Source organism: Alkalibacillus haloalkaliphilus (assembly GCF_007991275.1).
In the GTDB taxonomy this organism is placed as follows: Bacteria; Bacillota; Bacilli; order Bacillales; family Alkalibacillaceae; genus Alkalibacillus; species Alkalibacillus haloalkaliphilus.
On record NZ_BJYA01000019.1, the window covers coordinates 1 to 82,113 of the forward strand.

The window sequence follows — 82,113 nt, forward strand, 5'->3', positions numbered from 1 at the left end:
GCCGTTCAAAAAGCGACCCTTTAAATATATCAAATATTAAAAGGCAAGTCAATAACTTTTTGTTTTCATTTGAGAACTTCGTTTCAACTTTCACTTAGTTGTAAGTTCGTCTCTCAATGCGACGTTTATAAATATAGCACGATAGCTTTTTAACCGTCAACAACTTTTTAAATAGAAGTTGAATGGCTTTATTTTCCTATTTAGATTAGAATCCATAAAAAAGAGAAGCCCACTGTTTCAAATGAACTTCTCTATGTATATCTATTTAACTTGGTAACAACGATGATAAACATTCTTCCCTTTTGTTTCGATTAGCTTCGTTTCTACAATATCCCGTTCCACTAAGTACTCCAGTAATATTGATAAGTCTAATGTGTAATGTTTAATCTCCGGGTGCACTTTCAAGTCTCCGAAAGTCCATGGTTCTTCTTGTTGTCTCATTATATCTAATAAGTGAGCAGATCCTTGTTCAGCTCTAGAATGAATCGCAAAATCACTTGCGAGCATCATTAGTTGAATTCGTTTTTCGACTGGTTCTTCACTTTCAATTAATTCATGATATAACTTGTAAACTTCAGGGTCTATACGTTTTACTTGGTGCCATACAATAATTTCTGGGTGGAATCCTTTTTCTAACACAGCTAGTCTCGCTAAGTAATGGAGCGATCGAATCATTAAACTGTTAGCATCTAAGTAATGCTTCGACTCAAATAGCTCTTTGCACTCTCGATAAGATCGAACTAGCTTAGCAAACTCAATAGCTTTCCTTAATTGTCTTGTACTTTCAGGGAAATCTCGTAATCTTGCTTTTAGTTGAGCTAAATATTCATTTCGGTCAAAGATGATAGTCCCTCGCGTTAACCAATCTACTACTTTCCGATAGCCACTAGTATTGATCCATTCTTTAAGTAGTTTCTCTGTCACAATATGCATGGCTGCTTTCTTATTATTAAATTCATAATGTTTTACATACCAATCTTCTTCTGATTCATTAACTATAACGAGTAATATACAGTCAAATTGATCCGTTACAGATTTATGGCTTTCTACTCTTTCTAACATTAAGATCCCTAGTGTGTTCGAACTGCTCGCTCTCTCTTGGTATATTGGACGTAACACATCTTCCATCTTCATTTCCTCCTAATTTCGCTCTGAACATACATTTCGACAAATCTTTTGGATTTCCTCTTTCTTCACATACATGTCACAAAAAATGTGCTATACTTCTGTTGTCTATAGAGAAAATCAAGGCAATAATATATTTAAGAGTTATATAAGGGAGGTACCCAATTAATGGCCTTAAAATACAGTAACAAAATTAATAAAATCCGCTCAGTTGCATTAGGCTTAATATTCGCAGGTATGATCATTATGTATATTGGCCTGTTCTTTCGTGAAACTGAATGGTTAATGTTAATCTTTATGTTTCTTGGCATTGTTGCAATTGGCTTAAGTACTGTCATTTACTTTTGGATTGGAATGCTCTCAACAAAAGCTGTTCCTGTTGAATGCCCAGAATGTGGTAAGCAAACAAAAATGCTCGGACGAGTTGATGCATGTATGTTTTGTAAGCAACCGTTAACTCTAGATAGAGATCTAGAAGGTAAAGAGTTTGATGAAAAATACAACTCTAAAAAGTATACGAATGAAGAACAAAAAGAAAGCTGACTTTCGTAGTCTAGCTTTCTTTTTTTGTTAATTTAATTATTATAATATGTCATAAAAAGGAGCTGACCTAAATGATCAGCTCTAATTGTTAGTGGCTTTTATTTTCTTGACAGTCTGTACACGTTCCGTATACTTCCATGCGGTGATGGCTCACATTAAAGCCAGTAACTTGCTCAGCTAATTGTTCAACTTCATCCAATGCTGGATAATGAAAGTCTACAATTTTCCCACATGAGTTACATATAACATGGTAGTGTTCAGTCGTATTACAGTCAAAGCGACTTGATGAATCACCATAAGTTAATTCTCTAACTAATCCAATATCTAAAAAGACACGTAAGTTGTTATATACTGTTGCGACACTCATGTTTGGGAATTTACCTTCAAGTGCTTTATAAATCTCATCCGCAGTTGGATGGTTCATCGAATGCATGAGATATTCAAGCACTGCATGACGTTGCGGTGTAATTCGAACACCTGACGACTTCAAAGTTGCTAACGCTTTTTGCATTCTTTCTTCAGACACCGTCATGCACCTCACTTTCCAACTCAATAATATTATTACTTAATAATCTTTATAAATAGTGTAAATGTTCTCAAGATGATTTGTCAATTTATATGTGATTGGTAACCTTTTTATACATCTGTGTTTAACGGCAGTTCTTCACCGCCTACAGATTGATTTACATAGCGAGCTGCAACAAATAAGAAGTCTGATAAACGGTTTAAATAAGAAACAACTAAATCATTTTCAACTTCATCTTCTAATGCTACCGCAACTCTTTCAGCTCTTCTAACGATTGTTCTAGCTGAATGAAGTGCAGCTGCGCTAGGATGCCCTGAAGGTAAAATGAAATTATTGAGAGGCTGCAATGATTGATCCCACTTGTCAATTTGTTGTTCCAACGCTTCTATATGTTCTTTTTTCAATTTCCACGCTACTTCCTTATCTTGAGGCGTTGCTAATTCAGCTCCGACATGGAATAAGATTGTCTGCACTTGATGCAAAGCTTCAACCACTTGTTGTTTCCCTTCAAATTCTTCATTTGTTAAATGACTTCTTCCTAATCCGATCATAGAATTTGCTTCATCACAAGTTCCGTAAGCTTCTACTCTAAGGTCGCTCTTTTTAACTCTCTTACCAAATATTAATGATGTTTCCCCTTTATCGCCTGAGCGTGTGTAAATACGCAACTTTAATACCCCCTCTTTGGGTCAATTATATTTTTAACTAACTTTCCTTCTTTTATATACACTTCTAGATTTTCTTCAAAAATTTCAAAAGCTCTCGGCTGGTAATGTCTAGATATACCAGATAAGTGTGGTGTAATAGTACAGTTATTTAAATCCCATAACGGACTTTCTTCATCTAATGGTTCTTCTTCAAACACATCCAATACGGCATGTTGAAATTGTTTTTCTTTTAAAGCTTCAATGATTGCCACTTCATCAACTGTTTTACCACGCCCCATATTTAAAAATATGGCACTTTCTTTCATTTGATGAAATTGTTCTTTTGAGAAGAAATGTTCAGTTTCATCAGTTGCAGGTAACACACCAATTACAAAATCCGCTTCACCTAGTAACGAATTTAACTCTTCATTTTTATAACAACGATCAAAGTGTTCTTTCAGTTTTCCGCTTTGAGATACACCAATTGTCTCTATGCGGAACGCCTTAGCTAAGCGAGCGACTTCCTGACCAATTGCACCAGTACCCGCAACTAGCATCGTCTTTCCTGTTATTTCTTCCATCTTCACTTTACGGTCCCACTTGTGCTGACTTTCATTCTCAATTAATGTCTTCGTCTGTCTACTTACTTGTAAGATCATTGCAATAACATATTCAGCCATTGGAATTGCATGAATGCCTCTAACATTAGTAACGAGAATACCTTTTTCTTCAATTTTACTAAACGGCATCTCATCTAATCCCGCTGAAATAACCATAATCCACTTTAAATGATGAGCTGCTTCAATATGATGGTCTTCTAAATCTTCACCGTAAGTAATTAAAACTTCAGCTTGGTTTAAATCTTTTTCTGCTTCATTAATCGATTCGTGCCACACAAAGCTTACATCTTTAAAACGTTTTACAAGTTGATCTTTAATAGAATCTTTTACGCGGCAAGTTGTTATGATTTTCACTTTATCTCTCCTTATGTATAGAAGGAACAGCTTATTAAAAGCCGTTCCTTAATCTTTCGTTGCTTATAAACTTTCCTTAATATAATTTAGCGCTTCTTCTACGTGGTCTTTAACCTTGACTTTGCGCCACTCTTTCACTAAGTTTCCATCTGGGTCAATAATAAATGTTGAGCGCTCAATTCCATAATACTCTTTACCAAAGTTTTTCTTAAATTTCCATACATCATAATCTTCAGCGACTTTATGATCCTCATCTGCTAAAAGTAAGAATGGAAGGTCATGTTTTTCAATAAACTTCTCATGACGCTTAACTGGATCTGGACTAACACCTAAAATAACGGCATCTAAATCTTTAAAACTTTCGTGATTGTCTCTAAAATCACATGCCTGTGTAGTACAACCAGGTGTCATATCTTTCGGATAGAAATATAAAACGACGTACTTCCCTTTATAATCTGATAAAGATACATCTTCTCCGTTACTTGCTGGTAATGTAAAATCAGGTGCTTGTTTTCCTACTTCTACTGTCATTTTTAATTCCTCCTATATACTACTTTTATAATAAGATTACCGAACATTCTTGCATCTGACAAATCTTATTATTTAAATAGCTTATAGAAAAAAGCTGCAGGTAATAAAAATCCAATGAATGCTTCAATTAACGCAACTGCTCGTCCGATCCCAACAGGCGTAATATCACCGTAACCAATCGTCATTAACGTCACACCACTAAAATATATAGCATGCAAAAACCGTTCGACTGATGTACCGGTTTGAAGTAATTCCCCTTGAAGCAAAACATATCCCATCTCAGCTAATATAAAGTAAATTAATGCAAAGCCTAACATTAGTATAAAATAAATTGCTATAAACGCACTGAACAATTCTTTCGAAAAAGAGCCCCTTACTTCACTATAATTACGGGAAAAAATATATAAACTTCCAGAAAGCACGACCATAACAAAAAATAACGATAGAAAGTGGACTTCCATTTAGCATCCCTACTTTACATTAATTCATTACTATAACCTATGACGACAAAGACTGAAGCATGAAAGCCTTCTATGATAGAATATAAAAATAGAATGCATACATATGGAGGAATGAAATGATGAATAGACAAACATCTGAAATCTTATATAAAGAAGCTGAAGACTTAATCGTAGGTGGCGTGAATTCACCATCAAGAGCTTTTAAAGGTGTCGGCGGAGGTACTCCTGTCTTTATGGAAAAAGGAGAAGGCGCTCACTTTTACGATGTTGATGGTAATCAATACATTGACTACCTAGGGGCTTATGGACCGATCATTACAGGTCATGCTCACCCACACATTACTGAAGCGATCAAAAGCGCAGCAGAAAATGGTGTTCTTTACGGTACACCAACTAAACTAGAAAATCAGTTTGCTAAAATGCTAACGGATGCAATACCTTCACTTGAGAAAGTTCGCTTCGTTAACTCTGGTACAGAAGCTGTAATGACAACAATACGTGTGGCTAGAGCTTATACGAACCGAACGAAAGTTATTAAATTCGCTGGATGTTATCATGGTCACTCCGATTTAGTTTTAGTAGCAGCAGGATCAGGCCCATCAACTTTAGGCAGCCCAGATTCAGCAGGTGTCCCAACTAGTATTGCACAAGAAGTTATAACAGTTCCTTTTAACGACATTGAACCACTTAAAGAAGCGTTAAGTAAGTTCGGGGATGATATTGCAGCTGTTCTAGTTGAACCAATCGTAGGTAATTTCGGTCTAGTTGAACCTAAACCAGGCTTTTTAGAAGAAGTAAAACAGCTAACACATGAAAATAACAGTCTTTTAATTTTTGATGAGGTGATTTCGGCATTCCGCTTCCATTATGGTAGCGCACAAGAGATTACAAATGTTCAAGCCGATATGACGGCAATGGGTAAAATTATCGGTGGTGGATTACCAATTGGAGCATATGGAGGTCGCGTTGACATTATGGAACAAGTTGCCCCACTTGGACCAGCTTATCAAGCCGGAACGATGTCAGGTAACCCTGCATCAATGGCAGCAGGGATCGCATGTTTAGAAGTGTTACAACAAGAAGGCATTTATGATGAAATGGACCAACTAGGTGAAAAACTTGAACAAGGAATTTTACAACATGCTCACAAATATAATTTACCGGTAAAAATTAATCGTTTAAAAGGGATGCTTACCGTTTTCTTCACTGATGAAGAGATCACAAACTATGAACAAGCTGAAAATACAGATGGTGAAATGTTTGGTCGCTTCTTCAAACTCATGTTAGATCAAGGGATCAACTTAGCACCTTCAAAATACGAAGCATGGTTTTTAACGACTGCACACACTGAAGAGGATATCGATCAGACATTAAAGGCTGTTGAAGCAGCATTCAGCCAACTATAAAATTATAAAAAAACTATTAAAAAAGGTTGAATTTTCAAAATACTGTGCTAAAATATAGATAATTCAGAATTTTTGGATTACCCCTTATCGAAGGAACATGATGTTATGAAACTCCCTTCCTTTCTGGTTTTACCAGAACTAAGGCTTTCGCTATTATGCGAAAGTCTCTTTTTTTGGTCATTTTTAGGTTATAATGATGCGTTTAGTGGAACTGAATACATAAACAGTTCATACAATTACAGTTATAATATTTCTGATATAGTGTATATATGAATATAATGGTAAGAAATGATTGATCGTGAGAGGAAGGTATTTTAATGAAAGTCGGTGCACGCGCATTTAAGACAGGCCTTGCTACTGTCGTGGCCTTATACGTGGCAAGTGGATTCGGTTTTGAAGCTGGGGTATTTGCTGCCGCTATTGCAGCAGTATCTTCTATACAACCATCAATTTATCGGTCTGTTCAAACAATTGTAGAGCAAGTGCAAGCTAATATAATCGGAGCTATTTTAGCCATAGTCTTAGTATTATCTGTCGGTAATGAACCGTTCATCATCGGGTTTGGCATTGTTACGGTTATAGCTATTTGTATGATTTTAAAAATGAAAGAGGATACGACTTTCATCGCAATTATTGCAGTCATTGCGATCATGGATACAACTGAAATGCCCTTTTTAGAATTTGCCGGCATCCGCTTCAGTTCGATCTTTATCGGCATTGTTTCAGCTTTTGTCGTTAACTTAGCCTTTTTACCACCGAAATACGAAACGAAATTGTTTGAAGATATTAACCGTACGACATCAGATATTTTACAATGGATTCGTGTTACAACGAGACACTTATCAGACCAGCCAGCATTGAAAAAGGAGATCGACCGACTTAGCGCTGACTTATCTAAAGTTGACCAAACGTATCACTTGTTTTCAGAAGAACGTACTTATTCGCGTAAGAAGGGTTATGAACGAGCTAGGAAGCTTGTATTGTTCCGTCAACTTATTCATACATCAAATAAATCATTCCTCGTATTAAATACGTTGCACCGAATGGATGATGATATTGAAAACATACCACGAGACATTAATAAGCAAATTATTGAAGAAGTCGATAAGACGTTACACACACACGAGAAGTTAATTTTAATGTATTTAGGGCGTATTCGTAAAAAAGAAGTTGATCCACTAGAGAAGATCCACGAACCTGACATTCCTAAACTAGTTGATCAATTATTAAAAGTTTATGAAGAGGACGACCAAGATCGACTCAAATTATTACCGTTAGCATCAACACTAATGGATTACCATAACGAATTAGTTCATTTAAAGAAATTACTAAGAAGCTATCAAAATAGTTCTCATAATTAATGAAAAAAAGAATGGGACAAAAGGTTTATAGTGTAATGAAAGCACGAACAATTGCCAATCAGCTTAGTTTAGCAGTCACTCAGCGGAATCAAAATGCGTAGACTCCTGCGGGAACAGCACGAGTCTCGAGACCCCACAGGCCCCGTTCTTTGGGCCGAGGAGGCTCGAGCCGTGCCCCGGCAAAGAAAACACTGCGACAAGCGACCGTAGGGAGCATGAGCAGATGTTGCACTTGTGCCCTGTGGGTAAAAGCGAAGCATTTTGATGGAGCGATAATCAGAAAAACCCGAACGAATTCACAGTCTGATTTCGTTCGGGTTTTGTCTATTAAGAATTAGTTCTGTCCCAGCCTCTTTAAATTCACTCTTCTTTCTCCTTCTTCTGCTCATCTGCTTTTTGCTTTAATGTACTCTTAATCGTTTGTATCGCTTTTAAATACTGAGATTCGTTAAAGTCCAAGTCTTCATCTTGTTTATATCTAACTGTTTTATAAACTTCTAAAATAGAAGAGTCAACTTCCTCGTATAAACCTAATCGATTCACCCACTCATCGATCGTTTCATGCTCCTTACGACCGACATCATGTTTCGCAGCCCACTTCTCTAAGTCAAAATAAGCTCTACGAACACGGTGGCTTGGCCTTTTTGCTTTACTACGTCTTTTGAAAAACATTCGACCTGCCGTTTTCTCTTTCTCTACTTTTTCATACCCTTCTCTCACTTCTTCCTTGTGCAACTTCAACCTATTGCGGTACTTAATATATAGTATTACTAAAACAGTTACAATCGCTATAATAATGATTAACCCTACATTGTCCAAAAGGTTAGATGTGCTCTCCACCCTCTCGTCAACAGTGCTCTGTCCAAAACCAAACTCATCATCATCTTCTTCTTCATCCAACACAGGGGGATTTGCTTCAAAGTTCTCAGCCATATTAAAGATCGGGCTCATCAACCATGCAAAAATAAGTAAGCCAAAATGAAGTAAATAAGCAAAACCAAATTTAATGTAAGGAAATAAAACGTAAAGAAGGTATGAAACGATCGTTATAACCCCTACACTAGACAAAATTACATATGCTTTTTTGGACAATGAATCATTAGCAGCTTTCTCATCGCGAATAAAATAATAAGTTAACCGCCCTACTAACCAAGTAATAATTTGGACAGCGAATACGAAAATGAAATAACTCGCAAAATCGCCTACTGTCGTATACAAAAATAAAAAGGCGATAATAGAGGCAAAGAACGTAATTAGTAATACGATCGCTTCTACATCTTCATCTGTTTTAATATAGCGGTTTTCTATTCGAACAACTGTAAGTATCGCTATGATTGCTCCATAAATTAAACTAAAGCCTAACAATACAGCTGCTAAAAACACAACAGGAATAGCCGCATAGACTGCAACACGTCCGCCAATCCGATAAAGTACCATTGATGTAATCGGTGCTATTACCAACGTCAAAATTATAAACTCTGTTAAAGGTGGCCATTGATTTGAGCCTACATAATCAAATGATATAAATATTAACAACGGGAAAAGCTCTAAAACATACTGATACCACCTTAAATAACGAAGGGATAAACTATCCACTTTGCTTCACCTTCCCTTCTGACGGACCAGTTGTTAGACTGCCCCCATTTAAGAAAGCAAGCTTTGAGCCTTTTCTCTCAATTAGCTTCAAATACTGCATTTGGCGATCTGTAACAGATCCAACTTGAATGACATAAGCAGGATTCGATTCGTGTTTCCATACGAAATGCAATACTCTCTCATATGGCGTATTAAAAGTTAGAAACTTCATTCTAGCCAGCAACTCTAACGTCTTACGATAATGAAAGTGACCTTCACCTTCTAACTGGTGAATAAAAGGGATCTGGTCCAAAGCTGAAATGTTAACGAAAATACGATACGGAATTTGATTTTTCGTTGCATATTCTGTCATATAAGCAATCTGTTCCAATAATGTTTCGACGTTCTCTGCTACTGACAGCCCTTGTTCAGATCTTACATTTAACAAGAAACACCAAGATATTTGGCTTGCTTTCTCGAAAACCTTTGTTTGTAAAGCCCCTTCTTTGGCACTTGCTTTCCAATGAATTTTATTAAAAGCGTCCCCTTGTTCATAATCACGGGTTCCTACAGGTAATGTGTGTTCATCAAATAAAGAGTGTGTTGCTCGATGGAAACCCATATTTTTAGGTGACATTAAATCAATGTTAGGCACGACGGTTTTATTCGGGTAAACAATGACTTCTTTGTTAAACCTTTTACGAGCTTTCATAAAAACTTTACTGAAACCGAAAATGTTCGGGACGACTAGTTCAATGTTTTGAACTTTAGCTACTCCCCTTTTTTTCGTTTCGTATGGAATTTTAATTTTACGTTTTTCCCAAAACATTAAATTAAAGTTCTTACTGAATGTTGTCATGTAACGGCGTGCTATAGTTTTACCACCTTTAAACTCGATGACATCATCCATTTCAATTACAACTTCAGCGTTTAATAAAGGTAAGATTCCTTTCTGTTCAATTTCAACTTCAATATAACCTTCATCACCTTTGTAATGCCTGTTTGGTACTTCAGTAAAAGTGAAAGTTAAATAATCATCGATATGGCGTTCATAAAAGACTCCTAAACCATATAAAATGATCAGGAAAATCGATATAAAAATTAACATATGCATACTATAAAAATCGATAAACAGTCCCGCCATGAGTAAAATTGTCCCCACTAAGACGAAGACTGGAAACGTTTTATTTTCTTGAACATATTTTTGAAACTTCATTACTTCGCAACTCCATACTCTGCTGGTACTTCCACTTCCTCTAGTGCTTCAATTAATACATCATCTTGTGATTTAATTGTAGAACCATCTAAACTTAGTACTAAACGGTGTGGTAATACATACGGTGCCATTTCCTTAACATCTTCTGGTGTCACATAATCACGACCTTTAATGGCAGCACTCCCTTGCGCTGAACGCATGAAAGCTAAAGTACCACGTGGGCTAACACCTACATCAACATGCTGGTGATGACGCGTTGCTTGTACAATGTCTAAAATATATTCTTCTACCACTTCAGTCACTTTTACTTTTTTAACTTCTTCTTGGAATCCAACTAAATCTTCTTTTGAGAAGATTGAAGTTAACTGTTCGAGTGGCTCGTTTTCACGGTGGCTTTGCATCATCGTTTTTTCATCTGCATATGATGGATACCCTAAATCAAGCTTCATAAAGAAACGATCCATTTGAGCTTCTGGAAGGTCAAATGTCCCTTGCTGTGATTCAACTGGGTTTTGTGTAGCGATAACAATAAATGGTTGCGGAATATTGACCGTCTCACCATCAATCGTTACTTGCTTTTCTTCCATAACTTCAAGTAAAGATGACTGTGTACGTGGAGTTGCACGGTTAATTTCATCTGCTAATAAAACGTTTGTTAATACAGGTCCTACTCGCAATTCAAACTGCTGGTCTTTCGGATTAAAATATTGAATACCAGACACGTCAGATGGTAAAACGTCTGGTGTAAATTGAATACGTTGAAAGTCACCTTCTACCGATTTCGCAACGGCTTTAGCCAACATTGTCTTCCCTGTTCCAGGAACACTTTCTAATAACACATGGCCCTGGTTTATAAATGCATTCATTAAAAGTTCAATAGTTTCGCCTTTCCCCATGATTACTTTACCAATTTGTTCTTTCATCTTTACTACGTTTGATTGTATCGTCACTAAAGTCCCCTCCCAAAATTCTACTAAATGTCACATTTTTCAGATTTATTTTACTACAAAAATAACATAAAATAACAATTAATGATAGTCTATATAAAAAATAACCGTCGACCACTTTAATCGACGGTTATTTTTTAAAGGTTAGATAATTTATTTTTCGGTTTCTTCTGATCTAATTCCTGTACTTGGAATAGATCGTAGTATAAGCCTTTTTGTCGCATGAGTTCATCGTGAGTTCCTTGTTCTTTAATTTCACCGTTATTAATTAGAACAATCCGATCAGCATGTGTAATCGTTGATAAACGGTGAGCAACGATAAACGTTGTACGGTTGTGAGCTAACTTATTCATAGCTTCTTGTATGAGCTGCTCACTTTCAAGGTCTAAAGCTGAAGTTGCTTCATCTAAAATTAATAAAGGTGGGTTCTTTAAGAACACTCTAGCAATCGCTATTCTTTGTTTTTGCCCTCCTGAAAGCTTAACACCGCGTTCGCCGACGAGTGTTTCATAACCGTTCGGGAAATCCATAATAAACTCATGAGCATTAGCCGCCTTTGCAGCTGCGACTACTTCTTCATTCGTTGCCTCGGGATTACCCATTCGTATGTTCATTGCGACAGAATCACTAAACAAAATATTATCTTGCAATACCATACCAATCTGATTACGCAATGTTCGCGCCTCAACATCCCGTACATCGATTCCATCAATTTTAACGGCGCCACTCGTTACATCATAAAAGCGTGGAATTAAGCTTACTAACGTCGACTTACCCCCACCACTCATACCGACAAGTGCTACTGTCTCACCTTTTGGAATCGGTAAGTTAATGTTCTTTAGTACATGTTGATCTTCTTCATCGTACTTAAATGAAACGTTTTCAAACGTAACATCTCCATGTACTTGATTTAACTTCTTAGCATTTGGTTCGTCTACAATATCATACTGTTCATCCATAAACTCAAAGACACGGTCCATCGAAGCGTGCGCTTGTGTTAATTGCGTCATACTATTTACTAGTCGACGTAATGGGTTGTATACTCGCTCCATATACTGAACAAACGCCATCATTGCACCAATTGTAACAATATCCCCAATAACAAAATAACCACCAACAGCTAAGACTAACAATGGCGCAATATCTGTAATTGTATGGGTGACAGCATAAGATTTAGCGTTCCAGTTCGTAAAACGAAGCGCTCGATCTAAATATTTACCGTTATGTTGATCAAACTCACCTTGTGCGTGATCCTCTAAAGCAAAACCTCTAATAACTGGCATCCCTTGAACTCGCTCATGTAAATGCCCCTGCACCTCTGCTAATGCTTGTGACCTCTCTCTTGTTAAACTACGTAACCTTGAGTAAAAGTAACGAACTGAAAAACCATATACAGGAAATAGAACGATTGCAATTAAAGTTAAAACAGGGTCAATAGTTAACATGATTGCAATAGCAATTAGGATAGTCGCCATATCAAGCCAAACATTCATCAAGCCTGTTACAACAAATGTTTTTGTCTGTTCAACATCATGTATTACCCGTGAAATAATCTCACCTGTTTTAGTTTTCGAATAATACTTCAAACTTAAGCGTTGAATATGATCGAATAATTTCTGTCTAATATCATATAAGATTTTACTACTCACATATTGAGCTAAATATTGTCTGTAATACTCAATTGGTGGACGTAAAACTAAAAAGACGAAAAACGCTATTGCCATAACCCAAAGGAGACTTTCTACTCTTTCATCTGTCGTCAAATCGTCTGGTAGTAAAATATCGTCAATGACATACATCGTAATTAACGGCAAAATAAGCGGAATGCTGAACTTAAATAAACCAATTACAATCGTCAAGGCAATCTTCCATTTATACGGTTTAACAAACTGTAAATAGCGCTTTATACTGTACATATTTCACCAACTTCCTGTTTACAAAAAAGTCCCCTAACAAACAAAAAACTTGGTTTTCACCAAGTTATGGCGTAAAAAGTGAAACAAACCTGTTGCTAATACAACAGGCGTCATTTTGAATAAGCTAAGTAATATTCATACCACTTTTCAGGAAACTCAGGGTTAAACGGCCCTTTCCCTTGCTGAACCCACTGCTCTAAAGTTCTTAATTGTTTATATAAGATCTTTTGTAGCACTTCTGGATAATTCATTTGTCTTCTGTGTATGTCAAATTCATCTTCATCTAAGATCTTATAAGTACCGTCAGGAAAAACTTTAATATCCAAATCGTAATCAATATACTTTAATGCTTCATCATCGACTATGAAAGGCGAGCTTATATTACAGTAATAATAAACACCATCATTACGCATCATCGTAATAATATTAAACCAATAATTGCTCGTAAAATAAGTTATGGCAGGCTCTCGTGTCCTCCACGTCCGACCGTCACTTTCACATACTCTTACACGATCATTTCCACCAATAAGTAAATTTGATTGACTCTTCAATACAGTCGTTTCTTCCCAAACACGGTGTAGCATACCATTATGTTTATAGCTTTGAATTTTTATTTTATCTCCGTCTTTAGGAATAATCATATTTTACCCTTCTTTCTAACACAATATCTTATGGCCCTTCTTAAATTAATTGATAACGATATTGTACCATACAAGCTGACCTAATTCGATTATGATGATGCTTATGTATGTGAAAAGAAGCACTCCCACTAGTTTGGAGTGCTTCTTCCCTATAGCCGTTAATAACAACGTTTTACTAATTGTTATTAGCGCTGATTCTTCTGTTGTTGCTGATTCTGTTGTTGATTCTGTTGTTGTCTTTGCTGTTGAGACTGTTGGTTTTGACGCTTTACTTCTTGAGGATTAGTCTCAGCTGCAAACTCCTGTTGATGCTGACCTTGTTGGTTTTGACGCTTTACTTCTTCAGCGTTAGTACCAGCAGCAGTTTGGTTTTGTTGTTGTTGCTGTTGCTGACGTTGGTTCTTTTTAGCCATCTGATATCACCTCCGCAACAGTTAATCTATCCAAAAAGCGAAGATGTTATCCAAAATAAAATTTAAATCCTACTACCAAAAATATCTAATTTAAACCTAGTTCATTCATTACTTTTTGTTGAACGTTTGGAAATGGATATGCTTTAAGCTCATTACTCTCAACCCAATTCCCTTTAAGGTTTATTGAGTCATGGGGGTTTAATTCAGCAACTATTAAGTCTAACTCCCATATAACGTGTGAAAACACATGCCGCACTTGATCAAAATCCGCACGAACATTCAACTTTACATCATGTTCTAGCTCAAACCATTTAATAAAATCTTCTTCAACAAATTCTGATTGAGAGAACATCGGAAATTGCCACAAGCTTGCCAACAATCCTTCTTCAGGTCTTTGTTCAATAAAGTATTGATTGTTTTCATTTTTTAAAATTAAAGTAAAAAATGCTTCCCTCTTCTGTTTTTTCGCCTTCGTTTTAACTGGTAATTTTCTTTGGGTTCCACGCTCATACGCTAAACAATGTTGTTGCACAGGACATTGCTCACACTTCGGCTTTTTCGGTTGGCAAATTAATGCTCCTAACTCCATTAAACCTTGATTAAAAGAAGAAGGATCCTCTTGAGACATCACGTTAGTGACAACATCTTCAAACATCGTTTTCGTTTTCGGCCTAGAAATATCTTCTTCAATATGGAGCACCCTAGACATAACGCGCATAACATTACCATCGACAGCAGGTTCAGCTTGATCAAAAGCAATACTTAAAATAGCTCCTTGTGTATAGGAACCAATTCCTTTAAGTTTCTTTAACTCTTTTTTATTATTCGGAACTAACCCATCATAAGATGTAACAACTTCCTTCACTGCCTCATGCAGGTTTCGAGCTCTTGAATAATACCCTAATCCTTCCCAAGATTTTAATACATCTTGTTGATCAGCTTTGGCTAAGTCATAAACAGTCGGATAACGTTCCATAAATTGTTCAAAATAAGGGATAACTGTATCGACTTGTGTTTGTTGAAGCATAATTTCAGAGACCCATATACGATAAGGATCTTGGTTTTCTCGCCAAGGCAAATCGCGTTTAATATTGCTATACCAATTAATTAAATCTTGCTGGAATGCTTCACGATTAAATAAAATGGGTATAGATATAGAAGTAGACTTTGTCATATAATCACCTATTCGATAAGGAGGTATGGACCATTGGATACTGCTACCCATATAACAATGGGAGTTGCAATCGGTGGGTTAGCCACATTAGACCCAGCAGTTCAACAAAACACTGACCTATTTCATGCCGTTCTAATCGGTGCAATTATCGGTTCACACGCTCCAGACTTTGATACATTTTTTAAATTTAAAGATAACGCCACATACATTAGACACCATCGTGGTACGTCTCACTCACCATTAGCAGTATTGCTATGGAGTTTATTAGTAACATTCTCGATCTACGCTTTTTATATAGACATCCCGTGGCTCAACTTATGGTTCTGGGTACTATTATCAGTTGCGTTACACGTTCTTGTTGATATATTTAATGCTTATGGTACCCAAGCATTGAAACCTTTTGTTAACAAATGGATTGCATTAGGGTGGATTAATACGTTTGACCCTTATATCTTTGGTCTATTTTTAATTGGGGCTTTTGCATGGATATTAGGTGCAGACCCAAGTATGACTTATTTAATCGTTTTCTTCGTTGTATTCTTATACTATATTAAACGATTTTTTGACAAAAAAGAAATAACCGATATTTTACAAAAACATTTTCCTAACGCAACAAAAATTATTACACAACCTACGATTCATCACAATACTTGGCGTGTCGTCATTGAAACACCAGATTATTATTTCGTAGCAGATAGTGATCACGGTCATATCGACATTAAAGATACGTTTAAGAAAAATAAATTACCTGAGACAACTGAGATGAATGCTGCATTTCAAGATGAAAACGTCAAAGCTTTTATTGATTTCTCACCCATCTACCGTTACGAAATCGACCGTTTTGATGATTATGTAGAAATTCGATTCATTGATTTACGGTACCGTTCTAAAGGGCACTACCCGTTTGTAGCTGTTGTAACTTTAGATAAATTTTATAACGTCCTAACTTCTTATACAGGTTGGGTATATTCCGAAGAAAAGCTTCAAAAAAAGCTAGAACCATTGTCATAGCATAATAAAAACCAGTTGAGAGAGTAAGCCCTTCTCAACTGGTTTTAAATAATTTATTCTACTCGTTCAGTTAATAACGCGATTGGTAAAGCTTCTTCATCATTAACGACTTCACCTTGTTTCGACTTACGTGTTCCCCAAGCAAAGACACCATTCATATAATCAATTTCAAACAATTCACTTGGTGAACCGTCTATTTCATAAACTTGTCCACGTCTATACTCTCTTGGATTTTTCATATATGATTTTGCCATAACGATTTTACGCTGGTGGACAGCGTATTCATTAACCATTCCCATTTGTTCAGCTTTTTGTGCTTTCTCTGTTAACTCAGCAACTTCTTGCTGCAGCTGTTCTACTGTATATTGACTATAACGACGTTGCATTTCGTATTCTCCTTTCATACTCCATTTTACATCGTACCAAATTCAAGTCATAATAAAAATAGTTTATCTAAAAGTTTGGAGGCTACAACATGAAAACAGCACTAATTACTGGAGCCGGTTCAGGTTTAGGACAAGCATTAGCTTTAGAATACGCTAATCAAGACTATACCATTTATCTAGTCGGCCGCAATGAAGAGAAGCTGAACACTTCAAAAGATTTAATTGAACAGTCTGGTGGACAAGCCAAAATATTCACTTGTGACATTACTGATTGGGACGCTGTTAGCAACTTAGCAAAACAAATTGACCAAGTTGACCTACTCATTAACAATGCTGGAATTGGCTATTTTAATACACTTGAAGACCTTGAAAAGCACGAAATTGATACGATGGTTAATGTAAACGTGAACGGTATGATTTATGTCACGAAACATTTCTTAAACAATCTACGTTCATCAAATGGTCGTATGTTAAACATTATTTCAACTGCTGGCTTAAAAGGGAAAGTGCAAGAATCAGCATACTGTGCAAGTAAATTTGCACAACGTGGCTTTACTGAAAGTCTGCAAAAAGAACTAGCTGAAGAAAACGTTGAAGTATCAGCTGTTTACATGGGTGGAATGAACACACCATTTTGGGAAGGCAGTGATTTCGTTAAAGACCCATCATTTTTACCTTCACCACAAGATTATGCCAAACAAATTGTCGCACAAGATGACGGTCGTCATGAAATTCATGTGAAGTAAACTTAAAGCATGGAAAAGGTTAAACCTCCTCTTCCATGCTTTTTTCATTGATAAATTGTTCGATTAGTTCGGCTGGAAAAGCTTTTTGAAATAAAGAAGCTTTTACTTTCTGCTGTAACTGAAAACCTTCATGCTTTCTTTCAAACTTACGCCACGCCTTTTCCCCTTGATACTTTAAAGCCTCGTATTCTTCATCTTCATCGACCGATAACTCAATCGACTGCAGGGCGATTTCGATCGCATCATGCGTAAATCCTTTTTGAATTAATGATTGTTTTAGACTATTCAAATGTTCTTTGAATGACTTTTTACGGCTTGCGTTAACTTTCTTATCAATTAACTTCACAAGCTTATCTATTTCGATTTCTTTCGTATAATGACTTAGTCCTTGTTCAACTTCTTGTTCTGTTAGCTTTTTTTGATAAAGCTCTTGTCTAATTTTATTTGGTCCATTCGTAGAAGTGTTCATCTTCGTTCTAACGTAAGCCTCGGCAAACGCTACATCATCTAATAGTTTTTCAGCTTGAAGTCGTTCAATGACGTAAGCAATGTCTTGTTCTGTCGCTTCTTTTTTCTGTAAATATTCTATAATTTCAGATTTCGCTCGCATTCGATAGCTTAAATAGTTTAAAGTAAGGGTATAGTATCTATACATGGCATCTTGTTGCTCAATGTTTTGAACTTCCTCACTAGATAACTCTAATCCTTTACGCAATCCAAATCGAACTAATAGATCTTCGTGGATGCCAAAAGCAAACTCATCTTGACCTTGCTTCTCATAAAATACGTTATATCGTTGTTGATTCTTTTTTTGCTTTGTAATCTTGCTAATTTTCTTCATAAAAATACACTCCTGTTAGTGTCATAATTTCATTATAGTACATATAAAAAAGGAGGTACATCTGTTTGAAAATAGTTATTGCAGGTGGAACAGGTTTTGTAGGGCAACATTTAGTCGATTATTATACGTCAAAAGATGACCAAGTTATTATTCTAACACGTAACCCTAGGAAAAATAGTAGTGAAGACAATGTCACTTACGTTGAGTGGCTTAATGGGGATTCTCAACCTGAACTACACGTTAATAGTGCAGATGTCTTCATTAACTTAGCTGGTGAGTCATTAAATGGTGGAAGATGGAATGACGAACGAAAGAAAAGAATACTAGAAAGTCGTATTACAACAACGCGAGAACTTATTCGTATTATGAATGCAATGACAAATCCACCTCACACGTTCATAAACGCTTCAGCAATAGGCTTTTATGGAACTTCTGATACAGAGATCTTTACAGAACAAACAGTGAACCCAGGTAGTGACTTCTTGGCTGAGGTGTGCAACATTTGGGAACAAGAAGCAGATGAAGCTAATAAGTTGGACATTCGTACAGTAAAAACACGTTTCGGATTAATATTAGATAAATACAATGGTGCCTTACCTAAAATAGCTCTGCCTTATAAATTGTTCGCAGGTGGACGTTTAGGTAGTGGTGAACAATGGATGTCATGGGTTCACATTTATGACGTAGTTAAGATGATCGATTGGATTATTAATAATAAACAAGTTAGTGGGTCTGTAAACATTACGGCCCCTGACCCCAAACGTAATAAAGATTTTGGCAAAGAGTTAAGTAATACGATTAAAAGACCTCATTGGCTCCCGGCACCTTCATTTGCGATTAAGACAATCTTAGGAGAAATGAGTCTATTATTATTAAGCGGTCAATATGTTTATCCAAAAGCTTTAGAAAACTCGGGTTATACATTTCAATTTGCTACGCTTCAAACCGCTTTTCACGACTTATACGAGCGATGAATTTGTGAGAAAATTACGTGTTTTAAATTGGTAATTAAAAACTTTTAAAAACCTATTTTCAAATAGACTATCATGTTGTAGAATTCATTTAGTCAAATTCAAGGGAAGGCAAATGGTGCGCCACCGCTTCGGCTAGAAGTGGTTCTAGTGGGTTCGATTCCCACCCCGGATTTTTGTTATGTGCATTGTATGCAATATTCTTTTTTAGATGTGCAATTGATAAAAATTCGAGGGTGATCGCACCCGTCGCCTACGTCTTCAGTAAGCGTCACCCTCACGAAACAATTATGTTGAAGGAGGGTTTTTTTATGCTTAAAAGAAGAGAATTACAAGATGTCCCTGCGTTATTCCCACTATTAAGTGATGAAGCAGTTAAGCCATTCGTACGTGAAAAAGCTGATACGATGGAAGCTTACTACTTCTTCACAAACATGATGAATCAACAAGAAGAAAATGGCGAACTCATCTCAAGAACGATTTTAGATGAGATGGAAAATCCAGTCGGTGCGATCACCCTTTATGATATTGATGAACAAAAAGGCTTCTTAGCTACTTGGTTAGGCAAGCCATACTTTGGTCAAGGCTATAACCAGTATGCTAAAGAACTTTTCTTGTGGGAATTATTTATGGAACAAGACATTGAAGTTGTCTTTTTAAAGGTAAATAAATTAAATAACCGCTCTTTAAGAGCAGTCAATAAGTTATCTTACGCTGTTGAAGCTAATGAAACTTATCCAAATGTTTACGAACAAATTAATCAAGGTGACAAAGAATATGACCTGTTTGCGATCTATAAAGACGCCTTCATCTTCTATATGCATGAAAGTGATGATGAAGAGGTCGATGAACTTGAAGCTTGAAAGAACCGTCCAATAGGTGGAATACCATCTGTTGGACTTTTTTTATGGGAAAAAACTGTTGTAAGTGTACTACACCATATAGTACACTTAAATTAATAACTTTTACTAAAAAACTTTTTTCATAATTTTTGAAAGTTTTTAGATAATTTTTGGCTATACTGGTAGTAAAGGAGTGAATGGTATGGATACAACGGTGATACAACTACTTCTCCCTTTAGGTGTACTTCAATTAATACTCATTATTATTGCTTTAATTGATTTACGGAAAATTGATGAAACAAATGGTCCAAAATGGATGTGGGTACTGATCATTATATTCTTCAACTTTATCGGACCGGTCTTATATTTCATTCTTGGAAGGAGGATGTAACAAATGACTTTAATGTCTGTCGAACAACTGACTAAAACATATCAGTCAACCAATGTTGTAGACGAATTGACTTTTTCGTTAGAACCAGGTAAGTGTGTTGCCCTTTTAGGACCAAATGGCGCTGGTAAGACAACAACACTTAGAATGTTAGCCGGGTTTATTAAGCCAACTAAAGGTGAAATTGTTTTTAATGAAGAAAGGTTTAGCCGTGATGTCCGTCACTATGTAGGTTACTTACCACAGTACCCTGTTTTTCATAATTGGATGTCAGGAGAAGAGTTTCTAACTTATGTTGGTCAACTTGCTTATTTAACGAAACACGAAGCGAAAGCAAAAGCAGCAGAATTACTAGACTTAGTCAATTTAAGTGACGCTAAAAAGCAAAGAATCTCAAAGTACTCAGGTGGTATGAAACAGCGACTAGGAATTGCTCAAGCATTAATTCACGACCCTAAACTCATCATTCTAGACGAGCCAGTTTCTTCATTAGACCCAATCGGTCGACGTGAAGTTTTAAATTTAATTAGAGAGTTAAAAAAAGATGCCACCATTTTATTCTCGACTCATATCCTTAACGATGCTGAAGAAGTAAGTGAAGAAATTTTGCTCATGCATAAAGGGAAAATGATTAAGCAAGGTGCTATATCAGATGTAAGTGAAACTCAAGGGACAACATCGATTCATTTATCATTTGGAGATGAGCCTAAGTTTATCGAAGAACGATTAAAAGAGATAGACTCTGTATTTAACGTTAATAGAGAAGAAGATGGATTCATCGTAACCGTTCATGATATTAATATTGCACGTAGTCAGTTACTTGATTTAATTCAGCAAGAAGAATGGGAGTTAACGAGATTTGAGATAGGCAAGACTTCACTCGAGGATATTTTCATGAAGGCGGTGACAGAATAATGCAATGGCAAACGATATTCAAAAAAGAACTAACTGAACATTGGCGAAGCTTTAAGTGGATATGGGTTCCAATCGTTTTTATTATATTTGCTATTATGGATCCGCTAACGATGTATTACTTTCCAATTATAATGGATACTGTCGGTAACGTACCAGAAGGAGCAACAATGGATTTCCCTACTCCATCTGTAGCTGAAGCAATGATTATGAGCTTTAGCCAATTAGGATTGTTAGGGGTTTTAATTGCAGTCGTCGTGTCGATGGGATTAGTTTCAAAGGAAGTTAAAAGTGGTGTTTACGAACTTGTCTTATCCAAGCCTGTAAGCTTCACAAATTATATTACAGCTAAATATGTTGCTATACTAATGCTAATCGCCTTTTCACTAGCTGCCTCTTTACTCGTCAGTTGGTATTACGTCAATATTTTATTCGGTACTATTAGCTTCATTCAAATTGTCGTTAGTATATTATTCTTTATCGTCTATTTCATGATGATCTTAGGGATTGTTATGTTATTCAATAGTTTCTTAAAATCTCAAGGGTTAGTCGCGTTTTTATCAATCATTACAGTAGTTGCATTGAATGTTGTATCAAGCATCTACAGCCATGTGATCACATGGAGTCCGACGCTAATTAGTGACTATATTAACGTTTACTTCTACTCTGGGCAATTAGAAACAGAGATCTGGTTCAGCTCAGTTGCAGCCGTTGCAATTACCGTTATTTCCTTAATCATTGCGACAATTACACTTAAAAATAAAGCAATTGATTAATAGTATTAAAGAGGTGTCGGTCTTGGCACCTCTTTTTACATTGGATAGACAAAAACAGAAAAACTTAATTGAAAGTTTACATCACCGTCATCATTTTGTTGGTATTGAAGTTGTGTAACTTGTAACAATCTTTCACTACTCTCTAATTCATTAACAAAACTTTCTAACTGACCCTCAGATTGAGTATATCCGTTTATTTGCATTGTTAACACTTCTAACTCTTCAGTAAAACTCGATTGTTCAAACATCTCATTAATTGACATAGTTTGTTGATCGTCATAACTATAAGATTGAATAACCGAATTAGTAGATGATGACGCATTGTTAATCATCCGTATGACGTTGTCCTCTTCAAGTTGCTCAGGAATTTGTGCACGCAACTCCTCAATTGCGGCACTATCATGGTCTATCTGATTTATTGTTTCTAATAATGCTGTTTGCTTTCTTTCCTCGAAAGACAAATCATCTTCTAATTGATCCACACTTTGTTTTAAACTATGGATATTAAATAGGTAAAAGCCGCCACCAATTAAAACAATTAAAACAACCCATACAATCAAAATACGTTTATTAGACTTACTCACTACTCTCAACCTCCTCTTCCTGCTGGAGGCTAACCGTATAACGAGTCGTATAATAATCATCTGACTCTATATAATTTATCGTGTGAATAGAAACTTCGTTGAATTGTTCAATCGTTTGTAAATCTTGATAGAACGTCACAGCATGCTCATTTGTAGCCGTTTCAACAATTAGTTCTATTGAGTCATTACGAAAGTTAAATGAAGTTAAACTAGCGTTAGATGGAATAGTCGCATCTAATTCATTTACAATTTCACTAGTACTCGATAAATGATTCTCCAGTTCATTTGTTAAGTCGCTTAACTGTTGAGCTGCTTGATATTCCTCATCACCATCAATTTCAGATTGTAACTCAGCATTGGCTATTTGCTGTTGATGTAAATCATTATTCAAACGTTCTATTTGATCATTCAAGTAATAGTTCCATAAGCCAAAGCCGACAGTTAGCGTGATCGTTAACAAAAATAACAGACCAAATATTATAAATGGTTTTCTACTTTTATATTCTTTTTTCGGTAATAAATTAATATCAACTAACATTAATGCACACCCTTTAATGCTAAGCCATAAACACCATGAAATTTAGGCTCAATGCCTACCTCTTTAGGACCTTTAACATCATTTTCAGTAAGTTGAATGATTGGAGTTTCGTACGATTCTTTCATCGCTGTAATTATTTCTTCTAAATAGGGGTGATCTCCAACTACAGCTATACTGGTAAACTGATGATCTTGATTACTCATCATAAACTGATAAAATCGTTCGACCCTCTCAATTTCAATACTCATATCCTCTAACTCTTCCATCACCGTTTGTTTATTAAAGTCTTCTTTTGACAATGTTGGCCCAAGTTGGCTATTAATTGTTTCACTTGACTCTAGGTCAAATTCCTGAAGAAAAATTGGTGTGTTTTGAATAAAAGCACTAAACGTTACACGATCGATTCCGTATTGCACTACGAGTAGTTGCTCATCTTCTGTGACCAATTGTTTGAAATGCATTAAACGGTAATAGCATAATGGTGAAATATCAATTGCTTCAACAATTAAACTTAAATCTTCTAAATTTGAAACAAACTGACTAGCAACAGCCTTGTCTGTTGAAATAATACTCACTTCATGGTGCTCTTCAAGTTGTTGTATATATATGACCTCAACAACTGATGAATTGAATGGTAAATGAATCGTCTCACCAAGATTGAAGTTAATATGTTTTTTCACTTCGTCTTTAGGAACATCTAACGGAACTGTTTCTCGTCGAATAAACACAAGTGAATCAGGCATTATTAGACGGACCTTTTTCCGCTTCAACCGCCATTTCTTAATTACTGTCTTTAAAATCCTTTCAAACTGACCATGGTCTTCAATGACTCCGTCTTTAACGATACCAGTCGGTAAGAAGTGTTCTCCCATTCTTTCTACTGAGGATGAACCTCTTTTGTTCTCTGTATAGCGAATGACGTAATCTTTTATTTCTAAATTAACAACTTTTTTATTCGACATTATGAACAGCCACCTACATCATTAATCTTAAATACCAATCGATCAATTCTTTTGAATAAAAGTAAGCAATAAGAGCCGATACTGCAATAAAAGGACCAAATGGGATCGGCACGCCCCTTTTCACCTTGCCAAACATCATTAGAATTACTCCAACTACTGCACCAATTAACGACGATAAAAACAGCGTCATCAATGTTCCTTGAACCCCTAAAAACAAGCCTAAAACACCAAACAGTTTTATATCGCCACCACCCATTCCACCTTTACTAACAATGGCAATAACAAGTAACAATACAAAACCTATGATAGCTGCTAAATAAGCATCATACCATGGATCAGTTGGAATCCATATTCGCATTAATATAATAGACACTAGGAAAAAAAGTAAAATGTAGTCTGGAATGATTTGTTTGTATAAATCACTAACAGTAATCATTACTAACAAACTTACTAACAACCAAGCAATGAATAGCTCTAATTGAAAACCTATTTTGTAAAAAGAAAAGACAAATAATAATCCTGTTAATAGTTCAAAAAAAGGATAGATTGGTGAAACTTTATTTCCACAATGACGACATTGTCCTTTTTGGATTATGAATGATAATACAGGTAGTAGTTCATACCATTTCAATGTCTTTGAGCATGTAGGACAATGTGATCGCGGGGTTATGATTGATTGTTTATCTGCTACTCTTAACCCAACAACATTGTAAAAAGAACCTAACACTAAACCTAGAATAAATATGTATATATAAATTAGTAACATCAATCTTATCAAATCCTATAGTTATTTATTGGTTAAAAACAAGCGCGGATTACCGCGCTTATTTTTGAAACTATTGATTCATTTCTGTGATAGCTTCTATTGAATCGCCATCAAAACTAATTTCTATATTTTCATCATTATAATCCCCAGTCAAAGTATTAGGGCTTCCTGTATTTATTGTCACTTCAGGCTCATTATTCGTCCAATTATCTTCGTTAAACCCTTCTAAATAGCCATCACTAGCTAACGTTGCAGCAGTAACTGTATCACCATCTCCTAGATCATTTGTAACTGAATAAAGCTCTGCTGCTTCAATAATATTTATTGCTGTTGCCTTAGCACTATCATAACGAGAATCATCAATAACACTCGCAATCGCAGGAACAGCGATTAATGCAATAATTCCTAAAATAACGATTACAGCTAGTAATTCAACTAGAGTAATACCCTTCTGATTCTTCATCATTCTTTTTAACATTACTTACCTCTCCCCTTAATTTAATTAATTTATTTGATTAAATAGCTCAAACATTGGAATAACAATGGCGAGCACAATCGTACCAACAATTACAGACAACGTAATAATTAATAAAGGCTCTAATAAAGATTTTAGTTGATCCGTTGCTGTGTCGACATCGTCTTCATAGAATGTTGCTACTTGCCCAAGCATTTCTGGTAAAGAATTCGTTTTCTCCCCTACTTCAATCATTTGTGTTACAAGGTATGGGTAAGCCCAATGTTGACGTAATGGCTTAACTAATGACTCCCCTTGCTTTAAAGACGACTCAGCATCTTGTAACGTTTGTTTTATAACTTTGTTTTTTAATGTTTGCTCTGTTAGCTGTAATGCTTGAATGATTGGTACATTGTTGTATAGCAAAGAACTTAATGTTCTTGTCATTGAAGCCATATTCGATTTTAAGATTAATGAACCAAACCCTGGTGACTTCAATAAATAATAATCTACTTTCTTACGTAAATGATCTCGTTGTAAAACCATAATCAGTATTAAACTAAATAATAGAGCAATTAAGCCAAATAAGTACCAATAACTAGTCAATAAACCACTAATCCCTAAGACAACCTGTGTAACTATAGGTAAACTAGCATCAAACTGACTAAACATATCAATAAATTCTGGTACGACATACATCATTAGAAAGATTACAACACCAATTGCGACTAGACCTACAGTTACTGGATAAGCGAAAGTAGATTTCACTTTTTGTGATGTTTTATAATGCTTATGGTAATAATCAGCTAGTTTAGATAGTGTTTCTTCTAATGATCCACTTCTTTCACCACTATGGACCATGTTAACGAAAATGTTTGAGAAGATTTCTGGGTGCTTTTTTAACGCGTTTGTTAACGAACTACCTTGTCTCATATCAATTTCTACGTAATACAAGGCGGATTTTAATTGCTTTTGCTTCGTTTGTTCTCGCAAAACATTTAATGAATCAACTATTGTAAGTCCCGCTTTTAATAGTGCGGCAAATTGTTGGAGAAATACGACAAAATCACGGTTCTTCACAGGATTACCGAAATGAATATCCTTCGTCCAAATCGATTGCTTTACTTCTTCAATCGATTCAATTTTCAATCCTTCATCTCTTAATCTAGCTTTTGCTAAATCAATATTATAGGCTTCTAGCTTACCTTGCTTTTCATTGCCGTTATAATCAGCGGCTATATATTTAAAAGAAGCCATACTTCTACCTCCAACAATTCAATCACTCTGTAGCGACTCTATATACTTCTTCTAAAGTCGTAACACCTTGTTCAACTTTACGCAATCCATCTTCAAATAGAGGCGTAAAACCTTGTTGTTTAGCGATTTTTTCTATTTCTACTTTTGTCTTACCATTTAAAATTGCCTCTCTAATTGGATCGTCGATGTAAAGCACTTCATGAATCGCTGTTCGGCCCCGATATCCTGTGTTGTTACATGTCGGACAGCCTGTTCCTGTAGCAACTTGATGAATGTGAACGCTATGTCTTTCAAACACTTTGCGTTCTAATTCTGTTAAGTTACGCTTCTCACTACAGTCGCGGCAAATGGTACGAACTAAACGTTGAGCAACAACACCGTTAAGTGAAGAGCCGACTAAAAACATTTCAACATCCATATTAACTAACCGATTTATTGCACCAGTTGAATCATTTGTATGCAATGTACTCAAAACAAGGTGGCCGGTAATCGAAGCGCGCACAGCCATATTTGCTGTTTCACCATCACGTATTTCACCAACCATAATAATATCTGGATCTTGTCTTAATATCGACTTTAAGCCTGAAGAAAAAGTTAGACCTACTTGTGGGTTAACTTGAATTTGATTAACTCCTTCTAGCTCATACTCTACAGGGTCTTCCACTGTAATTAAGTTAGATTGCTCACCATTTAAATGAGTTAATGCTGCATACATCGTAGACGTTTTACCTGACCCCGTCGGACCAGTTAACAACACGATGCCATACGGTTTCTCAATCATTTGTTTAAATTTTTGAAGATTGTCTTGCTCAAACCCTATATCACCAAGTCTATTTGATACCGTCATCGTATCTAATACACGAATGACAATTTTCTCACCGAAAATAGTCGGCAATGTGCTTACTCTTAAATCAACATTTCGTCCTTCAACGACTCGTTTGATTCGTCCATCTTGTGGGATTCTCTGTTGTGTAATATCTAAATTAGCCATAATTTTTATTCGTGTCGTTAATGAAGATTGAACACTTCTAGCTAACGTTTGTTCATTTCTTAAAGCGCCATCAACACGTAGGCGAATAAGTACTTGATATTCCTGAGGATCTATATGGATATCACTTGCTTTTTCAACGACAGCCTGTTGAATTAACTGATTCATTAACTTAACGACAGGAGACGCTTCTTCTTCAAGAGACAAGTCTTCTGTTTGCTGATCTGGTTGAATGTCTTCAAACTCCTCAGTCAAATCTTCTCGTTCGTAAAGCTTCATGATACTTTGTCGGATTTCATCTTTTATGGCAATGACAGGTTCTATTTTAAACCCCGTCTGAAGTCTTAAGTTGTTTAATACGAAGTAATCGAGCGGGTCTGCTGTTGCGACAAACAGTTTATTTTGTTCACGCTTTAAAGGAATTACATTATTTTCTATTGCAAACTGTTTTGGTACAAGATTGAGAACGGATTGATCGAAAGCATAATTATGTAAGCGTTCATGTTCAATTCCTAACTGTTGCTGTAGCACTTCTACTAATTGGATTTCAGTTATATGTCCTTCTTCAATTAATTTATCTCCGAGCTTTTGGTTCGACTCTTTTTCTTTTAATGCTTGTTCTAATTGCATTACAGTTATTAGGTTTTCTTGAACTAGAAGCTCACCTAAACGCAGTTTTATTTTTCGAGCCAAAATTAGACTTCCTTTCTATCAATCTCTAAAAATCTTACACCGAATGATATAATAGCTATTAATTAGACAAATTTTATACTATCATTTTTATTATAAGACTTTTTGACTAAAAAATCGAGGGTTGATTGTATTGTTAATGAAAATACTTAAAAACAATAAAGGTGTATCTTTAATAGAAATACTTGGGGCACTCGTTATATTATCAATTATTCTAATCGGATTTTTCTCCATGTTTACTCAAGTAGCCTCCATGCAAAATGTTACTGAAGAAGAAGTAGTCGCGACTAATCTAATTAAAGTAGCATTAGAAGATGTGCAATCTACAGAACTAAGTACTAGTACTTTTGGTACATATGAAGAATTTAACCAAAGTGGTTTACCTACGATTCCATCTGTTCAACAATCGGGAGCCTTTGTCACTAATGAGGACTATCTTTTGAGACTGACATTATCTAATGAAGAACATTCAGAGCAATTACTAAAAGCTACACTTCACGTTGTAAACAGTGATGGTAGAAATTTGGCTCACACTTACACTTATATTGAGGTGGCAGAAGATGAATAACTCAAAAGGGATAACACTTATTGAACTACTTGGTGCGATCGTTCTAACGTTCATTGTTGGAAGTTTAGTCTTCTCTATCCTCATACAATCAATTGAAAACTACCAACAATCAGAGTTACGTTCAAAAGCTCAAACAGATGTCAATCGACTTATTTATAATTTGACGAACATTCATCAATCTTCTCAAGTGTATACGATTGAACAATCAACAGAATCTTCTCTTACTGTTACAATAGAACGAGATGAAACGACAACATATGAATTTAACGGACACCCTTTTAAATATGAGCTAACCATTGACGGTTCAAACGTCTCAATCAGTGAACCTATAGCATTATACTTTCAAGAAAAGCCTTCTTATTCTTTATCAGTTACAGTAACTCAACCAGACAACCCAAGATTTAACTCCTTAGAAATCACGACAAACATTTCACGAATCACACCTGCAGGAAGCGGTGAAAACGAATGAACTTTAACAAGATTAATAATAATCATGGAGCTGTTTTAATAATCGTCTTATTGACAGTTGTTTTGATCATGCTATTTTCAACCGTTATGATGAATAGTGTTATGACAACCGCTAAACAAAATGAAGTGATCGAAGCGAATTACCGAGCTACACATGTTGTAGAAATGGGAGCAACATTCGTACAACATACTCTTGCGGACTATTTTGGTGAAAATGGTTTTGAAACTAGTGATTCCTACTTACAGGAGTTAGAGTCGACCATTAATGAGAAAGTTGATAAAGTAGAAATAGACCCAGATTATCCTAATACAACTTTTGAAATTAGTGAAGCATTTGAGTACGAACACAATGAAAATTTTAGCCGTATCATGATAGTTCTAACAGGCTATGACTCTAATTATGAACAAGACTTAACATTAACTTTTACTATAGGTGGTAGTAGTGATCGTTCGGATAAATGGGAAGATGTAAGTAGTAGCCCACCGCCACCTCCAGAAGATGCTGATGAAGAATACGACGAACAACAAACTTGGAAAAATAACAATTGTGAGGACCTATCTGACTCTTCGGTTTACTTAAAAGATGGGGGTAGCATTCAATGTAATATGACGACACAAGACTTATATGTTGAAGGAGACTTCGATATATCGAGTAGCAACTCACTTACTGTCACAGGAAATGCCACGTTTGATGACGTTGATATTAGTGGACTTTCACAACTGTTCATTCATGGGCATGCACATTTCACTTCAGTTTTATCAAGTGAAAACAACCCGAACAGTGAGTATTTATCTTGTGGTAATTCACGTTTTCATGATGGTGTGGAATATCGGGGTGAATTCAAAGTCAATATGCACACGATTTCAGACAACACATTCAGCTTGGATAACGGGAGTGTTCAGTTTGGTGGTGACACACTTCTACTTAATGGATTAGAGTTATCTAATGCAAGCTTACATGCGGGCGGGGACTTAATTATTGAACATAACGAACAGCTTGATGCTGCCAATTATTTGGCCAATATCCAAGGCGACATCACTATGTCCGACGGTGACTTAATAATCTTAAATGCAGATGGCGATGAAGCGCTTAACCCTGAAAGTAGTTCCGTCACTTATGAGGCTGAACCACCTACATTTCCAGAGTGCGATGACGTTACAATTCCTAGCTTCGGTGACGAAGACGATTTTGAAGTAATCTTAGATGATATCCAATACTAAAAAACATCCCTTCTCAATGTATGAGAGGGGATGTTTTGCTTAAACTTGATTCTATCCTTCGATACTTCGCCACAACGTTAAGGCAGCATAACTTCGATATGGAGACCACTTTTGTGCTGCTTTTTCAATGACATCTTTTTTCGGTTTCTCTTCCATTCGCCATTCTTTCTTTAATGCATTTTGTATACCTACATCTGCTGCAGGGAATAAATCTTCTCGACCTAGACCGAACATAAGCCAATTTTGCACTGTCCAAGGGCCAACCCCGCGTACTTTGCCTAATTCTTTCATGACTTCTTCATTCGACTTTTTCGCAAATGCTCCTAACTCCAACTCACCATTTGCGATCAACCTCGATGTATCAATGACGTATTCAGCTTTACGCTGACTAAACTGTAAGTCTTTTAGGTCTTGATAATCTAGCTTTGCAACGACTTCTGGTTTTGGATAAAACCATGAACCGTCAACTTGTTCTCCAAACTTCTGGACAAATCGAGTCGATAACGTATAGGCAAATTTCATGTTCAATTGTTGATGAATGATAACTTTCATCAATGAATCGTACAAGTGAAAATCTTTAACAATCGGAGTGCCTGCATACGTAAAAAACAATCTTGCTAAATCTGACTCTTCAAAGAAGTCTTCAACATCTTGCAAATCACGATCCCATTGGAACAAGTTGCGAATATGCTCAAATACAACGTCTTGGTCTTCATCATAATCAGACATAACTGAAAAAACCGGTTTTTCCGTTGTTCCTTCCCCTTTAACCCTTACAACACATTTGTTGTCTTGATCTATACGAACAGGCACGTCTACCCAACGTTCCTTCATGTTTACGTTAATTAACGGATCCATATCTAATCGTTGTAATGTATAATCAAAGTCATAAATGCCTGCTGCATGGTAATACTCTTTCCACATACTTTCCTCTCCCTTATTTTGAGCAACCTAGAATGTTTCTTTTAGTTTACAACTTTTGCAGGACTTTTAGCAAAAACTTTTAACCAACCGGTACTGAATGGTGCCACACTAAATCATCTAAAGAACCAAATTCATAATCTTGATCTCTTAACTCATCAATTAAATAACCGAGTGCTTCGGCATTATCTTCTGTCACAGCATGTAACAATATAATAGCTCCTGGGTGAACTTGCCTTAACACTTCATCAAACGCATGTTTCCACCCTTTATTTTCATCGCGATTCCAATCAACTAAAGCTACTGTCCAAAATATATTCGTATAGCCTAGCTCATCAGTCAATTTCAACGTTCTTTCACTAAAGATCCCTTTTGCTGGACGGAAAAACTTCACTACTTCTTGATCAGTTGTATTTATAATTTTCTCATCTAAAACTTTTAAGTCTTCTTTTACCTTATCATCACTTACTTTAGTATAATCCAAATGATCATTTGAGTGATTGCCAATGATATGCCCCTCTTCCACTTTACGTTTTACAAGCTCTGGTTGATCATCGACATAATGCCCGGTTAAAAAGAAAGTCGCTGGCACATCTTTTTCATTTAACACATCAAGTATTTGTTCTGTATAACCTTGCTCATAGCCACTATCAAATGTTAAATAAACCATGCGATTTTCTTCATCACCTAAATACAGACCATTGTACTTTTCAATTAATGGGCCATAAAACCCTAAGTCAGGAGGCATTTCATTGTATTGTTTCTTATATCCATACCCGTATGACTCATTAGAAACTGCGTTGACTGGCACACTAAAAATTAATAACACGACGATCGTTAAAAACGTTAGCTTCTTCATAACAAACCTCCCATTTTAAGACCTATAACCTTAATATGATTCATGCATAGTAAAATTATGAATGGAAGGCATTGGGTAAGAAAAAGCCCTCTCCAATTTTTATGAAGAGGGTTAAACAATTATAGTAAGACAGCTCCAATTAATCCGAAGATGAAGATCGGAATATTGAAGTGTAAGAACGTCGGTACACACGTATCCCAAATGTGGTTATGTTTACCATCAACATTCAAACCTGCTGTTGGTCCAAGTGTGCTATCTGAAGCTGGGCTACCAGCATCACCTAAAGCACCAGCAGTACCGATTAGTACCGCAATTGCCATCGGTGAAAACCCTGCCGCTGTAGCGATTGGAACATATAAAACGGCTAAAATTGGAATGGTACCAAACGATGTACCAATACCCATTGTAATGACTAAACCAACTAATAATAAAATAAACGCAATAAATAGTTGATTTCCTTCTAACAGACCTGAAGAAGCGTTAACTAATGCTTCAACTGAACCCGTTTCTTGTAAGATACCCGCAAAACCTGATGCAGTTAGCATAATAAAGGCAATCATCCCCATCATACTAATACCACGACTCATAACATCTTCAATTTGACGATATGGAACAGCTACTAGTAAGAACATTAAAACTAAACCGGTTAAAGCACCAAGTACCATTTCCTCAGTTACAATTTGGACAACTAATGCTGCAACAATAGCAATAATAGTCATCGTGTGCTTGCGTTCAAATACGAATGGCGCATCATCTATTTCTTCAACTGTACTCGGCTCACTTTCTGGTTCAATTTGACTGTAATCACGTTTTTTACGGTAAGTGATCGTTAAAGCAATAATTAAACCAAACACCATCCCAAGGCCTGGTGCAAGCATGGCAAAAGTCACATCAGCTAAAGGTAGCACTACTCCATTTTCCTCCATATGTTCTTGGATCAAACCTTGGAAGATTAATCCAAATCCTAAAGGAACCATGACATAAGGCGCTTTAAGACCAAAAGTTAAAGCTGTTGCGACAGCTCGTCGGTCGATTTGAATTCGATCAAACAAAGCAATTAATGGTGGAATTAAAACCGGTATAAACGCAATGTGAACTGGAATGACGTTTTGGGATAGCGAGGCGATCACAACAATTACACCTAACATTACCCCTCTTCTACCTTTAATAGCTCGTCTTAAAAACTGCACGAATCCTTTTGTAATACCAGTTAAGGCAATTGCGATTGCAAATCCACCCAACAAAATATAACTAAGTGCTGTATTAGCACCACCTGCCATACTAGTAGTGAAAATATCAACTAAATCTCCAAATGACAACCCGGCCATTAAACCAGCTGTCATTGCTGAAACGACTATAGCTAATAGCACGTTTACTCTAAACAAACTTAAAATAACCATTAATAAAACAGATATAATAACAATTGAAGCCATATAACTTTCTCCCTTTTTGTTTATTTATTTCATTTCATTATCTCATTATCACGTTAACACTTTATCATAATAAAATCTTTCATCAAAAAATTCAACCCCCTTTCATAAAAATCTTATGCGGGGGTTGTCCAAATTATTGACTTAATTTTTCTTCCATTTCATTTAATAAGCTAATGTAACGATCAATATCGTCTACTGTTAACTTCTCAGGATCAACTGACTCAATCTGCTCTAATAGGTTAGCTAGCCTTGATCTTACTGACTCTAGGTTCTTTTCATCTGACATGTGATTACTCCTTGTTGATTGCTTCTACTGTTTCCTCAACTTCAATTGTCGGCACAACCGACTGGACCATTGAACAGTTTTTCGAAGCTGTATTTAAGCTTTTTTGTAATTTCTCTTCGTTTAAATTATGACCTGTTACTTTAAAGTGTAAATTAACCTTTTCAATTTTATTCACAGCATCATCACTTCTTTGAACTTCTGCTTCAACTGTCATTTCATCATATTCAATTTTCTGCTTTTGTAAAATACGCTTATATACTAAAACGCTACACCCTGCAAGTGATGACATCATTAGTTGGAAAGGTCTAAACCCTTCTGATTCATCACCTGAAATGACTAACTGGTCATATTCTAAATCTGTTGTGACATGTTGGTCTGTTACGTTAAATTTCATTTCAAGCGCTCCTTTTATATTGTTTGTATTAGATTTATTTTAACACGAAATTACGATACAATAACACCATCTTAACTCGATTGGAGGGGTTCTGATCGTTCATGCACGCGGAAGATTCGCTATCTTAGTGGCCCTTGTTGGCATTTCAGGATTTTCACAAGGCATGCTCTTGCCTTTAATCGCCGTCTTGTTAGAAGAACAAGGTGTCTCAAGTACAATAAACGGGTTACATGCAACTGCATTATATATAGGAATATTAATTGTATCTCCTTTTTTAGAACCACCTTTACGCAAATATGGTTATAAGCCAATTATATTATTTGGTGGCGTCATTGTTTTTTCTTCACTTTTCTTTTTTACTTTATGGGAGTCGATTTGGTTTTGGTTCATTTTACGTCTTTTAATAGGCATTGGAGATAACATTCTTCATTTCGGAACGCAAACTTGGATCACAACGACAACGCCTGAATTTAAAAGAGGTCGCTCAGTTGCTATTTATGGGTTATCTTTCGGTCTTGGTTTCACTGTCGGCCCATTAATGACACCATTAGCCGAAATTAATCAAGCTTTACCATTTATTTTAAGTTCGGTTCTTTGTCTACTCGTTTGGTCTTTAATCTTCTTTGTTAGAAATGATTTTCCTGTTTCTGAAGAAGAAGTACAAGTTACAACGACAAAGACGACGACTCGTTTTAAAGGAGCTTTTAAATATTCTTGGATTGCTCTTCTTGCTCCATTCACATACGGTTTTCTAGAAACGGCTTTACATAGTAATTTTCCAGTTTACGCTATGAGACTAGGTCATGAAGTCACGATGATTTCATTTATCATTCCATTCTTTGCTGCAGGTAGCTTAATTTCGCAAATTCCATTAGGGATGTTAAGTGACCGAGTTGGACGCCATAAAGTGCTGATCTTTGTACTGTTAGGGGGTACAATCACTTTCTGGATTACTACATTTTTCGAACAATCAATCATAGGATTAATGGTCACGTTTGCAATCGCTGGCATGCTTGTTGGTTCTCTTTACTCATTAGGGGTTTCATTCATGACTGACTTACTGCCTAAATCTCTTCTTCCAGCGGGTAACATATTGTGTGGAGTTATGTTTAGTTTAGGGAGTATAGCTGGGCCATTACTTGGTGGTAGTTTTATTGACCTATTCCCTAACGTTTCATTCTTCTATATCATCATCGGATTTATATCAGCCGTCTTAATATTAATGATTATAAAGAGACCTAAGCCGATCAACTAAAAAAGAACTAGAGAGACATATCGCTCTCTAGTTCTTTTACTTTGAAATTAACCGTCCTTTATATTTGTGAAGAATTGCGTTTATTTCACCGCCAATAATAATCATCATTCCAGATAAGAATAACCAAATCATGAGTACAATGACACCAGCTAAACTTCCATAAGTAGCTGAATATTGCCCAAAGTTCTCTACATAAAAAGCAAAACCAATCGATAACACTTGCCAACCAATTGTCGCAATTGCCGCTCCAGGGATGGCATGAGCAAACTTAATTTTCTTACTCGGTGCTGCGATATACAATACAGTTAAAACAAAAATCATGACAAAAGCAGAAACGATCCACCGCATGGACTCCCATATTGCAAGGAATTCTTCTGTAACACCGAAGAACGAAAAGAAAAACTCCCCAAGTAATCTTCCGAAGACAGGAAGTACTAAAGCAACAGCAATCACCAATACCATTAAGACCGTTAAGGCAATTGCTAAACCACGCGTCACAAAAAATGGTCGTTCTTCGTTAATATCATATGCGCGATTAAATGCGCGAATTAACCCATTAACTCCAATTGAGGCAGCCCATATCGTACCAATTAAACCGAGAGATAATAACCCCCCGTTACGTTGCGCCATTAAATGGTCAATGTTATCTCGAACAAGCCCCATTGTATCAGGTGGAAAATAGCCATCCACTAACCGAAACACTTGGTTTTCGTTAATTGGTAAAAAGCCAACTAACGTTAACAAGAAAATCATAAATGGGAGTAATGATAATAGAAAGAAATAGGCTAAGCTGGCTGATAAAGCTGGTACTTCATCAGCAGAGAAGCGATGAAACAACTCTTTCCAAAACTTCTTCTCAAAAATCACAAATACTCACCTACTGATCGAGTTTTTTCGCTTTCTCATTCATCTTCTTTTCAATTTGGTCTAATTGATAGATAAATTGGTCAACACCTGACATGACGTCATTTAATTTAACTCGTAGCTGGTGAACTGACTGAGAAGGATGTTGATAGATGTACTTCACCTGACCAACTGCCTGTTTTGACTGAGTCAAAACATACTGCCTTTCTTCACGTTTAAATAGTGTTATTAAAAAACCAAATAACGCACCAAACACTATCCCTTTTTGCCATAAGCGCATTGTATTACCTCCAGTTTTACAGATCTTTTTCACTCCTAATATCATCAAGTAAATATTTACAAGCTGTAGATACTAGGTCATATGTTTCATCAAAGTTCCCTGTAAAATAAGGGTCTGGCACATTTTTGACTGCTGAATTTGGAATATAATCTAATAGCTTCTTTACAACAGCTTGATGTCCATCAACTTCGATTTGGCGTATATTTCTAATATTATCATCTTCCATCGCTATAATATAATCAAAATGCACAAAATCGTCTTCATTTATTTGTCTAGCCGTTAAGCCACTACCATTAATCCCGTTTTCTTTTAATTGTTCTAATGTTCCTTGATGAGGGGACGAGCCGATATGATAATCGCCAGTACCCGCTGAATCAACTACAAACTGATCTTCTAACCCTTTTTGGCTAACTAAATCTTGAAAAACCGCTTCTGCCATAGGAGAGCGACAAATGTTCCCTAAACATACAAATAAAACTTTAACCATTTTTTAATCACCTTCACATTGATATTCGCACTTATTAACTATATCCTTTTTTTAGCTTAATTAAACACTACGCAAGCTGTTCTTCTTCGTATGTTAAACCTTCTTTTCGGTCTAACTCTAATTGAATTCTTCTTTGCGTTTCATCAGATAACTCCTGCAAACTCATGTTTTCATACGTCTCAGGCATTATTGGTTCACAAATCGTTAAATAAAAAGTTCCAGGTTTAATTCGATTTTTATTTGCTTCCATAGATTTATATGTTCCGTTAATCATAACAGGTAAAACAGGGACATTTGATTTCTTCGCTAATGAGAAACTACCTGATTTAAACTCCCCCATCTCACTACTCTTCGTCCTCGTCCCTTCTGGAAAGATAGCTAAATTATAACCTTGCTGTAACATTTTAATGCCTTGTTTAAACGTTTCGACTGATTGCCTGCGATTATTACGGTCTAAAAATAAGCAACCCATATAATCCATCCACGGCTTCGCAACTGGTATGCGACTTAATTCAATTTTGGCAATAAACCCAAAAGGCTTCTTGAAATAACCTAATAACGTAAAAATATCAAAATTACCTTGATGATTGCTCACGATTAAGAAAGACCCATCAGGGATATTCTCTTCCCCTGTTACTATTACCTCTGAACCTGACCTTTTAACAACTTGTTTACCGAAGAATTTCGGCACTTGGTGAATCGTTTCTTGTTGTTCGAATGTCGTCGTTTTCTTTACTTGTTTTAATTTTCTTGATGCATAAAATAAAAAACTAATGGCGTAGGTGAATGTCCATACCGTTCGCATGATGACTCCCTTTCACTTGTTGATTTCATGTATATTTTACATGAAACTAGCGAAAAATAGTAGTTTTAAGTCATGACTTTCTTAATGTAAAAACATAATTATGGTAAAATAACTTTAACTAAAGCTTTAGCGTCAAACATCGATTCACACTATTTCGAGCTTATATTAGAAAGATAAGGGAAAAGGAAGGGTGGAAGGTATGGACAAACAGTTTTTAGAGCAACATGACTTAATGATCTTTGATTTAGACGGTACTTTATATGAGGGAACAGAACATTTTAAGTTACATACTGAAAATTTAAAAGGAAATCTATCTGCTGAGGAGCAACAGCAGTTTGACGAACATTATAATGCTATTTTAGCAGGTAATCACCCTGTTCAAATCGGGAAAATTTATGATGGCAAACGTGATCTTATTTGGACTTGGGACCCTTTTACAGAAGAATTAACTGAAGCTAGAGATTGGAACAATGACGTTGTTAAAATTGATGATGCACCAAGCAAAATTAAAGCAAGTGACTTCGACTTTGTTAATTGGGTACCAATTGGTGACGGGTGGTGGCCACCATATGCGATTGCAAGGCACTTTGGAATTACAGTTGATACAATCCAGGCATCTTATAACAAGACGAAAGAACAAATGGCTGAACTTGATGGTTTCTTAAACCAAACACCTGGTTTAAAAGAGTATTTAGAATCTATTTATAAAGATCATACATTGATTGTATGCACCAACAGCGATGAAGAAGACGCAAAACGATTGCTTGAGTTTCTTGAGCTAGACAAATATTTTGTAGAATTGATTTCTTGGGCTCGCAAACCAGTCTACACGAAACAACATTTTGAAGACGTTTTGGATCGTCATAATATTAAGCCAGAGCGTGTACTTTCTGTCGGTGATAACTTTATGAATGAAATTGCACCTGCTTTACAGTTAGGAATGTCAGCGATGTGGTTGACTGATGCAAAAGTAAAACCAGTTGATGACGACCGTCTCGTATTAGTTGAAACACTTAGTGATCAATAAAAAGGGTCTAAGACAGAACTGATTAATACACAAACCCCGAACGAAATCATAACCTGAATTCGTTCGGGGTTGACTTTCTGATTATCGCTCCATCAAAATGCTTCGCTTTCCGCGGGCACGGCTCAAGCCTCCTCGGCCCAAAGAACGGGGCCTGTGGGGTCTCGAGACTCGTGCTGTTCCCGCTGGAGTCTACGCACTTTGATTCCGCTAAGTAACTGCTAAACTAAGGTTAAAGATCAGATATTCGTCTTTTCACGACACACTCCATCCCCTTTTGTTCTAACCTTATTTATTCTTCAAACGGTTTTAATTCTATTTCGTTTTCGCTAAGCCACCCTTCCAATATTTCAACAGGATTGGAATCGTCTCTAACTTCATAACGTTTGCCATTCGCTTGAAAACCGTCTTCTCCCAAACGAATGATAAAACTATTGTGTTTCGTGTAACCCTCATCTTCTTCAGTTGTAGTAGACACACTTAGATGGTATTGAATATCATCTAAATGGATATCAGTAGACTCTTTTACATCAACTTGCCCTAATTCTCGAAATAGATCGTTTATCTCACTTTCAATCGGTTCAGATTGTGCCTCTCTTGTTGGATATGACGAATATGAATCAACCGTTACATACTCTATAGTAGTCTCGCCGGCTAATCTTTCTTCCATTGCCTCATCAAACGTTTGATACTTTTGCAATTCAATAAAAATGAAAAAAATTAATAAACCGACAATGACTGAGATAAAACCAATTCTTTTAAACACTTTGCTCTCCCCTTTGAATCCACTCTTTTAGAAATACTGGCAAATAATTATACTCAAATAGATCTTCTGGGTATTCAACCGAATCATCTTCATCTGCTACTTCTTGAGCAATTTCATTTAAATTCCCCATATAATCTTCGTATAAAAACTCAAAGCTTACCGTTTCTTCAGGTACTAAATTGTCAGCGCATATTTTCGGGTCCATATAGTTAACATAAGTACGGCAAGGTAATGGACGAGACTCATATGCCATACAAGTATTCGTTTCAGTATTTAAGAGCGGACACGGTAATTGTGCTTTCATGTAATCAAATTTTACATCCCTGTTCTGAAAATCTAACGTTGTGCAATACTCTACTTTGTCTTTGTTTGCTTCAAAGTACTCTTTTAAATGTGTCTTTATACTTTGCCTTCGTTCATCATTCATCGATTCAATCGACCGAATAATCATTTTAGCTTCTAGTCTTGTAATGATAATAGGGAAATAACAACAAAATGCACACCCCATCTGACATGTAGGGGTCATCCCCATATGATCATCCATTTGTTTCATTTCATTAGAAACTTCACCTAACAACTGATGGTACCCTTCTATTAAACGATCTATTGGCTTTTCTTCTTGTAAAGCATAATCTGCAACTTCTACAAATTTTTCTTCATTTAGCTCATACGTCCCGAGCCTATCTAACCGTTGTTTCACCTCTTCAAGTGGCTTATATGACATAGTCAAAACCTTTCTATAATTAATTATTTTCTTTTTATAAATCAAATGTTATGATTACTTTTGGAGCTAACTGTACTCCATTATATCTAATTCATCAATAAAATTCCTAATAAATTCTATGCTTTACTCTTTTTTATGTAAAGGTTTGATGGTAAAATACTTTTTGCATACTTTTTAGGGTAAAACTAAAGGAGGGCTATTCATGTACGTAGGTACTAAAGGTTGGTACGTATCTGAGCTAAAGAAAATCGGCATTAACAATTACGAAGGTCGTAAAATAGAGAAATATGATGCATCGACTCTTGCTAACTTATTAGAAAGTAAGCAAAAATAACCAGCATTATTACAGAGGTTAAACCCTCTGTAATTTTTTTGTCAAAAATTCTTAACGTCAATAGTTCAAAAATCGTGATAAACTTACGAATTGTATAGATAATATAAACAGACACAAAAGATATGGGGGCATCTCAATGTTTGCAAATGCAGAAATTGGAATAGACTTAGGTACTGCAAACTTATTAATATATAGTAAAAGTAAAGGCGTCGTATTTAACGAGCCTTCTGTTGTTGCAGTTGATTCGAAATCAGGAAATGTACTAGCAGTTGGTCATGAGGCTAAAGAAATGATCGGTAAGACTCCTGCTAATATTACATCTATCCGTCCGTTAAAAGACGGTGTTATTGCAGATTATGAAGTAACATCACAAATGTTAAGCGAAATGCTAAAGAAAGTTAGCAAGCGTGTCGGTGTTTCCATGCGTAAACCTAATGTAATAATTTGTGCGCCAACAGGTTCTACATCTGTAGAGCGTCGTGCGATTGAAAATGCTGTTAAAGAATATGGTGCTAAACATGTTCACATTATTGAAGAGCCATTAGCAGCTGCTATTGGTGCTGGCTTACCAGTTGATGAGCCTGTCTCAAACGTTGTAGTCGATATCGGTGGAGGAACTAGTGAAGTAGCCATCATTTCATTCGGTGGTGTCGTATCAGCTCAATCTGTACGAGTTGGTGGTGACCACATTGATGCAGCAATTATTCAATATGTTCGTAAAAATTACAACGTACTAATCGGTGAACGTACAGCTGAAACAATTAAAATGGAAATTGGTTATGCCTTAGTTGAACACGAACCTGTTATTATCGAAGTTCGTGGACGCGACTTAGTTGCAGGCTTACCAAAAACGATTACACTTGATTCTAAAGAGATCCAAGAAGCGATTCGTGAACCACTAGAAAACATTCTAGAAGCAATTAAATCCACTTTAGAAAACTGTCCACCAGAACTAAGCGGTGATATCGTAGACCAAGGTATTACAGTTACAGGTGGTGGCGCACTACTAAAAGGTATGTCTGATTGGCTTACTGGTGAAGTAGATGTACCAGTTCATATTGCGGAAAACCCACTTGAATGTGTAGCAATCGGTACTGGAAAATCACTTCAAATGATTCACAAACTTCAAAAAGCATCAAAATAAAAATTAAGGTGACCTATTTGAGGTCACCTTTTTCTATTACCAAGCTTTATGTTTTCTAAAGAATTTTATATTACTTAAGTTCAAGTTTACTAATAGCACACCTACAATAACTAATAAACCACCCAATACATGCGCCAACAATAACGTTTCGTTTAAAAATAAAACCGCTCCAATAGTTGTGAAAACCGGTAGTAAATTTAAAAACACACTTGAAAGTGATGGTCCAATATCAGCAACTGCTAAATTCCAAAGCATTAATGCAATAAAAGATGGAAAAATCCCTAAATAAATAAGTCCTAACCAATGATTTATGTCAGTTTGCACAAATGGATAGCCAACAATATACCACTCGACTAACATCATCGGTATTAAAAAGACTACAGCTATACTCAACATCGCAACTATACTACTATAAATGGGAAACTTATGGTTATGCTGCTTAACCAATGAATAAACAGCCCAAACTAAAATGGCTAACAGCATGATTAAGTCGCCTGGATTAAATTGCATTGATAGCAACATGTTGATCGAACCGTTGGACAACACCCAAACAGCACCGACAAAAGACAATCCTATCCCGAATAACTGCCTCTTATTCAAGCGTTCTTTTAGAATAAAAAAGCCTAAAATCACAGCAAACATTGGTGTTGACGCTTCAACAATTCCAGCATTAATTGCTGATGTATAATTTAACGCTAAATAAACTAAAACGTTAAAAGTAACAATTCCTGTTAAAGCAAACCCTAATAAAGGCTTCCAATTTTCAAACAAAACGTGATTCTGCCATTTCAACTGCTTCCACGCAAAAGGAATAACTATTAATAAGGCTATAAGACAGCGGAAGAAAGTGATTGTAATTGGCGGCAAATCGCTAATTGCTTTACCAACTAGTAAGTTCCCAGAGAATATAATCACTGTAATCATTAAGAATACGTAAGAACGTACCATTTCTTCACCACCCTTACGCTATCTTAGCATGAATTAACATTTATACAAGGTTAATAGTTTCCGATTAAACCTTTCGTCATAGCGACTTTTTCACATTTTAAATAGACTAACACTCCAATAATTAAATATACTAAAGAGTTTACGATCAAAATTGACAAATCAGCGGCTGTGAAATGACTCCATGTAAAACCGTGAATCATGACTTCACGCACCATGTCGAACCCTTTAACAAATGGTGCTAACACTAAAAATGGTGCTATAGACAATGGCACAAACGCTAAACCCATCAAAATGAATTGCAGTATTTGTAAAAAAGCACTCATCTGTTTAAAGATAACCGTCATTCCTGCAATCATAAACCCAATTCCGATAATGCCAATGATCGTTAAAAATAATAACGGAATGACAATGTGTGGCTGTAGGTTTAGCCACTGATTAGCCGTTAACATTGTTGCTGCAAGTAATAGAACAACTATGACACTATTAATCATTAAATAACCAATAAACCTCGCTAACAAGATCCTCCAAACACCGTAAGGCGACATGTATAATTGCTCTAGAGTACCTCTTGTTGCTTCAAGAGTAATTGTGAAACCAATGTTCGACAATGTCATCATCGTTAAAAACCAAAAAACCATATTAACAATACCGTATTGAATATTAGTCTCAGCATGTTGAGGGTCTCCTATAACATTAATTCCAAAAAACATCGCTAAGAAAATAATATAAAACGTCAAAAACATAGCAATCGTATTAGGTAAGTAACGTTTTAATTCAATAAATTCCATTCTCGTATTCGCACTAATTAGATGAACTAACGACATACTCATTTTCCTCCCTACTAATCAAGTTCATAAACACTTGTTCAAAATCGATCGTCGTCCGGTCAATCTTCTCAATTATAGTTGATGCACTTTTTAAAATGTCCATTAAGTAGTAAATGTCACCGTCGTTTTCTAGTGTCACTTCTAACTTTTGATTACTATATTCATAGATTGGAAAATGAGTTTCAATTTGTTGCAGCTGCTTTTCGTTTAACTCTTCGCCTAAAGATAAACAGTATGCCTTTGTCTCAAACAAATCAATTAAATTATCTACCTTTTCATTAGTAATAACTTTGCCATGGTTAATAATGACTGTTCTCTCACACAAGTCCTGAACGACAGGCATATCATGTGAACTTATAATAATCGTCTTGTTTTCTTTTTTTACTATTTCCTTCAGTAGCTCTCGAATTTCATAACCTGTTTCCACATCGATTCCTAAAGTTGGTTCATCTAAAAGTATAACTTCAGTATTAGCAAGAAGTGCTACAGCTATTGCGAGCTTTTGTTGCATCCCTCTTGATAAACTACTAACTAACTCATTTTCTTTATGTTTTAAGTTAAATTGATCTAATAAGTGATCAATTCTTGTTTGCACATCCTTCCTTCTAGCACCTCTATTACCTGCGAAATATTCAAGGTTCTCCCTTACTGTTAAACGCCAATAAAGGTTTCGATTACCTTCTAATACAGCACTAATATGATTTAAGGCTTTAAGACGAGACTTCTCTACATTAGTACCTTTTATTTGTACACTCCCTTCATCTGGTTTTAACAGCCCACACATGCACTTAATTGTTGTCGTTTTACCTGCGCCATTTGGACCTAATAAACCTAAGATCTCCCCTTCATAAACATCAAAGGTTACACCTTCGATCGCTTTTACAATCTCCTTAGTTTTTCGTTTTTGATATAACTTAGATAAACCATTAACTTGAACTACACGTTTTTGTTCCATTGAATCCCCCTCCTACTCTCTATATACATTGAACCACTTTGTATATATTTGACAAAACGTACTTAGGAACCTTTTTCCATCCGTCTAAAGGCTGAAAAGTTTCACACTTTTTTCATATCCATAAAATCAAATTAATAACTGCTCTATAATATTTATGATAAAATAAAAACTAGAAATATTTTTTATTTTAGAAGGGGGAACAGAATGCTTGTTGAATCGTTTGGAAACGATGGATTGATCTTTTTAATTGCTTTCTTATTATTATGCGGAATCATCGCCGCAAAATTTTCAAGCCGATTAGGCCTCCCTTCACTTGTACTCTTTATAGCTGTCGGTATGGCAGTTGGTAGTGATGGGTTAGGAATTATATATTTTGATAATGTTGAGATTGCTCAACTTATCGGTATTCTTGCATTAATTATTATATTATTTGAAGGTGGTCTACAAGCGAAGTGGAAGACGATCCGGTCTGTCGCAGCACCTTCAATTTCACTTGCTACAGCAGGTGTGTTTTTTACCGCACTTATTACAGGGTCAGCAGTCTATTTAATTCTCGATGTCACGTGGTTAGAGGCGTTATTATTTGGAGCAATTGTAGGTTCAACTGATGCTGCTGCCGTATTCGCAACATTAAAAGAACGTAATATTAAAGCGAAAATGGGTGCAACGTTAGAAGCAGAGTCAGGTACAAACGACCCGATGGCTGTCTTCTTAACTATTATGTTTATTGAGTTAATTATTAGTGATGATTCCAGTCTATGGATGTTAATCCCTTCATTCTTTTGGCAAATGGGAGTTGGGTTAGTACTTGGTTTAGCTATTGGTAAATTAGCTTATAAGGCAATTAATAAAATTAACCTTGAATCAAGTGGACTTTATCCAATACTAGCTATATCGTTCGCGTTTGTTACATATAGTGCTGCGTCGTTCATTGATGCTAGCGGTTTTCTTGCTGTATATGTAGCAGCCTTAGTAATTGGTAACTCTGAATTAACTTACCGTTATTCCATTTTCCAATTTAACGAAGGTGTTGCTTGGACAGCTCAAATTATGATGTTTATCATCTTAGGTTTATTAGCTTTTCCTGAACAAGTTTTCCAATTATCTAATATTGTTGCAGGATTATTAATCTCTCTAGTGTTAATTTTCATTGCAAGACCAATTGCTGTCTTCTTATCAACTATAAGAATGAAATATACATTTAAGGAGAAATTATTCATTTCATGGGCTGGTTTACGTGGGGCCGTTCCGATCGTCCTTGCAACTTTCCCTATTGTTGCAGGAATTGAGGGTGCTGAAGAGTTCTTTAACATTATTTTCTTCGTTGTGTTAACATCTGCGCTCATCCAAGGTGCTACTATTTCAAATGTAGCGAGCCGACTTGGTTTAATGGGTCCTGTTAAAGACACACCGCACCACTCAATCGAATTAATTTCGATCGCTAAAGCAAATGCAGAAGTTGTTCAGTTCCAGACAAACAGAGATAATTATGTTGTTGGAATGAAGCTACATGAAATCGAATTCCCTACGAAGTCATCAATCGCTGCGATCGTTAGAGGTGATGAGTTAGTTACACCATATGGAGATACAGAAATTAAAGAAGGCGATTTTCTATACATCCTCGTTTCCAAGAAATATCACTCACAATTAATGAAAGTATTAAACAAAAAGAAGGACCAAGCGAAATAATCGCTTGGCCCTTCTTTTATATTTATAGGGAGATATTTACGAGCTCTTAAGTATAAGATAACACAAATACCTTAGTAATGAAGTTACGGTCGAGTTAATTGTTTATTACAAATGTTACAGTTTACAAAATAGTTAGAATGATAATTGAGCCAATAAAAACTAAAACAAACAAACCAACATAAATTAAAACTAAATTAGGTATATTTCGACGTAATGATTCTTGTTCATAATGGTGTGAACGCTCTAACTCCTCATCAGGTGTCGCCCCTCTGTTTTCATACTCTTTAATTTGTCGATCATGATTTTTAGCAATGTTCAAGGTGATCGTTAAAGCTATAACAAATAATAAACCAATAACAATTAATAGAATCGTAAGCATTTCCATTTCCATTGCCCTCCTTACATAGTGAAAGACGGTTCGTAAATGAACCGTCCCACTTTAATAATCCTATGATTATACGATTGTTGTCAATTGATACGTGTCTTTACCTAAAGATTTTGCATCATACAATGCGCTATCAGCAAATTTAATTAATTCATCATTTGTCACTTGTTCAGAGTCAGGAAGCGCAACGCCGATACTTGTTGTAACTGCAAATTCCTCACCGCTAACATCCCACTCTTGCTCAACAACTCTTCTTACGCGATGAACAACTTCTAAAGCATCTTTCTTTGAAGTTATATTCGTCAATAAAGCGATGAACTCATCTCCGCCCATTCTGGCAATGAAGTCTGATTCTCTCAAACTACTTTGAATGCGCTTTCCAAACTCCTTAATGACTTCATCGCCAATATCATGACCATGCTCATCATTAATAGTTTTGAAATTATCAATATCAAGCATCATCACTGCAAAACCTTTTCCACTCTTTTGATACTCATCTAGATGATCAGATAAATTTGACTGAAATAATCTTCGGTTAGGCAACTCTGTTAAAGGATCATGATAAGCGAACATTTTTAACTGTTCCTCATAAGCCTTTCGCTCGGAAATGTTACGCGTTACAACGACCATCTGATGAAAATGGCCATTATCGTCATAAATCGGCTTCCCTTGCAATTCAAACCACAACCAACCTTTTTCTTGATGGTATTGTCTGAACTCTAACGATATAGGATCGCCTGTTTCTTGTGCATGATCAAATGAGTGTAATACGCCTTTAAAGTCTTCTTCATGTAAATTGTGTAACAACGATCGGCCAACGTAATGTTCAGGGCTATAACCTAAAACGTTACCATATGAAGGCGAAGCGTAAGTGATCATCCCTTCACCGTCAACTAATGTAATTAGATCGTGTGAGCTTTCAGCAATCATACGGAAGCGTTCTTCATTTTTAGAAAGCGTTCTCTCAGCATAACGCTGCACAGTTATATCTTTTATAACGACGTAAACACCGGTAACTTGACCTTCCACTACAACTGGTGTCATCGTTATATCTAAATCGAGTTGCATTCCTCTTGCATTATATGTATTTACCTCGAAGTTTTGCGGGTTTTTTCGTAAAGTTTGAACGAAACATTTCTTCAACTGCCGTTTTATACTTAGATCAACAAACTTAAAAGCAGATTGACCTAACAATTCATCTTTTGGATATCCAGATAACTCTTCAAATGCATTGTTTAATTCAACTAACTTACCATTATAGTCAATAGAAAAAATAGCATCTGTATTATCTAAGAAAAGTGACTTATAGCGTTGCTTACTTAATTCTAACCGACGTTTAGAATCTTCTCTAGCAAGCTCAGCCTCTTTAAATTCAGTAATGTCCCTTACAACTGCAACAATATGAGTACACTCTCCGTGTTCGTTCAAAAGCGGTGTTAACTTTGTTTCACTTATGTATTTCTCTTCGTTATTTGAATGAAAAGTGTCTTCATATAAAAGTTTTTCCTGACCTTGAGCTGATTGCTTGTATTTGTTCATTAAAAATTCGGCTTGTTCTACTGGTAAGGCATCAAATAAATCTTTACCAATTACATTTTCAGTTAACCCAGTTCGTCTCATTGCTGATTCATTCATTAATTCATAGACAAAGCGTTCTTCTCCCTCAACCCTCATTACGAACACCATGCTATCAAAACCATTCATTAAGACCTGGTTCAACAACTGATTATTCAACATAATTTAAGCCCCCAAAACGTTCAGATATCCCCTATTTAGTTACTACATTCTATTTTACGATACTCTTAAAGAAAAATCTACCAATAAACCATACTTTTTACCTACAACAGAAGACATATTTCTACAATCTTTTCCATCTTAATTATATCACATGCATACGTATCGTTTTTTAACAAAAACTGTATAAGAAAACTTTAGGAAGGTGGTTTCATTATGAATATAGATGGTTTACCAGAAGAGTCAGTACCTGTATGGAAAGAATCAATGGAAAAGTACCAACTTGAGACATTACAAGGCGACCATAAAACTGACATTGTCATTGTAGGGGGTGGAATCACTGGAATTACTGCAGCTTATTTGCTCGCCAAATCTGGAAAAGAGATCACACTTATTGACGCTGGACATCTCGTGCAAGGGACAACTTTACATACAACTGCAAAAGTCACTGCCCAACACAACCTTATTTATGATGAGCTTTTAACTCACTTTAATTATCAGGTTGCACGGGGTTACTACGAGGCCAACAAAGATGCTATGAACTTATTTGAACAAATCATTCAAGATGAACAAATTGAATGTGACTGGGAAACACATGACGCCTACCTATACTCTACATCAGGTGAATATGGGAAAAAGCTTGAAGATGAGTACAAGGCTTATCAAAACTTAAACATTAACGGAAAGATTACAGATTCTATTCCGTTTAACATTGAAATTGAAAACGCTCTATACATGAAAGATCAATACCAATTTAATCCGACTAAATACCTAAATCAACTTATTCAAATCATTCAAGACAAAGGGGTAAAGCTTTACGAAAACACTGTTGCTGTAAATGTAGAATCTACCGAGCAATCAGCAACTGTAATTACCCGTGACGGTCATAAAGTTGAAGGAAAATATGTTTTATCTTGTACCCACTTCCCTTTTTATGAAGGGAAAGGACTGTACTCAGGAAAAATACATGCTCAACGCTCTTATGTTATTGCTTTTCCAAATCAAAACCCGTATCCAGGCGGTATGTATTTAAGTGCAGACGAGCCGAGTCGATCGATTAGACATGCAACGATCAATAACCAAGACTACATTTTGTTTGGTGGTGAAAGCCATAAAGTAGGACAAGGAAAAGACTTGCATAAACACTACTTGAACTTAAAACGATCAGCAGAAGAGATCTTTGGCAAAGTCCCGATTGAATACCGGTGGTCAACACAAGATTTAGTAACACTAGATAAACTGCCTTACGTAGGTCCTGTTACAAAAGATGAACCTCGTGTTTTAATTGCAACAGGTTACCGAAAATGGGGTATGACAAATAGTACTGCTGCAGCCAAGCTTATGGTGGACAAAGTTCTCGGTAATTCAAATCCTTACGAAGAAGTATACAAACCTTCTCGTTTTAATGCTGATCCAAGCTTGAAAAAATTCTTCTCAGAGAACTTTGACCTAACGAAACATTTAATAAAAGGAAAAATTGAGTTTCCGAAAAATGAAGTTGAAGACTTGAAACAAGGCGAAGCAACTACATTCCTAATGAATGGTCAACGAAAAGGTGCTTATAAGCATGACGATGAAACAGTCTACATTGTAGATACAACTTGTACACATGCTGGATGTGAAGTGAACTGGAATGACGCAGAAAATACGTGGGACTGCCCTTGTCACGGTTCGCGCTATTCCTATAAAGGTGAAGTCATAGAAGGACCTGCTGAAAAAGATCTGAAGAATTATGATTTTAGAATGCTTGATATTCTGAAAGATGATGAATCAGGTTATTAATTTTTTCGGCGTTCGCTGATATATTTCGGCGTTCGCCGGAATACAGGGTGGTTTCGCCGGATAATTTTAATTTTCGCCGGAATATCAATTTTTTCACTGATTTCCCATAAATTTAAAAGAGCTTGGTTCGCCCAAGCTCTTTTCTTATTAATAACATTGGAAAGAATCTATTCTTTCTAAATCAACTCCGTAATAAACCCAGAAGAACCCAGTCCATCGGTAACCTGAGACTGACCTTCTCCCTACATAAGTTGGGTAAAACCAGAAACGCTGCCTATTATTTAACCAAATATATGTGTAACGGTATAAACAGCCACGAATTGCTCCTGGGTCAACCGCTTGCACACCAAACTGTGGTTGTTGCGGTGTAAATGATGGCGGTGGTGAAGATGGTGGTCCTCCTGCACCTGGTCCGGGTTGCGGGCTTGGTCCTGGACCTGGTTGTGGCCCCGGCCCTGGTCCTGGTCCCGGTCCTGGTTGAAACCCTGGCCCTTTCCCGCCACCTGGTGGGCCTGGAGTTGGTCCAAACATCCCTCCACCTATAAACGGAAAACCAAACCATTGTCTTTCATCATCATAATGATGGTGTTCATTAAATGACACGTTTCAAGCACTCCTTCCATTCAAAATCAGTCATACAACAATGTATGCCCTCATTGAAAAACAGGTGCCTATGCTATATTCATAAAAATTTAATTTTTCCTAGAAAAGTAAATTGAAAGATGGTAGTTTGGTATGAAAGAGCCTTTCATAGGGAGGGAGAGAGAAATAATGAAGCTTATTAATGGGAAGTTAATTTTATCTAGTGTTAGTTTAGCAATACTGTGGACTATATTTAATGTTGTTAATTACTACACTAACATAATAGATGAGCCTATTGTTTTAGACCACTATATTCATATGGAAGTTGAGCATCATACCGACGAATTTGACTTATATTATGTTACTCATAAAAATTCGAACCAATCGATATCACACGTTGATCTAGGTAATGAAATCACTTTCGTTCCAAGTTCAAATCCATCTCATTATAACAATAACCCAGCCCATTCATTAGCGTACGAATCTTTTAACCATTATGACTTACATAGAGCGAGTCTTACTTTGAAAAATCAAAGCCATATAGATGATTTATTTTCAGATACAGAAACATTTAGTACTGATTCAATCGACATTTATTTTTCTGATGGCACAGTTCAAACAAAACCTATTAATCTAACATTAACGAACCTAGGTGATGTGCAACGTGCGCAACCAACTATCTCAAGCACATATGTCAATATTACAACATCAAGGACAGCGCACTTCCAAGTAAATAATGACTTAACACTAAAAGAAATCAAAATGGATAATTATATCGAAGACAACTTCACAATCGAATACGACCAACAACTACCTACTGACTTAGCAAGAGGCGAGGAATTTGAATTCGATATTTCTTATAACGGTGATCCTTTTTTAGCTGTTAATGCCCCTCTTAAATTAATTGAAGCTGATGAATCCAGTTCTAATATTTCAAGATCAATTCAATTCCAACACCAACACACACCTAACATAACAGAAAATGAGATGAATGAATTCATCGAAACAAAAGGCGGTAATCAAAAATGAGAGAAGCTTTCACTCTAATCTTAGCGGGATTTCTAATCGTGTTTTTCGATATAGAATTTAACGGTTTTAATATCATTGTGGACGTGGTCGGTTATATCATCGTTGCTGTTGGGTTATCAAAGCTTCAAACATACTCAAATTATGCTAAAACGGCGATGTTCATTGCTTCTATATTAGCTGTTGTATCCATTCCTAATATCTTTATAACTGAAGTGGAGTTTAACACGGCAGTTACACCAACATTTGAATATTATTATGCCCTCACATTAACCATTTTACAGTTTGTATTAGTCATTTATTGTTTGTTCATCATGAGACAGTTAAGCGAAACATTCAATCCAAATCATACGAGAGCAATAAACATGCTACTAGGTTTTACAGCTGCCTTAAACACTATTGTTATTGCTTTAATGTCGGTATCTATAAACATCCAATCTCACACTTTTAACATGATGATTGTAAGTTTCGGATTAATGGCACTCATCACTCACACCGTATTTCTCGTTTATCTGTTTAAATTCAGACGAATCGAAGAGAATAATGATGATGACGAAGACCATTTAAAGGAGCATACACATGAACAAAGCCGTTTTTCTTGATCGTGATGGAGTTATTAATGAAGTTAAAACAAGCCGTGTTAAGTTTGTTAATAAGCCGAGAGACTTTCACTTCCTCCCTGGTGTTAAAGAAGCTGTCGCCAAGCTTCATGAATGTGGTTACGATATTTTCGTTGTCACTAACCAAGGCGGAGTAGGATTAGGTTATATGACGGAATCTATGCTTAAAGAGATCCACCGACATATGGTCGAAGAGTTCGAAAAAGCGGGTGCATATATAAAAGAAGTAAAAGCTTGCACCCATAAACCACATGAAGATTGTGAATGTCGTAAGCCAAAACCAGGAATGTTAAACACTTTAATCGAAAAACATAACATAGACAGAAGACAAAGTTTTATGATTGGTGATCGTGAGGTTGATATCGAAGCTGGCTATGCAGCACAAGTTACAAGCCTTATGGTTGGTAACGAATCATCACAAGCTAAATTCTCTTTTAAAGATTTACCCGAAGCAGTTAAGTGGATTTGTGAAGAAAAAAATTGAAATGATAATTGAAACTAAACCGTCCAGGTAGTATAGTATCTACATAGATAATTCTATTCTAGATTAAAAGAGGGATGATCATGAGCAAAAATTCAAGAAGAATCGAAATTTTAAATGCTGCTTCTAAAATCGTTAGTGACAAAGGGATCTTTAACCTCACTCTCGAAGCTGTAGCCAAAGAAGCAGGAATTAGTAAAGGCGGACTCCTCTACCACTTCCCTTCTAAAGAAGCACTTGTAGAAGGTATGGTTGAACACCTTGCTCATAACTACCGTGCAAAGATTGCTAACAACGTAGATAATGATCCACTAGATAAAGGAAAATGGACACGTGCCTTCTTAAATGTCACGTTTAACCAAGGCTACCCTAATAAAGATATGCACTCAGGACTATTAGCAGCCAAAGCTGTAAAACCTGAGCTTCTAGAACCTCTTCATAACGCCTATGAAGAGTGGCAAGCTAATATAGAAAATGACGGTTTAGACCCTGTTGATGCTACAATTATTAGATTAGCAACAGACGGTATATGGCTATCAGAGCTGTTCGAGATTTATCAAATTGAACCCGAACAAAAAAAGCACGTCTATAAACGTCTTCATGAATGGGTTCAAGATATGTACATTAAATCAGAAAAGAAAGATTAACTCCCTCTTTCAATTACTCCACTACTAAATTGTAGTGGAGTTTTTTTACGTCAAAAAACTTATTTTTTATAGATTTTTTCAACCAACGTCTATCCCTCTACAACTCAACGATGACTCCTTTCTTTTAGTTCTTATTCAATCAAAAATCTTTAAAATAGCTGTTGATAAAAAACCGTCCAGATGGTACAGTACTTAACAGGATTTCAAACCGTCCAGATGGTACAGTAAATTTATATATTGCTTATTAAATTTAAGGAGGATTTAACTTATGGCACAAAAAGTTATGTTAACAGCAGCCGTTACAGGTGCTGGCGAAACTACAGAAAAGAACCCTAACGTTCCTGTAACACCGAAGGAGATTGCAGAGTCTGCAATTGAATCGGCAAAAGCCGGAGCTACAGTTGCTCACGTCCATGCACGTGACCCAAAAACTAGTGGCATTAGTCACGATGTTGATCATTATCGCGAAATTGTTGACCGCATTCGTGAAGCAGATACAGATGTTGTCATTAATATTACATCAGGTGGTGGAGGTGACTTCATCCCTAGCTTGGATACTCCAGCTGCAGGTGGTGAAGGAACAGATATCCAAACACCTCAAGAGCGCCACAAGCCCGTAGGAGAACTACTTCCTGAAATGTGCACATTAGATTGTGGTAGTACAAACTTCGGAAACATGATCTACATGAGCCCGACAGATTGGTTAAGAGAACAGGCGCAACTAGTAAAAGATAGTGGTGTAAAACCAGAACTAGAGTGTTTCGACACAGGGCATTTACGTTTCGCTAACCAGTTAGTTGCTGAAGGATTAGTCGCTGAAGACCCTATGTATCAGTTCTGCCTAGGCATTCCTTGGGGAGCTGAAGCTGATGTAGAAACCATTTCATATATGAAGGGTCGTATCCCAGAGAATGCACACTGGTCAGCATTCGGCATTGGTCGTATGCAACTGCCTATGGTGACACAAACAGCTCTATTAGGCGGAAACGTTCGTGTTGGACTAGAAGATAACATTTACCTTAAAAAAGGTGTTCCAGCTACAAACGAACAACTTGTTGACCAAGCAGTTAAACAACTGCACAGCAACAATATTGAAGTCATGACACCACAAGAAGCGCGTGAACAATACAACTTGTTACAACTTAACGGAGGAAAGTAATTTATGACATTAACAGAGCAAACACCAAAGAAAGTAGCGATTATTGGTACTGGTGTGATCGGAAATGGTTGGATTATTCGTTTTCTTGCCAATGGCTTTGACGTTGTCGCTTTTGACCCAGCAGAAGGTGCTGAAGAAAAGACAAAACAAGTCATTAAAAACGCATGGGAATCGGTTAAAGAACTAGGATTACACCCAGAAGCCGATCAAAACCGACTAACTTTCGTATCGACTATGGAAGAAGCAGTTAAAGACGCTGATTTAATTCAAGAAAATGTGCCTGAACGTGTTGTGCTCAAACAACAAGTTCTAGCTGATATAGATTCACACGCTAAAGGTGATGCCATAATCGGCTCAAGCACATCAGGTATTAAACCGACAGAATTACAAGTACAAATGAAAAACCCTGAACGATTAGTCGTAGCCCATCCTTTCAACCCAGTGTACTTATTACCACTCGTTGAAATTGTTGGCGGTGAGTCTACTAATCAAGAGAATATTAATCTAGCATACCAATTTTATGAAAAGGCAAATATGAAGCCGATGATCATCGACAAAGAAATTGAAGGTTTTGTTGCTGATCGACTTATGGAAGCACTATGGCGAGAGGCCCTACACTTAGTAAACGATGGAATTGCTACTACAGAAGAAGTCGATAAAGCGATCACTTACGGGGCTGGCCTACGCTGGGCGCAAATGGGGCCATTTATGACTTTCCATTTAGCTGGTGGTGAACAAGGTATGCGCCATATGCTAGAACAATTTGGTCCAGCCCTGAAGTTACCTTGGACTAAGTTAGAAGCACCTGAACTAACAGATGAATTAAAAGAGCGCGTCATTACAGGCTGTGAATCACACGCTGGTGAACGCTCTGTCGCTGAATTAGAAAGAAGGCGTAACGAATTTCTAGTAAAGCTAATGGACTTAGTTGAAGAATATTGGCCATAAAGAGGTGTTATGAATGACTACTGAATTTAAATATGAAGATTATGTTCATCCAGAATGGGTCGATTACAACGGTCACATGAATGATGCTGAGTATGCTAAAGTATTCAGCCACGCTGTTGATGCGTTTATGGGTGAAATTGGGTTAACACAAGAAGTAATTGCAGAAGAAGCTTACACCATTTTTACACTTGAAACACATCTTTGTTATTTAAAAGAAGCGCATGAAGGTGAAAAGCTTTCAGTTACAGTTCAAATTATAGATCATGATCCAAAGCGTCTTCACGTTATATTTTCAATGTTTAACGAACAACAAGAACTCGTTGCAACGAGTGAACAAATGTTAATGGGCATGGATACTAACCAAGGTAAACCCGCTCCATTTATAACAAATGTACAAGAAAAAATAAATACAATTTGGTCAAAACATGAACATTTAGAGCAACCGAAACAAGTTGGAAGAACGATTGGGATCAGAAAGAAATAATCTAATCCCACGTCTTCTCTTACAAATAAAGGAGAATCTTTATGAGTAAAATAAAAGTTTCAGAGTTAACTAAAATATTCGGCCCTAATCCTAAACAAAGTTTAGAACGGTTAAATAAAGGGGCATCGAAGGATCAAATATTAGCAGATACCGGTAACACGGTAGGCGTTAACCAGGCTTCCTTTGACGTAAAACCAGGAGAGTTTTTCGTCATTATGGGTTTATCAGGCAGTGGTAAATCAACCTTGATCCGCCTCGTCAATCGACTCATTGAGCCGACATCCGGCCATGTATACATTGATGATGAGGATATAACGAGTATGAATAAAAATGAGCTCATTGAAGCTCGCCGTAAAAAATTAGGAATGGTTTTTCAAAACTTTGGTCTTTTCCCACATCGAAATGTAGTAGGCAACGTTGCTTACGGACTTGAAATCCAAGGCGTTGAGAAACAAGAGCGTGAACAAAAAGCTCAAAAAGCAATCGAAGACGTTGGCTTAAAAGGATATGAATCTAGCTCCCCAAACGAATTAAGTGGCGGAATGCAGCAGCGTGTTGGCCTTGCCCGAGCACTTGCGAACGATACAGATATTTTATTAATGGATGAAGCGTTTAGCGCTCTTGACCCACTAATTCGTAAAGACATGCAAGATGAACTATTAAAATTACAGAAAAAATTAGGCAAAACAGTTTTATTCATTACACACGATTTGGACGAAGCATTGAAGCTCGGTGATCGTATTGCGATTATGAAAGACGGTCAAATTGTACAAATCGGTTCTTCTGAAGAAATTTTAGAAAACCCTGCTAACGAATATGTTAGTAATTTCGTTAAAGACGTTGACCGTTCAAAAGTATTAGATGCTGAACAAGTTATGCGTCGTCCGGAAGTTTTAACAACTTATAAAGGTGGTCCGAGAACAGCCATTAAGAAAATGGAAGATGTCGGTGCATCAAGCATTTTCGTCGTTGATCGCGATGACCAATTCCAAGGGCTATTAACGATTGACGATGCAATTCGTGCCTATAAAGAAGAAATTCCTATGGAAGAAGTATTAAATCAAGACGTTCACACAACGACACCGACAACACCGTTAAGCGATCTTATTGGTGTTGCGGCAGACACGAAGTATCCAATTGTCGTCTTAGATGAAGAACAAAAACTATTAGGCATTATTTCTCGTGTATCCATTCTATCAGGACTTGTTCTTGGTAAAGAGAAAGACGAGGTGACTAACTAATGAATTATTTTGAACTACCATTAGAACAATGGACTAATACCTTTGTAGACGATTGGTTTTTACCAACGTTCGGAAATGCATTCGACTCAATTGGAGCAGTGCTAAACGCCTTTGTCGATCTCGTCACTGATGTCTTACTATTTGTACCGCCAGAGCTATTTACACTATTACTAGTCATACTCTCTTGGCGCGTAGGTGGAAAAGGGCTAGCTATTTTCACCTTTTTAGGTATGTTGTTTATTGGCTCTGTTGACATATGGGAAGAGTCTATGCACACGTTATCAATTGTTATTGTATCAACATTCGTCTCATTACTTGTTGGTATTCCAGTTGGTATATTAAGTGCTATGAATAATCGGGTGCAAAGTGTCGTACGACCGACTTTAGACTTTATGCAGACTCTACCAAGCTTTGTTTACTTAATACCAGCCGTATTGCTATTCGGCCTAGGTGGGGTTTCTGCAGTAATTGCAACGTTTATTTTCGCAGCGCCACCAGCTGTAAGAATGACGAACTTAGGTATTCGACATGTACCTAAAGAAGTCATCGAAGCATCAAGAGCTTTTGGTTCTACTTCGAAACAATTACTTTTTAAAGTTCAATTACCACTAGCAGTACCAAGTATTATGGCTGGTGTAAACCAAACCATCATGCTATCACTATCGATGGCCGTAATCGCATCGATGATCGGTGCACCAGGTTTAGGTGCTACAGTATTACAGGCGATTTCTCGAGTGAATATTGGACTCGGTTTAGTCGGTGGTTTAGGAATTGTTGTATTAGCGATTATTTTAGACCGTATCACACAAGGAATTGGACAAGGTCAAAATAATAAATCTTAATCAATCTATTTAAAGGAGAGTTATTCATGAAGAAATTATTTATTACACTAACTGCTCTTGCACTTGTTGCGTTAGCAGCATGCGGGAATGGTGAAGATCAAGACAGTAACGGAGATTCAGCAGAAGTTGAAGAAAAAGGCACACTAACATTTGGTGTAACACCTTGGACAAGTACAGTTCCTCCAACAAAAGTAGCAAAACTAGTACTTGAAGATATGGGTTATGAGATTGAAGAGACACAAGCAGACGTAAGCTCAACTTTCATGGGCTTATCACGTGGAGACATTGATATTTTCATGGATTCTTGGATGCCAGTTCACGAGATCTACTTTGATGAGTATGAAGACTCTGTTGAAAATGTTGCCACAAGCTATGACAATGCAGATGCAGGTTTAGTTGTTCCAACGTACGTAGATGATATTGAAACTGTTGAAGATTTAAAAGGTAACGAAGAAATGTTCGGAAACGAAATTTACGGGATTGAAGACGGAGCTAGTGCAACAGAAATGATCGATGATTTCATCGAAGCTTATGACCTAGATTTTGAACAAGTTAATTCATCTGAAGGTGGAATGATTGCACAAGCGCAGCGCATGATGAATAATGAAGAGCCAGTCATTTTCTACGGTTGGAGACCACACACTATGTTTAATGAATTTGATCTTAAAATTGTTGAAGAGCCAGCAGGAGATTTCTTTGAGCAGTCTTCTGTTCACGTTGTAACTAATGGTGAACTAGCTAATGATCATCCAGAAGTATATGAGTTTCTATCAAATTGGAGCATTCCAATTGATGATGTAGAGGCTATGATTGTTGAGATTGAAGATGGTGCAGATGAAGAAGAAGTTGCACAAGAATGGATCGAAAACAATCAAGACCACATTGATGAAATGCTAGAAAATTAATCCCCCATTAATATAAAAAGGTCTGCCTACTAAAGGCAGGCCTTTTCTATAAATAATTTTAGGAAAGGTGTGTTATGTATGTCTCAAGTCATCATTGAAAAGGATATTCCTTGCAAGTTAAGAGATGGTGTAACACTATATGCCAATATATATCGTCCCAATCAACCTGGACAATTTCCAACTTTACTTAGTCGTCTGCCTTATAATAAAAACTTACCAAACTTCTCACATCGCTACATCGATCCGCTTCGATTAGTAGAACAAGGATACGTAGTCATCATACAAGATGTTCGTGGCCGGTTTGCTTCTGAAGGAGAATTCCAACCGTTTAATCAAGAATTTAATGACGGTTATGATAGCGTCGAGTGGGCAGCATCGTTAGATTTTAGTAATAGTCACGTTGGTTTATTTGGTTTGTCTTATTACGGGTTTACCCAAATGTTCGCCGCGATGAGTCAACCACCGTCACTAAAGGCAATTTTCCCTGCTTTTACAGGACATAATATTGCTGAAGAATTCTCAGAACGTCAAGGCGCTGTGGAACTAGCTAAACTACAGACATGGATGTTAGATTCCATTGCTCCTGACTACTTAAGAAGAAAACAAACCGCAGAGCAATTTAAAGACACAGAAAAACTATTGATCGAAGACTTAGACCATATTCTTGATTGGCATGCTTATACCCCATATGCAGAATTGCCTCCAATCATGAAACATGAACCTATACAACAACTTTACACTAACTATATTAACAATGAGCTATTTAGTGATGCGCTAAAACACACTGACATCAATGCAGTTCAAACACCAGGTTACCACATGGCAGGTTGGTACGACTGCTTCTTAAACGCAACAATTAATAACTATACTAAAACCGTTCAAAATAACTCCAATCAAAAGTTGATCATTGGGCCTTGGGGACACGGTGTGTTTTCACCATACTTTGGTGACAGATATTTTGGTTTGCACGGGTCAGGAGAATGCATTGAAGGTAAAGACGATATCACTTCCTTACACATCAAATGGTTTGATTATTGGTTAAAAGGAAAAAGTTCTAATGTAATTGAAGAGGCTCCTATTAAACTATTTGTCATGGGAAGTAATAAGTGGCGGTCTGAGTACGAATGGCCATTAGCAAGAACGAATTACACACCATTATATTTACAAAAAGACAACAGACTCTCTTTTAATCAGCCTTCTGAAAATAAAAGTTACAACCAATTTGAGTATGACCCTAACCAACCTGTACCAACTAAAGGAGGGCCATCACTTTTCATTCATGGAATCAACACCGGCCCATTAGCCCAAAATGAAATTGAAACTAGAGATGATGTTCTCATCTATACAACAGAACCACTAGAGCAGCCAGTCGAGGTAACAGGTCCCGTAAAAGCCTATGTTTATGCCAGCTCTGACGCCGTTAATACAGATTTCACTGTTAAACTAACTGACGTACAACCAGACGGAACTTCAATTAACGTAACTGAAGGTATTGTTAGAGCGAAACATCAACACCCGAATTTTAAACCTGATGACGTTACCTTATTTGAGATCGATCTTTGGGCAACTAGTATTGAGTTTTTACAAGGACACCGAATTCGAATTCAAATCTCATCTAGTAATTTTCCGATGTATGATGTAAACCCTAATACAGGCAATAGTCTAAAAAACACTACAGAGACAACCGTTGCAAATCAAACGATCTATCATAATAAAGACTACCCTTCTCACGTCCTGTTACCTATTATTGATTCATAACGAAAAAAGCACTCGGATCTTCCGAGTGCTTTTAATTTCCCACTCTCAATTTGGATAATTATGTTAAAATGGACACACATACTAAATCTAGGGGGAATTAATATGTCTCAAAACGAAGAACCAAAAAAGTTCAATAAAATCGAGGCAGAACAATTAAATATTGTCGACAAAAACGGAAAAGTGAAGCTCTCTTTATTCAACCAAGACCATATCCCACCAGCTATTATGGATGGCGTCGATATTTTACCAGGTCATCGACAAAATGATCCAATCTCTGGGTTAATGTTTTACAACTCAGACGGTGATGAATGTGGTGGTTTAATTTATGGAAATGAAATTAAAGAAGATGGTAGTTACGAAGCTGGTGCCTCATTGACTTTCGACCAATATAAACAAGATCAAGTGGTCCAAATGAGTTATAATGACCGTAATGGTGAACGAAGTTACGGCTTTTCTGTATATGACCGACCAGAACAAGGCCTAAAAGAGACAATCGAAAAACAAGAGGAAATTAAAAAATCCAACCTTTCTGATGATGAAAAAGATGAAGCTACTAAACAACTTTTTGAAGGTAATGTACCCCGTGCACAAATGGGTAAAAGCACAAAAGGCGATGTTTCAGTTAAATTAATGGACAGCAAAGGGAACCAGCGCATTAGAATGGTCGTTGACGAGCATGACGTTCCTAAAATTGAATTCCTCGATGAAAAGGGGAATGTAACCTATCGACTCCCACCTAAGGAATAATTGAACCAAAAAAAGAGATACATATACTCGTATCTCTTTTTACTTACCTATAAACATTTGTGTCCAATACGTTTGATGCCCATCTTGAACATACCCAACACCAAGATGAGTAAACGAATCGCTTAATATATTAGCTCTGTGGCCATCACTGTTCATCCAACCGTCCATCACTTGTTCTGGTGAGCGTTGGCCCATTGCGATATTTTCACCTGCTGCCATATAATGCAGACCGTATTCATCCATCATTTCAAAAGGAGAGCCATAAGTGGGTGATTGGTGGTCAAAGTAGTTGTTAACTGCCATATCACGCGATTTCTCACGCGCAACAACACTCGCCTCTTCGGAAAAATCGACAGGTTCAAGGCCTTCTTTTTCACGCTCTTCATTAACTAATGCGTGCACTTCCTTTTCAAACTCTTGCGGTGTAAAGTCTTCTGTATCAACTTGACTTTCCGGTTGATAGCCATCTAATTGACTTGGGTTAAATACAGGAGATGCTTCCTGATCACCTTGGCTAATTTGCGAAAGTGTAACTGCAATGTGATCAAACGTTTCAACAACTGAACCAATCATCTCTTGAAAATCAGCTTCTGACATTCTAACTTTAAAATCATCGACGACATCTTCTAATGTTATACCCTCACCTACTTGTTCTTCATCAGTAGACTCTTGGCTGAAAAATTCGCCTACAGGGAACAAATATAGTGCACCGAAAATAATCGCCACGAGTAAAATCGCTCTAATCATATAGCTCGTTCCTTCCTTGATGAACTTCTACTACTCTTATTATAGTACGGATACTACCATAATGAACAAAAAATCGACTTCGTAAACAGTTAGCAATATTTAGGACCTTTCTTAGTCAAAAGAATCCCATACCCTTAAATAGTTCACATCAATACAATACTTCCCATAACACGAACCACTCAGGCTCTCATCCTGACAAACAATTTCAACTCGTTCAACACTAGCGAATGTTTTACTAACAGCATTACCCGTCTGATTCGTTACAGATGGACCTACGGGAGCTGAGATTTCAAAAGTGTGCTCTTGCTCATCTGAATCCGTTACGATCACTATTAAACTGTTCGCACAACCACTAATATAATTGACTGTGATTGTCCCACCCACTTGCTCGACTGAATTATTACTAGACGGCGTCCCACTTTCATTACCATTTTCCCAAAGCAACCTTCTCGTCTCTGCTTCAGTACAAGGATAGGACCAATTACCACAAAAAGATGACTCAATAATAAACGGTTCTAAATTAAAGTTACCCCTCTTACTACATGAACTACTCATCGTCTACCACTCCTCTGATGCTCTAAATACGCCTTGAACAGTAGTACTACCAGAGAACGTCCCTACGGCAAGTGTTATAATTGATGTAGATGGTAGAACGATGTCTAGTAAATTACCCTCAGTTAAATTAGTCTGGTTCCCTTGCCCACCAACCGCTAACCCTTGAAATACGACTTGACCAGGAGTCGAAAACGATGTCGCTGTATTATTTACTCTAAGTGCTGTTTCTGTTGCCGGAATATTTGTATTAGCTGTTGGAAAATCGGAGAATGCGGTATTGAGCGTTCCACCTAATACAATTTGGTAGAATATATCTGCACCCGTTACTAAATCTAATCCTTCCAACGTAACATTGATGGAATTCGGCCTGCCTGATCCTGCAGGAAATTCAGCTTTCCGTTGAAAACTTAGTAAAGGCGTCAATGTTGTAGTTGCTGTTACAGTGCGTCTGGCTGAAGTCACTCGAAAAGAAGGAACATTTTCCCCTAATATACTATATTGCCGACCAGCCACTCGAATTAAGAAAGATGTTGTCTCTCCATTATTTTGCACCTCAGCTTTAACAGGTAAGTTAGGGTCTTCTAAACTTGTAAAACTAATCGGCTTATACCGGTGGACTGTGACAACTTCTTGGGCTAATGTTTGTTGGTTTTGCATGACGACACTCCATTCGATCACACCGAAGCCGTACCACGTAAAATCAATTTGAAATATATTGCCATCATTAAGATCCAACGTTAGGCCACTTGGTCCAGTCCCATTAAGTGGATCGATATTCCAATCATTTTGTTGAATTCTTGTCTCTACACCGTCCCTTCTTACGCCAACAAATACCCCTTCATTACCACTTACTCCAAAAAACAAACCGTTCTCTATTCCAAATAATCCCCACCGACCGATTTGAGAACCTGTAGGTAATTGCGGGACTCTGACAGCAATTCCTGCCTCAGCAGCATAACCAGGTTGGTACCTTCCACGTTGGGCAGTCTCTAATGAAGCTGCACCCGCTGAACCAGTACCAGTCGCCACTTCATATACTACTGTATTATTTGTCACAGTTCCTGTACCAGTTGTTGAAATTACGTCTCTCAATGCAGAAATCCCATAAGTTGATGAAATTTCAAAAATAGGTGTACGTTCTGACACTTTTAATTCATCAAACTGTGAGTTTACTGCAGGACCAACACCTGCAATGGTAATATCACCATTCCCATTCCCCATACCTTGAGGGTTCGGACAACAATTTCCTGAACTCATTCTATTTCCACCCTTTTCATTGACTCTCATAACTTAAAACTATTCTTCTTACTATATTATTCAATGCAACTTAGCTAAAGTTGTAACGGTCAATATAATTAATCAATTAAAAATTTATCAATTAAAAACGACCCTTGATGTAAGGATCGTTTCAAATTTCTAATCGTATTCAATTTATGTGACACTTACAAACTACTTCTTTAACTCCTCTATGACTTTAGGGTACTCACGATCTAGGCGATAAAATAACATTAATACTATTTGAACAATCGCTAATAAAAGTGGAATATATATATTTAAAGCCAGAATCATATTTAGAGCAATCTGTGGTTGAGTATCTGCAGTTCCAATGTAGCCACTCATGCCAAGTAACCAACCAATCAACGCCATTCCAATACCTGTTCCAACTTTCATCCCAAAACTTGTTCCACTATTAATAATGCCAGGAGAGCGAATGCCTGTTTTATATTGACCATACTCAATTGTTTCATTAGTTAAAGCAAAGACAAAAGCAATTGTTGGCATATAGCCAATTCCTACAATCGCTGTTCCGATTAAAAAGATCGTTAAGTTTTCTGGTTCAATCATTCTTACTAACTGTCCAATTATTAAAATTGACGAACCAACAATAATGATGTTTTTCTTACCATACTTTTTAACTAGTGGACCAAGGAATAATAAACCTAAAACCATCGGCAAAATCAACGCTGCTCCAATTAATGAGAACACTGTACTATCTCCAATAATCCATCTAGCGTAATAAATACCTGCCCCTTGGATTAAGGCCATAATGGCATAAGAAACAACACAAAATAAAGTAACAATAATCCAATATTTATTTTTCAAAAGTGCTTTAAAACCTTCTTTTGCTGCAACTCCATCTTCACCACTTAACGTTGACAACTCTGTCCGTTCCTTAACATTCTTAAAAGTTATAAGTAAGGCTATGACGACAATTACACCATAAATTGAAGCAACAGCGGTCCACCCAACGATTTGTGCTAAAGGCTCAGATATAACCATCGTTAACAACGTACCAGAAAGGATTAAGATTTGGGCATAAATGTTCGTCAACGAACGACTATGTTGATCTTGTGTCATAACGCCCATTAAGGTTTTATGAGGGATGGTAACAGATGTATAAACTAATATAAATAAAATATAAGTCACATAAGCGTAAACAAGTTTACCTGTATCCCCTAAATCAGGTACAGAAAACAATAGAACGGTAGCCACACCTAACGGCACACCCATCCATAGAAGCCATGGTCTGGCACTTCCATGCTTCGACCTTGTCTTATCAACAAAGGAGCCCATTCCTAAATCCGTTACACCATCCATTAATCTAGCTACTAACATTAACGTCCCAACTGCACCCGCAGCTAAACCGGCTACATCTGTATAATAATACGTTAAAAAAGAACCAATTAATGTCCAAATCGTAAACGTACCAAAACTTCCAACACCCCAAGCCCACATTTCTTTTTTTGGTGGTTGTTTTAAAGCTTGGTCATTTTTCACTCCCTCTTCACTCACTACTTTCACCTCATCTCTTTTGTCTAAAAATTCTAACTATTAAATATATACTATCATAGTTATTAAGTCATGAGTGAGTGGGTTTAAATTTTGTATCAAATTGACATTCTTTAACCATGATTTTTTTATCTAATAATTTATCTTTTAACAAAAATAACCTCCCAGGAACTTGAACTGAAGTCCGAAGAGGTTATTTTAGTCAAACGTTACTTTTTTTAATAGAACTTTGTTATAAGTTACAATCAATATATTATATTTTCTCAAGCAACTTTCAAACATTATTTTTCTTTAAGAAAACACTTACCTTTCCTTTCATCTTTCTAAAAGGACAGTATCGGTTCTTAATAAGATTCAAATAACTATTCCTAACCAAAGCAAGGCATGGGGACAAAGGTGGTTATTACTTTCTCCTCTATCATTAATTAAATTCTACAAAAATCCCTCTTCCATAATCACTATAATTCAAAAATAATAACCCGTTTTCGTCTGTATTGGCAGGAACTTCGAATGTTAATGTCCCTACCATTTTTCCATCACGTATGCCTTTCAACCACTCTTCCTCTTCCCAACCGGTTACTTCTGTTATATTAACTTCTGTCGGTCGATATCTCTCTTCAGAATTCATTAGATAGAAATCCCTCTTTGGCCTAAGTTTAACCATGTTATTATCTAGAATCTCAAATTCAAAATCAATGATCACTTTTTTCATATCAGTTCCTTCGATAGTATCTTCGTGTGTTCTCTCTACGGAATAGGAGAGTACACCATATCCTACTTCCCGACTGTTTTGCCCCTCTTCCAAAACTAAATGATAGTCTTCTTGTTGTGAGCTCACAGTCTCACTTTTCGTCTCTGTTACCTCATCACTCTCGTTACTCTCATTCTCCTCTTCCCTTTCGCTTACTTCTCCCACCGTAGGGGAATATTCTGATTCGTGATCCGTTTGATCGTTACTGGTGGTTTCTATATTTGGAGCGACTTGAACCATCGCAAATAAGAATGTGCCAAGTAAAGCAATAGCCGTTGCCCCAAGACCCCATTTCATCCGTTTTTCTATGACTTTTCGATTCGAGACACTTCCTTGTATGCCCTGATTCGGAAGAATACGAACTGCCCGCTCCGCCGGTATAATGGTTCCGATCAACCCAACTACTACTGGTATCAAGCCGGTTAATGTGATGAACCCAAGCTCTCCAACAGGAAATTCACCATAGATCCAATAGATCGTGAGGACCACACCGACCATACTTACAATCGATGCAAAAAACCCGCTATACATGCCTTCTGCTAATATTAATCCTCGGATGCGACTACTCCTCCAGCCAATCGCTTGTAAAAGCGAGATTTCTTCACTCCGTTCCGAGACATTTTGCCAAATAATTTCAGCGGTGGTTAAAATCGCGATAATCAAAGAAATGACAATCGCCACATAATGGGTCGGACCGACTTCCAGCGCGACATATTCTCCCAATAAGGAGGTATACATGACTCCCCTCAATTGAAAGGTAATGTATAGGAACAGTCCTAATAATGCAGTCGGTAATGCAATCGAAATAATGGACAGTAAACTACGCTTCCATTTCCCAACAAAGTGGCTCCATGCCATGGTAAGAAGGCCTCTGGTTCGAAACATTCGTTTACTTGTTTTACTGATCTCCCCACTTTGGATGGCTTCATACGGGCGAATGCGTTTGGTCATCCAAATCGGCACGGCAGCTCCTAACAGATAAATCAGGAACCCGAATAACCCGGTCATCACAAACCGATCGATCGAGATGCTAGAGGCGCTATTCATGTATACAAATCCGAGCATCATCCAGGACGTGAGTGCGACAAACAGACCGACAATGATGGATTCGAACAATAATAACTTACTTATTTGCGAGGGCCGCCAGCCAATCGATAGTAGAACTGCAAACTCCTTTCGCCGGTTTAACAGGGAGACGATCCCTGATGACCATACATATACGACCGCGACAATCATTACACTGGCCAATATGCTTGTGAAACTCATCTTCGTTTCGCGGAATATCGAAATGGATGAACCAATATTGACCCAGGGCTGTTGGAGCCAGCCAAGTGCTTCTTGATCATTCACTTCGGGCACATATGTGAGCGCCAGTTGAGGAGAGGATCCTAATGTAATGTCAGTGATTAACCCGGTTTGATTTTCAATCTCAGATGCGACTTGTTCTAAGATTTCTTGGCTCTCTTCACCCATATCCGTCACACCTGTGACTTTCACTCGAATAGCTGATATCGGTTCGTCATGACCAATCAGCTCTTCAGCCGCTTCAATCGTGGTTAACATACCTGGTGGATCCGTTAAAAAGCTATAGGGATCCCCGTTTGGCTTCAATTGTTGTGGGGGATTCACAGGTTGGCCGTCACCATCCATCACCAATTCTGCCGAGGCAGGTCGATATGTTTCCATTGGTAATTCACTCGTTGGATCCTGTGAAATAGTTAACTGGCTGGAGTCATAGAATCCGATCCAATCAGGCTTAATTCTAGGGAGTTCTGTATACGTTTCTGCTACTAAACCGGGTTCCCGGAATGATTCCTGATTCGCGTATGCTCCCATGACATCCTCACTGTTTTGAACTGGTTTAAGCTGATAGCTATAAGGCCAACGGTTCGCATAAGGGCTTCGGATTTCCTCGTAATTCAACTGGCTGGATTGAAACACAATCCCTGTGACCCCTTCTTGTTGGGCTTGTGTTTGTGCTTCATCAGCCTCATCTTCAGATGGTTCTTCGTGTTCAATCACATTACCCGTTTCCCAATCGACCCCTGTCATCTCACTTATGAAAGCATGAAACGCTTCCTCACCGGTATAGGTGGATCGATGATGCTCAGAACCATCTACTGTGTGTAAATAGTCCTGTCCGCCACTGTTTTTCACCTCTTCCATCAATTCATCAGCGTTCTGATCGTTGATGGGTAAATCCAGTCGTTCGTATGTGATATCAACTGTTTTATCGACAAACGCATGGTTATTCACGATAATAGGAAATTCGTGATACCCTTTATTTTCATTAAAATAGTAACCATCTGTGTCTTTAAAAAACCGACTTGACCCCCGATCTAAGATGGCTTCATCAAGACCAATCAATTTCGCTTCCTGTTCTGGATCGATTCCTGCTAGTAATGATAAATTATGTACGCTCAGGTCGAAATTAGGTGCGCCTACGCCATACTCAGAGCCCTTGTCTAAAATGTCCCACACATTATAAGGGAAGTAGTATCTGCTAATTTCTTCTTCAATTCCTATTCCATTATTGACTGAAACCGTTTGAGTTTTTCGATAAATGCCTTCTTCCTCTAATTCGACAGACCCGAAATCTGTTTCATAGTCAGCATACCCAATCACGGCGATTGGTGCTGCCACCTCAATGCCAGATATTTCTTTGATCGCTTCATATTGATCCACGCTGATTCCGCCATTTAGCCCGCTCAAATAGTTGGGTTCCAACAATTCTTTTTCTTCCGTTACACTACGGGAACCTTCTGGCCGAACAACAATATCATAAGAGGCACTCCACTGATTTTGTAAGGAATCAACGATGGTTCCTCTATTCGAATCCGAAAGACCAATTAAGTAAGTTAACCCAGCACTGATGATGAACGCACCAATTAATAACAAAATCAGTCGTTCTTTCTTCCGCCACCAATTCTGCCAAATAAATCGCATCATAAGGAAACACCCACTTGATCCGATTGAACGGATCCATCTTTCATTGTAATGATTCGGTTGGCTTTAGATGCTAGAGCTGCATCATGCGTGACAAAAATCACCCCACACCCTTCCTCCTGATTCAACTGCTTCAATAACTCAAAGATGAGTTCCCCAGTTTCAGAGTCGAGGTTCCCAGTTGGTTCGTCCGCCAGTAGCCAGCTCGGTTTGTGCACAATCGCACGAGCAATCGCTACTCGTTGTTGTTGACCACCAGATAATTGTGAGGGCAGCGAATTCACCTTATCCTCTAATCCCACTTGTGCTAACACTTCTTTTGCCCGCTGTTGCTTGTTATAGGGTACTTTTCTTGAGAACAACGGAGTTAACACATTTTCAATAGCCGTGAGTGTAGGAAGCAAATGAAACTGCTGAAAGATAAATCCGATTTCTCCAAAGCGGAAATCGGCGATTTTATTTTTGCGTTTCTTTAAAATCTCTTCACCATCATAGGTAATTTTGCCGTTTGTCGGTTGATCCAACGTCCCCAACAAACTCAGCAAGGTCGACTTACCTGATCCAGAGGGTCCAATAATAGATGTGAATTCGCCGATATCAAACGATAAATTGTTTTCATTTAGTGCCGAAGTTTGTACTCCATCTCCCCTGTACACCTTTTCTACATTTAAAAAGTTTATCTTGCGTATCATGTAATCCTCCTTGTCAAGCTCATTCCACTATAAATAATTCCAGGTGAACTACCAGCTCCCCAAACCTACATTTCTCTTTTGGACAGTTGTGCTAAAGCATGTCTAGTTTTTCTACCACCTTTTTTATTCATCTGTTCCACCTCATTTTTTCAAAAAATTCCAACTATTACATATATATTAACATAGTTAGTTTGGCATGAGTTAAAAGAAACTAATAAATTAACAGCGTAAAGGATCAATGGAATTAGACAAAAAAAGCTGGACCTTATTCTCATCATAAGGTCCAGCTTTTTGCTTGAATTAATCAATAATGGAGCATGTCGGGCTCGAACCGACGACCTTCGCGCTGCCAGCACGACGCTCTCCCAGCTGAGCTAATGCCCCTTTCAAAATAATTACGAAAACATTATATCATAATTATTTTTTAAATCTAAAGAAGATTTTAATCACCCTTCTCTTCTTGTTCATGCTGCATACTCCAATACTGAACATGTGGTAATCGATAGTAAATCCAATATTCTTTAACCATCGTAACACTTACGAATGATAATAAAGTCCAATCGACATCTTTAAGCATATGAACCCTCCCATACACTTCTCATACCCTTCTTAAAAAATATGTAACAAAAGGCTTGTCATATAACGAGTATTAATTTCAAAAAGTAGCACACGTTAATATATGACAAAAATTTCAATGAGGTGATGATTATGACAAAGAGGGTTAGCCTTCTAATTGGTTCAGCACTTGTTGTACTTCTAATGACAGTTGGACTGCTGACGACACAAGCAGGAGCAGAAGAATCTGAAGTTAACGAGGATGTTGAACTAACTGAGGAACAACGAGCAGAAATGGAAGCTCTACACCACAATGCTTTTGACCAGCACAAAGTTATTATTGAGAAGTATGTAGAGTATGGTGTTTTCACTGATGAGAAAGGCGAGAAAATGAAGTCTTACTTAGATGAACGATTTGAAAAACTAAAGGAAAATGACTTCATTCCAAAAATGGACCACAAACATCATAAGAAAAAGAAAGACGACAATGACTCATAGCTTTCACACCACCAAGGATTTCATGCTTTGGTGGTATTTTGTTAGATCGCCAATCATACTTGCATTTAGCAAAACATAAAATGGTCATGAGATAAGGAGTGATCTTATGACCATTAGGCGAGGGACACATATTATACATACTGTACGACCTGGTGATTCAGTATTTTATTTAGCGCAACGATACGATAGTGAGATTGATGCTATAGTCGAAGCTAATGGGCTATACCCACCATTCAATGAATTGTATATGCTAGAACCTGGTCAAGTACTTGTTATTCCAAAGACCATAGCTACTGAAATTGAAAACTATTATGTAGTTCAGTATGGAGACACCATTGGACAATTAGCAAATCGTTTCAATGTTGAACCCGAACTATTAAGTGGTATAAACCGAACGATACACAACCCTGATTATTTAGATGCTAATCAGCAGATTCTGCTACCGTCTTTCATCTATGAAGTAGAGCGTGGCGATACGTTAGCTAATATATCTCAAAGAACTGGTATACCTATTGAAACGATTTTACGAGCTAATTTCAATCGACCGGCCATTTCTGAAGATGTTATTTATGAGGGGATACAAATCATCATTCCGTTGCCAAACTCCGAAAATATTGTCGTGCTACTCCCTCTTCCTGGTACAGAAATTCATGATGGTGCGACTCTAGAAGGGTTTGCACGAACTTTTGAAGGAAATGTGTTGTACCGTCTCGTTGATGCGAATAATACCGTTGTCACCGAGGAATCCTTTACAACTACTAGATATGGGGCACCTTCATATAGTCAGTTTCTAGATCAAATCGAATTTGACAGAGAACCTACTAGTCCTTTAGGTGAATTACAAGTCTACTCTCGTAGTGCTCAAGATGGATCAATACAAGATTTAGTGCAAGTGAGAGTATGGTTTAACTCTTAATATGGAAAAAGGCAGCCAAATGCATGGCTGCCTTTCTATATAGAGCTTATTGTGCTTTAAACATTTGTGTCCAATACGTTGAACCATTTCCTTCAACATACCCAACACCAATGTGTGTGAACTGATCACTCAAGATGTTCTCACGGTGACCATCGCTGTTCATCCACCCTTGCATCACTGCCTCAGGTGAACGTTGACCCATCGCAATGTTTTCACCTGCTGTGCGATAATCAACACCATAATGGTCCATCATATCAAATGGAGAACCATAAGTCGGTGATTGGTGACTGAAATAGTTTTGATCAGCCATGTCTTGTGACTTCGCACGCGCAACATCACTTAGTTCCCCTGATAACTCTAACGGTTGTAAACCTCTTTGTTCTCTCTCTTCATTCACTAGATTTACAACTTGTTGTTCAAATTCATGAACATCATTATTTGACGAATCATCATTTGTGCTTTCTTCTTGATTTGATTCGTTATTTTCTGTTTCTTGTTCTGGTTCATTAGCATCCTCTGTTGGTTCTTGAGGCTCTTCAACCGGTTCTGTCGGTTCATTTACTTCCTCTTGCTCTGTCGGTTGCTGGTTCCAGTTAATGTCCCACTCTAATTGATCAAAGAAGCTATTAATCTCTTGAATATTAAACCCTAGAGATTGTTGGTTACTTTGACTTTTAACTTCATAAGTGATTTCGTAAGGACTTGTACTTTCATCTGCTTGTACAGGTCCAACAACTAACACTGCAGATACAACAATTGCTGCTAATGTCAATAATACTGGTCTTAACATATTTGAATTACCCTCCTATGTTATTGACCCCCAACTCACATTATGGTTCGAACTTTCTTTAACCTCAATTACATTCACATTACTAATTAATTACAAACGGAGCAAAAAGCCAAACCCCTTCTGACACAAAAGGTTTCATCACTTTGTTAATTTAATCCAAGTAGTGCTGCCTCCGTGTTGACCATATTAAAACAAATAGCCAACCTAATAACGTCCATCCTACTATTAAATTTAAAGTCATAATCCACATCTTGTATTGATGCTGATGCTTAATGGCCATCAATGTTGGCGTAAAATACAGTAATAAAACGAATGCAAAAAAAATAGCTATGACTAAGTATAAAGCGAAGATATCCACCGAATACCCCCTTAGCTAGCACACCATTTAGATCCTACGATTCTAACTTAGGCTCTCTTCTCTCTCGTGTTGCTTGTTCATAGCTATATGCGATTTCAATTAATTGCGGCTCTGAAAAGGCCGTTCCTGTAAAAGTAATACCTACAGGTTCCCCTTCATTCGTAAAACCAGCCGGGACAGTAATGGACGGGTAACCTGCTTTAGCAGGAATAGCTGCTCCTAAATTATTAGGCGTGACTATGGCATCAAGGTTATGTTCATTCAGTGTAAAATCAATACCTTCTTCCTTAGTTAAGTACTGATCTTCCAATAACTCATTTAAATAATCTGGTTCGGTTAAAAGCCCAGATGTTTTAGACGCTTCATCAAACCACTTCTGACCATATAGTAACATTTCGTCTTTATGTTTAAGATTGTACTGAATAATATCATCAAATGATTGAACTGGTAAATCATTCGAAACAGTTTTTAAATAATGGTTCAAGCCATTTTTAAATTCATGAATCATTACGCCTAATCCCCAGTTGTGTTTAGTCGTCGGAATTTCAACGCGATCAATTACCTCAGCGCCACTCGCTCTTAACTGATTGATCGCCTTATCCATAAATTGTTGTTTCTCTTCACTTATGGATTCAAAGTAATGATCTCTCGCAATTCCGATGCGCTTTCCTTTCAGACCATTTATATTAAGTGAACGCGTTAAATCAATTTGGCTTAATTGTTTTGCACTTCCAGTAGCTTCATCATCGACATCCTGCCCAATAATTGATTGAAAAATATAAACTGCATCTGAGACAGACTTAGCAATCGGCCCTGCCGTATCTTGAGTATGTGAGATAGGAATAATACCACTTCGACTAACCGTTCCAACTGTTGGCTTAATGCCAACCAATGCATGCTGACTAGAAGGGCTTAAAATTGATCCAGACGTTTCAGTTCCAATCGCACCCGTCACAAAATTAGCAGCCACTGCTGCAGCAGAGCCAGCACTTGAACCACCTGTATCCAATTGTCCTGGGCCATAAGGATTCAACACTTGTCCACCTCTTGAACTATAACCATTTGGCATTCCAACAGTCATAAAGTTCGCCCATTCAGTTAAATTAGCTTTACCTAAAATGATGGCACCTGCTTGACGTAATTGCTTCACAAGAAAAGCATCGTTTTTTGCCACATGATCTTGCAGTGCGAGTGAACCAGCTGTTGTGTGCATTTTGTCTCCTGTATCGATATTATCCTTTACAACGACTGGGATTCCGTGAAGTGGCCCTCTAACACCCTTACTTAATCGTTCTTCATCTAATGATTCTGCAATAAGTAAAGCATCTGGGTTAAGTTCTGCCAATGCGTTAATGTTTTCACCAGATTGGTCATGCTTGGCAACTCTTTCAAAATACATTAGTACAAGCTCGCGTGATGTTAAATCCCCCTTTGAAAGCATCTCTTGTATTTGATCAATTGAGGACTCTTTAATTCTTTGAAATAACTGAGATAATTTTGGATTTGCCACTATTAACACCTCTTTAAATTTTCTGTTTTATTCATTTAATCAATTAATAAACTAAAATGCTATCGATTCATTCTATGTTCTGTATGATTTTCTCAAAAACGCCAAGTCTATAAGAGAGACCATTTGAAAGGTTGAACTCTATGAACAAAGTATTTTTCCTCATCGTGTTAATTGGCGTTCCTTCATCAGCTGCTGGATCTATACTTGGCTGGGATCCGACTTGGATGTTCGGCGTATATAGTATTACTATTTTAGGATTAGCATCTTACATCGGGCGTTCAACCGACAGCTTATCAGTCATTGCTGGACCAAGAATTGGCGGACTTTTAAGCGTGACGTTTGGTAATGCTGTTGAATTAACCATCTCTATATTTGCATTAATGGCTGGTTATTTACATATTGTTTTAGCCTCTTTAACCGGTGCCGTTATTAGTAACTTATTACTTGTTGCAGGTACGTCTTTCTTTATAGGCGGAATTAAGTATAAACGCCAACAATTTAACATTTATGATGCGAGACACAATATTGGCTTACTCATGTTTTCTGTCGTCGTTTCTTTTGTTTTCCCTTTTATCTTCTCCGGAAAGATTAGTGATGATGAAATATTGTGGCTAAGTGGTGGAATTGCGATCATCATGCTCCTCTTATACTTTTCTGCATTATTTTTTAGACTTGTGACTCATAGAGGGGTTTACGCAGAAAAGGAAGATTCAGGGCAAGAACAAGAAACACCTGAATGGGGCAAATGGAAATCGATTATTATATTAGCTGCATCTGCGATTACCGTTGCCCTTGTTAGTGACCAATTAGTTGATACGTTTGAAGATGTGGCGGAGTCCTTCGGTTGGAGTGAAGTATTTATCGGAATCATTATCGTTGCCATCATTGGTAACTTCGCTGAAAATATTGCCGCAATCTATATGGCATTACAAAATAAAATTAATGTGTCAGTAGAAATTGCAGTCGGGTCGACATTACAAATTGCTATGTTCGTTACACCTATTTTAGTATTGTTATCCTTTATGTTCGCTACACCAATGCCACTCGTGTTTCCAACAGAAGCTTTAATCTCGATGTTGCTCTCAGTTTTCTTAGCAACTTTTATTATGAATGACGGTGACACAAACTGGTTTGAAGGTTTGACACTTATGTGTGCTTACATCATCATTGCAATCGGTTTTTACTTTATTTAAGATGGAGAAAAGCTTTCACAAGGGGAGATGTACATGTTAAAAACATTTCATTTAAACACTAGTCATCATGACCAAATGATTGATGTTACGAATGAAGTTGAAGGTTGGATTCGTGAAGAAGGCATTAAAGAAGGCTTAATTGTCGTCTCTTCTCTTCATACAACAGCTGGGTTTACGGTTAATGAAAATGCTGACCCTGACGTTAAAACTGACATGCTAAGGCGTTTCCGTGAGGCCTATCCATGGGATGACCCACAAGATCGACATATGGAAGGCAACACAGCTGCCCATATGAAAACGAGTACTGTTGGCCATTCGCAAACGTTAATTATTGAAAATGGAAGACTCGCCCTCGGTACTTGGCAAGGGTTATATTTCTGTGAGTTTGATGGACCAAGACAAAGAAAATATGTAGCGAAAATCATTCAATAAACTGTTAGGCTCTTGATTTCATCTCAAGAGCCTGTTTGTTCTTTTTCAGCTTCCTCAACAACTCTGTCTAAAAACTCTTGGACAACTTGATCGTTTTTGCTAGAAGGAGCCAATTTCAAAAATAACTTACCAAACCAATTCGTTCCACGATTAGCGCCTTCATAGGTCAATAACGATTCCTGACTCCCTTTTGTAATAATCGTATAAGACCTTTCAATTTTGAATGCTTTACCAATATTAAAGGTCATCGTTAAATGTTTATAGTCCTCTTTGTCTTCATAGGCTAATGTTTCGACGATATATGTCTCAACACGTTCACCTTCTTGGTAAGATTGTTTATGCTTAGATCCTACTTGACCTTGTTCTCCTTCGATCAACTCATGTTCAACGACTTTTGGCATAATACGTTGTAATTGATCAGGCTGAAATAATGCCCACACAGTCTCAATATTAGTAGGAATTCGTCTTTTTTCCTTCCAAGTTAACATGTCACCACACCTTTTTCATTGCTAAGTATATTTTGACACAATGACTATCATATCAACAAACTTTTTAAGGGGGAAAAGGGTTAATAGCTTCTATCACGAATAGTACTTATAAAGGTGGGATATGATGAAAATACGTGAAGCTAAGCTTTCAGATGCAAGTGGAATTGGTAAAGTGCATGTTAATAGTTGGAGGACAACGTATAAAGGGATTGTTCCAGACGAATTCTTAAATAACTTAACTTACGAAAAAAGAGAAAAACTTTGGATTAATAATATTTCAGCCCAAGATCAATATATTATCGTTGCGGAAAACGAGACTGGTCAAATTGTAGGTTTCGCTAGTGGGGGTAAAAGGGAAACTAATGTACATAAGAATGCTGGTGATTTAACATCCATTTACATTCTTGAAGAATTTCAAGGACAAGGTGTTGGTACACAGCTAATGAAAGATATGTTCGCCTACTTTAAAGAAGTTGGTTATAATACGATTTTCGTAGAAGTTTTAAAGAGTAATGAAACGAAATTTTTCTACGAAGCTTTCGGAGCAGTCCATCATGAAGCGAAGACGATTACTATTCAAGAGAAGGAATTAGACTTACTAATCTATAAATGGACGGAAATTTAATAACTTTTTAATAGAAAACGGGCGAAACAATTGGTCAATAATTAATAGATTTAATAAGTTAATACTAGAAGTAGCAAAACACGTACTAGGACCCGAGGTGATTTTCATGACTAAAAACATATACATCGTTAGACATTGCAAAGCTGAAGGTCAAGAACCGCAGGCACAATTAACAACATTAGGTGAAATGCAAGCGCGTGAACTTGTCGAGTTCTTTAAGGACTATCAAATCGATCGAATCGTTTCTAGCCCATATATTCGAGCAGTAGGAACGATTGAACCTTACGCCCAGAAGTATAACATGCCAATTGAAATCGACAGGCGAATTGCTGAACGTCTAATGAGTAAACAACTTTTATCTTCATGGATGGATCAGTTGGAAAGTCAATTTCCACTAGCTGATTTAAATCCAATCGATCGGATTTCATCAGAAGATAAAAGGACTCGAGCCGTTCAAGCTATTCAAGATATCGAAAGCCGTGACGAAGAAAACACCGTTATCATCTCCCATGGTGGTGTCATTCCGTTAATATTAGATCACTATTATTCCGGCTCTCGTTTCCACAGGTTAACAAATCCCGACGTCCATTTGTTAACACTTGATGGAAAACGAACAAAAGTGAACAGAATTTGGGTACCGTAACTTACCTGAAGGAGAGGGGTGACCCTCTCCTTTTTATGCGCGTTTATTCTCCTTACTTTTAAACAAATAACGAATCCCTTTACCTGACAGTGGTTCACTTTCATAACGAGGCAAAACATGCAAATGAGCGTGAAAAATATGCTGTCCCCCAACTTCTCCACAATTCCAACCTACATTGTAACCTTGTGGATGGTGGTGCTGATCTATGTGCTCTTTAACCTTATGTAACAAGTCATATGTTGCTTCCCATTCTTCACGTGTTAAATCAAACGCTGTTTCCCTATGTTTTCTAGGAACAATCAGACCTGATCCCTCTAATTGCACTCCTTTTTCCTTTGATTGATTTAACTGTAAAAACATACAATGATCATTAGCGAAAACAACTTGTTGTTCTGGTTCTAAGTCAGGGTAACAAAGAACACAATCATGAAGTTTTTCATTAAAGAATGACTTAAAATATTGTTTAGTATCTTTATGGGTTAATCGTTCATAAACCTCTTCATATGGTAAAAAGTTTACTTCTGCAATTTCACGGTCTTTTGGTACTAAATCTGAGTCATCACCAAAATATTCAACAAGAAATATGGTTGTCTCTTGCTTTTTCCACCCTGTTTGCTCTTGAAAACTTTTTCCAAACGAAAAGCAAATTTTATCATCAAATTGTTTAATAACCCTATACTGAGTTGAACCAGTCTCTTCTTCCAACTCCCTCAATATAGCGTGTTCTAAACTAAGGTCATTTTGCTCGACACCACCTTTTGGGAAATCCCATTCACCTTCCATTAAGCTACCCTTTTCAAGAGCACTGACTTTAACTTTATGCACTAATAAAAACTCATTTCCTTTATAAACAATTGCACCTTCTGCTTTTCTAATCATTTAAGTAAACCTCCTCTAACTTAGCACCAGCACTTGACTCACAAAGAGACTTGAAGATGGAGATACCGTTTAAAAAGCGCTCATCATAGTTTTCTCCATCAACACTCCAAGAAGTTGCCAACACGGCATGACTATATCCCCATAAAAGTAATCGTTCATAGCTAATATCTAATTTTGACATAAAAATTTCAGTTCTTTTTCGGATAACATCATATGCTCCTTGCTCAGGAAGCTTGTTCAACATATATTGAATCAAATCATATTCTCTCTCCCCGATTAATCCTTTTGGGTCAATAGCAATCCAGTTGCCCTCCCCACTTTCTAAAACATTATAGTGATGGAAGTCGCCATGTAACAAATACTGCTTTTTCGTTGTTTTGTTTAGATAAGTGAAGATCGTTAAAGCCAAACTCAATTCATCTCTTGAAATAGGTCCCAAACCATTAGGATTCTTTTCTACAATTCTTTTAAAATTTTGCTCTCTTGATATCACAGTAGGTATGAATCGTGTTTGTTTTGGTCGTTCTTTATGTAATTTGTTAATAACATCTGCAGCAATTTCACAAGCTTCTTCATCTTCTAATACATCTGCCAAATAAGTCCCAGGATTTATTTTTTCTAAGAGGAATAAGCCATAATCTTCATCCCAGTCAACTAATTGAACCATTCCCTTTCCTTCAAACAATTGAAGTGCTTCCAACTCATTCATAAACCCTTCGCCAGGTATACAAATCTTTACTACGAGTTCTTCTCCCATTCTAGTTACCGCAGGGGCAACATAGTTTATGGATAATGAATATGGTTTTTTAACCGTAATTGACCACTTCTGCTCACAATAGTAAATTAAATCAGGCAACTTACTTAGCCATGCTTCACCTTCATCAGGGAAATAATGATTTACACTCTTTACGAAAAGTTCTTGTAACTTTTCCATAAGTAACCACCTTTTTTGATTTTTATTAGGAATTTACTGTAAATTCCTAAAAGTTTATGTATAATAATTAGAAATACCTTTCGGGAGATGAGTTCATGAAGATTGAAGATGTTTATAGTGACTTCCCCACACTAGAAACCGACCGTTTAAAAATTAGAAAGCTAACAATGGATGATGTTGAAGACATCAATAAGTACACTTCTAAAGATGAAGTATCTCAGTATGTTAGTTGGAACACGCACCAATCCCTCGATGATACGAAAGATTTCGTTCAGTTTGCTTTGGACCAATATCAAAAACACGACGTTGCACCTTTTGGAATTGAACTTAAAGAAACTGGGAAAATCATCGGAACAGTCGACTATATTTGGTGGAAGCCAGCACATCAAAAAGCTGAAATTGGTTACGTTCTTTCGGATCAGTATTGGAGTAACGGGATTATGACTGAAGCAGTTCAAGAGCTGATCAAGTTTGGGTTTGAGAACATGGACCTCGTGCGTATTGAAGCTAGGTGTTTTGCCGAAAACAAAGGGTCCGAACGCGTCATGCAAAAGGTTGGTATGACTTATGAAGGAACATTAAGGAAAAGTATGTTCGTTAAAGGTCATTATAAAGACTTAAAAATGTATGCCATTTTAAAAGAAGACTATGAATCTATGACAAAATAAGTTTACGGTAAAGTAAGTTATAAATCTCTTTTAAACACGTAACTCACTTTATCGTAATCCATCTTCTCTTCATAAAAACGGTGCGCATCTGTTCGATTTAATCCAGAAGACAGAGCGACACTTTTAAACCCATGTTCCTCAGCCCAATTTTGAACATAGTCTAGCAACTTCTCTCCATACCCTTTTGAGCGTTCATTAGTATCAGTTACTAAGTCGCATACCCAAACAAATCGCCCATAGTAAAGGGTGATCATCGGTTTGAATCCTATAACAGCTACCATTTGGTCACCGTCATATAATGCAGCCATGTTGTATTGATCATTTTGTTGTGCATCCTCTACTAAATCCAAATATGTAAGCTCATCTAAGTGGGTTCTTAACTGTTTCATTATCGGAAAAGCTTCTAATATGTCCTCTTTTGACTTAAGCTCTCTAAAGGTTAATTGATTCAAACTGTACTCACCTTGCTTTCTAATTTCTCCAAAATGACATTAACTACTTCTTCTAAAGGATTTGTTCCATCGATAATCATATCTGAGTTTCCCTTAACATACTCCATTGCCAAAAATGCTTCTCGACCATATTTTAAATAAAACTTTAGATCCCCCATAACCTTCGAAACTGCTTGACCTTCAAAATCCCTAATCATCCGCCGTGCCAGCGCCACATCAAGTGGTGTGTCTATATAAATAGCAAAGTCAATATAGTTTTTCATTTGTTCATTTAAATAGGCGAAAGGATAATCTAATATGAGATATTTAACTTGTCCTTTTTCTATAATCGCCTGGATACTTTGGGCTAAGGGAGTTAAATTCCATACATTATAATTAGCACCGTCGTGGACCCAATTAACTAGATTGCTAGGAGCGCCTTCAAAATCATAATCATCAAAATATAACGCTTCTGATTCCGGCAAATTCTCTAGCAATTGGTTCGTAATCGTCGTTTTACCACCACCTGATACAGCGGCGATGGAAATAAA

The 82,113-nt window shown here is 37.0% G+C and carries 91 protein-coding genes, 1 tRNA gene and 2 pseudogenes; 38 read left to right on the forward strand and 56 right to left on the reverse strand.

What is annotated here, in order from left to right; genetic code table 11:
- Positions 1–261: 261 nt before the first annotated feature.
- Positions 262–1,128 carry a nucleotidyltransferase-like protein gene (locus AHA02nite_RS12715; protein WP_146817901.1) on the reverse strand — a complete coding sequence of 289 codons (867 nt, stop codon included), beginning with the start codon at positions 1,126–1,128 and terminating at the stop codon, positions 262–264.
- Positions 1,129–1,293: 165 nt separating this feature from the next.
- Here AHA02nite_RS12715 and AHA02nite_RS12720 point away from each other — a divergent pair, with 165 nt between their 5' ends.
- Entirely contained in the window at positions 1,294–1,668 is a 375-nt protein-coding gene (locus AHA02nite_RS12720; RefSeq protein ID WP_146817903.1) for a YgzB family protein, read from the forward strand.
- Between the two features lie 88 nt (positions 1,669–1,756).
- Here the strand turns inward: AHA02nite_RS12720 and perR are convergent, their stop codons facing one another.
- The 5 genes from perR to AHA02nite_RS15245 form a co-directional block, all read right to left on the reverse strand.
- On the reverse strand, positions 1,757–2,200 hold the full coding sequence (perR, locus tag AHA02nite_RS12725; RefSeq protein ID WP_170236106.1) for a peroxide-responsive transcriptional repressor PerR: 444 nt from the start codon (positions 2,198–2,200) through the stop codon (positions 1,757–1,759).
- 104 nt (positions 2,201–2,304) lie between these two features.
- On the reverse strand, positions 2,305–2,862 hold the full coding sequence (locus AHA02nite_RS12730; RefSeq protein ID WP_146817909.1) for a cob(I)yrinic acid a,c-diamide adenosyltransferase: 558 nt from the start codon (positions 2,860–2,862) through the stop codon (positions 2,305–2,307).
- 2 nt (positions 2,863–2,864) lie between these two features.
- A complete protein-coding gene (locus AHA02nite_RS12735; RefSeq protein ID WP_146817911.1) occupies positions 2,865–3,815 on the reverse strand; it encodes a D-2-hydroxyacid dehydrogenase in 951 nt (316 codons plus the stop codon).
- A 63-nt stretch (positions 3,816–3,878) separates the two neighbouring features.
- On the reverse strand, positions 3,879–4,346 hold the full coding sequence (bcp, locus tag AHA02nite_RS12740) for a thioredoxin-dependent thiol peroxidase (RefSeq protein WP_146817914.1): 468 nt from the start codon (positions 4,344–4,346) through the stop codon (positions 3,879–3,881).
- Positions 4,347–4,414: 68 nt separating this feature from the next.
- A complete protein-coding gene (locus tag AHA02nite_RS15245; RefSeq protein WP_017186495.1) occupies positions 4,415–4,807 on the reverse strand; it encodes a potassium channel family protein in 393 nt (130 codons plus the stop codon).
- 119 nt (positions 4,808–4,926) lie between these two features.
- Here AHA02nite_RS15245 and AHA02nite_RS12750 point away from each other — a divergent pair, with 119 nt between their 5' ends.
- Complete coding sequence (locus AHA02nite_RS12750; protein ID WP_281284105.1) at positions 4,927–6,213, forward strand: glutamate-1-semialdehyde 2,1-aminomutase; 1,287 nt, start codon at positions 4,927–4,929, stop codon at positions 6,211–6,213.
- A gap of 317 nt (positions 6,214–6,530) precedes the next feature.
- Positions 6,531–7,574 carry an FUSC family protein gene (locus tag AHA02nite_RS12755; protein ID WP_146817920.1) on the forward strand — a complete coding sequence of 348 codons (1,044 nt, stop codon included), beginning with the start codon at positions 6,531–6,533 and terminating at the stop codon, positions 7,572–7,574.
- 360 nt (positions 7,575–7,934) lie between these two features.
- Here the strand turns inward: AHA02nite_RS12755 and AHA02nite_RS12760 are convergent, their stop codons facing one another.
- From AHA02nite_RS12760 to mutY, 7 genes are all read right to left on the reverse strand, one after another.
- The gene (locus AHA02nite_RS12760) at positions 7,935–9,170 is read right to left on the reverse strand and encodes a hypothetical protein (protein WP_146817923.1); all 1,236 of its coding nucleotides are present in this window, start codon (positions 9,168–9,170) and stop codon (positions 7,935–7,937) included.
- On the reverse strand, positions 9,163–10,365 hold the full coding sequence (locus tag AHA02nite_RS12765; protein ID WP_146817926.1) for a DUF58 domain-containing protein: 1,203 nt from the start codon (positions 10,363–10,365) through the stop codon (positions 9,163–9,165). Before AHA02nite_RS12765 ends, AHA02nite_RS12760 begins: the two co-directional genes overlap by 8 nt.
- Positions 10,365–11,315, reverse strand: a complete 951-nt coding sequence (locus AHA02nite_RS12770; RefSeq protein ID WP_218025428.1) for an AAA family ATPase — start codon at positions 11,313–11,315, stop codon at positions 10,365–10,367. Before AHA02nite_RS12770 ends, AHA02nite_RS12765 begins: the two co-directional genes overlap by 1 nt.
- A gap of 134 nt (positions 11,316–11,449) precedes the next feature.
- Complete coding sequence (locus AHA02nite_RS12775; protein ID WP_146817929.1) at positions 11,450–13,228, reverse strand: ABC transporter ATP-binding protein; 1,779 nt, start codon at positions 13,226–13,228, stop codon at positions 11,450–11,452.
- 110 nt (positions 13,229–13,338) lie between these two features.
- Positions 13,339–13,869, reverse strand: a complete 531-nt coding sequence (gene ntdP / locus AHA02nite_RS12780) for a nucleoside tri-diphosphate phosphatase (RefSeq protein WP_146817932.1) — start codon at positions 13,867–13,869, stop codon at positions 13,339–13,341.
- Positions 13,870–14,054: 185 nt separating this feature from the next.
- Positions 14,055–14,282: a gamma-type small acid-soluble spore protein gene (locus AHA02nite_RS12785; RefSeq protein ID WP_146817935.1), complete on the reverse strand. Its 228-nt coding sequence runs from the start codon at positions 14,280–14,282 to the stop codon at positions 14,055–14,057.
- Between the two features lie 85 nt (positions 14,283–14,367).
- Entirely contained in the window at positions 14,368–15,456 is a 1,089-nt protein-coding gene (mutY, locus tag AHA02nite_RS12790) for an A/G-specific adenine glycosylase (protein ID WP_146817938.1), read from the reverse strand.
- Between the two features lie 33 nt (positions 15,457–15,489).
- On the opposite strand from mutY, the gene AHA02nite_RS12795 reads away from it, so the two are divergent.
- Entirely contained in the window at positions 15,490–16,467 is a 978-nt protein-coding gene (locus AHA02nite_RS12795; protein ID WP_146817941.1) for a metal-dependent hydrolase, read from the forward strand.
- Between the two features lie 53 nt (positions 16,468–16,520).
- On the opposite strand, the gene AHA02nite_RS12800 is transcribed toward AHA02nite_RS12795, so the two are convergent.
- Positions 16,521–16,853, reverse strand: coding sequence for a YfhH family protein (locus tag AHA02nite_RS12800; protein WP_174758199.1), 333 nt, complete (start codon positions 16,851–16,853; stop codon positions 16,521–16,523).
- Between the two features lie 89 nt (positions 16,854–16,942).
- Between AHA02nite_RS12800 and AHA02nite_RS12805 the strand changes: the two genes are divergently transcribed.
- Positions 16,943–17,599 (forward strand): SDR family NAD(P)-dependent oxidoreductase, encoded by a 657-nt coding sequence (locus AHA02nite_RS12805; protein ID WP_146817947.1) that lies wholly within the window; start codon positions 16,943–16,945, stop codon positions 17,597–17,599.
- Positions 17,600–17,618: 19 nt separating this feature from the next.
- Here the strand turns inward: AHA02nite_RS12805 and recX are convergent, their stop codons facing one another.
- Positions 17,619–18,440, reverse strand: coding sequence for a recombination regulator RecX (recX, locus tag AHA02nite_RS12810; RefSeq protein WP_146817950.1), 822 nt, complete (start codon positions 18,438–18,440; stop codon positions 17,619–17,621).
- Positions 18,441–18,505: 65 nt separating this feature from the next.
- Here recX and AHA02nite_RS12815 point away from each other — a divergent pair, with 65 nt between their 5' ends.
- The 5 genes from AHA02nite_RS12815 (at position 18,506) to AHA02nite_RS12835 (ending at position 22,329) form a co-directional block, all read left to right on the forward strand.
- The gene (locus AHA02nite_RS12815) at positions 18,506–19,414 is read left to right on the forward strand and encodes a TIGR01777 family oxidoreductase (RefSeq protein ID WP_146817953.1); all 909 of its coding nucleotides are present in this window, start codon (positions 18,506–18,508) and stop codon (positions 19,412–19,414) included.
- Between the two features lie 308 nt (positions 19,415–19,722).
- Complete coding sequence (locus AHA02nite_RS12820) at positions 19,723–20,274, forward strand: GNAT family N-acetyltransferase (RefSeq protein ID WP_146817956.1); 552 nt, start codon at positions 19,723–19,725, stop codon at positions 20,272–20,274.
- 181 nt (positions 20,275–20,455) lie between these two features.
- Positions 20,456–20,644, forward strand: a complete 189-nt coding sequence (locus tag AHA02nite_RS12825; RefSeq protein ID WP_146817959.1) for a PLD nuclease N-terminal domain-containing protein — start codon at positions 20,456–20,458, stop codon at positions 20,642–20,644.
- 3 nt (positions 20,645–20,647) lie between these two features.
- Positions 20,648–21,556, forward strand: coding sequence for an ABC transporter ATP-binding protein (locus tag AHA02nite_RS12830; protein WP_146817961.1), 909 nt, complete (start codon positions 20,648–20,650; stop codon positions 21,554–21,556).
- Complete coding sequence (locus tag AHA02nite_RS12835) at positions 21,556–22,329, forward strand: ABC transporter permease (protein WP_146817963.1); 774 nt, start codon at positions 21,556–21,558, stop codon at positions 22,327–22,329. The genes AHA02nite_RS12830 and AHA02nite_RS12835 overlap by 1 nt, the downstream gene beginning before the upstream one ends.
- 35 nt (positions 22,330–22,364) lie before the next feature.
- Here AHA02nite_RS12835 and AHA02nite_RS12840 read toward each other — a convergent pair whose 3' ends face one another.
- From AHA02nite_RS12840 to AHA02nite_RS12870, 7 genes are all read right to left on the reverse strand, one after another.
- On the reverse strand, positions 22,365–22,913 hold the full coding sequence (locus tag AHA02nite_RS12840; RefSeq protein WP_146817965.1) for a hypothetical protein: 549 nt from the start codon (positions 22,911–22,913) through the stop codon (positions 22,365–22,367).
- Positions 22,906–23,451: a PilN domain-containing protein gene (locus AHA02nite_RS12845; RefSeq protein ID WP_146817966.1), complete on the reverse strand. Its 546-nt coding sequence runs from the start codon at positions 23,449–23,451 to the stop codon at positions 22,906–22,908. The genes AHA02nite_RS12840 and AHA02nite_RS12845 overlap by 8 nt, the downstream gene beginning before the upstream one ends.
- Entirely contained in the window at positions 23,451–24,413 is a 963-nt protein-coding gene (pilM, locus tag AHA02nite_RS12850) for a type IV pilus biogenesis protein PilM (protein WP_146817968.1), read from the reverse strand. The genes AHA02nite_RS12845 and pilM overlap by 1 nt, the downstream gene beginning before the upstream one ends.
- 13 nt (positions 24,414–24,426) lie before the next feature.
- Positions 24,427–25,179, reverse strand: a complete 753-nt coding sequence (locus AHA02nite_RS12855; RefSeq protein ID WP_307724929.1) for a prepilin peptidase — start codon at positions 25,177–25,179, stop codon at positions 24,427–24,429.
- A gap of 70 nt (positions 25,180–25,249) precedes the next feature.
- Positions 25,250–25,657 (reverse strand): type II secretion system protein, encoded by a 408-nt coding sequence (locus AHA02nite_RS12860; RefSeq protein ID WP_146817972.1) that lies wholly within the window; start codon positions 25,655–25,657, stop codon positions 25,250–25,252.
- 24 nt (positions 25,658–25,681) lie between these two features.
- On the reverse strand, positions 25,682–26,890 hold the full coding sequence (locus AHA02nite_RS12865; protein WP_146817974.1) for a type II secretion system F family protein: 1,209 nt from the start codon (positions 26,888–26,890) through the stop codon (positions 25,682–25,684).
- Between the two features lie 22 nt (positions 26,891–26,912).
- A complete protein-coding gene (locus tag AHA02nite_RS12870; RefSeq protein WP_174758200.1) occupies positions 26,913–28,571 on the reverse strand; it encodes a GspE/PulE family protein in 1,659 nt (552 codons plus the stop codon).
- Between the two features lie 136 nt (positions 28,572–28,707).
- Here AHA02nite_RS12870 and AHA02nite_RS12875 point away from each other — a divergent pair, with 136 nt between their 5' ends.
- Genes AHA02nite_RS12875 through AHA02nite_RS12885 form a run of 3 tightly spaced genes read left to right on the forward strand, consistent with a single transcriptional unit; the run spans position 28,708 to position 30,825 of the window.
- Positions 28,708–29,136 carry a type IV pilus modification PilV family protein gene (locus tag AHA02nite_RS12875; RefSeq protein ID WP_146817978.1) on the forward strand — a complete coding sequence of 143 codons (429 nt, stop codon included), beginning with the start codon at positions 28,708–28,710 and terminating at the stop codon, positions 29,134–29,136.
- Complete coding sequence (locus AHA02nite_RS12880) at positions 29,129–29,605, forward strand: PulJ/GspJ family protein (RefSeq protein ID WP_146817980.1); 477 nt, start codon at positions 29,129–29,131, stop codon at positions 29,603–29,605. Before AHA02nite_RS12875 ends, AHA02nite_RS12880 begins: the two co-directional genes overlap by 8 nt.
- Positions 29,602–30,825, forward strand: a complete 1,224-nt coding sequence (locus AHA02nite_RS12885) for a hypothetical protein (RefSeq protein WP_146817982.1) — start codon at positions 29,602–29,604, stop codon at positions 30,823–30,825. The genes AHA02nite_RS12880 and AHA02nite_RS12885 overlap by 4 nt, the downstream gene beginning before the upstream one ends.
- A gap of 51 nt (positions 30,826–30,876) precedes the next feature.
- Here the strand turns inward: AHA02nite_RS12885 and AHA02nite_RS12890 are convergent, their stop codons facing one another.
- The 5 genes from AHA02nite_RS12890 to AHA02nite_RS12905 all read right to left on the reverse strand — a co-directional run bounded on the left by AHA02nite_RS12890 (position 30,877) and on the right by AHA02nite_RS12905 (position 34,718).
- Positions 30,877–31,749, reverse strand: coding sequence for a DNA-3-methyladenine glycosylase family protein (locus tag AHA02nite_RS12890; RefSeq protein ID WP_146817984.1), 873 nt, complete (start codon positions 31,747–31,749; stop codon positions 30,877–30,879).
- Between the two features lie 79 nt (positions 31,750–31,828).
- Entirely contained in the window at positions 31,829–32,605 is a 777-nt protein-coding gene (locus tag AHA02nite_RS12895) for a polysaccharide deacetylase family protein (RefSeq protein WP_146817986.1), read from the reverse strand.
- Positions 32,606–32,724: 119 nt separating this feature from the next.
- Positions 32,725–34,038, reverse strand: coding sequence for a Na+/H+ antiporter family protein (locus AHA02nite_RS12900; protein ID WP_146817988.1), 1,314 nt, complete (start codon positions 34,036–34,038; stop codon positions 32,725–32,727).
- Positions 34,039–34,171: 133 nt separating this feature from the next.
- Entirely contained in the window at positions 34,172–34,324 is a 153-nt protein-coding gene (locus tag AHA02nite_RS15180; RefSeq protein ID WP_170236108.1) for an SE1561 family protein, read from the reverse strand.
- A 4-nt stretch (positions 34,325–34,328) separates the two neighbouring features.
- The gene (locus tag AHA02nite_RS12905; RefSeq protein ID WP_146817990.1) at positions 34,329–34,718 is read right to left on the reverse strand and encodes an OsmC family protein; all 390 of its coding nucleotides are present in this window, start codon (positions 34,716–34,718) and stop codon (positions 34,329–34,331) included.
- Positions 34,719–34,812: 94 nt separating this feature from the next.
- Between AHA02nite_RS12905 and AHA02nite_RS12910 the strand changes: the two genes are divergently transcribed.
- Positions 34,813–35,973 carry an MFS transporter gene (locus AHA02nite_RS12910; protein WP_407642752.1) on the forward strand — a complete coding sequence of 387 codons (1,161 nt, stop codon included), beginning with the start codon at positions 34,813–34,815 and terminating at the stop codon, positions 35,971–35,973.
- A 36-nt stretch (positions 35,974–36,009) separates the two neighbouring features.
- Here AHA02nite_RS12910 and AHA02nite_RS12915 read toward each other — a convergent pair whose 3' ends face one another.
- The 4 genes from AHA02nite_RS12915 to AHA02nite_RS12930 all read right to left on the reverse strand — a co-directional run bounded on the left by AHA02nite_RS12915 (position 36,010) and on the right by AHA02nite_RS12930 (position 38,409).
- Entirely contained in the window at positions 36,010–36,840 is an 831-nt protein-coding gene (locus AHA02nite_RS12915) for a YihY/virulence factor BrkB family protein (protein ID WP_307724927.1), read from the reverse strand.
- A 10-nt stretch (positions 36,841–36,850) separates the two neighbouring features.
- Positions 36,851–37,117 (reverse strand): hypothetical protein, encoded by a 267-nt coding sequence (locus AHA02nite_RS12920; protein ID WP_146817994.1) that lies wholly within the window; start codon positions 37,115–37,117, stop codon positions 36,851–36,853.
- Positions 37,118–37,133: 16 nt separating this feature from the next.
- Positions 37,134–37,604, reverse strand: a complete 471-nt coding sequence (locus AHA02nite_RS12925; protein WP_146817996.1) for a low molecular weight protein-tyrosine-phosphatase — start codon at positions 37,602–37,604, stop codon at positions 37,134–37,136.
- Between the two features lie 67 nt (positions 37,605–37,671).
- On the reverse strand, positions 37,672–38,409 hold the full coding sequence (locus AHA02nite_RS12930; RefSeq protein WP_146817998.1) for a lysophospholipid acyltransferase family protein: 738 nt from the start codon (positions 38,407–38,409) through the stop codon (positions 37,672–37,674).
- Between the two features lie 199 nt (positions 38,410–38,608).
- On the opposite strand from AHA02nite_RS12930, the gene AHA02nite_RS12935 reads away from it, so the two are divergent.
- Positions 38,609–39,436 (forward strand): HAD family hydrolase, encoded by an 828-nt coding sequence (locus tag AHA02nite_RS12935; RefSeq protein WP_146818000.1) that lies wholly within the window; start codon positions 38,609–38,611, stop codon positions 39,434–39,436.
- Positions 39,437–39,725: 289 nt separating this feature from the next.
- Here the strand turns inward: AHA02nite_RS12935 and AHA02nite_RS12940 are convergent, their stop codons facing one another.
- Both AHA02nite_RS12940 and AHA02nite_RS12945 read right to left on the reverse strand, forming a co-directional pair.
- Positions 39,726–40,199 carry a hypothetical protein gene (locus tag AHA02nite_RS12940; RefSeq protein WP_146818002.1) on the reverse strand — a complete coding sequence of 158 codons (474 nt, stop codon included), beginning with the start codon at positions 40,197–40,199 and terminating at the stop codon, positions 39,726–39,728.
- Entirely contained in the window at positions 40,192–40,923 is a 732-nt protein-coding gene (locus AHA02nite_RS12945; RefSeq protein WP_146818004.1) for a YkgJ family cysteine cluster protein, read from the reverse strand. The genes AHA02nite_RS12940 and AHA02nite_RS12945 overlap by 8 nt, the downstream gene beginning before the upstream one ends.
- 202 nt (positions 40,924–41,125) lie before the next feature.
- Here AHA02nite_RS12945 and AHA02nite_RS12950 point away from each other — a divergent pair, with 202 nt between their 5' ends.
- On the forward strand, positions 41,126–41,257 hold the full coding sequence (locus AHA02nite_RS12950) for a YflJ family protein (protein WP_017186935.1): 132 nt from the start codon (positions 41,126–41,128) through the stop codon (positions 41,255–41,257).
- Between the two features lie 136 nt (positions 41,258–41,393).
- Positions 41,394–42,401: a rod-share determining protein MreBH gene (gene mreBH, locus AHA02nite_RS12955; protein WP_146818006.1), complete on the forward strand. Its 1,008-nt coding sequence runs from the start codon at positions 41,394–41,396 to the stop codon at positions 42,399–42,401.
- A gap of 36 nt (positions 42,402–42,437) precedes the next feature.
- Here the strand turns inward: mreBH and AHA02nite_RS12960 are convergent, their stop codons facing one another.
- The 3 genes from AHA02nite_RS12960 to AHA02nite_RS12970 are packed head-to-tail and all read right to left on the reverse strand — an operon-like array spanning position 42,438 to position 45,131.
- A complete protein-coding gene (locus AHA02nite_RS12960; protein ID WP_146818008.1) occupies positions 42,438–43,349 on the reverse strand; it encodes a DMT family transporter in 912 nt (303 codons plus the stop codon).
- A 50-nt stretch (positions 43,350–43,399) separates the two neighbouring features.
- Positions 43,400–44,173 (reverse strand): ABC transporter permease, encoded by a 774-nt coding sequence (locus AHA02nite_RS12965; protein WP_146818010.1) that lies wholly within the window; start codon positions 44,171–44,173, stop codon positions 43,400–43,402.
- The gene (locus tag AHA02nite_RS12970) at positions 44,151–45,131 is read right to left on the reverse strand and encodes an ABC transporter ATP-binding protein (protein ID WP_146818012.1); all 981 of its coding nucleotides are present in this window, start codon (positions 45,129–45,131) and stop codon (positions 44,151–44,153) included. The genes AHA02nite_RS12965 and AHA02nite_RS12970 overlap by 23 nt, the downstream gene beginning before the upstream one ends.
- 204 nt (positions 45,132–45,335) lie before the next feature.
- Between AHA02nite_RS12970 and AHA02nite_RS12975 the strand changes: the two genes are divergently transcribed.
- Positions 45,336–46,820: a potassium/proton antiporter gene (locus AHA02nite_RS12975; RefSeq protein WP_146818014.1), complete on the forward strand. Its 1,485-nt coding sequence runs from the start codon at positions 45,336–45,338 to the stop codon at positions 46,818–46,820.
- Between the two features lie 121 nt (positions 46,821–46,941).
- Here AHA02nite_RS12975 and AHA02nite_RS12980 read toward each other — a convergent pair whose 3' ends face one another.
- Both AHA02nite_RS12980 and AHA02nite_RS12985 read right to left on the reverse strand, forming a co-directional pair.
- Positions 46,942–47,205 carry a hypothetical protein gene (locus AHA02nite_RS12980; protein ID WP_146818016.1) on the reverse strand — a complete coding sequence of 88 codons (264 nt, stop codon included), beginning with the start codon at positions 47,203–47,205 and terminating at the stop codon, positions 46,942–46,944.
- 69 nt (positions 47,206–47,274) lie between these two features.
- Positions 47,275–48,942 carry a sensor domain-containing protein gene (locus tag AHA02nite_RS12985; RefSeq protein ID WP_146818018.1) on the reverse strand — a complete coding sequence of 556 codons (1,668 nt, stop codon included), beginning with the start codon at positions 48,940–48,942 and terminating at the stop codon, positions 47,275–47,277.
- A gap of 213 nt (positions 48,943–49,155) precedes the next feature.
- Here AHA02nite_RS12985 and AHA02nite_RS12990 point away from each other — a divergent pair, with 213 nt between their 5' ends.
- The gene (locus AHA02nite_RS12990) at positions 49,156–50,721 is read left to right on the forward strand and encodes an FAD-dependent oxidoreductase (RefSeq protein WP_146818020.1); all 1,566 of its coding nucleotides are present in this window, start codon (positions 49,156–49,158) and stop codon (positions 50,719–50,721) included.
- Between the two features lie 147 nt (positions 50,722–50,868).
- Here the strand turns inward: AHA02nite_RS12990 and AHA02nite_RS15205 are convergent, their stop codons facing one another.
- Positions 50,869–51,324: a hypothetical protein gene (locus AHA02nite_RS15205; RefSeq protein ID WP_174758201.1), complete on the reverse strand. Its 456-nt coding sequence runs from the start codon at positions 51,322–51,324 to the stop codon at positions 50,869–50,871.
- 168 nt (positions 51,325–51,492) lie between these two features.
- Here AHA02nite_RS15205 and AHA02nite_RS13005 point away from each other — a divergent pair, with 168 nt between their 5' ends.
- The 12 genes from AHA02nite_RS13005 (at position 51,493) to AHA02nite_RS13060 (ending at position 62,161) form a co-directional block, all read left to right on the forward strand.
- Positions 51,493–52,332, forward strand: coding sequence for a hypothetical protein (locus AHA02nite_RS13005; protein WP_146818022.1), 840 nt, complete (start codon positions 51,493–51,495; stop codon positions 52,330–52,332).
- The gene (locus AHA02nite_RS13010) at positions 52,329–52,931 is read left to right on the forward strand and encodes a hypothetical protein (RefSeq protein WP_146818024.1); all 603 of its coding nucleotides are present in this window, start codon (positions 52,329–52,331) and stop codon (positions 52,929–52,931) included. Before AHA02nite_RS13005 ends, AHA02nite_RS13010 begins: the two co-directional genes overlap by 4 nt.
- On the forward strand, positions 52,909–53,433 hold the full coding sequence (locus tag AHA02nite_RS13015) for a D-glycero-alpha-D-manno-heptose-1,7-bisphosphate 7-phosphatase (RefSeq protein WP_146818026.1): 525 nt from the start codon (positions 52,909–52,911) through the stop codon (positions 53,431–53,433). The genes AHA02nite_RS13010 and AHA02nite_RS13015 overlap by 23 nt, the downstream gene beginning before the upstream one ends.
- 80 nt (positions 53,434–53,513) lie before the next feature.
- Positions 53,514–54,077, forward strand: coding sequence for a TetR/AcrR family transcriptional regulator (locus AHA02nite_RS13020; protein ID WP_146818028.1), 564 nt, complete (start codon positions 53,514–53,516; stop codon positions 54,075–54,077).
- Positions 54,078–54,345: 268 nt separating this feature from the next.
- Positions 54,346–55,236, forward strand: coding sequence for a BKACE family enzyme (locus AHA02nite_RS13025; RefSeq protein WP_146818030.1), 891 nt, complete (start codon positions 54,346–54,348; stop codon positions 55,234–55,236).
- Positions 55,237–55,239: 3 nt separating this feature from the next.
- Positions 55,240–56,184: an L-carnitine dehydrogenase gene (locus AHA02nite_RS13030; protein ID WP_146818031.1), complete on the forward strand. Its 945-nt coding sequence runs from the start codon at positions 55,240–55,242 to the stop codon at positions 56,182–56,184.
- Positions 56,185–56,197: 13 nt separating this feature from the next.
- Positions 56,198–56,668 carry a thioesterase family protein gene (locus tag AHA02nite_RS13035; RefSeq protein ID WP_146818033.1) on the forward strand — a complete coding sequence of 157 codons (471 nt, stop codon included), beginning with the start codon at positions 56,198–56,200 and terminating at the stop codon, positions 56,666–56,668.
- Between the two features lie 41 nt (positions 56,669–56,709).
- Entirely contained in the window at positions 56,710–57,909 is a 1,200-nt protein-coding gene (locus tag AHA02nite_RS13040; protein WP_146818035.1) for a quaternary amine ABC transporter ATP-binding protein, read from the forward strand.
- The gene (locus AHA02nite_RS13045; protein ID WP_146818037.1) at positions 57,909–58,751 is read left to right on the forward strand and encodes an ABC transporter permease; all 843 of its coding nucleotides are present in this window, start codon (positions 57,909–57,911) and stop codon (positions 58,749–58,751) included. Before AHA02nite_RS13040 ends, AHA02nite_RS13045 begins: the two co-directional genes overlap by 1 nt.
- 26 nt (positions 58,752–58,777) lie before the next feature.
- The gene (locus AHA02nite_RS13050) at positions 58,778–59,656 is read left to right on the forward strand and encodes a glycine betaine ABC transporter substrate-binding protein (protein WP_146818039.1); all 879 of its coding nucleotides are present in this window, start codon (positions 58,778–58,780) and stop codon (positions 59,654–59,656) included.
- A 78-nt stretch (positions 59,657–59,734) separates the two neighbouring features.
- Positions 59,735–61,414 carry a CocE/NonD family hydrolase gene (locus AHA02nite_RS13055; protein ID WP_246118865.1) on the forward strand — a complete coding sequence of 560 codons (1,680 nt, stop codon included), beginning with the start codon at positions 59,735–59,737 and terminating at the stop codon, positions 61,412–61,414.
- A 102-nt stretch (positions 61,415–61,516) separates the two neighbouring features.
- Positions 61,517–62,161, forward strand: coding sequence for a hypothetical protein (locus AHA02nite_RS13060; protein WP_146818043.1), 645 nt, complete (start codon positions 61,517–61,519; stop codon positions 62,159–62,161).
- 39 nt (positions 62,162–62,200) lie between these two features.
- On the opposite strand, the gene AHA02nite_RS13065 is transcribed toward AHA02nite_RS13060, so the two are convergent.
- The 8 genes from AHA02nite_RS13065 to AHA02nite_RS15395 all read right to left on the reverse strand — a co-directional run bounded on the left by AHA02nite_RS13065 (position 62,201) and on the right by AHA02nite_RS15395 (position 71,219).
- Complete coding sequence (locus tag AHA02nite_RS13065; protein ID WP_146818045.1) at positions 62,201–62,908, reverse strand: CAP domain-containing protein; 708 nt, start codon at positions 62,906–62,908, stop codon at positions 62,201–62,203.
- 111 nt (positions 62,909–63,019) lie between these two features.
- Positions 63,020–63,463, reverse strand: a complete 444-nt coding sequence (locus AHA02nite_RS13070) for an S-Ena type endospore appendage (protein ID WP_146818047.1) — start codon at positions 63,461–63,463, stop codon at positions 63,020–63,022.
- Positions 63,464–63,466: 3 nt separating this feature from the next.
- Positions 63,467–64,720 carry a hypothetical protein gene (locus AHA02nite_RS13075; RefSeq protein WP_146818049.1) on the reverse strand — a complete coding sequence of 418 codons (1,254 nt, stop codon included), beginning with the start codon at positions 64,718–64,720 and terminating at the stop codon, positions 63,467–63,469.
- A 192-nt stretch (positions 64,721–64,912) separates the two neighbouring features.
- Entirely contained in the window at positions 64,913–66,256 is a 1,344-nt protein-coding gene (locus tag AHA02nite_RS13080; protein WP_246118866.1) for an MFS transporter, read from the reverse strand.
- A 418-nt stretch (positions 66,257–66,674) separates the two neighbouring features.
- The gene (locus tag AHA02nite_RS13085; protein WP_146818051.1) at positions 66,675–69,953 is read right to left on the reverse strand and encodes an ABC transporter permease; all 3,279 of its coding nucleotides are present in this window, start codon (positions 69,951–69,953) and stop codon (positions 66,675–66,677) included.
- Positions 69,950–70,642 (reverse strand): ABC transporter ATP-binding protein, encoded by a 693-nt coding sequence (locus AHA02nite_RS13090; protein ID WP_146818053.1) that lies wholly within the window; start codon positions 70,640–70,642, stop codon positions 69,950–69,952. Before AHA02nite_RS13090 ends, AHA02nite_RS13085 begins: the two co-directional genes overlap by 4 nt.
- 311 nt (positions 70,643–70,953) lie before the next feature.
- Positions 70,954–71,026, reverse strand: a tRNA-Ala gene (locus AHA02nite_RS13095).
- Positions 71,027–71,084: 58 nt separating this feature from the next.
- Positions 71,085–71,219 (reverse strand): hypothetical protein, encoded by a 135-nt coding sequence (locus AHA02nite_RS15395; RefSeq protein ID WP_281284104.1) that lies wholly within the window; start codon positions 71,217–71,219, stop codon positions 71,085–71,087.
- A gap of 131 nt (positions 71,220–71,350) precedes the next feature.
- On the opposite strand from AHA02nite_RS15395, the gene AHA02nite_RS13100 reads away from it, so the two are divergent.
- Together AHA02nite_RS13100 and AHA02nite_RS13105 are read left to right on the forward strand one after the other, a co-directional pair.
- A complete protein-coding gene (locus AHA02nite_RS13100) occupies positions 71,351–71,695 on the forward strand; it encodes a YckD family protein (RefSeq protein ID WP_170236109.1) in 345 nt (114 codons plus the stop codon).
- Positions 71,696–71,801: 106 nt separating this feature from the next.
- Positions 71,802–72,611 carry a LysM peptidoglycan-binding domain-containing protein gene (locus AHA02nite_RS13105; protein ID WP_146818056.1) on the forward strand — a complete coding sequence of 270 codons (810 nt, stop codon included), beginning with the start codon at positions 71,802–71,804 and terminating at the stop codon, positions 72,609–72,611.
- A 46-nt stretch (positions 72,612–72,657) separates the two neighbouring features.
- Here the strand turns inward: AHA02nite_RS13105 and AHA02nite_RS13110 are convergent, their stop codons facing one another.
- The 3 genes from AHA02nite_RS13110 to AHA02nite_RS13120 all read right to left on the reverse strand — a co-directional run bounded on the left by AHA02nite_RS13110 (position 72,658) and on the right by AHA02nite_RS13120 (position 75,269).
- Positions 72,658–73,401 carry a CAP domain-containing protein gene (locus tag AHA02nite_RS13110; protein WP_146818058.1) on the reverse strand — a complete coding sequence of 248 codons (744 nt, stop codon included), beginning with the start codon at positions 73,399–73,401 and terminating at the stop codon, positions 72,658–72,660.
- 151 nt (positions 73,402–73,552) lie between these two features.
- Positions 73,553–73,759, reverse strand: a complete 207-nt coding sequence (locus tag AHA02nite_RS13115) for a superinfection immunity protein (RefSeq protein WP_146818060.1) — start codon at positions 73,757–73,759, stop codon at positions 73,553–73,555.
- Between the two features lie 34 nt (positions 73,760–73,793).
- Entirely contained in the window at positions 73,794–75,269 is a 1,476-nt protein-coding gene (locus AHA02nite_RS13120; protein WP_146818062.1) for an amidase family protein, read from the reverse strand.
- Between the two features lie 140 nt (positions 75,270–75,409).
- Here AHA02nite_RS13120 and cax point away from each other — a divergent pair, with 140 nt between their 5' ends.
- Both cax and AHA02nite_RS13130 read left to right on the forward strand, forming a co-directional pair.
- Complete coding sequence (gene cax / locus AHA02nite_RS13125) at positions 75,410–76,462, forward strand: calcium/proton exchanger (protein ID WP_146818064.1); 1,053 nt, start codon at positions 75,410–75,412, stop codon at positions 76,460–76,462.
- A gap of 33 nt (positions 76,463–76,495) precedes the next feature.
- Entirely contained in the window at positions 76,496–76,894 is a 399-nt protein-coding gene (locus tag AHA02nite_RS13130) for a secondary thiamine-phosphate synthase enzyme YjbQ (RefSeq protein WP_146818066.1), read from the forward strand.
- Between the two features lie 23 nt (positions 76,895–76,917).
- On the opposite strand, the gene AHA02nite_RS13135 is transcribed toward AHA02nite_RS13130, so the two are convergent.
- Positions 76,918–77,382, reverse strand: coding sequence for an SRPBCC family protein (locus tag AHA02nite_RS13135; protein WP_146818068.1), 465 nt, complete (start codon positions 77,380–77,382; stop codon positions 76,918–76,920).
- Between the two features lie 124 nt (positions 77,383–77,506).
- On the opposite strand from AHA02nite_RS13135, the gene AHA02nite_RS13140 reads away from it, so the two are divergent.
- Both AHA02nite_RS13140 and AHA02nite_RS13145 read left to right on the forward strand, forming a co-directional pair.
- Positions 77,507–78,007, forward strand: coding sequence for a GNAT family N-acetyltransferase (locus AHA02nite_RS13140; protein ID WP_146818070.1), 501 nt, complete (start codon positions 77,507–77,509; stop codon positions 78,005–78,007).
- A 106-nt stretch (positions 78,008–78,113) separates the two neighbouring features.
- A complete protein-coding gene (locus AHA02nite_RS13145) occupies positions 78,114–78,650 on the forward strand; it encodes a histidine phosphatase family protein (protein ID WP_146818072.1) in 537 nt (178 codons plus the stop codon).
- A gap of 33 nt (positions 78,651–78,683) precedes the next feature.
- Here AHA02nite_RS13145 and AHA02nite_RS15210 read toward each other — a convergent pair.
- From AHA02nite_RS15210 to AHA02nite_RS13155, 3 genes and pseudogenes are all read right to left on the reverse strand, one after another.
- A pseudogene (locus tag AHA02nite_RS15210) lies at positions 78,684–79,082 on the reverse strand (HIT family protein); the annotation flags it as partial.
- Positions 79,083–79,103: 21 nt separating this feature from the next.
- Positions 79,104–79,529, reverse strand: a pseudogene (locus AHA02nite_RS15215) (NUDIX domain-containing protein); the annotation flags it as partial.
- A complete protein-coding gene (locus tag AHA02nite_RS13155) occupies positions 79,522–80,463 on the reverse strand; it encodes an aminoglycoside phosphotransferase family protein (protein ID WP_146818076.1) in 942 nt (313 codons plus the stop codon). The gene AHA02nite_RS13155 and the pseudogene AHA02nite_RS15215, both read right to left, overlap by 8 nt.
- A gap of 95 nt (positions 80,464–80,558) precedes the next feature.
- Here AHA02nite_RS13155 and AHA02nite_RS13160 point away from each other — a divergent pair, with 95 nt between their 5' ends.
- Positions 80,559–81,131, forward strand: a complete 573-nt coding sequence (locus tag AHA02nite_RS13160; RefSeq protein ID WP_146818078.1) for a GNAT family N-acetyltransferase — start codon at positions 80,559–80,561, stop codon at positions 81,129–81,131.
- Positions 81,132–81,148: 17 nt separating this feature from the next.
- Here AHA02nite_RS13160 and AHA02nite_RS13165 read toward each other — a convergent pair whose 3' ends face one another.
- A complete protein-coding gene (locus tag AHA02nite_RS13165; protein ID WP_146818080.1) occupies positions 81,149–81,583 on the reverse strand; it encodes a GNAT family N-acetyltransferase in 435 nt (144 codons plus the stop codon).
- On the reverse strand, positions 81,580–82,110 hold the full coding sequence (locus AHA02nite_RS13170) for a nucleoside/nucleotide kinase family protein (protein ID WP_246118868.1): 531 nt from the start codon (positions 82,108–82,110) through the stop codon (positions 81,580–81,582). Before AHA02nite_RS13170 ends, AHA02nite_RS13165 begins: the two co-directional genes overlap by 4 nt.
- Between the last annotated feature and the right edge of the window lie 3 nt (positions 82,111–82,113).

Bases quoted from the DNA above. Each gene is read 5' to 3' on its own strand.
- perR (WP_170236106.1), bottom strand. From the start codon at position 2,200: ATGACGGTGTCTGAAGAAAGAATGCAAAAAGCGTTAGCAACTTTGAAG.
- AHA02nite_RS12785 (WP_146817935.1), bottom strand. From the start codon at position 14,282: ATGGCTAAAAAGAACCAACGTCAGCAACAGCAACAACAACAAAACCAA.
- AHA02nite_RS12975 (WP_146818014.1), top strand. From the start codon at position 45,336: ATGCTTGTTGAATCGTTTGGAAACGATGGATTGATCTTTTTAATTGCT.
- AHA02nite_RS12805 (WP_146817947.1), top strand. From the start codon at position 16,943: ATGAAAACAGCACTAATTACTGGAGCCGGTTCAGGTTTAGGACAAGCA.
- cax (WP_146818064.1), top strand. From the start codon at position 75,410: ATGAACAAAGTATTTTTCCTCATCGTGTTAATTGGCGTTCCTTCATCA.
- pilM (WP_146817968.1), bottom strand. From the start codon at position 24,413: ATGTCGAATAAAAAAGTTGTTAATTTAGAAATAAAAGATTACGTCATT.
- mutY (WP_146817938.1), bottom strand. From the start codon at position 15,456: ATGACAAAGTCTACTTCTATATCTATACCCATTTTATTTAATCGTGAA.
- AHA02nite_RS13065 (WP_146818045.1), bottom strand. From the start codon at position 62,908: ATGATTAGAGCGATTTTACTCGTGGCGATTATTTTCGGTGCACTATAT.
- AHA02nite_RS12960 (WP_146818008.1), bottom strand. From the start codon at position 43,349: ATGGTACGTTCTTACGTATTCTTAATGATTACAGTGATTATATTCTCT.
- AHA02nite_RS13045 (WP_146818037.1), top strand. From the start codon at position 57,909: ATGAATTATTTTGAACTACCATTAGAACAATGGACTAATACCTTTGTA.
- ntdP (WP_146817932.1), bottom strand. From the start codon at position 13,869: ATGATTATTCCTAAAGACGGAGATAAAATAAAAATTCAAAGCTATAAA.
- AHA02nite_RS12905 (WP_146817990.1), bottom strand. From the start codon at position 34,718: ATGAAATTTAACGTAACAGACCAACATGTCACAACAGATTTAGAATAT.
- AHA02nite_RS12860 (WP_146817972.1), bottom strand. From the start codon at position 25,657: ATGTTAAAAAGAATGATGAAGAATCAGAAGGGTATTACTCTAGTTGAA.
- recX (WP_146817950.1), bottom strand. From the start codon at position 18,440: ATGAAGAAAATTAGCAAGATTACAAAGCAAAAAAAGAATCAACAACGA.
- AHA02nite_RS13140 (WP_146818070.1), top strand. From the start codon at position 77,507: ATGAAAATACGTGAAGCTAAGCTTTCAGATGCAAGTGGAATTGGTAAA.
- AHA02nite_RS13040 (WP_146818035.1), top strand. From the start codon at position 56,710: ATGAGTAAAATAAAAGTTTCAGAGTTAACTAAAATATTCGGCCCTAAT.
- AHA02nite_RS13100 (WP_170236109.1), top strand. From the start codon at position 71,351: ATGACAAAGAGGGTTAGCCTTCTAATTGGTTCAGCACTTGTTGTACTT.
- AHA02nite_RS12980 (WP_146818016.1), bottom strand. From the start codon at position 47,205: ATGGAAATGCTTACGATTCTATTAATTGTTATTGGTTTATTATTTGTT.
- AHA02nite_RS12925 (WP_146817996.1), bottom strand. From the start codon at position 37,604: ATGGTTAAAGTTTTATTTGTATGTTTAGGGAACATTTGTCGCTCTCCT.
- AHA02nite_RS15245 (WP_017186495.1), bottom strand. From the start codon at position 4,807: ATGGAAGTCCACTTTCTATCGTTATTTTTTGTTATGGTCGTGCTTTCT.
- AHA02nite_RS13110 (WP_146818058.1), bottom strand. From the start codon at position 73,401: ATGTTAAGACCAGTATTATTGACATTAGCAGCAATTGTTGTATCTGCA.
- AHA02nite_RS13025 (WP_146818030.1), top strand. From the start codon at position 54,346: ATGGCACAAAAAGTTATGTTAACAGCAGCCGTTACAGGTGCTGGCGAA.
- AHA02nite_RS12875 (WP_146817978.1), top strand. From the start codon at position 28,708: ATGAAAATACTTAAAAACAATAAAGGTGTATCTTTAATAGAAATACTT.
- AHA02nite_RS12720 (WP_146817903.1), top strand. From the start codon at position 1,294: ATGGCCTTAAAATACAGTAACAAAATTAATAAAATCCGCTCAGTTGCA.
- AHA02nite_RS13085 (WP_146818051.1), bottom strand. From the start codon at position 69,953: ATGATGCGATTTATTTGGCAGAATTGGTGGCGGAAGAAAGAACGACTG.
- AHA02nite_RS13145 (WP_146818072.1), top strand. From the start codon at position 78,114: ATGACTAAAAACATATACATCGTTAGACATTGCAAAGCTGAAGGTCAA.
- AHA02nite_RS12845 (WP_146817966.1), bottom strand. From the start codon at position 23,451: ATGTTAGTTGATATTAATTTATTACCGAAAAAAGAATATAAAAGTAGA.
- AHA02nite_RS13060 (WP_146818043.1), top strand. From the start codon at position 61,517: ATGTCTCAAAACGAAGAACCAAAAAAGTTCAATAAAATCGAGGCAGAA.
- AHA02nite_RS13005 (WP_146818022.1), top strand. From the start codon at position 51,493: ATGAAGCTTATTAATGGGAAGTTAATTTTATCTAGTGTTAGTTTAGCA.
- AHA02nite_RS12935 (WP_146818000.1), top strand. From the start codon at position 38,609: ATGGACAAACAGTTTTTAGAGCAACATGACTTAATGATCTTTGATTTA.
- AHA02nite_RS13075 (WP_146818049.1), bottom strand. From the start codon at position 64,720: ATGAGTTCAGGAAATTGTTGTCCGAACCCTCAAGGTATGGGGAATGGG.
- bcp (WP_146817914.1), bottom strand. From the start codon at position 4,346: ATGACAGTAGAAGTAGGAAAACAAGCACCTGATTTTACATTACCAGCA.
- AHA02nite_RS12880 (WP_146817980.1), top strand. From the start codon at position 29,129: ATGAATAACTCAAAAGGGATAACACTTATTGAACTACTTGGTGCGATC.
- AHA02nite_RS15395 (WP_281284104.1), bottom strand. From the start codon at position 71,219: ATGCTTAAAGATGTCGATTGGACTTTATTATCATTCGTAAGTGTTACG.
- AHA02nite_RS13090 (WP_146818053.1), bottom strand. From the start codon at position 70,642: ATGATACGCAAGATAAACTTTTTAAATGTAGAAAAGGTGTACAGGGGA.
- AHA02nite_RS12800 (WP_174758199.1), bottom strand. From the start codon at position 16,853: ATGCAACGTCGTTATAGTCAATATACAGTAGAACAGCTGCAGCAAGAA.
- AHA02nite_RS12830 (WP_146817961.1), top strand. From the start codon at position 20,648: ATGACTTTAATGTCTGTCGAACAACTGACTAAAACATATCAGTCAACC.
- AHA02nite_RS12715 (WP_146817901.1), bottom strand. From the start codon at position 1,128: ATGGAAGATGTGTTACGTCCAATATACCAAGAGAGAGCGAGCAGTTCG.
- AHA02nite_RS12970 (WP_146818012.1), bottom strand. From the start codon at position 45,131: ATGGAACAAAAACGTGTAGTTCAAGTTAATGGTTTATCTAAGTTATAT.
- AHA02nite_RS13015 (WP_146818026.1), top strand. From the start codon at position 52,909: ATGAACAAAGCCGTTTTTCTTGATCGTGATGGAGTTATTAATGAAGTT.
- AHA02nite_RS12900 (WP_146817988.1), bottom strand. From the start codon at position 34,038: ATGGCTTCAATTGTTATTATATCTGTTTTATTAATGGTTATTTTAAGT.
- AHA02nite_RS12820 (WP_146817956.1), top strand. From the start codon at position 19,723: ATGCTTAAAAGAAGAGAATTACAAGATGTCCCTGCGTTATTCCCACTA.
- AHA02nite_RS12945 (WP_146818004.1), bottom strand. From the start codon at position 40,923: ATGTCATATAAGCCACTTGAAGAGGTGAAACAACGGTTAGATAGGCTC.
- AHA02nite_RS13160 (WP_146818078.1), top strand. From the start codon at position 80,559: ATGAAGATTGAAGATGTTTATAGTGACTTCCCCACACTAGAAACCGAC.
- AHA02nite_RS12950 (WP_017186935.1), top strand. From the start codon at position 41,126: ATGTACGTAGGTACTAAAGGTTGGTACGTATCTGAGCTAAAGAAAATC.
- AHA02nite_RS13130 (WP_146818066.1), top strand. From the start codon at position 76,496: ATGTTAAAAACATTTCATTTAAACACTAGTCATCATGACCAAATGATT.
- AHA02nite_RS12865 (WP_146817974.1), bottom strand. From the start codon at position 26,890: ATGGCTTCTTTTAAATATATAGCCGCTGATTATAACGGCAATGAAAAG.
- mreBH (WP_146818006.1), top strand. From the start codon at position 41,394: ATGTTTGCAAATGCAGAAATTGGAATAGACTTAGGTACTGCAAACTTA.
- AHA02nite_RS12750 (WP_281284105.1), top strand. From the start codon at position 4,927: ATGAATAGACAAACATCTGAAATCTTATATAAAGAAGCTGAAGACTTA.
- AHA02nite_RS12835 (WP_146817963.1), top strand. From the start codon at position 21,556: ATGCAATGGCAAACGATATTCAAAAAAGAACTAACTGAACATTGGCGA.
- AHA02nite_RS12775 (WP_146817929.1), bottom strand. From the start codon at position 13,228: ATGTACAGTATAAAGCGCTATTTACAGTTTGTTAAACCGTATAAATGG.
- AHA02nite_RS12755 (WP_146817920.1), top strand. From the start codon at position 6,531: ATGAAAGTCGGTGCACGCGCATTTAAGACAGGCCTTGCTACTGTCGTG.
- AHA02nite_RS12825 (WP_146817959.1), top strand. From the start codon at position 20,456: ATGGATACAACGGTGATACAACTACTTCTCCCTTTAGGTGTACTTCAA.
- AHA02nite_RS13035 (WP_146818033.1), top strand. From the start codon at position 56,198: ATGACTACTGAATTTAAATATGAAGATTATGTTCATCCAGAATGGGTC.
- AHA02nite_RS13155 (WP_146818076.1), bottom strand. From the start codon at position 80,463: ATGGAAAAGTTACAAGAACTTTTCGTAAAGAGTGTAAATCATTATTTC.
- AHA02nite_RS12885 (WP_146817982.1), top strand. From the start codon at position 29,602: ATGAACTTTAACAAGATTAATAATAATCATGGAGCTGTTTTAATAATC.
- AHA02nite_RS12895 (WP_146817986.1), bottom strand. From the start codon at position 32,605: ATGAAGAAGCTAACGTTTTTAACGATCGTCGTGTTATTAATTTTTAGT.
- AHA02nite_RS12965 (WP_146818010.1), bottom strand. From the start codon at position 44,173: ATGTCGTTAGTTCATCTAATTAGTGCGAATACGAGAATGGAATTTATT.
- AHA02nite_RS12920 (WP_146817994.1), bottom strand. From the start codon at position 37,117: ATGCGCTTATGGCAAAAAGGGATAGTGTTTGGTGCGTTATTTGGTTTT.
- AHA02nite_RS12890 (WP_146817984.1), bottom strand. From the start codon at position 31,749: ATGTGGAAAGAGTATTACCATGCAGCAGGCATTTATGACTTTGATTAT.
- AHA02nite_RS13055 (WP_246118865.1), top strand. From the start codon at position 59,735: ATGTCTCAAGTCATCATTGAAAAGGATATTCCTTGCAAGTTAAGAGAT.
- AHA02nite_RS12985 (WP_146818018.1), bottom strand. From the start codon at position 48,942: ATGTTGAATAATCAGTTGTTGAACCAGGTCTTAATGAATGGTTTTGAT.
- AHA02nite_RS12930 (WP_146817998.1), bottom strand. From the start codon at position 38,409: ATGCGAACGGTATGGACATTCACCTACGCCATTAGTTTTTTATTTTAT.
- AHA02nite_RS13050 (WP_146818039.1), top strand. From the start codon at position 58,778: ATGAAGAAATTATTTATTACACTAACTGCTCTTGCACTTGTTGCGTTA.
- AHA02nite_RS13070 (WP_146818047.1), bottom strand. From the start codon at position 63,463: ATGAGTAGTTCATGTAGTAAGAGGGGTAACTTTAATTTAGAACCGTTT.
- AHA02nite_RS12765 (WP_146817926.1), bottom strand. From the start codon at position 10,365: ATGAAGTTTCAAAAATATGTTCAAGAAAATAAAACGTTTCCAGTCTTC.
- AHA02nite_RS13010 (WP_146818024.1), top strand. From the start codon at position 52,329: ATGAGAGAAGCTTTCACTCTAATCTTAGCGGGATTTCTAATCGTGTTT.
- AHA02nite_RS13020 (WP_146818028.1), top strand. From the start codon at position 53,514: ATGAGCAAAAATTCAAGAAGAATCGAAATTTTAAATGCTGCTTCTAAA.
- AHA02nite_RS13030 (WP_146818031.1), top strand. From the start codon at position 55,240: ATGACATTAACAGAGCAAACACCAAAGAAAGTAGCGATTATTGGTACT.
- AHA02nite_RS12990 (WP_146818020.1), top strand. From the start codon at position 49,156: ATGAATATAGATGGTTTACCAGAAGAGTCAGTACCTGTATGGAAAGAA.
- AHA02nite_RS13135 (WP_146818068.1), bottom strand. From the start codon at position 77,382: ATGTTAACTTGGAAGGAAAAAAGACGAATTCCTACTAATATTGAGACT.
- AHA02nite_RS15180 (WP_170236108.1), bottom strand. From the start codon at position 34,324: ATGTCAGATGAAAAGAACCTAGAGTCAGTAAGATCAAGGCTAGCTAAC.
- AHA02nite_RS12855 (WP_307724929.1), bottom strand. From the start codon at position 25,179: ATGTTACTAATTTATATATACATATTTATTCTAGGTTTAGTGTTAGGT.
- AHA02nite_RS13105 (WP_146818056.1), top strand. From the start codon at position 71,802: ATGACCATTAGGCGAGGGACACATATTATACATACTGTACGACCTGGT.